The sequence below is a fragment of the Sulfurimonas sp. genome (assembly GCF_029027405.1).
GTDB lineage: Bacteria > Campylobacterota > Campylobacteria > Campylobacterales > Sulfurimonadaceae > Sulfurimonas.
The window spans coordinates 1499106-1614448 of record NZ_CP093396.1; the positions used below are offsets into that span (position 1 = coordinate 1499106).

Consider the following 115343-nt stretch of genomic DNA (forward strand, 5'->3'; position numbering starts at 1 on the left):
ATGAAGGTTGTACTTAGCATACTGTTCTCGCCAAAGTTCCATCCCGCCTCCAAAAGTCATCCAAGAGTTAATTTCTTCTGCTGTAAAACCAAATGGAATCCCGCTATAAAGAGAAAAAGCAGAATTTTTACCTTTCCAATAATATGGACCAGAATGAAAAGCGTCTATCTGTCCACTAGAACAAGCATCAAAAACAGCAAGAGCAGGGATGAGAGTATTTTTTGGATAAAGTTTTACTTCAAGAGAACCAGAGCTAATATCCTTTAGTCTTTTAACAAATTTTTCAACGCCTGTCCCCATTATAGGAAAATTTGCAGGCCAACTAGTAGCAAGTTTTATGATTGTCTTTTTATTCTTATTTATATTAATGCGTTTTTTATTAGGTAAATCTTTTTTTATTTGTTTTGAATAATATATCGCCTGCCTATTGCTTTCATTACACCCTGAGAATGCAAGTGCTACTGATGTTGCTGAGACAGTGCTAAGAAAATTTCTACGATTCATTTTTAGTATTCATCTTCTTCTTCACTATCATATATAGCAAATTTTAAAGCTTCACAAGTTGCTTGAGTTGCTTCAATTTTTAAATCATCAAAACTAACTTTATTTTTTTGTATGTATTCTTCAAGTTCTTTTGTTGTATCAAGGTTATAGCATTTCAAAACTGCACTATCTTTTATATTCATATCTTCATATATTGTTAAAAAATCCTCAACCGTATCTGATTGAAGGAGACTATTCATATTTTCATTAAAGGGAAGCATTTTATCATTTATTTCTTCTAAAACATCTTCATCTTCAACTTCACTAATCAACTCTTGCATCTCTTTATTTATATCATTAATCGTTGTCAATATTTTTCCTTGTTATATTATTATTTGCGGAGTAACTATAACTCCGTCAGTATCAGCATAAAGATAATCTCCATCTTTAAAGCCAACTCCACCAAATGAAAGATGAATATTTCTTTCCCCACTAGTTATAGGAATATACTTTCTAGGACAAGTCCCAAGAGCATAGAGAGCAACAGGAATATCTTTTATTTGAAAAGTATCTCTGATATAACCATTTACAACAATTCCTGCATAGTTGTTTTTATGTGCAAACTTCATCAGATTTTCACCAACTACTGCAAAATAATCTTCTCTCACATCAACAACAACAACTTTTCCCTTTCCATCTTCATCACGAAGTAATTTTATTAAATCTGAATTATTTTTATCTAGTTTTATTGTTACAACTTCGCCTTTACACTTATTTGCTCCACCATAGTTTTTATATTGTGGATCAAGTACAAAAACCTTTTCTATATGCTCATCGCAAATATCTGCTGTAAAAAAGTCCATAAATATATCCTCTTTATTCAATTATGGATGTATTCTAGCACCTTATAACCTAGTTTTTACATAAATTTTGCTATCTTTACATCTATAAAATATGAATAGGTATAAAATATATGAAAGTAGTTACAGGCGTAGTTGGAAATGATATACATGTCGTTGCAAACAGACTTATAGAGCTATCTTTAAACTCAAGAGGTTTTGAAGTATTTAATCTAGGTGTAAACACCTATTTAGAAGAATTTTTTGACGCTGTTGTTGAAACTGGTGCAGATGTACTTCTTATTTCTTCACTTAATGGCGAAGCGGAAGGTTGGGCAAGAGAGGTCAAACTTTTAAAATCAAAATACAAGAGTTTAGATAATCTTGTAATGATGATAGGTGGAAACTTGGTTGTTGGAAGCGCTAGTGCTGATACAATAGTTCCAAAGTACAAAAAATATGGCTTTGATTTAGTTTTTCATCAAGTAGATTTAAACACTGGACTAGACACCTTAGAAGAGTTTTTAAAAGAGAGAAATAAATAATGAGTTTGCTCCAAGAAGAAAGAGAAATAATACTAAACAATGAATTTGTAGATAGTTTTGACTTCGCAGAAGTTGAAGACTTTGTACGAAATGCAAGTAAAGACCTGTTTATTTCACATGCTTTTAAAACACAAAAGAAAATGTTAGTTCAACCTCGTGGTGGTTTCCCAACTTATAAAAAGCAATACGCTTTAAATGAGTTTTTCATCGAAGCAAATGTAGATGTATTACCACTAACTATTGATTCAAATACTAGACTTAATGACTATGCTACTGCTAAAAAGATGCTTCGCCTTAGTGAAGAAAATGAAGTAGACATGCTAAACGGTTATCCTTTGGTAAATCATGGATATAGAACCACAAGAAAGATGATAACACACTTCAACAAGCCTGTAAGCCTAAGACATGGAACTCCAGATGCTAGACTTTTAATAGAAACTGCTATAGCATCTGGTATTTTTGAGATAGAAGGTGGACCGATTACTTATCTTCTTCCTTATTCAAAAAACTTTCCTCTTGATAAAGCATTTTTATATTGGAAATATGTTGAAAGAGTATGTGCAAACTACTCAAAACTAAATGAGCCTATAAATAGAGAATCATTTGGTCCTCTGACAGCTACTTTAGTTCCTCCTGCAATAACTATAGTTATACAAATATTAGAAATGATGCTTTCACTAGAAGAGGGTGTTAAATCTTTTTCTGTTTCTTTTTCTCAAACAGGCTCAATGAATCAAGATATCGTAATGGGAGCAGTAATTAAAAAACTCTCTCGTCATTACGCGAAACAAATAAACTGTGAAGATGCAAATATACATCTAGTTTATCACCAGTGGATGGGAGCATTCCCTACAAACAAAAACTTTGCAGAACAACTAATCAATATGTCAACTATCATAGCATCTATGGTTGGTGCAGATAAAATAATAACAAAAACTAGAGAAGAAGCATCTGGAATTCCAACAAAAGAAGCAAATGCAAAAACTGTTGCAAATACTCAATACACTCTTGGCATACTAAATGGTCTTCCTAATATTGTAGATGCTGAGGAAGAAGAGATACTTACACTTGAGGTTCATGCTATCATGGAAGCCGTTCTTAACGACTCTGCTGATACTCTTTGGAGAAAAGTATTCAACTCTATTAAAAATGGAATCATCGATGTACCATTTTCTCCTCATATTATAAATCATAATGAAATGATTACAATAAGAGATGCCAAGAAAAATATTAGAATTATAAAAAGAGGAAATGTCCCTATACCAGATAGATGTTTTGAATACGAAAAGGCACAATGCGACCTCACAAAAGATACAACAAGTATAGTAAATGACATTATCCACGACATAGGAATCATGCAATGAGTAAACTTTTAATAGACATAGGAAGCACTTACTTTAAAGTATGCACAGAAGAAAGCATAGAGCAACACTTCAGAGATTTTAACAAAGATATACTTGATGATTTAACATATAAATGTGGTGAAACTATTCATAACTTTGAAAAAGATGATGTTTTTATTTGCTCATCTGCGAACGGAGGATTAAGCACCTTAATCATAGGAATAACAAATCTTTTTTCTCTAAAGTATGCTAAAAATATAGCCTTTAATTCTGGTATAAATATTATAGAAACAGTTTTGTATCAAAACATCAAAGAGTACTCTATTCCTAGTGATTTAATTGATGTTGTTATTGTTGCTGGAGGTATTGACTCATCTAGTTCTAAATTTGGTGATGATTTATATGATTATCTTGATAAACTAAACTACTCAAACATCGTATTTGTGGGAAGTGAAGAAGAATCTAACACATTAAATGAAAAAATAAATGACCTTATTATATTACCTAATATCATTGACAATAAACTCCATATTGTTGAGGAAAATCTTAAAGAATATCTAACAAATCTTTACCAAGCTGATATAGTTGGAAAAGAGGAAATAAAACACCTTTATGACATCACTTCAAATCAAATATTTTCTACACCTTATATTGTAAATAAAACACTGCCACTTATAAATACAAAGTTTGCTGTAGTTGACCCTTTTATCCTTATAGATATTGGTGGAGCAACAACAGATATACACTATTCAAAAGATTTAGTTGATGAGAATATAGTTACAAAAAATGAATACGACAGGCTTGTATTTAAAAAACTAGGCGTATATAAATCAAAAGAATCTTTGATTTTTGCAGCACAAAATAATGAGTTTGTATATGAGCTTTTAACATATCTAAAAGTTACAGAAAATATCTTTGAAGAGCAGAGTGAAAAAGCTACAAGAGTTTTAATGCAATTAGCTATATTTTTGGTTTTATGCAAAATGTCGCACTATAAAAAAGCCTACATAAACTTAAAACTACTCTCGATTAACTCTATCATTTTAACAGGCGGAATAACAAAAGTACTCTCTTCTTTAGAGATTGAAGACATCATCACATTTTTTTATAAAAAAATACTAAACTCAGAGCATAATCCAGCTACTATTTTAGATAGTAACTATGATATTTGGACTCTCGGAATAAAAGGAAACTAATATGTCAATAAATTGTATAAGAACATTAATTGAAGATGCACAAGTTACTCATAAAGATAAAATAGCTTTAGTTTTGAATGAAAAAAATATAACTTACGGTGAACTTTACACAAAAGTAAATCAGGTAGCTTACTATCTAAGTGAATTAAACTTACCAAAAGATTCAAGGATTGGCGTTTATTCAAACAAAGGTATAGAGCAAGTTATTGCAATTCTTGCTATTTTATCGACAGATTATATATTAGTTCCTCTTACAAAACTACTAAAACCAGAACAAATCGAGTACATCATTAATGACTGTGATATCAAATGTATAATCACAGATAAACTAAAACTCCAGAGCATTGAAGAGATAGATTTTAGTGGTCATATTATTTCGTATGAAACTACTGACAAGGAAATAGCTTCCTTTGAAGAGATTTTTAAATACTACAATAAACCTTATACTTGTGATATAAATGGGCATAACAACGCACTAATTACTTACTCTTTTGGTGTATCTGGAACTCCAAAAGGTATAGTTATTTCGCATAGAAACCTGATAGATTCTGCACGAGTCGTTTCTGGGTATTTAAACTTAAAAGAAGATGATGTTATTTCTGGTTTACTGATTTTCAACCTTGACTATGGGTTAAATCAAATTTTTTGTACGCTTTATAAAAGGGCAACTTTAGCTTTGCATAGATTTATACTAGCAGGAGATTTTTTTAACCACATCATAGATGACAGCGTAACTATAATTCCTCTAATGCCTATAAACATAACTCAAATGTTTGATGAAGAGATACAAAGACTACCAAGTGCTGAACTTTTTGAAAATGTAAAAACAATAACTTCATCTGGAGGAAATGCCACACACAAAATGATTTCTGAGTGTAAAAAACTTTTTAAAAATGCAGATTTTTATTCAATGCATGGCTTAACTGAAGCTTTTCGTTCAACTTATCTAGATCCTTCTCAAGTTGAAATAAGACCAGACTCCATAGGTAAAGCAATTCCTGATGTTGAACTATATGTTATTGATGAGAATGGAGCTGAGTGTGGAGTTCGAGAAGTAGGGGAGTTGATTCACAGAGGTGGCTACATCTACAAAGGTTTTTGGAATGCACCTGAGCAAAATTCACAGAGATTTAAATCAATTCAAATTTTAAAAGATGTTATAAACCTAGAAGGACAACTCACAGATGAAATAGTTGTTGCAACAGGTGACTATGTATACAAAGATGAGGAAGGCTACTTCTATTTTGTTTCAAGACATGACAATATGATAAAGACTAGAGGATTTAGAGTTTCTCCACTTGAAATTGAATCTGCGGTATCAAAAAATATACCTCAAATAGAACAATGCGCAATTTTTTCAATAAACAATGAACAAATAGAAGAAGAAATAATTATGATTTATTCTTCGCCAAGTGAAATAGCACCGAAAGAGATATTATTTGAGCTTAAAAAGCATCTAGCTTCTTATATGATTCCAAGCAGAGTTATATATAAAAAGTCTCTTCCTCTGATTCAAAGTGATAAAAATAAGATAAATATAGATGAGCTAAAGAGAGAGTTAGAAGTCTAAGGTTAATTGCGTTTGTTTGATTACAGGTTGATTAAGGATTGACTTCTCTACGCCAACAATAAGGGCAAAATGAAAGCTATTTTCTTTTAGTACCGTGAAAATATCTTCTGTATTTTCATAAACAAAGACATTTATATCTTCCATTTGTTTTATATCGGACGGAATTATAAAAATTATATTTGCCCAAGATGCTCTTGTTTGTAAAAAACTTATCTCGCTATCTATAAGACTTGTATTTGGCTCAAAAATAAGAACTTTATCACTAGCTCCAAAGTTTTTAATTTCAAATTTTTTATTTGTAAAAACTGCTTCAAAATGCTCTATAGGTGTAAACTTCCTAAGTCTAAAATTGATTTTTAAATTTTTCAACAAATGTAAAAGTTCTTCAAGGTAAGGTATAAAAAATGGAGAAATCAATTGTCTTTCATAAAAAATATCATCATATATAAATGATGTTTCAAATAGTGTTTGTTCCATGATTTCTATGGGCTGTATTGCCGTTTTTGGTAAGGTTTTAATATTTGCAAACATATCTTCGTCGTTTAGAGTAGGGCAGAATAAAACTGTTGCTCTATCTTCTAGATGCCAAAGAGATTTAAAAATAGTTTTAATATTTCCACTAAGAACTAAAAAATTTGTTTGCGTTATGACTTGAAGAGCAAGCTTTAAAATTATTTCATTACACTCATACGCTACAATCTCTTTTTCTATTAGTTTAAATCGTAAAAGTCTTTTTAAAGCATCATCGAGATTAGTAACCTCTATCCAAGCAATTTCACTATCACTTACTTGCGTTACTTTGTCAAAGACAATACCATAAGCACCATTTTGTACTGCGATATCTACATCTTCAACATCGAAGTTAAAAAAAAGATCACCTCTTTTTACTTTATGTGCTTCAAAAACAATATTTTCAAAATTACTTACACATGGTTCATTAACAAGTTTCGCGCGAGTAAGTGCTAGGAAGTTTTCTAGTCTCATCCAATAGGTGTGCCTGCCTTTTTAGGTTTTTCAGGTCTAACTAAACATAGACCATCTTCATCTTTAGCAGCAAGAAGCATTCCTTCTGACATCATTCCCATTAATTTCGCTGGTTTTAAGTTTGCTACAACACAAACCTGAGTACCAATAAGTGATTCTGCACTATAAAACTCTTTTATTCCAGCAACTACTTGTCTTGGAACATCTTCACCTAAGTCAACTTGTAGTTTTAAAAGTTTTTTACTTTTAGGAACTTCCTCTGCTTCTATGACAATACCAACTTTCAGAGATGTTTCAAAAAATTGACCTATTTCTATAAGGTTATCCAATTCTATCTCTTCTTTCTTTGCCTTCATATCTTCTTTCATTTTATCGTTTGGTTTATCATCTGGCATAGCTTTTGGAGCCTCAGGCATTAAAGGTTCGTCTACTCTAGGAAAAAGAGGAGAAACTTTTTTAATATTAAATAATTTCAATAGTTTTTTACCTAAAACAAGCTCTTTGTATCTTTCATTATTTATCTTAAAACTAAGTGCATCTGCTATTATTGCTGTTGTTTTTGGCATAACTGGACTAAGCATTATAGATGCTTTTGCTAAAATATTTGCAACAAGAGCAACAGTAGCCAAAGCCTCATCCTTTCTATCTTCCTTCATCTTTACCCAAGGAGCATGCTCTTCAATAGCTTTATTCCCAATAGCAAAAAGTTTCCATAACTCTTCTAAATATCTATGAGTTTGCATATTTTGCATAAAAGCATCTAGGTTACCGAGTGCTTCATTCATTGCATCTAGTTCTTTTGCATGATATCTTTCAACATCTACACTATCAATTTTAAAATCAGAATATTTTCCGCTCATGCCTATGATACGATTTAAAAGGTTACCTAAGTCATTGCTAAGTTCTGAGTTTATTCTATCAATAAATGCGCGTTGAGAAAAATCTCCATCTTGGCCAAATGGAACTTCTCTAAGCATGAAATATCTTAAATTTTCAACGCCATAAGCATCTGAAACCTCTTTTGGAGATATAACATTGCCTTTTGATTTACTCATTTTTTCGCCATCTCTAGTCCACCATCCATGAGCACCAATATGCTTAGGAAGAGGTAATCCAAGACTCATCAAAAATGCAGGCCAATAAATAGCATGAAAACGAAGAATATCTTTACCTACAAAATGTGTAGATGCTGGCCAATATTTCATATCTGCTTCATCTTTTCCATATCCTAAAGCTGTTATATAGTTCATCAAAGCATCTAGCCAAACATACATAACATGGTTCTTATCATTCATTGATTTTGGTAGCTCAACACCCCATGTAAAAGAGGTACGAGTAACAGAAAGGTCACGAAGTCCACCTTTTACAAAGTTAATCACTTCATTTGCACGAGAACGAGGAAGAATAAAATCAGGGTTATCTTTGTAATGCTTTAGCAGCGCATCCTCATATTTAGATAATTTAAAAAAATAACTTTCTTCCTTTACGGTACTGGTAGCTCTACCGCAATCAGGACAAAATTCACCATCTATAAGTTGTGTTTCTGGGAAAAAAGTTTCACAACTTACGCAGTAGTGACCTTCATAAAAATCTTTATAAATATCGTCTTTAGCGTGCATTACTTCAAAAGCTTTTTGTACACCTACTTTATGATCTGCATCTGTAGTTCTAATAAATTTATTATAATCTATTTCAAACTCATCCCATAAGTTTTTAAAAGTAGCACTTATCTCATCTGCAAATTCTTGAGTAGGTTTATTGTTTTTTTGTGCAGATTCTTCGATTTTCTGACCATGCTCATCTGTTCCAGTTAAAAAATAAGTGTCATACCCTAGTAGTTTTTCATATCTAGTCATAGTATCAGCAATAAATGTTGTGTAAGCATGCCCAATATGAGCTTCCCCATTAACATAATAAATAGGAGTTGTTATATATTTATTCAAAATTATTTTCCTTAATTTTTTTTATTATTAAAATTCGAATCCGCCTGTTTTGCCTTTAGACATGCTGTTATAAACAGACTTTATATAGTCGTTTCTTAACTTACAAGGCAGATACTCTTCACAAAAACTACAAGTCTTTAAAGCTTTATGCTCTTGACAAGTTTGAATCTCTTTTATCATTTCATCTAGATGAAGTTCAAACTTATCTGCTTCTTGATTATGCGTTTCTTGCATAAACTTCTTTTACTCTAGCTATCTCATACTTTGAACCAAAAAAGCATGGCGAAGTATCATGAATGTGCTTGTATCCAAGCTCCATCAAATCGACTTTACCATCGATTGCCTCTCCACCAGCAGTATTATATATAAAAGCAAAAGGGAATACTTCAAATAATTTACGAAGTTTTCCACTTGGAACATCACTCGTGGCAGGGTAACTAAATAGACCACCACCTTTAAGTAAAATCTGGTGTAAATCTGGAACCATACCCCCTGAATATCTAAGACGATAACCTTCGGCAAACAATCCATCAACCATCTCTTTATGGTAGCTTGGCCAATTTTTCTGAGTGCCACCTGGAGCATTTAATTTGCCTTTTTCATTTAGGCGTATCTCTTTTACAAATTCAAAACTTTCACCTTGAAGTAGATGAAGTTTTGTTTTATTGTGAGCAAAAACCATCTCAACACGAGGTCCAAAAATAACATAGCAAGAGGCAATCATATTTTTTGCCCCAAAAGCATTTTCATAGATGCCAAAGATAGAACCAACGCTAAGATTTACATCTACCAAAGAAGAACCATCTAGTGGGTCGTAGGCTATAAAATACTTACCATCTTTATGAAGTAGCATCTCTTTTTCTTTTTCTTCACTTGCAATAGTATGAATAGATGCTACTTTTGAAAACTCTTCTTCTATAATCATATCGCATTGAATATCAAGCTGAAGTTGAGTTTCTCCAGATGCATTTGCTTGTTGAGAATATCCTATATCCTTTACATCAATAGCTTTTTTAATTCTTTTTGCAGTTTTTTGAATCGCTTCAAATATATCAGTCATTTATACTTCCTTCGCATTTTTTAGTATCCAAGATATAACATCTTCACAATTATTTAAGTCTAATATATCAACATTACTTGGTATGTCATACTCAGCTGTATAAATGCTATCATCAATTGCTAAAGCATTCATATATGGAAAATAATCACTATCTAATCTATCTCTAAATATACTAATTCGTGGTAAAGCTAAAGTTTTCAATCCTTCAACCAACAATATATCAAACTTATCAAATAAACGAATCATTTCATCTAAATCTTTGTTTCTTTTTGAAAAGTAAGTTGTTCTAGCAGGGGAGGTTACAATTACCTCGGCTCCTGTATCAGAAAATTTATAACTATCTTTACCAACCACATCAAAACTTGCCTTATCGCTAGGATCATGCTTTATTATAGCTACTTCTTTTTTATACTCATGGATTAATTTTCTTGCTACTTTTAATATAAGAGTAGTTTTTCCACTATTTGAGGGACCTGTAAATGCTACTGCTAATCTTTTTTTCAATTTTATATCTTTAATATTTATTTATCTAAATTTTTAGTGATTATACAAAATACTCATTAAAAACTTGTTTAATAAGCTATAATTCTTCAATGAAATATATTTTAACATTAACAATCTTTTTTCTACTCTTTACTGGATGCGCAGACAAAAATGCTTTCTCTAAGTTTAATATGCAAAAAGAACAAGAATTAAGTGCATCAAATTCTCAAAGTTCCAAAATAAAGACTGCTCAAAAAATAGATGGAATAGTATCTGCAATATACCTAAACAATGTCTATCCAAACACTTATACTTCAAATGAATATTTTTATATTTATTTATATTTAAAAAATGAAAAAGAGATGTATGACCCAACCAGCGTAGACGATATCAATTTAACCATAAGATTGAATAATAAACTACCAATAAAGGTTGAAAAATTAACCAATAAAAATAAATTTTCTCATCTATCTTCTGTTGAAAATGAGTGGAGAAGGTACTATCTTTTAGCATTTAAAAAAGATAAAAATAATGCACTTAACCTTGTTCTCGAAAGCGGTCAGTCATTTTCGGGTAAGTTAGCATTTCAAAAAGATGAACAATAGAGACTTCTTCTCCTAAAACTTTTTTGTACATCACATAGTTTGCTAAAACTTTTTTACCATATTCTCTACTTTCACTATTAGACATCATTTCCATACTTAAAAAAGGCTCATATGCACCAGTGTTAAAATTGCCTTTCATTAAGTGCCTTCTAAAAAAACCCATTCCTCCATTGTAAGCATATGCCATAAAAAGAGGATGATATAGAGATTTTTGCATCCATTGAAGGTGGTTTAGTGCATAATAAATATTATTTTTTGGAATAAACATTTCATCATAATTTTTTATTGGTTTTTTTATATTTTTACTTATCGCATCTGTAACAAAAGGCATTATTTGCATTAAACCAAGAGCGTAAGAACGAGATAAAGCAGCTGGTATTAGTTGGCTTTCTTGACGCATTATTGCATAAACTAAAGCTTTTTTATCGGTAGTAACTTCTCTTAAGTATCTATCATAAGGCATCACATAACCATGTATATTTAAACCATAAGCTTTTTCTAAAATCAAAGTTTGAACAGGAATCATTTCTTGTTCCATATACTTTCTCGATAATTTATATAGTTCATCTTTTGGTGTTTTATTTATATCTTCTAATATTTTAGACCATTCAAATGGATTTTGTAAGTCTCTTTTATTTTTATTATCATTTATTTCTACTACACTAAAGTAATTTGAAAAACTTTTTTTTGTAATCTCACTTGCATAAAGAGTATATATATTTATATCTCCACTAAGCATTAAGCTATCTAAATATTTTGTATTTTTTGTTACTTTATACATCCAAAAATAATTTTTATCTCTATCTATTTTTCTTTTAGCTTTTAACATTGATATATTAAAGTGATGCATGGCATAACTCTCATTGTTGTGTTTTAGATGATTTAAAGCTAAGTAAAAGTTACTTTTTGAATTAAGATTCTCACCTTCAAGATTCAATAATGATAACTGAAGTCTATTTAAACGATTATCGTGCGTAACAATTTTTATTAATGTTGAAATTTTCCAACAAGAAGAAAGTTTATTTACAAACTCCCCAGTTAAATACAGGTTTAAATGTTTTCTTCTATGTTTTCTAGTTGTGCTTATAAAAAGTGTTAAAATAGCACTACTACTATATTTTTCATATGCTTGTTGAGAGAAGGGCTCATTTTGAATTTTTAATAATTCTTTTCTTGATTTTGATAATTCTTTTCTTGATAATCTATCTCTTTGCGTATTACTTAAATATAAAGTTTTGTATGGAGAAAAAGCCAATGCTAAACATTTTTTATCTTTTATAGACAATAAGTCATTTCTTTTTATACAATAAATTTCTCTCTTAATACTTTTCTTATCTGTTTTTTTTGCATAAAGAAGAAGTAACTTTCTACTTTTTCCTTTAACTTGAGAGTAAGCTTTATCAGCCTGAGAAGGAGTGATGTCTTGCTTTAAATATTGCCATATCATAAAGTTTTTAGCACGGCTTGGTGGTTTAGAGTTGATATTTTGCAGGGTAATACTGGCATCTATAGATGCCAGTATTACACAAAGTAATAATAAAAACTTCATCATTAAATAACAGTTGCTACAAAGAAGAAGCTATTAATGCAAAAATATAGTCCATTAAAATCACTACAACGTTTAAGCCTATAATTATTATTAAAGGTGCTAAATCTATGCCATTCATTATATTAGTATTAACAAATTTACGCACAAAAACATACGCAGGGTTTGTTATTCTATATAAAAATTGAATAACTGGATTGTAAGGGTCTGGATTAACAAAGCTAAGCAATGCCGCTATTATTATCACCCAAATATACATCTCTATTATACCCGTAAACAGACCGCCAAGTTTTAAAATTGTTACGCCTAAAGAACTCATTTTATAATTTCTCCTATATAGTTTTTAATATATTTGTATACATCAGCAATATCTGGACCATCTTCTGTACCCGTAAGCAAATATTTTAATGGTTTAAGTAAAGTTTCATCTCTAAATCTAGAATTTTGTACAATATACTTTTTAAATTCACTATATTCTTCAAAGTACGGAGCATTTTTGATAATTGTAGATAATATTTTTGCAGGCTCAATAAATTCTTCTGGAATATTTTTTGTAGAAAAAATTAGTTCTATTTTAGATTTTAGCTCTTTTGTAGTGCTGGTATCTTCCAAATAGGCTTTAGCAAGCTTACCTATATCAGCATCTGCAAAACCAACATACCTAGAAAGTTCTGTATCGTCTAAATTTTTTAAATGTTCTTTGTTTATATGTTTTAATAAATTTATGCTAAAGCGAGAAGGGGACTTCGATATGTTTTCAAGATTAAACCACTCAACAGCCTCTTTGGTATCAAAAACCTTTTGCGGAGTTTTATTTCCTATTAATATTAAATAATTTGAAATAGCAGATGGTAGGTAGCCTTCTTCAAGCAACCATTTAACGCTAAATTCATCTTCTTTATTACTCATTTTTTCACCACTATCATTTAAAATAATTGGTAAATGAGCGTATTGTATATTTTTTTCATAGCCAAGTAAACTTCTTATATGCTCTTGTTTTGGTGTATTGCTCATGTAATCTTCACTTCTTATAACTATTGAAATATCACTTAACATGTCATCAACAGCACAAGCAAAATCATATGTTGGTACTTTATCTTGGCTCATTATTTTAAAACTATCTACGGCATCTGGATTAAAATTAACATCACTTTTTATGCAATCTTTTACAGTAATTGTTTCATTTGGTCTTTTTATTCTAATTGTAAAAGGGTTAATATTGTCGATTACTAGTTCAGCGGGTAAGTTACGACAAGCATCATCATATCTATATATTTTTTTATTCTTTTTAGCTTCTTCTCGTTTTTTTTCAAGCCATTCTCCTGAACAAAAACAACTAAAGGCTTTTTTCTCATGTATAAGCTGTAGTGCCATTGCTGAGTGAAAACGAACACTTTCTGTCTGGTAGATAACTTGAGAGTACTCTATACCAAAAAGAGAAAGAAGTTCTAATATTTCCTTGTCTTTTCCATCTACGTTTCTTTCTTTATCTATGTCTTCTATACGAATAATAAAGTCTTCATTTTTTTGTTTTGATACTACGTAGTTGAGTAGGGCAACTCGAAGATTGCCTATGTGCATATCACCAACTGGACTAGGTGCAAATCTTAGCATTAAAATTCCTAAATTATTTTTTAAAATTTTAACAAAATTTTACTTAGTTAAGGCATATTAAATAGATTAAAATGCACATTTTTTTTAATTAACTCATCTTTGCACTAATCTGTCTGTTCTCATAATAACACATTATCTTTTTATCTTCAAAAATTATATGATTTATTAACCATATATCGATATAGGTAAGTAGCTCTTTCTCAAATTCAAGAAGAGTCATTGAAGCAATATTAACTATCAATCCATTTATTTGATTTATAATATTTTGATGTAATATTTTGTGCTCTTCAAGTCCAGGATATTCTATAGATTTCATAAAATCTTCTTCATGGTCAAAATGCTTTTTCATATAATTATTTAGATCTATAATAATTTGTCTAATATGAACTTTGAGATCTGAATCATTTTTAAACTTTAAAGCTTTTAGAGCAATTTTAAAAAGTCCTTGATGCTCTTCATCTATCATTTCTATATTCAATTTATAATCATTCTTCCAAGTAAACATAGCCCGAAGACCAAGTTTATTTCGTTTGAAGTGTTGTAATTTTTTATCTTCAATAATAATGTGCTGCACTAGCCCATTCTTAACGAAGTCGCATATTAATTCATAAGTTCTATCCTGAGAATTTTTAGACATATCAAGTACAATCTGATTTAAAGATTCAACTATCTGTTTATGAATACTAATATGCTCTGCAAGCTTCTCGTATTCTAATTCACGCATATAAATCTCTTCACTTCTAAAATGAAACTTAGTATATTTAACCAGTGTTTTTACAGCTAATTCAAGTTGATTTTTATTATCTTTACACTCTTCAATCACTACAGCCAACTCAAACAATTTTTTATGCTCAGAATCAATTTTACTATCACCTAGAGAGTAAACATTCATCCATTCCATAGTATCACAACCATTCATATTAGGCCTCCATATTAAATTACAAAGTATAATATAGTAGTTTTGCTTAAAAAATATGTATGCTGTAGAATAACATTAATTAATAACACCAATTTTAAAAATAGAGGATTAACCGACAATCTATTTCAACGAAGTCGCATTAAATATAACAGTCACCTAGAGATAAAGATACTACACTACAGCTTTAATTAAAGCAGGTTGAATTGGCGTCACAAAACTCCATAGATGTAAAAGTTGCACTTTATTATTAGAATAGGCGTTGTTTGGGAGGTGCATAGAATAGGCGCTTAAGTGTGGTGACCCCGAGGAGAATTGAACTCCTGTAACATGGATGAAAACCATGGATCCTAACCGCTAGACGACGGGGCCACATATGTGTGAGCCGAAATTATATTGATTTATATCTTAATAAATCATAAAATAATAACGACTATGAAAATATTTACTTTATTTATTCGTAAAAACCTCTAAGAGCTCTAATAATAACAGCATTCTTAGAGATACTCTCTGCTTTTGCGTTATCATTTACTAAATCATATAAATCTAAAGGAAGAGAAATAGAGAAAGTTTTTGTTTCAATTTTTCTTTTTTTAGTAATCATTGATATAACGCTTGTTAAAAGTTCAATAATTTTTTTAGTATCAATAGGTTTTTGAACAAAGCTATTAACTCCTATTTCAATTGATTCTGAGATTTTTTCGATGTCATTACTAGCAGAAATAACTATAATAATTTGATTTGGATTAATTTCACGAATCTTACGCGAAAGCTCGATACCATCCATTCCTGACATAATGATGTCTACAAACACAACATCTGGTTTTGCCTTATTATAAGTAGCTAATGCTTCTTCGCCATTAAAACATGAATAAACATCAGAAAAAAAGTTTTTAAATGTAGAACTTAAAAGTTCGTTTGTTACTTTTTCATCTTCTACTATCATTGCTGTTAGTTTTTTAGTATGTTCCGTTAGTTGAACTAAATCTATATTTGCCATTTTGATACCTTTTTTGTAAATTAATACTGACATTATATAGATATTTTGGTAACAAATGAAATGACTATTCTATAAAAAGATACAACGATGTGATACATGTACCTAAAAATAGGCTTTTAGAAGTCGTTAAAGTTACTGTTTAAAATTATTAATTTGAAGCTGTTAAAAATAGAACAAACAACTAAACGCTATATTTCTTGAATTTTTCAAGCCAAATAGTATTAGATTCGATTAAATCTTCTTTTTGTTTTAGTAAAGAATCTATAACATTAATCAATGTACTTTCATCCATAAATTTTAATAATTCTGGATTTATATTAGTTGTATTTTCATCATCATAAGAATTTAGAAGATTTTGTATATCTTCTATTAGTTGTGTTTTTTTCATATTCATCTATTTTTCCAAGCAGTATTAAAATCCATTGATTTAAAATAGATATCACTTGTCAATTCTACCAGTCCTACCTTTTTCATTATTAACTTTACTTTTTTAGGCCAAGTTTTCCTATAGTTAAAAGAGTGAGAATGTCCACCGATTCTTAAGATAAAATCTTGGTTTGTTTTTTTAGAAAATAAGATACTAACTCCTTTCTCTTTTACAAGTTTATCTAACCAAAGTCTAGTTTCTTTAAAAACTTTAATATTAGAATTGTCTGTTATCCATCTTGTCGCGAAATCATTAAGACATGCAATTGTTGCTTTTTTTCTTAAACCTTCATCATAAGTTAGCAATTCTAAATTATTTACTGTTCCTGCATACTTAGAAGGTCTATAATCTCTTTTTAAACTTTTTTCTCGTTGCTTCCATGCTAAATCATCTTTTAAATACTTTTTTATTTCTTTAGAATCAAAAATAACCATTTTTTTAGATTTAGAGTAGGGCAAGTATAAACTTGGTAATTCTTTATCTTTTTTGAACGCGCCTAAGCTTAATATATTTCCTGTTATTTGTGCTACATAACCACTACCATAACCTGATTCTAATCCAGCCATTGCTAAGATTGCAGCTGGAGGTAAGTTGTATTTTATTGATATTTCTATTGCATCATTTGCATTATAAGCATAAAATTGCTCTACATGGCTATATTTTCTAAAACTAAAGTCACTCGCATTTAACATAGTTGTCAATAAGCACACAATAGTAAGTATTTTAAAATTCATATATAATTTCCTTGATTTATGTAGATGGTTAACATAATCTAAATTCTCTTGAAAAATAGTTCTAATGCTCTCGTGAAGAATTTAATTTAATATTAATTAGTATTTTCAGATACGGTTATAAGCCGTACTTGCCTTGCACCATGCCTATGTTGCGGTGTTTACTGTTGCAAAACGGTTACAATTCATCTCTTCTCTTCTTTTTTTTAGAATTTTTATCTTTTTGTTTGCATCTATTAGAACAAAATTTAGATTTACCTGTGCCTGTAAAAGATAATCCACATACAACACAAATTTTATTAAATTGATTTTTAGATGCCATAGGATTGTTGAAAAATTTCTCATTAAACAAATCGTCTAGTTGACTCATATAATTAGGAAGAATATCATTATCTTTTAAATTGTTCTTCCACAGCTCATTACTGATGTAAGTTATTAAGCAAAGGAATTTAGAATTGGTATCTATTTTCTGAAATCCTAAAGAAATATAATCATCCCCTATCTTCTGAGTTATTGGGAGAGTATCATCTTCTTCAATCTTTATGATGCTCACCTTTAAGTTTAGACACTTAGCATTTTTTTTAGTATAGTCTATTTTCCATTCAATTTTCATGATTCCCCTTTATTTTTCTTCAATATGAAGAGTAAAATCTCTTTTTGTAGATTTGCAGTTGTAAATAAAATATTCTTTGTTAGAGCTGATTTTATTAAGTTGTTCTCAATTGCATTAATAGTGTAATTGAGTATAAAAATATTAATTTAGGGACTAAACGGTTACAATTAAAAATAAAAAACCTAAAATAGGCTATTGTAAAAATTGGGTATAGCTTATAAGCCGAGTTTTGTTTTCTAAAGAAACATTTTTGCAAAACAAAAAGCGGTCTCCTTGTTTTGATAGCATTAATCTACAATACTATTTACATAGTATCTCTAGCGAAGCAGTAGCATTTATAAGACGCTGACCATCTACTTCTTGCTGCCATGTTGGGTTTTCAAGCTCTTCATGTTGCCATAGAGACTGGTGGTCTCTTACACCACCTTTTCACCTTTATTATCCAAATAGATAAAAGTATATTTTCTGTTGCACTTTCCCTCGTATTACTACGGCCATTCGTTAAATGGAACACTGTCTTATAGCAGCTCGGACTTTCCTCTTGCCTAAAACAAGTATCTATCCACTATACCTATGAAATACTACTAAAAAGTTCCTTTATATTAGTTTTGACTACATGAACTATTGTTCTTTTTAGAGATACAACAAATGAACAACTGTTCTTTTAGTCATAAGCATATATTAACATCTGTTCATGTATAATATACTTAAAGTTAACACTTGTTCATTTTAAAAATAAGGCTTATTATGACCGAAGACAAAGCGCAAAACAAAAGAAATGGCACAAAACAAAAGATACTTAAAGTATCCACTACCCTATTCTCAGAATTAGGATACAAGGGTACTAGCATTAGGAAAATTGCTAGGAATGTAGGAATAAGAGAGAGTGCTATCTATAATCATTATAGGAGTAAGGAAGATATATTCTTAGATGTTGCAAAAGATATTTTTAGTTCACCCTTCTCTACTCAAAACTCTGATATTAAAGAAGAAGCACTGAAAGGAAAAAGTTTTGTACAAAACTTTACAATGCAGTACAAGCTGCTTTCTTTTGATAAGAGCAGCGAAAAAATGTTTAGGCTACTCATGATAGAGCTTTTTCAAAACAAAGAGCTTAGAGAGCAGTTTATGAGTGAGTTTCATGCAAAGAATATAAAGATGTTATCTGAAGCTTTTTTTATAATGATGCAGAACTCTATTATTAAATCTCAAGACCCAATGATGATTTCTTATGAATTTTTATCAACACTCTTTTACATAAGATTACAAATAACCTTAATGAAATTTGACAATGATTCTACCACTGCCATATCTACTATATTTGAAAAGCATGTTGAGTTTTTCTGGGAAAGTATAAAAATATAATACTAATTAATATTAGCATATCTCATAAAAAAAGGTAATCAAATGAATGATTACCTTAAGAGTTAGTTATTTAAGCCATAGCTTTTTTAGCATAACTTTCGCCAAGTTCATAAGCTTTTTTATTTACTTCATGAACTTTAGCTGGTACTTTAGAAAGCATTGTATCAATTAAAACAGTTTTATCAAGAGCGTTCATCATCGTGTTTGCAATCGCAAGAGCAACTACAGACTGAGTAATTACATTTCCAACCTCTTCTTTTGCAATTGTAATAATAGGAATCTCATGAATATCCCATATTTTTCTATCTTCATCAGTTGGCTTAACAAGGTTAGGGTCAACAACGATTGTTCCACCTGGTTTAACACCATCTTTAAAAGAATCATAACTTACTTGAGCAACTGAAAGCATAAAACCTATTTCACCATCATTTGCATATGGATAATAAATTTCTTCATCATCAAGTTGAATATCAACAACAGTTGGTCCACCGCGAACTTGTGATGTGTATGTAGCAGTTTTCAATCCATTACCACCAGCTTTAATCTTTGCAGCAGCAAAAATTTCTCCAGCAAGAAGAACACCTTGTCCGCCAACACCTGTAAATCTCATTAAAGTTCTAGACATTGTATCTCCTTATATCTTTTTCGCAAAGTCATCTTGAGTGATTTTCTTTCTTTCACCCTGATGTACTTTTTGAATTTCTGCATACATGTCACAATATTCATCAGCATCTTTGTCTTCGTGTAAGATGCCAAGTGGTAATAAGTTAACCTGCTCTTCTGTGCTTAATACATCAAATTTCTTTTTAGCAAGAGAAATACTTTTGATCCAATCAAGATTTTCCATAGCAGAAACCATTTTATTTTTTCTACCTAGGTTGATATGACAGTTTGAAAGTACTTCCGCAACTGAAAAGCCTTTATGCTCCATAGCTTTAATAAACATTTTTTCAAGTTTCTTAGGCTCTATCATAGTTTCTCTAGCAACAAAAGAAGCTCCAGAAGCTATAGCAAGCTTACATGTGTCAAAAGTTGGATCAATATTACCAGCTTTTTGAGTTACAGTCCACATACCCTTAGGTGTGGTAGGGGAAGTTTGTGAGTTTGTTAAACCATAAATAAAGTTATTAATAATGATAAAAGTAATATCTATATTTCTTCTACAACCATGAATTGTATGATTACCACCAATAGCAAGAGCATCTCCATCACCAGCAACACAAATAACTTTTTTAGTTGGGTTAGCTAACTTAACACCTGTTGCATAAGCAACTGTTCTACCGTGAGTTGTATGAACTGTATTGAAATCAACATAAGAAGAAAATCTTCCTGAACATCCAATTCCTGAAACTAGACAAATATCATCTTGCTTCCAACCTAATTTTTCAACAGCTCTTACGAATGACTTTAGAATAACACCATCGCCACAACCCCAACACCATAGTGTTGGCATTTTTTGAAGTCTTAAATATTTTTCATAATTAAATGCCATCTTATAACTCCTTTACTTTATTTACAATCTCATAAGGAGATATTGGTCTACCATTAACTTTAAATAAACCATCTATGTCTAATCTAGATGTAGCACGCTGTACTTCATCTCGATATTGACCAATATTAAGTTCTACAACTAAAACTTTTTTAATTTTATTTGCATACTCTCTCATCTTATTAGCTGGAGAAGGCCATAAAGTAATTGGTCTAAATAAACCTGCTTTTATACCATCTTTTCTTAAGTGGCGAATTGCTTCTTTAGCAGCCAGTGAAACTGAACCATATGCAATAATCATAATTTCAGCATCAGACATTTCAAACTCTTCATAAGACTCAATTTCATCTTTATGAAGCTCTACTTTATCTTCTAATCTTTGAATTAGTTTTCTACAAGTTTCAATTTCTTCTGTTGGAAAACCATTTTTATCATGGTGCAGACCTGTAAAGTGATATCTATAACCTTCAAACATAGGGTTAAGAACAGCAGGCTCATCATGTTCACACTCATATGGAAAGTACTCTTCAGCAGGTCCATCAAATCTTTTTCGTGGAACAATTCCAGCTTCAACCTCTTCTAAAGTAGGGATAACTGCTTTTCCATGCATGTGACCAATAGTTTCATCTAAAAGTACAAATACTGGTTGCATAAATCTGTCTGCAAGATTAAATGCTCTAACAGTTTCTGTGTAACATTCTTCTAAACTACCTGCGCATAAAGTAATTGATTTATAATCACCATGAGATGGGTTCTTTGCTTGAGCTACATCTCCTTGAGAAACACGAGTTGGAAGACCAGTAGATGGACCACCACGCATAACATTAATACAAACTAAAGGCACTTCTGCCATTTGAGCAAGACCTAGGTTTTCAGCTTTAAGTGAGATACCAGGACCAGATGTCGCAGTAAGTGTTCTTACTCCACTCATTCCAGCACCAATAACAGCACAAATTCCAGCTATTTCATCTTCCATTTGGATTGAAACACCACCTTTTTTTGGTAAAAGATCAGAACATACATGCATAATTTCACTTGATGGTGTCAATGGATAACCACCAAAAAACATACAACCAGCGTCAATAGCAGCTTCTGCAGCTAATTCGTTTCCATTTCCTATAACTTCTCTTGACATTATCTTGCCCCCTGCTCTATTGAATAGTAGTTGTTTGCTTTTATAGCTTCTTGACGAGTTTTTGCTTCATCAGTAAGTTTTGCAAAGCTTAAACCAACTTCTTTTAAATCTTTTCTATCTGCTACATATATAGCGAAATCAGGACATGATAATTCACACTCAGAACAGCCAATACAAGCTTCTGGATGCTCAATAGAAATCATTGCTCCTAGTGTTGAAGATATTTCATATCGCATTGCAAGTACGCCAGATGGGCATACAGAAACACAAATATCACACGCTTTACAATTGCTAGTGTTTACCCATACCGGTTGATCACCAGGATTTACAGTCTTAAAAGTTCCCATTTATTCTCCTATAATATTTAATACAAATTATATTTGTACACCACTCTTCGTAATTCAAAGAGTAGCTAAGTTTTAATAAGTTTATCCTAAAACAGACTAGTTATTTATATAAATGTTATTATTCATCATACTAGCTTATTTTAGACATAACCTCTGCTATTGCTTTCCCAATATCAGCAGGAGAAACAACAACTTTAACACCAGCAGCTTCAAGTGCGTCCATCTTTTCTTTTGCAGTACCAGCAGAACCAGAAACGATTGCTCCAGCGTGACCCATAGTTTTACCTTTTGGTGCAGTTTGACCAGCAATAAAAGCAACTACAGGTTTAGTGATTTGTTCTTTGATTAACTTGGCAGCTTGAATCTCAAGATCTCCACCAATCTCACCAATCATAACAATTGCTTTTGTGTCTGGATCTGCTTCAAACATTGGTAAAAGTTGGTTGTATGAAAGACCAATAATTGGATCCCCTCCAATACCAACAGCAGTAGTAATTCCAAAACCTTCATTACAAACTTGATTTGCACCTTCATAAGTTAATGTACCTGATTTAGAAATCAGACCAACACTACCTTTTTTGAAAACCATACCAGGCATAATTCCAATTTTACACTCCTCAGCAGTAATAACACCCGGACAATTTGGTCCAATAGTCATCATGCCATGCTTAGTTGCATGAGCTTTAGCCGCTTGCATATCTTTAACTGGTGCACCTTCAGTAATAATTACCGCAAGTTCAATTCCAGCTTCTGCAGCTTCCATTACAGCGTCACCAACAAATGCAGGTGGAACAAATATCATAGAAACAGTAGCACCAGTTGTAGAAACAGCTTCAGAAACTGTATTAAAAACTGGTTTGTCTAAATGCTCTTGACCACCCTTGTTTGGTGTAACACCACCAACAATTTTAGTACCATAGTCTAAACATTGTTCAGCATGAAAAGTACCCTCTTTACCTGTAAAACCTTGAACGATTACTTTTGTATCTTTATTTACTAAAATTGACATTAGTTTCCTTTTGCAGCTGCAATAGCTTTAGCTGCGCCATCACCTAAATCATTACCAACAATTAAGTTTGCAATGTTAGCATTTTTAAGAATCTCTGCAGCTTCTGGTGCATTTGTTCCATCTAGTCTAACAATAACAGGAACTCTAACATCTGTTATTTTAGTAGCTTCAATAATACCATTTGCAATACGGTCACAACGAACAATACCACCAAAAATATTAACAAAAATAGCTTTTACATTTTGGTTTTTAAGAATTATCTCAAAACCTTTTGCAACTGTTTCAGCATTAGCTTTTCCACCAACATCTAAAAAGTTAGCTGGAGTTCCACCCATATAGTTAATAGTATCCATAGTACCCATCGCAAGACCAGCACCATTTACCATACAACCAATTTCACCATCTAGTGCAACATAAGAAAGACCATATTTAGCAGCTTCTAATTCATCTGCATCTTCTTCAGTTAAATCTCTCATTGCTTCAATTTCTGGTTGACGACCAAGAGCAGAGTTATCAAAGCCCATTTTTCCATCTAGTGCAATAAATTCACCTGTGCCCGTTTTTACAAGAGGATTGATTTCAATCATCTCTGCATCGTTTTCCATATAAAGCTTAAATAATTTTTTTGCAAAAGTAATGATATTTTTTTGTTCACCTTTATCTGTGATACCTAAACCAAAAGCTAGTTCACGACCGTGAAAACCTTGAAAACCTATTGCTGGATCAACAGGTACTGTAATGATTTTTTCAGGAGTGTTTTCAGCAACATCCTCAATATTCATTCCACCTTCAGTAGAAGCCATAATTAAAGGCATTTCTAATTTTCTATCAAGAACAACGGAAAGATATAATTCTTCTTTAATATCTGCGCCATCTTCGATGTAAAGCTTTTGAACAAGTTTACCTTCAGCAGTTGTTTGGTGAGTAACCAAAGTCATACCTAAGATTTCATCAGCAAGTTCTCTTACTTCATCAATAGACTTAGCAAGCTTAACACCACCGCCAAGACCACGACCACCTGCATGAATTTGAGCTTTAACAACCCAAACAGGACCACCTAATTCTTTTGCAGCTTCTACTGCAGCATCAACGCTCTCTACCATTATACCTTTAGGTACAGGTACGCCATACTTAGCAAAAACTTGTTTTGCTTGATATTCATGTATATTCATCTATTCTCCTTGTTTTTAAATGGGTTAAGCACTTGGTGCAATCATATTTTCTGGTATAACATACTTGTCAAATTCTTCAGCAGTTAATAAACCTAGGTCTATTGCTGTTTCTTTTAAAGTAGAGCTATTAGCATGAGCTGTTTTTGCAATTTTTGCCGCATTATCATAACCGATATGAGGATTTAAAGCAGTAACTAGCATTAATGAGTTGTGAAGATAAAAATCAATCTTATCAGCAACAGGCTCTAAACCAACAGCACAATGGTCATTAAAACTAACAATACTGTCAGCTAATAAACGACAACTTTGTAAATAGTTTAATGCGATTACAGGCTTGTAAACATTAAGTTCAAAGTTACCTTGAGAAGCACCCATAGAAATTGCTACATCATTACCAAAAACTTGACATGTAACCATAGTTACAGCTTCAGCTTGAGTTGGATTAACTTTACCTGGCATGATTGAACTTCCTGGCTCATTTGCTGGAATTTCTATTTCGCCAATTCCACAACGAGGACCAGATGCTAACCATCTTACATCATTAGCAATTTTCATCATATCAGCAGCTAAAGCTTTTAGCGCTCCATGAGAATATACTAATGCATCATGAGAAGTTAAAGCATGAAACTTATTTGGAGCAGTGATAAAATCATGTCCTGTAAGTTCAGTTAATTTATCTGCAACTCTTTTTCCAAGTTCTGGGTGTGCATTAAGTCCTGTTCCAACAGCTGTTCCGCCTAAAGCTAGTTCACGAACTGCTTCAAGAGAATCTGTAGCCATTTTTTCACATTTATTTAGCATCTCTACCCAGCCAGATATCTCTTGACCTAGTGTAATTGGAGTAGCATCCTGAAGATGTGTACGACCAATTTTAACAACAGATTCAAATTCAGCTGATTTACTTGCCAAAGTTGCTTTTAACTTAGCGATTGCAGGTAAAACTTGTGTTTCTACTGCGATAATTGCTGCTACATGTAAAGCTGTTGGATAAGTATCATTTGAAGATTGAGATTTATTTACATCATCATTAGGGTGTACAAGTTTTTCTGTTCTAAAATCACCACCCAATATTTCAGTTGCACGATTTGCTAAAACTTCATTATTATTCATGTTTGATTGCGTACCAGAACCTGTCTGCCATACAACTAATGGATAATTTGCATCTAGTTTACCAGCTAACATATCATCTGCCGCAGATGCAATAGCATCAGCTTTTTTAGCATCTAGCTTGCCTAAGTCTTTATTTACTATAGCAACAGCTTTTTTAAGAAATGAAAATGCTCTTGTAATTTCATACGGCATAGTTTCTTCACCGATAGCAAAGTTCTGTATACTTCTTTGAGTTTGTGCTGCCCAATAAGCATCTATTGGAACCTCAATTTCACCCATAGTATCTTTTTCAATACGTGTACTCACAGTTAATCTCCTTTTTGATAAAATTATCATAAAATAAATTCTAAAATTTTACTTCTAAATAGTATTCGAATTATTCTATCACTCTTTTTATAATTCTACTCATTTTTTTTATCTATTTTTAAAGATAAACAAAAATGTGTAGTTTTTACTCAATAAAATTTTATTCTTTTATTTAACTTCAAGGCCGAATGTAAATCCGTCATTTACCTTTGCTATAAGCTCTGGTAAAACATCTTCATAATCGCCTACAATTCCAAAATCTGCATTAGCAAAAATTGTTTCTTTTGAGTTGTGATTGATAGCTATAATTGTTTCTGATTCTTTCATACCTGCGATATGCTGAACAGATCCACTTATACCAACTGCAATATAGATTTTTGGTCTAACAGTTTTACCAGTTTGTCCAATTTGTCTAGCATATTCAGCTAAACCTTCATCAACAACTGGACGACTTACTGCCCATTCTGCATTTACACCTTGCTTATTTAATGCAGCAGCTAAATCTTTAACTAACTGCATCTCATCACCAACAGTACCTCTACCACCAGTAATAATAACATCTGCTTCAAATAAGTTTTGTAAACCACCTTCACCTCTTACTGTTTCAATGATTTCAGTTACAAAATCATCTTCTATAAGTTCTGGAGTGAATGATGTAACTGTACCTTCTCTGCTTTCATCTAATGTTGGTACTTCAAAAGTTCCAGCTCTTGCAGTAGAAATTTGAGGAGTAACAAAACCTAAAATCGTAGCAAGTTTAGACTCACCATAAGTAGGTCTTCTTGATTCTAAGATAGGATAAAATCTTACTTTTTTCTTTCTGTCATAATGTTCACCGATTTCAAGTGCAGTACAGTCGGCTGTAACCCCACCATCAACCTTAACACCAATTCTAGGAGCAAGTTCACGACCTGCCGTTGTTGCTGCAAAAAGTGCAATTTCTGGGTTTATGTTCTTAATAACTTGTGCAAAGATAGATGCAAAAGGTAAAATTCTATACTCTTCTAATCTTTCATCATTTACAACTATTACTTCATCAGAACCAGATGCTATAAGCTCTTTAGCTAAATCATCAGTTCCATTACCAATAATTAAAGTAACAACTTTAGTATCAGCATCCAAATCAGCAGCTAAGTTTCTTGCTGGAGTTAAAAGCTCTAAAGAAGGTCTAGAGATTTTTCCGTTAACTACTTCTGCCCAAGTTAAGATGCCAGAAGCACCATTTCTAAAGTCAACATCTTCAAAACCTTCTGGTTTTTTCTTTGCTTTTTTAGCTTTTTTCTCTTTAACTTCTATTGTATTTTTACCAGATTTAATATTTTCAATCAAACTAGCTACTAATTCAACTTCTCCGTGACCTTCACACATTTTAATCGGTGCACGCTCACTTACTATATTTGCAACTTTTGCAACAATAGTAGGAGAACCACTTAGTCCAATCATCTTGTCACTTAAGTTAATGTCAGTAATACTAAATACTTTTACTTCAGACTTTCTAGCTTTTACTGCACCACTTAAAGATGGGCGTCTAGGGTCAATCCCAGTTGGAGTAAAAGAAAGAGTACATGGAAGAGGTAATTTCATCATCTGATAACCACCCTCAATAATTCTTTTTGCTACGATATGTCCATCTGTTAAAGAAGCAACTTCAATAAATGTAGCTTGAGGAATTCCTAAGTTTTCGGCAACTTGGGATGGTACATGTGCTGTATCTCCATCGCTTGTTTGTCTTCCTGCAACGATAATAAAATCTTCATTTAGACCTTTACCAAAACCTAAATGTTTTAGCATAGTAGCAATTGCTAAACCAGTAGCATAAGTATCCGAGCCTCCAAGTTTTCTATCACTTAAAAGATACGCTTCATCGTATCCCATTGAGATTGCTTTTTTCAAAGAAACCACAAAAGATGGTGGTCCCATTGAACATACAATTAATTTTGCATCTGGGTTATCATTCTTCATTTGGATACCAGCTTCTAGAGCATATCCACAATCTATATTAATAATAGATTTCGCTTTCGTTCTATCCATTAAACCGTCGTCGCCCATTCTCATCTCAGATGGTAATGGAACCTGTTTCATTAAACTGATTATTGTTAAAGCCATATTATATCTTCTCCACTCTACATCATATTATAGTCTGGACCATCGCCACCATAAGGTGTAGTCCAAGTAATTCCACTGTTTGGTGATTTAATATCACACGTTTTACAGTGAACACAGTTTTCAGCATGCAATCTAAGTGATTTATCACCACTTTTTTTATCGATATGAAGTTCATATACTTCAGCGGGACACATTGAAGCACATGGTAAGCCATATTCTTCTATATTAGATGATTTAAACTGCTCAGGATTATTTACTACTAAGTGAGGAACTTGAACTTCATCATGCATAGCTTTTGAATAATAAACAGTTGTAACTTTATCAAAGGTAAGTTTTTTGTCATACTCTAATTTACTACCAAATCTTTCTTTAAATGGTTGTTTTGAGAATTCAGAAAGCTTTTTAGTTGTTTTAAAATCATCTTCTGTTTGCGGTACCATAAGACAAGCTCCACCAGTAACAAGCTGAAGACCAATTTTAAGTCCACCAATAACCATGCCATCTTGCATTACTGCTCTCATATTTCTAGTTGGATATAGCTCCTTATATATAAAACTACTATTTACAAGTTTTTCATACATCGATAAAGAAGCTTCACTTGTATCTTTATTTATTAATGCTTCTATTGCGGTAGTTGCTGCACAGATACCAGATCTTACAGCCAAGTGAATCCCCTTAAGTCTTGCAGTAGATAGGAAGCCTGCACTATCTCCAACAATCATCATATTATCAGCATAATATTTTGGTACCGAGTTCCATCCACCTTCAGGTAATGTTTTGGCACCAGCTTCAACAACTGAACCACCTGCAAGGATTTTAGAAACAGTTGGATGAGTTTTCCATACTTGCATGGCAGAATGAATATCAAAGCTTGGATCTTGATAATCTAATCCAACTACTAATCCAATTGCAACTCTATTTTCACTAAGACCATAAATGAAACCGCCGCCAAACTCTTCTTTATCTCTTAATGGATATCCAAAAGTATGCTTAACTGCACCAGCTTCTATATTTCCCTCAGGAACTTTCCAGATTTCTTTTACACCAAGAGAATATATTTGAGGATTTTTACCAGCATCTAGACTTAATCTTTGGATAACTGTTTTTACTGCAGAACCTCTAGTTCCTTCAGCAAATACTGTTATAGAAGCTTCTATCGTAGTACCCTCTTGAAAGTTCTTTTGTTTAACACCATGATGATCAACACCAGTATCTTTAGTTTTTACACCAATTACTTTATTTTCATCATTAAAAACTACAGAATCTACAGCAAAACCAGTGTAGATTTCTACACCTCTGTCTTCTGCTAGTGTAGCTAAGTATTTACAAACTTTTCCAAGTGAAGCAATATAATTTCCATCATTTGACATATATGGTGGATGAAAAGGTAGCGTCGTATCACTTCCATCTTCATTTATTTTTATCACATTATCAGAACCAACTTTTGAATCAAATGGAATTCCATCAAACTCTCCAGTTGTTAATAAATCTCTAAATACTTGTGGTCTAATGACAGCCCCAGAGAGTATATGAGAACCAATTGAACTTCCCTTTTCAATTAGCATTATTCTTTTGTCTTTACCTCGTTGCTTTAGCTTGTCCGCCAAAGCGATTGCTGTTGCAAGACCAGAGGGTCCTCCACCAACAATAAGCACATCTGTTGAAATATTATCCATTTAGCACTCCATAATTCGCTTAAATTTTAAAAACATGTTAAGATATCAAAATATAAATTAAACTTATATTTAAAAAGGGAAAGTAATAGAAATAGGATTTTTTTGTTACCTATTGAAACGAAAGATATAGATTATTTTATTTTGTTATATTAAGTTGTCATTAATGACAACTTAACTATATTTAGCTGTAAAAACCACTTGAGTATAAAGTGTCAATAAGCTCTTTTACACTTCCAATAGATTTGGCAAATTTTCTGTCCTGATCATCATTTAGGTTCGCCTCAATGACTTTTTCAACGCCACGAGCTCCAATCATAACAGGTACCCCTGTTACAACTTGTTCATATCCATATTCTCCATCAAGCATTACTGCACATGGATATATCTGTTTCATATCAGTAAGAACAGCTTCCACCATAAGAGCTGTTGACTTAGCAGGAGCATAGTAAGCGCTTCCATCTTTAAGTAGTCCAACTATTTCTGCTCCGCCTTTTCTAGTTTTTTCAACAATCTCATTTATCTCATCCCAAGTTAAAAGATCAGTTAGAGGAACACCTGCTACAGTAGAAAATCTAGGAAGAGGAACCATATCATCGCCATGACCACCCATCACAGAACATCTTATTTGCCCTGCTCCATAACCAAGTTTTTCATAAACAAAGTGAGCCATTCTAGCACTATCTAAAATACCTGCCATTCCAAGAACCCTGCTTCTATCCCAACCTGTTTCTTTAAGTGCTACATATACCATTGCATCTAAGGGATTGGTAACTGGGATAATAACTGCATTTGGAGAAGAAACTTTTATAACACTCATTACTTCTCTCATGATAGTAGCATTTTTAATTAATAAATCATCTCTACTCATACCTGGAAGTCTAGGACTTCCAGCTGTAATAACTACTACATCACAATCTTTTACATCTTCTAATGTTTCAGCCACTGTAATAACAGTATGTTTTCTAGCAGCTTGAGCAGCTTGAGATAGGTCCAAAGCCTTACCTCGTGCTTTATCCACTTCAATAGCTCTTATTATTACTTCATGACAAGAACCACTCATAGCTAAAGAATAAGCAACTGATGAACCAACATTACCGACACCGACTATTCCTACTCTTTTTCCTCTCATGGTACCTCCTTTTAATTTTAGTATACCCTTAAAGCTATATTGAATCTATAATAGAATTTAATATAGCTGATGGACGCATTGAAGCTTCAGCTTTGGCGACATCTGGATTAAAATATCCACCAATATCTTGAGCTTTACCTTCAACTGATTGTAATTCAGCAAGAATTTTAGTTTCATTTTCTTTTAGTGCTTTGGCAATAGGAGCAAACTTTGTAGCAAGTGCGGAATCGTCTGTTTGATTTGCTAAAGCATCTGCCCAATATTGAGCAATAAAAAAGTGAGAAGCTTTATTATCATTTTCACCACATTTTCTAGATGGTGCGTTATTATTATCTAAGTAACTATTGTTTGCCTCGTCAAGAGCGGCAGTAACTACACTAAGATCTTTAGAATCATTTTTTTGTGATATAAAGCGTAAAGATTCAGCTAAAGCTAAAAACTCACCTAAAGAATCCCATCTAAGATGTCCTTCTTTTAAAAACTGTTCAACATGTTTAGGTGCTGATCCACCTGCACCCGTTTCAAAAAGCCCACCACCATTGATAAGAGGAACTACAGAAAGCATTTTTGCTGATGTTCCAAGCTCTAAAATTGGGAAAAGGTCAGTTAAATAATCACGAAGTACATTTCCAGAAACAGAAATAGTGTTCTCACTTTTTCTAATTCTAGCTAGTGAGTAAGTCATAGCTTTTGCAGGTGTCATTATTGGAAGATCTAATCCAGAAGTATCATGATCTTTTAAATACTCATTTACTTTTTTAATCATATTAGCATCATGGGCTCTATTTTCATCTAACCAAAATACAGCAGGAACACCTTCAATCCTAGCTCTTTCAACAGCAAGTCTTACCCAATCTCTAATAGGAATATCTTTAGATCTAGACATTCTCCAAATATCACCTTTTTCAACATCAAAACTCATAAGTTCTGAGCCATCTCTATCTAAAACCTTAACAGTTCCAGCTTCTGAGATTTCAAAAGTTGTAGGGTGAGAACCGTACTCTTCAGCTTTTTGTGCCATAAGTCCAACATTTGAAACTGAACCCATTGTTGTAACATCATACTGACCGTTTGCAACACAATCTTCAATACATACTTTGTACATAGTTGCGTAGCATCTATCTGGAACTACTGCAACACACTCAGCAAGCTTATCATCACTATTCCACATTTGACCGCCATCCCTTACAACAACAGGAAGAGAAGCATCTATAATCACATCGTTAGAAGCATGTAAGTTTGTAATACCCTTAGAAGAATCAACCATAGCAATAGATGGTTGAGTAGGATAAACATCCATTATTGCTTGCTCAATTTGAGCTTTTTTATCAGCAGGTAAACTATCTAGTTTTTTATATAAATCACCAAGACCTAGGTTAGAGTTGTATCCAACACTATCTAAATCAGCACCAAATTTAGCAAATACATCTTTGAAGAATACTTCAACTGCATGACCAAACATGATAGGATCAGAAACTTTCATCATTGTAGCTTTTAGGTGTAGTGACCAAAGGACACCTTCCTCTTTTGCTTCGGTAATTGTTTTTTGTAAAAAATCTCTTAAAGCAGAAACGCTCATAAATGTAGCATCTAAGATTTCTTTATCTTGAATATCAGTTAATTCTTTTAATAAGTTACCATTCAATTCGATTCTTACACTTCCAGCACCAGATTTTACAATTGATTGCTCATTACCATAAAAATCTCCACTTTCCATGTGAGCCACAGAAGCTTTAGAGTTTTTTGAAAATGCTTTTAATCTATGAGGATTTTTCTTTGCGAAGTTTTTAACTGCAACAGCAGCTCTTCTATCTGAGTTTCCTTCACGAAGAACTGGGTTTACTGCTGAACCTAAACAAGTAGAGTAAGTAGCTTGAATACTTTTTTCTTCACCTGTTTGAGGAGATTCAGGATAATTTGGAATATCATAACCTTGTCCCTGAAGTTCTGTAATACATGCTATAAGTTGAGGAATAGATGCAGAGATATTTGGAAGCTTGATAATGTTTCCATCAGGTTGAAGTACTATTTCTCCTAACTTAGATAGTTCATCTTCAATTTTTTGAGCATCTGTTAAGTTTTGAGGGAACTTAGATAAAACTCTACCTGCTAATGAAATATTTTTAGTTTCTACTTCAACTCCTGCTGCTTGAGTAAAAGCATTTACAATCGGCAATAATGAATAAGTTGCTAAAGCTGGAGCTTCATCAATTTTCGTCCAAATAATTTTTGACATTTTCTATCCTTAGGTTTAATATTTTTTATAACAGAATAATACCACTAAGATAAATAATATTTGATTAAGGAGATTAAAAAGATTTCATTATTTTTTTATAGTGTTTCGTTTTGTAACATGCTTTATATTGCGTAAATGGGTAGAATAGTTACATGAGAAATCATGTCCTCCACTCTTTGATTTCATAAAATAAAGATAGTTTGTTTTGGCTGGAAATACAGCAGCTCTAATTGCATCGAAGCTAACATTACATACAGGAACCTTTGGAATACCCCTATTTTTGTATGTATTATAAATACTATTGTCTTCTCTAATTCTTTTTGAAGTTATTTTTATATGAGAATATTTACCATAATTTAGAGTTCCATCCATTTGTAATCTCATACCTTTTTTAATTCTGTTATAAATCACAGAACTAACAAGGGGCATCTCTTTTATATTTGCAGATTCTTTTTGTATGATAGATGCTATTGATACAAAATGAAACCATTTTTTTTCATTATATGTACCAAACAATTTTATAGATAGCTCTTTCATCTGCTTATGTGAGTTATATAAAAATATTTTTATTAATTCCTTCTCTGAAATACCTATTGGTAATTTATATGTGTTTGGAACTAAGGCACCCTCTTTTTGTGAACATTGCTTTGAATATTCTTTTTGTAATGTTTGAAAATCTAAATTTAATTTATGTGAGATTTGCTTTAGAAAAATATAAGTTGTTTCTCCGGGGATTAGTGTTATGTTTTGAAGAGCTGCTTTTGCATGAGATATCTTATATAAAAAGTCACCTCTTAAAATTGAATTTTCTCCTATCTCAATCCATCCACTCTGTGGAGAACCAATGATTCTTAAAAGCAAAGAATCTAATTTTGAAACATTGTAATTTCTGCTCTTAAGTTGTGTTATAATCTGATTAATAGACCCTTGAGAAATATAAACAACTTTTTGGGTTTGAACAGGCTGATTTAGGTAGTACATGAACGATAAAGTAATTATTAATACAATTTCAAAAATCCACTTTATTATTGTTAGCGCTTTATTATTCATTTTTCTCACACTTTCTATTTTATTTATACTACTACAAAATGGTCTTTACATTCAAAAAATTTCACTACCAAATATTCATATTAACAAATTATACATAAAATGGAATGAAAAACTAAGTATTAGCATTCAAAATATTAAAATAATTAAAGATTCAAATAAAAATAAAATAGATATTGCTGAAGCAGATAAATTATTTAAGGCGCTTTTTCTTTTTGACAATTGGTTTGAAAAAATAGAGATAAATAAAATACACTTTAACGAAATAGAAGCTTCATTTAAATACCTAGATGGACAAGATGGCTTTTTGTATGCATCATCCAAGTATTTTTCTTTAAAAAGTTCACTTTTTTTTGAATCTGGTTTCTTCAACGCAAAAATAAATGAATTTAAAGACCTTCAAAGAAATATAAATATAAATGGAAATATAATCTTTAAGGGGCATGACAACAGTGAGTTGATTTCATATTTAAATGTAAACATTAATGAAGATATAAAACTTAAAGTCTATGCCTTAGCCAACAAAAAACAACTTTTTTATAAAGTAACTTCCGAAAAAGGTATTAAAAATATCACACATGTAGTAAATATGTTAAGTATTCCAAATGAGGTACAGTACTGGGTGCGCGATGCAATAAAGATGTCAAGAGTAGAAATTCAATATGCCCATGGTTGGATAAACTACAACAATATAGAAGGTGCTCTAAATAACCTACAAGTAAGGGCTGATATTCATGACCTAGAGTATACTTACAACACTTCTCTTGAGCCTGTTTTATCAAAAAAAACAGAATTAGAATTTAAAAACTCTATCCTTTTTATAAGACCAAAAAAGACATATCAATACAACTTTCACCTAAACAAGAGTTGGCTTAAAATAGATTTTTCAAAGAAAGAAGAACTTTTAACTATTCACCTACTTTTTAACGCGAAAGTAAACAAGGACCTCTTGCACCTTTTAAATACTTATAAAATCAACCTGCCCTTTTTACAAAATAAAGGTAGTGTCGATACGGACTTAAAAATTGAAGTAGGATTAAGAAATATTGATGTTACAGCAAAAGGAAGTTTCTATACAAAAAAAGCAAATTTTCATTATTTGGGACTAGACATAGATATATTTAATGCACATATTTTTTTAGATAACTATGATATTAAAATTAGAAAAATGTACTCTAAATACAAAGATATAGCAACAGCAAATGTCGATGTTAATTTTAATGCTAGTAAAAAAGAAGGATATATAGACTTCGATGTTTTAGATGTGAATTTTAAAGATATAGATTTAAAACTGAAAAAAACAAAGACACCGCTAAAGATACTCTATAAAATATCAAAAAAACAAGACACAATAAATGTAAAAAAATCAAAATGGTTGTACAAAGGTAAAACAATAGAGTTAGATAAAACCACTCTTCTTTTTAATATAGATACTCTTGTTGCTCATATACCAACAACATACATAAAGGTGGGAAGTTTAGCAACTGCGTACACTTCTGGTACCTTTTCGCTTAATCCAATTAAAATTAATCTAAATATTGATTTATTAAGTTTTATCCTATCTGATATAAAGATGGATCAATCAAGTGCTTCACTAAAAATACAATATGACAAAAAGGTTAATATTGAAATTAAAGAAACCATTAGGTTCGATGCTAATAGTCTTAACTACCTACTTCGAGATACCAAAATAGAAATAAATGATAAAAAATTTAAAATTATAGATGCTTCATTGCAAATAGATGAATTTGCAAGCACTCGCTTTGATGCTAAGTTTTCTTTTAAAGATGAAAATGGTGTTATTAATTTAAAAAATTTAAAATTTAAAAATAAAGATTTAGGAGAAATTTTTTCTTCTAAAGAGGCTATAAGATTAGATTTTACATCTAATAAAAAGAAAACTAAAATTACTTCAAAAAAACTTGATATGTATTTTATTCTTAAAGAAAATAGATGGAAGTTGAAATTCAATTCTATTGATAATTTTGCAATTAAATCAAAACTTTTAAAGGATTACAATATAAGTAATGGAAACTTTTCTCTTAGTAAAAGAAGCAATCAAAAAAATATACAATTTTCAGCTATAACAAACTATCCCTATAAACTTCTTGTTTTAAATAATAATCCTATACAAAACTATATAATAAAAGGTGAAATTGATGACAAGACAAAAAATATTATTCTTAATATTAATAAAACAATAGATATAGTTGTAAGTAAAGATATTCAAGTCAAAGCTAAGAATATTGGAATTAATATAAATGAAGTTTTAAGATATTTTAATGACAGAGAATCAGGTTCTAAAAAAGGTAAGAATATTATCTTTAATGCGCAAAACTCTTATATTTATATTTCAAAAGATAGGCATGCTATTTCTGATGATATAGAGTTACAATATTTTAATAATGTTGTAAATGCTCAGTTAAAATATAAAGATGCAAATGCCGGCTTTGAACTTAAGAATAAAAAGTTTTATTTTTTTGGAGAAAACTTTAATGATAAATTTATGGAAAACTTGTTTGCTCTGTCAAAATTCAAAGATGGAACACTCTCGTTTTCTATGGCTGGCTCAACACAAGAATACGATGGTCTTCTGCACATAAAAAAAACCACAGTAATTGATTATAAAATTTTAAATAATATACTTGCTTTTATAAATACAATTCCATCTCTTGTGACTTTTTCACTTCCTGGATATAGCAAAAAAGGCTTAGAAGTAAAAAGTGCTTATATGCATTTTTATTCTAAAAACGGTGATATAGATATAAAAAATATTTCTCTTAATTCTAAGGAGATGAATATCGTTGGTAAAGGTAGTGCAAATATTAAAAATGACACCATAGATTTAAATTTAAATTTAAAAACAGACCTAGGTAGTAATCTTGCAAAAATTCCGATTGTTGGTTTTATACTTTTGGATAAAGATACGATATCTACCTCGATGAATATTAGTGGGAAACTAAGTGACCCTGATATAAAAAGTTTAATCGTCCAAGATATTATTATTGCCCCATTTAATATTTTATGGAGAACACTTATGCTTCCATTTCATCTATTTGAGAGCAAAGATGATAATAAAAACAACTAGCTTATTCATTTCTTAATACAGTTAAGATATCGACTTCACTTGCTTTTTTTGCTGGATAAAATGAAGAAGCAATTACAATAACAAATGCACCGCTTACAATAAGGAAAAAATCTTTTATACTTAAGTCTAAAGGTAAGGTAGTTGTTGGATAAACATCTTTTGGTAAAGAAACAATATCAAAATTACTCAAAATCCATAAACCTCCCATACCAAATATTACACCTGAAAATATTCCTGTTATACCTATTGCAATGCCAAGGTATAAAAATACTTTTTTAATCTCTCCTGTCGTTGCACCAAGTGATAAAAGAAGAGCAATTTCACTTCGTCTATTCATAACTGTCATTAGTAATGAAGAAATTATATTTATAGATGCTATAAGGATAATAAGCATTAATACTATAAATAATGAGGCTTTTTCCAACTCTAATGCCGCAAAAAAATTAACATTATCCTCCCACCATCCTTTTACAGTAACATTAATTGGCAATATTTTTTTTATTTTTAAAATATCATCATGAGGATTTTCTGAAAAAATATGAATTCCATCATATTGATTTGATGGAATGTGTAGCATTGTCTGCATAGATGCTAGAGTAGTATAGCTATATGCCTTATCATACGCACTAAGCCCAGAATCAAAAATACCTTTTACTTTGAATCTTTTTATTTTTGGTGTTATAGACAAGCCTCCTGGTTCAACATTTGTAAAGATATACATTAGTCTATCATCTATAAAAACATTAAACTCTTCTTTTAAGCTTTTACCAATCAATACATCAAATTTCGAATATTTACTATTTTTTATAGCTTTTGCTAAGATACTATTTACTTTAATTTCATCTTCAAAATTCACACCGAAGATGTATCCACCTTCTAAATTTCTTCCACTTCTTGCCATTACAGCTGACTGAACATAGGGGCTAAATTTTAAATTTGGAAACTTTGACTCTAAGTCAATTAGGAGATTTTCATTTACTGCGCCATAAAATTTTGGAATAATTGTAAGTGGATAGTTCATAATAGTTAGTTTTTTCTTAAATTCTTTATCAAAACCATTCATCAAAGCCATAGCAATTAAAAGTACCATTACGCCGAGAGTAATACCTAAAAATGCTAGTAAGGCTGATAGAAATATAAAAGGTTGATCCTTGTCAAATCGTAAGAAACGCTTGACAAGATATTGTACTATTGATTTATTCAAGAAGCAAAGGCACCTTTTTTTGGTCCGCTTTTACCGCAACATTGCTTATATTTTTTTCCACTTCCACAAGGACAAGGTTCATTTCTTGATATTTTTTTAACGCTGATTTTTTCATTGTCTTTTGATTTATGGTTAAGTTCTCTTGCGGCTTCATCAAGTTTTCTTTGTAGTTCTAACTGCTGAGCAACCTCGGCTGCTTCATCTTCTGGTGCTTCCATTCTAAACTGAATAATTTGAAGAGTTTTAATAGTGTTGAATTTAATATCTTTTATAAGTTCAGTAAAAAGATTATAACTCTCTTTTTTATACTCAACAAGAGGGTCTTTTTGATTGTATGCACGAAGTCTAATGCCTGTTTTCATAGTATCCATAGAGTATAGATGCTCTCTCCACGCATTATCTAACTCTTTTAAATACAATTCTCTTGCTATTTCATGCTGTATATCTTCTTCTAAAACACTCATTTTATCATTGTATGATTTTTTAATTTCAGTTGTAATTTTTTCTTGAAGTTCTTCAAAATCTAAAGATTCATAATCTTGTAAAATTAGATCAAGATTTATCTCTTCTTTTACAACTTCAAGTAGCTTCTTAAGGTTAAAGTCTTCTCTTGCTCCACCATCAAAAATATCACAGTTATTTAAAATATTGTCAACATACTCAACTCTAACTTCATCAATCTTCTCAATTATATCAAAGTCCGAATCTAAAAGCTGATTTCTAAATTTATATACGATTTTTCTTTGTTCATTTGCAACATCATCGTATTCAACAATCTGCTTTCTACCCTCATAGTGCATATTTTCAACTTTTTTCTGAGCTTTTTCAACCGCACGAGTAACCATTTTAGACTCTATAAACTCTCCATCTTCAACGCCTAATCTTTCCATAATAGATTTTATCTTATCGCTTCCAAAAATACGAAGTAAGTTGTCTTCTAGTGATAGATAAAATTGGGTAGTTCCGGCATCGCCTTGTCTACCACTACGACCACGAAGTTGGTTGTCAATACGGCGATTTTCATGCCGTTCAGTACCTACTATGTATAAACCACCAAGTTCTGTTACTTCAGCATTTACTTTGATATCAACACCACGACCTGCCATATTAGTTGCAATAGTTACAGCACCTTTAACACCAGCATTTTTAATGATTTCACCCTCTTGTTCGTGGTTTTTAGCATTTAAAACAGTATGAGCAATTTTTTCTTTCTTTAATACATCGTGTAAATCTTCAGATTTTTCTATAGATGCAGTACCTATTAATATTGGTTGACCTGTTTTAGATAATTTTTTAATTGTTTCTATAACAGCAGTAAATTTTTCTTCTTCTGTTTTATAAATTAAATCATTTAAATCTGCTCTTGTGATTGGTATATTTGTAGGTATAGAAACAACATCAAGTGAGTATATTTGAGTAAACTCAGTAGCTTCTGTTTCTGCTGTTCCAGTCATACCAGCTAGTTTATCATACATTCTAAAGTAGTTTTGAAATGTAATATCTGCTAGAGTTTGAGTTTCTTCTTTAATCTCAACTTTTTCTTTTGCTTCTAGTGCTTGATGAAGTCCTTCACTAAAACGACGACCTTCACTAAGTCTTCCTGTAAATTCATCAACAATGACAACTTCACCGCTATTAACTACATAATCAACATCTTTTTCAAACAAGTAGTTTGCTTTAAGTGCTTGATCAAGAGCATGGGGCAAAGATGAGTTTTCAACACTATAAAGATTTTCAACCCCAAAAAGTTCTTCTGCTTTAGTAATTCCATCTTCTGTAATAAGAACTACCTTGTCTTTTTCATCAACCGTAAAATGCTCATCTTTTGTTAGCTTTAGAGCTATGCCATTAGCATCTGCATAGTCTTGCATCGTTCTATTTGTTGGTCCAGAAATAATAAGTGGTGTTCTTGCCTCATCAATTAAAATACTATCAACTTCATCAACAATTACAAAATTATGATTTCTTTGAGCCATCTGATCCGCTGAATAGCTCATATTATCTCTCAAATAATCAAATCCAAACTCGTTATTTGTTCCATATGTTATGTCACACTTATATGCTTGTATTTTTTCTTCTGGAGTTGCATTACTTTCAAGAACAGTACCAACAGTAAAACCTAAATAATTATACAAAACACCCATTTCTGTAGCATCTCTAGATGCTAAGTAATCATTTACGGTGACTAGATGAACACCTTTTGAGCTAAGTGCATTTAAAACAATAGCCAATGTCGCAACAAGTGTTTTACCCTCACCTGTTTTCATCTCAGCTATTCTACCTTCATGTAAAACCATGCCACCGATCAACTGAACATCAAAGTGTCTCATCTCTAAAACTCTCTTACTTACTTCTCTAGTAATAGCAAAAGAATCCTCAAGTACATCATTTAAAGTTTTCTCTTTATTTTTAACAGCATCTCTTATCTCATCAAATGCTTTTTTTAATTCATCATCACTTAAAGCCTCATATTGAGCTTCTAGTGCATTTATTTTTTTAACTCTTGTTGAATATTTTTTCAATTCTCGATCATTTGAAGTACCAAAAATCTTACCCATTAATGCTTGTAGCATTCGCTTACCTTAATATAGGCAACTATATAATATACTATATAGTTGCCACTGAAATTGCCCTCATTCTAGCATAGTAATAATTACAGTTTGCATAAATTTGATATAATTTCTAAAACAAGGAATTTTATGAAATATATTTTAACTCTACTTCTATCTTCAACACTAAGTTTTGCCTCTATTGATACACTAAAATCATTCAAGGCAAACTTCACACAAACCATAACAGATGAAAAGAACAAGTCTTTAGTTTATAGAGGACAAATCATAGCTTCAAAGCCACAAAATGCTCTTTGGAACTACAAAAAACCAATAAAAAAAAATGTATATATAAACAGCTTTAGAGTTGTTGTTGTAGAACCAGAGATAGAACAGGTTATTATAAGAAATATAAAATCTGATTTTGATTTTTTTAAAATACTCAAGAGTGCCAAACAAATCAATAAAAATACTTATGAAGCAAAATATAGAGAATCAAAATTTACAATTATTATAGAAAAAGAGATTATTAAATCAATTTCATATATTGATGAGTTTGAAAATAATGTAAAAATAATTTTTAGTAATCAGGAACAAAATAAAAAGATTAATAATGAGATATTTATTCCAAAGTACCCTTTAGAATTTGATGTTATAAGAGATTAAAAAAAAGGGCTTTGCCCTTTTTTTATTTAATCATTGCAGATAGTTCGTCTTTACTAACTTTGTTAAAGTTAAGATATTTATAAATCTCATCAGTCATTTCTGGTTTGATTTTATTTTCAACCATTGAAAGATACTCAGATGCTGAAGGTAATGCACCTTTAAGAGCTACAACAGCTGCAAGTTCAGCAGAACCAAGATAAACTTGAGAACCTTTACCTAATCTGTTATCAAAGTTTCTTGTTGAAGTTGAGAATACATAAGCATTAACAGCAACCGAAGCTTGATTACCCATACATAAAGAACAACCAGGAATCTCAGTTCTAGCTCCAGCCATACCAAATACAGAGTAATAACCCTCTTCTTGAAGAGTTTTCTCATCCATCTTAGTTGGAGGACAAATCCAAAGCTTGTTTGCAACTGCACCCTCACCTTTAAGAATCTCACCAGCAGCTCTAAAAAGACCAATATTTGTCATACATGAACCAACAAATACTTCATCAATTTTTGTGTGCATGCCCTGCGCATGAATTTCACTTAACGACTTAACATCATCTGGATCATTTGGACAAGCTAAAAGAGGCTCAGTGATCTTATCCATATCTATTTCGATTATAGCTGCATACTCTGCATCTTTATCAGCTTTTAAAAGTTCAGGATTAGCAATCCATGCTTTCATTTTATCAGCTCTTCTTTGTAGAGTTGCTGCATCTTGATAACCTTGAGCAATTAACTCTTCAATTAGCACTATGTTTGACTCTAAATACTCAATAATTGGTTCTTTATTAAGACTAACAGCACATGCTGCTGCTGAACGCTCCGCTGAAGCATCTGAAAGCTCAAAAGCTTGTTCAACTTTTAAATCTGGAAGACCTTCAATCTCTAAAACACGACCAGCAAAAATATTTTTCTTACCCGCTTTAGCAACAGTTAATAAACCATCTTTAATAGCTTGGTAAGGAATAGCATTAACCATATCACGAAGAGTGATACCTGGTTGCAAACTACCTTTAAATCTAACAAGTACAGATTCTGGCATAGTAAGAGGCATCATACCTGTAACACCTGCAAATGCGACAAGACCTGAACCAGCTGGAAAAGAGATACCAATTGGGAAACGAGTATGTGAATCTCCACCTGTACCTACAGTATCTGGCATACAAAGTCTATTTAACCAAGAGTGAATTACTCCATCACCTGGACGAAGAATAAAACCTTTTCTTTCAGTCCAAAATTTTGGAAGAGTATGTTGAAGATTGATGTCTGCTGGTTTTGGATAAGCAGCAGTATGACAAAATGACTGCATAACCATATCTGCGCCAAAATTCAGAGCAGCAAGTTCTTTTACTTCATCTCTTGTCATTGGACCTGTTGTATCTTGAGAACCAACAGTTGTCGCAATTGGCTCACAGTAAACATTTGGTTTAATACCTTCAACACCACAAGCACGACCAACCATTTTTTGTGCTAGTGTATAACCTTTACCATTATCTGCAGGTTGTGAAGGAGTCATAAATAAATCTCCTACATCTAAGCCTAATGCTTCTCTAGCTTTTGCGGTTAAACCTTTTCCAATAATAAGCGGAATACGACCACCAGCTCTCATTTCATCTGGAAGAGTATTTGGAGAGATTTCATAAGTAGAAACTACTTTTCCATCTTTTTCAATTGTACCATCAAATGGTTTAACTGTGATAACATCACCCGTATTTAGTTCTGAAGTTGGTGCTTGAATAGGGATACATCCTGAATCTTCTGCTGTATTAAAGAAAATTGGAGCAATAATATCACCAATAACGATACCACCTGTTCTTTTATTTGGAATACCTTTAATATCAACACCCATATGCCATTGAACAGAGTTAATGCCAGATTTGCGAGAAGAACCGGTACCCACAACATCACCAACATATGCTAATGGGTGACCTTTTTCTTTTAGTTTTTCCATAGTTTCTAATGGATTTTCCATTCTGCTTACTAGAAATGCTTTTGCATGAACAGGAATATCTGCCCTCGTAAAAGCTTCAGATGCAGGAGATAAATCATCAGTATTTGTTTCACCTGGAATCTTATATACTGTTACAGTGATTTCTTTAGACATTGCAGGCTTATTAGTAAACCATTCACCGTTTGCCCAAGACTCAATAATTTCTTTAGCTCTAGCGTTACCTGTGTCCATTAATGTTTTCACATCATTAAACACATCATATACTAAGATTGTATTTTTAAGTTGCTCTGCTGCAGCATCTGCAACATCAGAATCAAGCTTAAGTGCTTCAACCAATGGAGTTACATTAAAACCACCAAGCATTAAACCTAAGATTTCACATGCTTTCACAGCATTTATAGCGTCACAAGGAGCTTTTCCTTGGACTACATCATTTAAAAATGCAGCCTTTACATAAGCAGCATCATCAACACCAGCTGGAATTTTATTTTCAAATATATCCATTAAATAATCTTCCTCCACAATTGGTGAAGTTTTCAATAATTCAACAAGTTCTGCTGTCTGCTCAGCAGTTAAAGCTAATGGTGGAACACCCTCTGCCCCTCTCTGTGCTGTATGTGTTTTATAGTCTTCAATAAACGCCATAATAATCCTTATGTTTAAATTTATAGAGGGATTATAGCCAAATTATGAGAGTAGGAATAATTAGTGTTACTTATAGTAGCTTTACTTTTAAATATGTTAAGAATAGTAACATAAAATTAAATTAAATTAAATTAAATATTTTTAAATATTTTTAAATATTTTATAAAATTTCTCGAACACCTTTTGCGTTTGTAGTAGACAAGATACCTTCGCCCTCAAGTTGCTCTATAATTCTTGCTGAACGATTGTAGCCTATTTGTAATTTTCGTTGCAGGTAGGAAATAGATGTTTTTCTATCTGTAAGTATCACATGTTTTGCTTCATTGTATAAGGAATCTAACTCTTCGTATGATTCACTTTTAAATTCACTTGTTTCAAGAGTATCTTCCAACAGAAAGCTTTTATCATAGCTAGGTTCTCTTTGTGACTTAATAAACTCAACTATATCTTCTATCTCTTTTTCTGTACTCCATGGAGCATGAAGACGCACTAAACCAGTTGAGCCAGGTGGAGTAAAAAGCATATCCCCTCGTCCCAATAATGACTCAGCACCCATCTGGTCTAAAATGATTTTAGAATCAACTTTTTGCCCTACTCTATACGATATTCTAGATGGTAAGTTTGCTTTTATAAGTCCAGTTACAACATCAACAGATGGTCTTTGAGTAGCAACTACCAAATGAATTCCAGATGCTCTTGCCATTTGAGCAAGTCTTGCTATTGAATGTTCAACTTCTTTACCGCTTGTCATCATTAAATCTGCTAACTCATCTATTATAACAACAATATATGGAAATGATTCTCCACCTTCCTTTTTTGCTTTTTCGTTGTAGTTTTCTATATTTTTAGTTCTTGTCTCAGCCATCATTTCGTAGCGTCTTTCCATCTCACTAACCATATTATTTAAAGCTACTATTGCTTGTTTTGGTTTTGTTATCACAGGAGTAAGAAGATGTGGAATATCATTATAAATAGAAAACTCAAGCATCTTAGGGTCAATCATTAAAAGTCTAAGTTGATCAGGCGAATTTTTGTATAGAAGTGATAAAATCATTGCATTAATACCAACACTTTTACCACTTCCTGTTGTACCAGCAATTAGAAGATGTGGAAGCTTTTTAAGGTCTGTTACAAAAGGTTTTCCAACAATATCTTTTCCAAGTGCGATTGTAAGTGGTGAAGATGAGTCTTTAAAAAGTTTAGAATCAAGCAAATCTCTCAAATAAATAGTATCTACACTATCATTTGGTATTTCAATACCCACAACATCCTTTCCAGGTATAGGTGCCTGAATACGAATTGTTTCAGCTGATAAAGCCATCGCTAAATCATCTTGCAAATTTAATATTTTACTAACTTTTACATTTGCTGCCGGTTTAAACTCAAAAGTAGATACAACAGGTCCAGCATAAGTTCTAACAACATCTCCATCTATCTTAAAATGAGCTAATTTTTCTATTAAATAGCGTATCTTATCATCTAGCTCACTTTCATCAATATTATGTTTTGTAATATCTGCTTTTTGCAAAAAATCGACAGACGGAAGAGTAAAGTTTTTTGGTTTTTCAACTTTACCTTTTTCAATACTTTCTAATAATTTAGTATTTTCTTCTAGCTCATCTACAATTAAAGCATTTTTTTGCTCTTTTACTTTTAGTGCAATATCTAAAATAGTATTTGTATGTTTTTCTTTAGAAACCTTTTTAACTTCCATCACTTGCTCTTTTTCTTGAGCTTGAATAAGTTTTTTATTCTCATTTTGTCGCAAATAAGCTGGTTCATCATACTCGCTGCTTGTGTTGTTCTCTTCTATAATATTATCAATTGACTTTTCTTTTTTTACTTTTACTTTTAATATTGAAGCGAGTTCTTTCATACTTTTATTTGCAAGTAGAAGCACTGAAACAGATGTAATAATAAACCAAAAAATCCAAAGTCCTAAAAGACCTATATATGGAGATAAAAAGTCGGTAAAATCCGCACCTATTTTTCCTCTAAACTCATTTTGAACAAGCATTGATTGTGCTAAAAGAAAAGAAAATAGTATTAAAAAAGAGGCAATTCCAAGCTCAAATTTACGAATATTAAACGAAGGATTTTTGTATAAAAAATATAACGGTAACAAAAATAAAAGTAAATAGACAAAAGAAACATATCCAAAATACAAATGGTTATATGTTGAAAAAGCAACACCATAACTTCCTATAAGACCACTATGTCCGAATATAGTGGCAAAACTTAAATAGATTATGATTCCAAATGTAGCAATAAATATGGTTTCTTTCAAATTACCTTCGCCTTTAAAATATAGATAGTTGTTTAATAAATTGAAGTATAGCCAAAAATTCTACAAATAATTAACTAAACTAAGTTTTGATACTTTTCCAACTGTTAACAGCATAGCTTCATAATTTATAGTTAGTTTTTTTAATGTAAGCGCGGCTTCTGCCGCATCTGTATCTAAAACTTGCGAACGCAAAGTCTGTGTGCTTATTTTTATAAGTTTTGTTCTTCCAAGAGATGATTTAAGTGCATTCGATTGTGATCCAACCATAGCGTGAGATCTGCTAATATGATTTTGTAAATCATCAATCATAGTAAGTGCATTCTCTATTCCTGCATTCCTTGGACTGCCATCAGAAGCATCTGGATATACTTTATGATCTTCTACAGCTGTAATCATCTTATTTAGTTGCTTGAAAAAATCTGTTTTAGGGTCGCGAATAGTTAAAGCATTGTTTGAGTTAAAAGATCCAACAGATGCTGCACCAGAAAAATCATCACTATTTGAATCATAAAGAGATAATTTTGCTTCTGTACTTGTTGAACCTAACTCTTTAAAATTAATTTTTCCATCACTACTTAAAAATGTACCTCCTTTTGCATTAGCATCTTTAACTGCTGCATCATATTGAGCTGCTGTACCAGCTGGAGAAGCTGTTGGAAGAGTATTTGTAACTACCATATTTACAACATCCATTAATTGTTTATAGGTTAAGTCTCCTGCTGGAGTTCCAGTTCTAACACTTGCCACATTAAATATATCATAAGTATTTCCACCAACACTAAAAGTTGAACCAGCATCTGAAAGGTTGATATCTACATCATAGTTTGAACCATTAATATCAACACCCGTGAGCTTTAAAACTTTTCCATCTAAGCCACTTGCATAAGTTCCATCAGTATTATATGTAATACCAGAAAAAACTTCATGTAATTTTGTTGAATCACTAGCAAAAGCATTTGTATCTTTAAGTATTTGAGATACATTTGAAGATAATCTAGAACCATCTTTACTAAATTGTGTTCTGTCATGAAGCAAACCTTCAATATTTGTTGCCGCTGGGTTCGAGCCAGTGCTAGCAGATGTGAAACCTGACTTAATAAATTCTTTTACATATAAGCCTGGGATACCACCAGTACTCAGAGTATTCATAATATTTTTAAAACTAGCTTCACCAGAATCTAAATCATCTATATCTGTAATATTTGCGGCATCTGCGCCAGTTGTATCAAAGTCAACCGCCCCAACCATATGAAAGTCAAGCTTACTAGAACCTTTAATTTTATCTTCTACAACAATTTGACCAGAAGAATTTAGTGACACATTAACAACCTTTAAATTTGCAGTATTTCCATATGCCTGACCTATTCTGCTTAACAACTCATCAACTGTATCTGTATCTTTCATGGATATTTTGCTTTTAAAAGAAGTGCCGTTACTAGTTGTTCCTCTTAAATAAAAATGATGCTTATTCGTTATAGAGTCTATGTTATCATCTGTATCTCCCATAAAATCACGAATAGTATCCTTGCTAGCCAGTGGCGAAGAAATAGTTTCATTGTCAGTTCCTGTCGCAAAATCATACTTTTTAGATACATTACTTTGCTCTACATTCGTTGTTATCTTTCTTTTGGTTAATACTTCTTCCCCAAAAAACAACTGATCTCCAGATATATTATATTGTTGCTGAGAGCCTGAACCTAAAAATGACTTTAATGAGCCATTATTTCCATGATATTTTCCATCAGACGATATTGGCTTAATGTCAACAGCTGTCCCTGAAAATAAATACTGTCCATTTATTGATGTATTAGATAGATTTTTAAAATGCTCTTCAATTACTCTTAACTCATTAGCAATAGCATCTAACGATGCATCACTATGTGTACCATTGGCTGCATTAACCAAAAGAGTCCTCATTCTAGTCATAGTTTTAGTAAACTCATTTAAAATAACATCTGTTTGATTTGAAATCTTATGTCCACTCTGAGTACTATTTATAATTTGTTCTAAACCAAAGAGCTCATTATCTAGCATCATCGTTTCTGCAAATATTCTTACATCACCTTTTGCATACTGAATTTTGAATCCAGATGCTATCTGCTTGTTTACATCAAAAAGTTTATTACTCAATTTTGAGTTGTTTGTTTCATATATATTTTTGTCATACATACCCGATGTTATTCGCATAATGCACCTCCATTTGTATAAAACCTTAATATTGCTTTATTTAAGCAAAAAAAGTTCCATTACAGTATATCGCCAAAATGTTATTTACTTTTAAGTAAAAAGTCGATTTAAAGTAAAATTTTTTAGGCTGAAAAGTGCTTGAAACTACTGTATAGTAATGGTTAAAAAGGTTTTATTTACAATGAGCTGTAAAAAAATGCAAAAATCTGTCCACACTGTACATCAAAAAAGACTAAAAAAAATGGTGAATTAGGTGGAATTCAGAGATATAAATGCTCAAGTTGTAATAGTTATTTTTCATCAAAAAGACGACCAGATAAATTACAAGAAATTATTTTTAAAAAGTATATTTATAAGAGACAAACACTAAGTGATTTAGCAGAGGAATATAAGAAAAGTTCTCGATGGATTCAGAAGCAAATATTTGAATATGAACCAAATATAAAATATCATAAACCTAGAGCGATAGTTCTTATCTGTGATGCTACTTTTTATGGCAAACGCAAAGATAAACTTGGAACGCTAGTTTTTAAAGATGACATTACCAAAGAGATACTTTTATCCAAACATATTCAAAGTGAACTATCAGCTGACTATAAACTATTACTCAATCAACTTTTAGAGCTTGGCTATACAGTTCTATCAGTCACAATAGATGGCAAAAGAGGCTTACAAAAGGTTTTTAAAGACTTTCCACTACAAATGTGTCACTTCCATCAGGCAAAGACTGTGAGAAGATATATAACTAAAAGACCAAGACTACAAGCTGGAAAAGATTTGAAGAAAATCATGTATCGACTCACTCAAACTAATGAAAAAAAATTTACTAAAAAGCTTGATGAATGGTATGAAACATATAAAAATTTTATAGAAGAAAAAAGTATCAATAATGATACTGGTAAATCATATTACACTCATCAAAAAGTTAGAGCTGCATATAGAAGTTTAAGAGCTAATCTTTCATATCTTTTTACAAGAAATAAATATAAAAATTTCAAGATTCCAAACACAACAAATACTCTCGATGGTGGAACTTTTTCTCCATTGAAAATACTCATTAAAATCCACAGAGGATTAAGCAAAAGCTTGAAGTTAAAAATGGTTGATGATTATTTATTAAACTATAAGAAAAAATAATTATTCAGCCTAAAAAAATTTACTTTAAATCATAATTTTCCATTCTAATTGGATTAAAATATAGAGGTGCAGAGCAAGAAGATAAAACTGCGTCTTGAATTTTTCTATCTTTATCACGTTTAAATTCACTTATGTAATATGATTTTATTACATGAACGTCTCCATTGGATATATCAGTTGTCGGAATTAAGAGCCTTGTTTTAATTGAAGAATCTGACAATGTTTTATTTTGAAATTTTTCTTCTAATAGTTTTTTTAAATGATCACTTCTATAACGACTTTTAAACAATCCCATAAACCCTAGTTTACGAAAGTTAAATATTTGGGAGCCTTCATTTTTATATAAATCTATAGCTTCACTTAATGGAATATCTAGTGCAAGTGCAGACGCAAGTATTGAACCTGTACTTGTACCAGCTATTAAATCAAAATGCTCATGAATTTTGATTTTAAATTTATCTTCTATTTCTTTTAAAATTAAAGCAGAATAGATTCCTCTTATCCCTCCCCCGTCAATAGATAAAATTCAAAAACTAAGACTCAAGATTTTCTCCTTGATCCTCTTGTTGAATTTTTTAGTGCATAAGTCTTATATAAAATGCTTTACTTAAAAAAATCCACTTCTAAATTATTAATACATTATACCTTTAAATTTTCAACACAAGAAAATATATTCATTTATGAATATATTTAGGTATCTTTTGGCATACTTCCATTTCAAGTTTTCAGCATATGCCGCTATGGAGAAATTGGTAAACTCAGCAGATTCAAAATCTGCCGCCTTTACGGGCTTCTCGGTTCAAGTCCGAGTAGCGGTACCACCTTTAAAAAAATCAAAATACAAACTCAAGTAAATAATATTTCATGTATAATTGCACATAATAAATTAACGGTGCTCAATAGCTATTTTTAAGTTTAATTTTAACTACTTACTGCACAGTTATTGCACAGAGACTCTTTAAACCCCTTGTTTTAGGGGTTGAGTTCAGGATTCAAAATCTCCCGCTAGTAATAGTGTGCCGGTTCAAGTCCGGCTACTGGTACCACCTATTTTTAATTTATAAATAAACACTTTTTCTTCGTTATTAAATATAGATGTTTCAATTTTTCAGATATATGCTACATTTACTATAGATTTTATAAAGTAAACTAAAAAATAAAGAGGAATAGCTACTATGACAAAGAAATTTCTTCTATTTGACAATGACGGCGTTTTAGTCGAGACTGAAAACTGGTATTACGAGGCAAATGTAATAGCTTTAGCCGAAATAGACATAGAGCTTACTTTTGATGTATATATGGAGATCATGGCAAGGGGTGGAACTGCTTGGGAAATAGCTAAGGCACAGAATATATCTCAGTCTGTTATAGATGTGCAAAGAACAAGAAGAGATGTCTACTATAGAGAGTTTATAAAAAATGAATACATTGAAATAGATGGTGTTATCGATACCCTCCAAGAGCTAAAAAAAGAGTATAAAATGGGAATTATAACTACATCAAGAAGAGTAGATTTTGACCTTATCCACAACAACAGAGATATCATCAAGTTTATGGACTTCTCTCTTTGTGTAGAAGAGTACCCCCGTGCAAAACCCTACCCTGATCCGTACCTAGCTGGTATGAAAAAGTTTTCTGCCACAAGAAATGAATGTCTAGTCATAGAGGACTCTCAAAGAGGTTTAAACTCTGCTGTAAATGCCAAAATAGAGTGTGCGATAGTTAAAAACAACTTTACTTTAACTCACGATTTCTCAAAAGCAACTTATAAAATAGAGAAGTTTTCTGACTTGATAAGATTACTTAAAAACTAATTAATAGTTTTTTATATATAATCACATTAAAAAGAGGGGAACTTTATATAGATGCTAACTAAGTTTATTCTTTTCATTTTATTAATCTCTCAAGTTTATGCAAATCATATTTTAAAAAACACATACTATGTAAACTCAAACGACATATATATTTCTACTTTAATTGAAAATTATTCAAAAGATGAAGTTCTTTATAAAATACCACCAAGCAGGCACACAAAAAAGGTCACTACAACAGAGTTGCTTAATAGATTAAAAAAACATGGCTACACTGATATAACTACCAAAGGTAAATATATTAAATTCATAATTAAAAGCCCTATTGACACTTCAAAAATTGCTTTATATATAAAAAATTATTATTTAGAAAAATATGACATTATAAACATAACAAAAGTGGAAGTTTTACCTAGAAGTTATATAGCATCTCTACCTAGCCAGTATAGCATCTACATACAAGCAAAGAACTATCTCTCAAGAAGAGATATAGTAAGTATCAAAACACTAAAAAATAAAAAAATATTTTTTAATTACAATATTTATGCAAGGCTTCCAATATATGTATCAAAAGAGAAAATTAAAAAAAACAGTGAGCTATCAAGTGTAAATATCACAAAAAAGAGTATAATATTAGATAAATTTATGACAAAACCTTTACAAAACTTTAAAGCACACGCTTTTGAGAGTAAGTACAATATAAAAAAAGATAAGATAATAACCTTAAAAAATGTTCAAGAACTAAGCTTAGTAAAGAAAAATTCTTATATTACTATTAGTCTAAACAAAAATAATATGTCTATTAGTTTTAACGCATTAGCCTTGGATAACGGTAAGCTAAATAGTATTATTAGAGTTCAAAAGACAAATGGAAAAAGATTAAAAGTTAAGGTTACTGGAAAAAATCAGGCGGAGATTAGATGAAGAAAGTTGTTATTGCCATTAGTGGTGCAAGTGGAGTACACTTAGGCTTAAAAGCTTTAAGATTAATTCCAAAAAATATTAATAAGCACTTCATTATGACAAAAAATTCTAATATTGTTTTAGAAAAAGAAAATAATCTCACACTACATGAAAATGAAGATATTTCAGCAAGTATAGCATCTGGTTCTTTTGGTGTAGATGCCATGCTAATTGCACCTTGCAGTATGAATACACTTGCTAAAATTGCTTGTGGGATTTCTGATAATTTAGTTACTAGATGCGCTAGTGTGATGATAAAAGAGCAAAAGAAACTAATTATAGCTCCAAGAGAGATGCCCTTTTCTGCTATTGCCTTAGAAAACATGCAAAAATTAGCGCAACTAGGAGTTGTAATCGCTCCTCCTGTTATGGCTTACTATTCAGAACAACAAACATTAGATGAAATGGAAAACTTCATCATTGGTAAGTGGTTTGACTTACTTGGCATAGAAAATAATTTATACAAACGATGGGAATAATATGACAACTCGTAAAATAGCCTTATATCCAGGAACTTTTGATCCTATTACAAATGGTCACTTCGACATAATAGAAAGAGCTTTGAAGCTTTTTGATGAAGTGATTATAGCTGTTGCTATATCAGTAGATAAAAAACCTATGTTTACTCTAGATGAACGAATAGAGATGACAAAAAAAGCGATAGAAGAGTTAGAAAATGTTAGCGTAGTTGGTTTTGACAACCTAACAGTTGAGTTAGCGAAAGAGCGTGGAGCAACTATACTTATTCGTGGATTAAGAGCAATAAGTGATTTTGAGTTTGAACTACAACTTGGTTATCTTAACAACTCTTTAGATGATTCTATTGAAACTGTTTATCTTATGCCAAAACTAAAACATGCTTTCATAAGTTCATCAAGTGTACGAAATCTTTTAAAATTTAATGCTAAAACAGAGCATTTGCTTCCAAGCAAAGTTCAAAAAATCATAGGGAGTATGGATTCATGTACATTGCAATAGAAGGAATTGACACATCTGGGAAAAGTACACAAATTCAAATGCTTACAAAACATTTTCCAAATGCCATCATTACCAAAGAACCAGGTGGAACAAAGGTTGGAGAAAAAATAAGAGATATAGTTTTAAGCGCAGAAACAAAAAGTAAAAAAGCAGAATTTCTACTTTTTTTAGCAGATAGAGCAGAACATATAAAGGAAGTAATAGAACCAAATATAAAGAAAACAATCATCTCTGATAGAAGTGTTGTGAGTGGTGTTGCTTATGCTTTGATTCAAGATGAGATAAGTCAAACTGCAATATTGCATCTAAATAGATTTGCAACAAATGGCATCTACCCTCAAAAGGTTTTTCTTTTAAAGCTAACAAAAGAAGAGTTAGAGTTTAGACTTTCACAAAAAGAGTTAGATGGCATAGAACTAAGAGGTTCTGAGTATCTTTTAAAGATTCAAGATTCTATTGTAGAAGCTTCAATCCTCCTAAACTTGGACTTAGTAACAATAGATGCTACAAAAAGTATAGAAGAGATAACAAAAATAATATTAGAAAATATGAAGGACATATGATGATTAAATCATTAAGAGGGATGAATGATATTTTAAGTGAGGACTATCAAAGATTTACTTATTTCATTGACACAGCAACTAAGATAGCTCAGAAATATGGTTATCACTTTATAGAGACTCCTCTGCTAGAAGAAACAGCACTTTTTAAGCGTTCTGTTGGTGAAAGTAGCGATATTGTTGGTAAAGAGATGTATCAGTTTATAGACAAAGGCGAAAATGATGTTTGTCTCCGTCCAGAAGGAACAGCTGGAGTTGTTCGTGCTTTTATACAAAAAAAGCTTGATAAAGCTGGTGGAACTCATAGATTTTTTTATCATGGACCTATGTTTCGTTATGAGCGACCTCAAAAAGGAAGACTAAGAGAGTTTCATCAGTTTGGTGTTGAGAGTTTTGGGGTAGATAGTGTTTATGAAGATGCTACTATGATAATGATGGTTGCCGACATCTTACAAACTCTTGGTATCGGCTATAAGCTTCAACTCAACTCCTTGGGTGATAACAACTGTATGCCTCAATATCGTGATTCTCTTGTTTCATTTCTAGACTCATGTGAAAATAAGATATGTGAAGATTGTAAAAGAAGAAAAAAAACAAATCCTATTAGAGTTTTGGATTGCAAAAATGAAAAATGCCAAGAACTTTATAAAGAAGCTCCAAAACTTTTAAATAACCTTTGTCTAGGTTGTAAAGATGATTTTACTGCTCTAAAAAATATTTTAAAAAATAATAATATTGATTATGAAATAGATACCAACTTAGTTAGAGGACTTGATTATTACTCTAAAACAGCCTTTGAGTTTGTTAGTGATGATATAGGAAGTCAAAGTGCAATTGCCGGCGGGGGACGATACGATAGACTAGTAGAGTATCTTGATGGTCGCCCTACTCCTGCGGTTGGTTTTGCTATGGGAATAGAAAGATTAATGGAACTTATAGTTATGCCAAAAACTAATAGAGAGGGTTATTATATTGGAGCAATGGATACTCAAGCCATTGATTTAGTTGTAAAACTTGCTCAAAGTAAAAGAAAAACAGAAAAAACCACTATTGACTATAAAGCTAAAAACTTACAAAAACATTTAAAAGCAGCAGACAGAACAAATGCAAAATTTTGCTGTATAATAGGTTCAAACGAATTAAAAGACAATACTATTTGGATAAAAAATTTAGAAGATAAAACAGAAAAGACAATTAACATAGGGGATTTAAAATGATAGACACATTACATATTGTATGGTCAATTTTTATTGACTTCATTGAGTTTTTCTTACTGCTTGGCTTTATAGGTTTAATTATGCTTTATGTATATGATAAACATGTTCAAAGAAGACATGCCTTGCTTATTAATTATCCTGTAATTGGACGAATGAGGTACTTTTTTGAAGCATTAAGAGAACCTTTAAGACAATATTTTGCAGAAGAAACTTTTTATGATTCGAAAGATAAAGTTGACTGGGTATATACAGCAGCAAAAGACAAACCAAACTATAAATCATTTTCAGTAAATCAGCCATTTTCTGGCTCAAGGTTTATCATAAAACATGCCACAAATGTCCTAAATGATGGTGAAGTAAGCGATGATACATCAGTTACTTTTGGTGAAAATAGAGAATTTCCTTTTGTTTCTCATACCCCAATTATACGCTCGGCAATGAGCGATGGAGCACTTAGCCCTGAAGCTGTTAGAGCATTTTCAATCGCTGGTGCTAATTCAAACTTAACAATAAATACAGGAGAAGGATCTCTAACTTCAAACCATCTGTTCACTCATCAACCAGATGTAAAAAATGCAAAATATTTAGAAGTTGTAAAAAGCACCCCAAAAGCAGAACTAGTTTTTAAAATCGGAGAATTCTTTTTTAATCGTTCAAGCGCTTTGAAATGGTATAGGACTGCTCTACTAAATAAAAAAACCCAAAACACTTATATTTATGCTCCAAATTCACATGTTTTATTTCGTGTAAACTGGAAAGCTCCTATCGAAGATTTTCCAAAAGAAGTCCCTAACGATATTCCAAATATGATTTTTCAAATGAGTTCAGGACTTTATGGAGTTAGAGATGAAAATGGTAAGTTTGATGATTTAAGATACCAAAAAGTTATGAAATTTTGTCGTATGACAGAGATAAAAATTGCTCAAGGGGCAAAACAGACTGGTGGGAAACTTGCTGCGGCTAAAGTTACTGCTGATGTTGCTTATTATAGAGGTGTTGAAGAAGGTAAAAATATATTTTCACCAAACAGATTTCCTTTTGCTGATACCACTAAGCATCTACTTGATTTTGTCCAAAGATTACAAAAACTATCAGGTAAACCAGTTGGTTTTAAAATCGTTATTTCAGATGCTACTGCAGTTGACGAGTTAGCCCAAGAAATAGCAGCGAGAAAAGCTCAAGGCAAAAATATACCAGACTTTATATCTGTAGATAGTGGAGAAGGTGGAAGTGCAACGGCACCCTTAGAGCTTATGGAGTCAGTAGGATTAACTACAAACAATGCTCTTTATGTACTAGACACTATGCTTAAAAAACATAATATTCGTAGAGATATAAAAATTATTGCAAGTGGAAAAATATTAACTCCAGATGATGCAATTATAACTCTTTCTATGGGTGCAGATGCCATAGGAATTGCTAGAGGTTTCATGATGAGTGGTGGTTGTATTCGAGCACAGATGTGTTCTGGTTTTGGTTCTCATGTTTGTCCTGTTGGAATGGCAACTCAAGATAAGAAAAAAAGAGCTTCTTATTTAGTTGTAAAAGAAGGTAAAGAAATCGGTAATTATCATACTAATCTCATCAAAGGGATGAAAGTAGTATGTGCTGTTATGGGTATTGAAAAAATGAGTAATTTACAAAAGTCAAACCTAACTTTTAAAAATCAAAATGGTGAAATTTATTTTGATATTGATAAATATTTTCACCATAAATTTCATATGTAAGGCTATATTTGGAAAATTTTGGTTTAGATATATGGTCCAATAAAAACTATATTATTGAAAATTCGGAAATAAAACTAAATTATAAGAGTATGCCATCTTTACTAGAAATAGTGGAACAAATCCGTTCAAATGATGTAAGAGGTCCTATTCTATTGAGGTTCCCTCATCTTATAAAAAAACAGATAAAAAATTTATACTCTTATTTTCACAAAGCAATAGATGAAAACAACTATCAAGGTAGTTTTAATGCTGTCTTTCCTCTAAAAGTAAATCAATTCCCTGGTGCAGTAGATGCTATAATAAAACAAGGTGCTGAATTTAACTATGGACTTGAAGCTGGTAGTAAAGCAGAGTTAGTTTTAGCCATGAGTCAATCACAATTAAAGTCAAACATAACAGTAAATGGCTTTAAAGATAAAGAGATGATTACACTTAGTTTTATTGCTGCACAAAGTGGACATAATATAACTATAACTATTGAAGGCTTAGGTGAACTAAAAACAATTTTAGAAGTAGCAAGAGAATCTTCTTTGCGTGTACCAAGTATAGGGATAAGAGTTAAACTTCACTCCAGCGGAAGTGGCATCTGGGCAAAAAGTGGCGGAATGGACTCTAAGTTTGGTTTAACATCAACAGAAATCATAAAAGCTATTTCTTTGCTAAAAGAGTCAAGTTTATTAAACTATTTTACAATGCTTCATTTTCATATTGGCTCACAAATGACAGATATAGCACCACTTAAAAAAGCATTAAGAGAAGCTGGAAATATCTATGCTGAACTTAAAAAAATGGGAGCGTCATCTCTATGTAGTATAAATATTGGTGGTGGATTAGCCGTAGAGTATGACCAACACTCACATACAAAATCTCATAATTACTCCATAGAAGAATTTTCAAGCAGTGTGGTTTTTTTACTAAAAGAAATCATGGATGCTAAGAAGGTAACTCATCCAGATATTTTCACCGAATCTGGTAGATATATAGCTGCATCTCACGGCGTGTTAATAGCTCCTGTTTTAGAACTTTTCACACAAGACTATCAAGAGAATCTATTAAGTTTAAAGGAAAACAACCCTCCTCTCATAGAAGAATTAGTAGATTTGAACAAATCATTAAATAATAAAAATGCGATTGAATATCTTCACGATGCTCTTGATCATATAGAATCGCTCTTTACCCTTTTTGATTTAGGATACATAGACTTGCAAGATCGTTCAAATGCCGAAATACTAGTTCACAATATAATAAAAAAAGCACTTTATTTAACTCACACATATAAAAGTGATGAATTAAAACAATTACAAGTAAAACTACAAGAAAGATACCTTATAAATGCTTCAATATTTCAAAGTTTGCCTGATTATTGGGGATTACAACAACTCTTTCCAATAATGCCTATACATCATTTAAACTCTGCTCCAAGAAGAGCAGCATCTTTATGGGATATAACTTGTGATAGTGATGGAGAAATTTGCTTCAACCCGCAAAAGCCTCTTTATCTTCATGACATTAATCTTGATGAAGAAGATTATTTTTTAGCTTTTTTTAATGTTGGTGCTTATCAAGAGACTTTAGGAATGAATCATAATCTTTTTACACACCCAAGTGAATACACAATAGAAATAGATGATGAATCATACGAAGTTAAAAATAGTTCTGAATCCAAAAATATTTTACAAATATTAAAATCAATTGGTTACAACGAAGATAATATTTTACAGAAACTTAAACAAGACTTATTATCTAGCAATTTTATCACAAAAGAAGAAAAAGATGATACACTTGCAAAACTAGAAATTTTTACAAAACAAAATGGTTACCTACGAACAACAAATTAAAAAGTAATGGAGTATGAAGTTATTTATGCTCCATTACTTGACTTTTAGGACATTCAACTTGGGACTTTACTCTGACATAAAAGAAGACTTTTCAAACGCTTACAAAAATGACCCTGCTTTAAACTCAAAAATAGACTTTCTTTTTAACTACCCTGGTGTTTGGGCTATTGCGTGGTATAGAGTTGCACACAAACTTTATAATTCTGGCTTTACAAAAATCGCAAGAATTCTTATGGGTTTAACTCAAATATTTACACATATTGATATTCATCCTGCAGCACGCATTGGTAAAAGAGTTTTTATTGATCATGGTACAGGTGTTGTAATTGGTGAAACAACTATTATAAAAAATGATGTATTAATATACCAAGGGGTGACACTAGGTGGAGTATCTCTAGACCTAGGGAAAAGACACCCTACTATTAGACAAGGTGCTGTTTTAGGTGCTGGAGCTAAGATTCTTGGTAATATTGTCATAGGAGAGTATGCCAAAATTGGTGCTAACTCTGTTGTAGTAAAAGAAGTACCAGATAATGCTACCGCTATTGGAATACCTGCTCATGTTATTCCTAAAGGTAGATGTAACGATCCATTTATGCACAATAAGCTTCCAGATATAAACAAAGAAATGTTTGAGTACCTTCTTAAAAGAGTTGCAATTCTTGAACATGTTATTGTTAAAGACAATACAGATGTACTAGAACAAGACTTAGAATTAGAATATATCTACGAATCTTTTATAAAAGCTATGAAAAGTTAAACCATTTTTCAGTATAATGTAGACATTAAAATAATGGAGATTTACATGCTAACTCAACGCGTAAACATACTATCTGAATCATCAACAATTGCTATTACAGCACTTTCCCAAGAGTTAAAAGCTCAAGGTAAAGATGTACTTAGTTTTTCTGCTGGTGAACCTGATTTTGGTACACCTCAAATTATAAAAGATGCTGCTATTGCGGCAATTAATGATAACTTTACAAAATATACTGCTGTAGATGGAATCATAGAGCTAAGAGAAGCTATTGCAAATAAACTAAAAAGAGATAATGGCTTAGACTATGCGCCAAATCAAATTATTGTAAATAATGGGGCTAAACACTCATTATTTAATCTTTTTTCTGCAACAATTGAAGATGGTGCGGAAGTTATTATACCTGCACCGTACTGGGTTACATATCCTGAATTAGTGAATTACTGTGGTGGTAAAGTTATTGAAATTCAAACACATGATTATGATTTATTTAAAATAACGCCTGCTCAACTTAGCAGTGCTATTACTCCAAGAACGAAGATGCTTATTCTAACTACTCCATCTAACCCAACTGGTTCTATCTATTCAAAAAAAGAGCTGATTGAACTTGGTAAAGTTTTAGAAGGTACAGATATTATAGTTGTAAGTGATGAGATATATGAAAAACTAACTTACGAAGGTGAATTTACTTCTGTAGCATCTGTAAGTGAAGATATGTTTAAAAGAACTGTAACTATTAATGGTCTAAGTAAATCAGTTGCAATGACTGGATGGAGATTTGGTTATATGGCTGCACATGATACAGCACTTATTAAAGCAACTAAAAAACTACAATCTCAAAGTACATCAAACATCAACTCTATCACTCAAAAAGCAGCTATTGTTGGCTTAAATGGCAGTGCAGATGCTGATATAGAAATGATGAGACAAGCATTTATTTCGAGAAGAGATGAGGCTATGAAGCTTATTAATGAGATTGATGGACTAAGTGTTATAAAACCAAATGGTGCATTTTATCTGTTTGTAAATATAAAAGATGTTTCTTCTGATTCTTTAATCTTTGTAAAAGATTTACTTGATAAAAAATTGGTAGCTGTTGTTCCAGGTGTTGCTTTTGGTAGCGAGGGTTACTTCAGAATGAGTTTCGCGACTGATATAAATACAATTCGTGCAGGTATCGCTAGAATAGCAGAATTTGTACAAGACCTAAAGGCATAAAACTTTAAAGTAGGTAAAAACCTACTTTAAATCTTGTAAAGCTTCGATAACTTCATCTAAGTTATCAAGTGGAATATGAACTTTCCACTCAGGAGCATCCACTTTTCCAGATAAAGAAATACCTACACTAGCAACTGTATGACTATCTTTGCCATATGGTTCTTCTAGTTTAGCAACTGAGATAACACCTTTTTTAGTTCCACTTAATGCAATTATTTTTGACATAATACTTCCTTAATTTTATTTTATAAAATGAAGAGAAACCTTCATATTATTTATTACGATATCGGAAGTATACCCTCAATGGGTACCTCGATTCCGATACCTACGCTAACGCTATGTTTTGTTCAGCACAAGGCTCATTGCACTAGTGCAATTTCTATTTCAATAGTCTAGCAATTTTAACCTGAAGCTTTAGCCATAATTTATGTTCCATCAATGGAAAGCCAGAAAAAGTTAAGCCACTTTTCGTAATATTTTTAGTAATTCCACTTCTTGCCGCAAAGGTAGAAAATGGTGCTATTTCAAGATGTCCAGCAAATGCGGACTGTCCACCAACAACAACATTACGCCCTAGTTTTGTTGAACCTGCACTTCCAGACTGTGCAACAAATACAGAATATTCACCTATTTCACAATTATGACCTATCTGAACAAGGTTATCAATACGAACACCTTTGTTTATACGGGTAGAACCAAAGACAGCTCTATCAACACTTACATTACTACCAATTTCAACATCATCTCCAATAACAACATTTCCATTTTGATATATCTTTTTATGTTCACCTTGAGCAGATGTTGCAAAACCAAAACCATCAGCACCAATAGCAGTGTTTGAATGGATAATACAATCACTCCCAATATGGCAATCTCTATAAACAGTTACATTGGGATAGATGATAGTATTATTCCCAATAACAGCCTCGCAACCAATATAAACATGAGCTAAAATCGTACAATTCTTACCAATCCTAGAACCATTTGCAATTTCGGCTTTAGAAGATATTTTACTACCCTCACCTATTAAAGCACCTGGAAGTTCTTCATTTTCAATAGGAGGTGCAAAGTATTTTGATAAAATTGCCATTGACCAATATGAATCTTCTACTACTAAAGCCACACAATTATTTGGAATATGTTCCACCAAAGAAGCTGGAACTATAACAGCCCCAGCTTTTGTCGTTTGGATATCTTTTATATACTTTGAGTTTGCAACAAAAGAAACTTCATTTACTTCAGCATCTTGAAGAGCATTCATTCCATTTATTTCAATATCTTTAAAATCATATTCACACTCTAATATAGAAGCAATGGCACTTAGTTTCATCTTTATCTCTCTAGTGCAACAGCACCACCAACAACAATCTCTTTAGGATTGTATTTTTTGATGATTTTTAGAAAGTTTTCAATTCTTTTTGGCTCATCTGCAACCATAGCAATAATTACATTATCTCCAACATTAACAATCTTTCCGTTATATGCTTCACATAGAGTATTTATATCTGTAATATTTTCACTTACAGGAAACTTAATTAGAGCCATCTCTTTTTCAACTAAATCAGCATGTTCATAAACTCTCAGAACTGGAACAAGCTTATGTAATTGTTTTGTGATTTGCTCTATCACTCTAACCGATCCAGAAGTAACAATAGTCAACCTTGAATATTTACTCTCAGGAATAGGGGCAACAGTTAAAGATGTTATGTTATACCCACGACCAGAAAAAAGGTCTGTTATACGAGATAAAACACTCGCCTCATTAGCAACAATAACCGATATTACTCTTCTTTCATTATCAGCCATTATTTCTCCTTTTTCTCTAGTAGCATCATATTAAACAAGCTTCCGCCTGATGGTACCATTGGCATGACATTTTCCATTCTGTGAACTATTACTTCTATAAAAGCAACAATGTTTTTATCAATCGCATCTTTAAGTGCTGCATCAAACTCTTCTTTTGTATGAACTCTATAACCAAGTCCGCCAAAAGCTTCTGAAAGCTTTACAAAGTCTGGCTGAACACTTAAATCTGTCTCACTATGTCGTTTGTCATAAAAAAGTGTTTGCCATTGGCGAACCATACCAAGAAAGTTATTATTTAAAATAATATTTATTACTGGTAATTTTTGCTCAACTGCTGTCATTAATTCTTGACAGTTCATAAGAATTGAGCCATCTCCTGTAAAGTTTATACTAACTTTATCTGGAGAAGCTGCTTTAACGCCTATCGCTGCCGGAAAACCAAAGCCCATAGTTCCAAGTCCGCCAGAACTTATAAACTGACGAGGACGAGAAAATGGATAAAATTGACTTGTCCACATCTGATGCTGTCCAACATCTGTTGTAATATTTGCATCACCACCTAAAAGTTCTCCAACACGCTCTATGACCCACTGAGGCTTAATACGCTCACTATCTTCATGATAAGTTAATGGATGCAGTTGTGCAAAATTCTCAACTGTTTCTCTCCAAGGCTCATACTTTTTTGAGTTTATTTTAGAAATTAAAGCTAACATGTCAAGAACAACATTTTTAACATCACCAACTATCGGATAATCTGCATTAATTAACTTGGATATAGATGCTGGGTCTATATCTACATGAATTACCCCAGCATTTTTAGCAAATTCTGATAATTTACCAGTTACACGGTCATCGAACCTTGCACCAAGAGCAATAACTAAATCTGTTTCACTCATCGCCATATTTGAAGCATACGAACCATGCATTCCTAACATTCCAACAAGCAAACTATCATCGTAACTTAAAACACCCCTAGCCATAAATGTTTCAACAGCAGGAATACCAGTTTTATGAACTAAATCTCTAACTTCATAAGCTGCATTTGCATTTATGATACCACCACCAAGATAAAAAAGAGGTCGCTTAGCATTTGCTATAGCATCTATAGCTTTTTTAATCTGACGCGGATTGCCTTTTGTGTGAGGCTTATAAGTTTCAAGATTAATATCAATAGAATAATCAAACTCTGCAATTTGAGCAGTAACATCTTTTGGGATATCAACATGTACAGGACCTGGCCTACCAGTTGCTGCGATGTGAAAAGCCTCTTTTAAAACTCTTGGTAAATCTTTAGCATCTGTCACGAGATAATTATGTTTTGTACATGAACGACTAATTCCAACAGCATCTATCTCTTGAAAAGCATCTGTTCCAATTAAACTCATTGGGACTTGTCCACTTATTACAACTAAAGGAATAGAATCCATATAAGCATCTGCTAAACCCGTAACAGCATTAGTAAAACCTGGTCCACTAGTAATAAGAGCAACACCGACTTTACCACTTGCCTTTGAGTAGCCTTCCGCTGCGTGAACAGCTGCTTGCTCGTGTCTTGTCAAAATATGTTTAAAGTTATCTTGTTTGTAAATCTCATCATAGACATTCATAATAGCTCCACCAGGGTAACCAAAAATGGTATCAACACCCTCTGCAACTAAAGCTTCAATGACCATCTGTGCGCCACTTATTTGCATAAAAGTCTCCTATATTAAAAATTCGTTTATTATATAAAAAAAGAGCTATATTTGAGGTTAAAAGTAGTTGAAAAATTTATGCTTAAAGCTAGTCTAAGATGGACTTAACAATCATAGAGGTTCTCCACATACTGATAGAGCCCTTGGTTTGGAGACTTAAGTTAAGTTTTGAGCTTTTATACTCTCTTTTAAAAATAATAAAAAAGTTTTCAATTTGCTCTTGTAATCCGAAATATAATATATAATTTTTAATGCCATTTTCTATAATTAACTTGTTTTTTCTCTCTTTAACCGCTTTTTCCAATTGTGCCATATAGCACCAACCATAGATATTTGCTAAAGGTATATTTTTAGAACTTATTTTCATATATTTTTTAAAAATCATGTTTATTTCTAAAATATTTCCATCAACAACATATTCATTCGCACAAGCTACATCAACATTCCAATCTTCTTGAAGGCGTAATCCATCTTGGGTTTTTTGAAGTTCCTCATTCTCAGACAGATAATTATATGCAGATGCTATATCTTCCTCTTCTAATGCATTAAAGAATTTTTGTTTTTCTTCAATTTCTTTCATAAGTTGTTTAACTTCAACAGAAAAATCACTGAAATCTAACAATATTCTAAGAATTTTTAAAGCAGCATGAGTTTCACCTTGCTCTAATAATTTATGACTTTTTATATACATAAAGTCTGCAAAATTAATAAGATTATCATACTCAACTAGTTCTTTTAAAAAAGGATGTTGCTTAACAAGCTCAAAAGAAACTTTATAGTCCTTTTGTCCAACAGCAATTCTAAACCTCTTTTGAACTTCACTCTTATTTAAAAGTTCTTGTATCAACTTTGTTTTCTGTGCTGTTCCTCTGTATGGAGCAAGTATTTCTTTGGCAGTGTCAGCACCTTTAGGTTGTATTACACATTTTTGAGCCAAATTAAATGCTTTTTTCCAACCAGCTTCTAAGCCCCTATAAACTTTAGAATCCTTATACATTGGATGTTTTGTAATCATTGAATAAGCAAGAGCTAGTTTACCATTTTCAACTAAATATGCAAACTTGTCAAATTCTTCATATTCAATTATTACTTTTTGCATTATTGCATTTTTTGATGGAATGTTTTTAAATTGTCTAAAAAGGTTCAGTGCTCCTTGCTTATCTCCAGTTTCAAGTGCTTGTTTAGCTTTTTTAAGTGTTGTATCCCATAAGTTCATTACCAAATGATATATCTTTGTATATGCTAAAAGTGGGTTTTGTTCAACATAACGCTGTATTTCTTCATACTTTTTATGTTGAAGTAACTCTCTTATATATATTTCTCCCTCATATATCGAGTAAAATAACAAGTCCCCTTCTTCCGTTCCAACTATCAACTCATCTCTTGTTTTATCAAACTCTAATGCTGTTATAGTTGACTTTAACTTTATATATTTTTTAGCTAATATTTTATAGCTTTCAAGTTCATAAACCAATACATAACCAAGTTGCGTAGCTAAAAATAAAAACTCATCATTTGCACTGCTTGTAATGTGAAGCACATCATCATGAATACCTTTCAGCCTTGTTATCACCTTACCTTTAAGATAATCCCAAATAATCCCATTATTACTATTATCTACACTAAAAAGCCTGTGTTCGCTTAAAAAGTAAACTTTCATAACAGGATTATTATGTCCTTTTAGTCTATGTTTTCTTGACATCATTGTCATGTTAAAAATATGAATTTTTTTATCATAAGAAGCAGTTGCTACCCATTGAGAATTATCACTAAATACAATATCATTTACTGTATCTACATGAATAGGAAGATTAAAAGCAATTTTTTTAGTTTTTAAATCTAATGCATGAGATTTTCCATCATCACCTCCACTAAACATATACTTACCTTTAGGGTCAATAGACACGCATGTAGCTTCACCCTGATGTCTATCAATTTTTGCAATCATTTTTTTTGTTTTAGCATCATAAAGTCTAGCTTCACTACATGTTGCATTTAAAATACCAAATAATGAAGCATCACTGCTAAAGTCTATAACACTATTCTTATATCTAAGATGCGTAATATTTAACTTAAAACCACTTTTAGTTTTTAATGTTTTAATGTCTAAAAATTTTACTACACTTTTTGCATTTACAACCAAAAGAGTTCCATCTGCAAGAATCTTTATCTTTACTAATGCTTCTTCAAATTTTTTTTCTTTTATGGTTTTCATAATTTTTAATCTCTTAGATATCCCTCTTCTTTTAAAATATATCTAATTTTTTCTTGATGTTCTTCGCCTTTAGTTTCCATATGAACAGTAACATTGGCATCTCCATAATCAAGAGAAACTTCTGTTCTATCATAAGCTATATGAACTATATTTGCATTAAGTTCTTCAAGTATCTCGGTAAACCTCATTAAAGAACCAGGTTTATCTATGAGAGTCACAGTTATTTTCATTTTTCTGCCAGACTTTAAAAGACCTTTTTCAATTATGACAGAGAGAAGAGTTACATCCATGTTCCCGCCACTAAGAACGAGAGCTACTTTTTTACCCTTTAAATGTGAAAGTTTATTGTGCAAGATTGTTGCAACTGAAGCTGCCCCTGCTCCTTCAACTACAAGTTTTTGTTTTTCTAGTAAAAAGAGGATTGCACTTGCTATCTCTTCATCATCAACACTAACAAACTTATCTACATTTTTAAGTGCATATTGAAGTGTTATGTTTGAAGTATCACGAACTGCTATACCATCTGCTATTGTTCTTACACTCGTACTATCAATAGGTTCTTTCAGTTCATAAGAATTTTTAAATGCTGGAGCACCTAAAGCACTAACACCTATTACTTCTATATTTGGATTTATACTTTTAAAAACAGTTGCCATTCCGGCTATAAGTCCACCACCACCAACAGGAATAACCACAGCATCTAAAGACTTACAATCATCTAAAATATCTAAAGCTAAAGTACCCTGTCCACTAATCACTTCTTCATCTTCAAATGGATGAACAAATGTAAGAGAATTTTCATCTCCATACTCTAAGGCATAAGCATAAGCTTCATCATAATTTGCGCCAGCTAAAATAACCTCTGCACCATAATGCTTTACGCCATTTACTTTTGTTAATGGTGTTGACTCTGGCATAACTATAACGGCTCTTATATTAAACTTTGAGGCAGAAAGAGCTACTCCTTGAGCATGATTTCCTGCACTAGCCGCCACAACTCCACACGCTCTTTGTTCATCGCTTAAAGATGCTATTTTATTATAAGCACCTCTAATTTTAAAAGCACCAGTCACCTGTAAATTCTCTTGTTTTATAAAAACTTCACAAGAAGAAATTTCACTCAAATGCGTAGCATATGAAAGAGGAGTTTTTACGACAATATTTTTTATACGCTCACGCGCTTCATAAACTTTTTCTATACTTAACAATTTTTTACTAACCTACCATCTCTCTATGTTCTACCATCGTACACATATTTTGCACAACCTTCATTCCAGCTTCTTTTGCTTTTTGAGCAGCCACATTATTTACAATCTCTTTTTGAGCCCAAAACACTTTAATATCACCTCTTTGGATACAAGCATCTGCAACAGCATCTAAGGCATTTGGTTTTCTAAATATATCTACCATATCAACATTAAAAGGTATTTCTTTAAGTGAATGATAAACTTTTTCACCTAAAATAGTTTCACCTTTTGGGTAGATTGGAACTATTTTAAAGCCTTGTTCTTGTAGATACTTAGCAACTTTATGACTTGCCTTTGACTCATCAGGAGAAAGACCTAAAATAGCAATAGTTTTAGTTGTATTAAAAATTTCTTTTATTTCTTGTTTGTTTGAATTTACTGAGGGGAATTCACACTCCATTCTAGTTATCCTTATAAAAATTATTTATTTATTTATTATATCTAATATTTTTTCTTTTCTCTTATCATTTTTGGTAGTTGAGAAATAGACTAATCAACTTTCACTTTACTTAAGGCAACTACTGCTGCTACTACCACATCTGGATGAAACTGTATAGCACTTAGACTTTCAAGTTCTTTTAAAGCAACTTTTATACTCTTTTTCTCTTTATATACTCTATTTGTTGTCATTGCATCAAAGGCATCTGCAACAATCATAATCTGACTTAGAGGTTTAATCTCATTACCTTTTAGACCTCTAGGATAGCCACTTCCATCATATCTTTCATGGTGTTCTCTCATTACATCAGACAATACTTTATATTGATCAATCTGATATAACATTTCATAGCCAGAGTCTAGATGCTTTTTAATTAACTCATATTCAAAATCATCAAATTGAGATTGTTTTAACAAAACGCTATCTGATGTTGATATTTTACCTATATCATGAAGCCATGCTGCATTTTTTATTAACTCTATATCTTTTTTATTATATTTCATTTCTTTAGCAATAAGAACGCAGTATTTTGAAACTCTTTTGCTATGCCCAGCTGCATAAGAGTCTCTTGATTCAATCATATCAATCATTGAGTGAATCATCTGTTCTTGATTTTTAATTTTCTCTTCTTTTAATACATTTATTGTATTTTGATGAGTTTTATCTTTAAAAATAACTACTGAACCAACTATGTTATTATCGGCATATAGTGGTGTCACTAGCATTGAAACATGTAGAAATAAACCATCTTTTTTTACTAAAACTTCATTTTCATTACTGTAAATTTCACCATCATTCATACATTTATAGACACTACAATCATGAAATAACAATGGTTTATTTTCACTGTTTTTATAGTGTATGTAGTCATGAATTTTAACATTTAAAAGTTCTTTAGAGTCAAAACCTAAAAGTTTTAGTGCTTCATTATTTATAAAGCTCGTTTTTCCATCTATTGTTAAAGTATAGATGCCATCGCCTATACTTTGTGCTATATCATAAAAGTTTTTCTCACTTTGTTGTAATTGATTTTTTTGTTCAAATATCTTTAAATAAAGTGTTATTTTATTTAAAAGTTGATTATCATCTATTGGTTTTGTAAGATAGTCTACTGCTCCTAATTCAAAACCTTGAGCTATAAAATCATCACTTTTAAAAACAGCCGTTACAAAGATAATGGGTATATCTTTAGTCTTCTTATTTGACTTAATTAACTTTGCTAATTCAAATCCATTTATATCTGGCATCTGAACATCACATATTATAAGGTCAATATGTTGAGTAAGCAGTATATCAAGTGCTTCCTTCGCACCAACTGCTTCAATTGGAACAATATTTCCAACTGTACTCAAAAGAGCATTAAGAGTAAAAAGGTTATTTTTATTGTCATCTATAGATAAAATTTTATATTTAAATATCTCTACTGTTGGCATACCCTATTTCGTCCTTTTTCTTTTGCTTCGTACAGCGCAGTGTCTGCTCTACCAATCATTTCTTCAAGTGTATCATCTTCTTTATGCTCAGTTATACCAAAACTACAAGTAATGCTCTTAACCTCTTCAAACACCTCTAGTTCAATATGTTTTCTCAAACTATTGGCGATTTCAATACCTTTTTCAAGTCCAACATCTAAAGCTAAAACAAACTCTTCTCCACCCCATCTAGCAAAGATGTCATTTGAGCGAATATGTTTGTGAATAAGTGCAGATAACCGCTGCAAAACTTTATCTCCAACTAAGTGTCCATAGTTATCATTTACATTTTTAAAAAAATCTATATCTAACAAAATAAATATAAATGGTCTTTTATATTTCTTTGAATCTAACATTTTTGCATCAATTAGTTTATGAAACATATTTCTATTATATATTTTAGTTAGTGCATCGTAGTTTGCTTCATGCTTATACTCTAGTGAAATTTTTGTAAGTTGCGTAATATCTGTCAATGTAACTATATATTTATCAGTAAAAACATTTGCTTTTAAATTAAATATATACTCAACTTCATTTTGAAGAATTTTAACCACAACATCTTCGTTCACAGATAGTTTCATAACTTCATATATCCACATAGATGGGATTTTTAAAAGAGCTAAACTAAAGTATCCATTTTCTTCAATAAAGCTAAAGGAAATACATTTGTGGGTATCTATAAAAGATTCTATAGAATCCATATCGTAAAAATCAAGAAGTGCGCTATTTACGCTTGTTGCTTTCTTTCCATCCGTAACCACTATGATATTTTCTTGAAAATCTAAAATTCCCTGAGCATAATTTTTTTCTTTTTTAAGTTCAACTTCTTTATTTTTTAATTCTAAATGAAAAGATATACGCGATAGAAGTTCTATATGATTAAAAGGCTTATTAATATAATCCACACCACCCAATTTATAACATTCTTCTATGGTCTCATCATCTTTTTTAGCTGTTACAAAAATAATAGGTATCTCTTTTGTTCTTTTATTTGACCTTATCATTTTTGCGGCACTAAAACCATCTATTTCTGGCATCATAATATCAAGTAAAATCAAATCAACTCTTTGTCTTAGAAGTATGTCTAACCCTTCATGTGCTGAGTTGCAAAGAATTAATTCATAATTATTACTTGCCACAGTATCTATAACACTTTTTATTGTAAAAAGATTTTCCTCTGTATCATCAATACATAATATAGTTTTTTTCATTACGCCACTTTCCTAAATATTTTGTTATTAACTTCACATACTGCACATACTTCAAATTTATCTGCATATTTTTGTATGATACTCTCACTTTCACCCAAAATCAAATACCCTCCAAACTTTAAAGATTCATAAAACAATGCAAAAACTCTGTTTTGTAATTTCTGCTCAAAGTATATTATGACATTTTTACAAACTATCATATCAAACTCATTAAAAGAACTGTCTTCAACAAGATTATGTTGGAAAAAATGTATTTTTTCTTTAATTTTATTATTTACAGATACAAAGTTATTATTTTGAACTAGATAATTATTTAAAATTATCTCTATGTTAAACTTAGCTAAATTACTTAAAGCCAAGTAGTATGACTCTTTTGAATAAAGAGCATTTTTAGCTTCTTGCAATACAACATCATTAAAATCTGTTGCGTAGATGATTGTTTTATCTAAGAGCTTTAAATAATCAAGCAAAATAGCAACAGAGAAAGCCTCCTCTCCACTACTACACCCTGCACTCCAGACCTTTAAACTATGATGTCCTTTGGCATAAACTTGTAAAATTTCGGCAACCTGTTTAAAAGAATTGGTATTTCTAAAAAATTCTGTAACATTAATAGATATATCTAAAAAAAAAGCTTTAAAAGCACTTTTATTAAATATAATCATACTTATAGCATCTTTAATATTTCTAAGACTATTTTTTGTCATAAATACACTTAATCTACGACTTATCATATCAACATGGTAAAGTTTAAAATTGTAATCATATTTTTTTTCTATCATATCTACAAGATACTCAACCCAGGCTTCTTTTGTCGTAATATTATCTACAATATTTATATAAATTACGATATCTTTAATAGAAAAAACATAATCATGTGCATTTACAGCTAAAGCATTTTTAACCATTGATTTGGCTTTACACTCTTCTACTTTTTGTATTATTAAAACTGAGTTATTACTTTTTAAATATCTAAGTTTATCTACTCCATCACTGGCAAAACCACACTCTTGTATGACAAGCAGTTTATCTTTATAGTATGAAGAAAAGGATTCATAACTAAGAGAAACAGATGGTTTAGCAAAGTTATACTTCTCACTATCACAAAGAGAAAAATGTCCATCTATAACTTTTAAATGCTTATTATTTGGAGCCAAATAGATTGAGGCTTTTTTTATTTTTTCTCCATCTTTGGCATAACTTACTTTGTATTTTGTATGTTTGTTAAGTATTTCATCAAAAAAATCAAGTTTATTTGGCTTTGTATGTTGAACAACTACAAGAGTTGAATTATCAAGTTTTACATTTTTGACTATTTCTAAAATCTTCGAAGAGGAATCAGTACTTCCTCCTATCAAAATAACCTCAATATTTTCAAGGTTTACAACATCTAACTTTATAAGAGACTCAAAAGTAGTTTTAAATCCAAGCTTATAAAAATATTTATTTAGTTTATATTGATGCGTAGTAATTGTAATTTTTTTTAAATTTTCAAATATCTCTCTATATAGTATATTTAGTATTTCTATATCTACTGCATATATATAAGTAAACTCCAAATGCCATGAAAAATAATTTTTAGAGAAAACTAAAGATAATTGCTTTGTATCAGAACTAGTTAATGGAGCTTCTAGTACGACATGACAATTTTCTTTATTGTTAAATAATTTAATCATACTACTTTATCCACGCTCTTATCATAGATACTAAAGCACTATGGTTTAATGGTTTTGCTAAATAGTCATCTGCTCCAGCATCTAAACATTTATTTCTATCTTCAGGCATGGTTTTTGCAGTAATTGCTATGATTGGAATATGCTTAAATTTACCATCAGCTTTTATATTTTTTATAGCTGATAAACCATCCATGATTGGCATCATAATATCCATTAAAATCATGTCTATCTTCTCTTCTTCCACTAATATTTCTATAGCTTCTTTCCCATTAAAAGCACTAAAAACTTCTGCGTTCATACTCTCTAATGTCGATGTAAGAGTAAATATATTTCTGCTATCATCATCCACTATCAGTATATTTTTACCACTAAATTCATTTTCACAGTACTCATCATTATCATTATCTATAATAGATAAACTTTCCACTTCTGCAACTCTAAGAACTTCTTTTTTTTCTGATGTTTTAACTTTGATCTGAGTGTCTTTTTTAATAGGTAAAGAGAGTATAAATGAAGAACCTTCACCAAGTCGGCTAATAACAGAAATATCTCCTTTTAAAATATCCATAATATTTTTACTTATAGAAAGACCAAGTCCTGTTCCACCAAACTCTCTACTTATACTTCCATCAACTTGCTTAAATGCTTCAAATATAGTTTCTAATTTATCTTCTGGTATTCCTATTCCACTATCTTTAACAACTACATTTAAGATATCATCTTTTATATATATATTTATACTTACGATGCCTTTTTTTGTAAACTTAAAAGCATTACTTAACAAGTTTTTCATGACTTGGGAAAGCTTTGTTATGTCAGTTAAAAATGTGGAATTAAAGTTATCATTTATTATAAAATCAAGTTTTTTTTCTTTTGCTAAAGCACCGAAAAGTCCTTGCATATCACTTAATAAATCACTTGTTTGTAGCTTCTCATAAATTAATTCCATCTTCCCTGATTCTATCTTAGTTAAATCTAGTATATCATTTATAAGAAGCAGTAAGTCATTTCCTGCTTTATGAATAACTACTGATTTTTTGATGTCTTTATCATCAAGAGTATCATTCTGATTTTGTGTCAAAAGTTTAGAAAGTAGTATTATAGAGTTTAAAGGTGTCCTTAATTCATGACTCATATTTGCTAAAAATTCACTTTTATATTTTGAAGCTTTTTCTAAATCTTGTGCTCTTTGGTCAATCTCAGCTTTTGCTTCTGCTAAAGTATCGTTTTTAAATTTCAATTCTTTAGACTGAATAGTAAGTTGTTGTTGTTGTTGTTCCATCTGAACATTTGATTCTTGAAGCTCTTCACTTTGAGTTTGTAACTCTTCAAAAGCTTTTTGTGATTTTTCAAAGAGAGATTTTATCTTTTCATTTTGAGCAGCTGAAAATATAGTTGTTGCAAAAATAGAAGCAGCTTTTGAAAGATAGTTTTTATGAATATTATTAAAACCTTCAAAACTCATCATTTGAGCAACACCAAAAAGTTTACCATCACGCAAAAGTGGAAAAGTATAAACTTCTTTTGGTTTTGAAAGAATCAGTCCACTATGTATGTCAAAATCTCCATCTTTAATATTTGTAAGCGAAATAGGCTTTTGTTCTAATCCAACTTGTCCAACTACTCCTTCTCCTAGTTTATACTTTTTTGAAAGAGATTCTGAAGTATGTGCAAAAGAAGCTACAAGGCTCAAAAGCTTTACTTCATTATCAAAAGTATATAAAACACCACTAATAGCTCCAACATATCGACAAGCCATAGTAATAGCCTTTTTTGATAATTCCAAGGTGTCACTTATCCCTGCTAACTTGTCACTAAAATCCCCAATACCTTCACTGAAATAAATTTCATTTTTATTTTTTACACTTGAATTGCTAAGCATATTAGTCATCTTAACAATCGCTGTCCCCAGTTCATCATTTTTTGATTTTATTTCTATTGACGAACTAAAATCTTCAACAGAGATTGCATTTGCCTGTTTTAAAATAGTTTTCAAATACTTAATCATTCTTAAAATTGCACGACCTAACCTATCGTCAGCACTTTTAGCTTTATATTTGACATCTATATTTCCAAGAGCAATAGACTCTGTAAGTTCAGTTATCTTTTTAAGGTACTCAACCATATCAATAAGCGCCAAACCTAGTTTATCTTCTGAATTATTCGCTATTACTTTTACATCGTAATTTCCAAGAGAAAGACTTTGAGAAAGAGAAGTTATCTCTTTTAATCTTAAAGTCATTCTTGAGATAGCAAGACCAAGTTCATCATTTTTACCTAAAAGTTTTATATCTTTCGTAAAGTTTCCATCTGCTACTGCATTTGCCTGTTTTATAGTAGTCTCTATTGCATCTACGAGTTTTGAAGTTGATTTTACTATCTCTCCAATTTCATCATTTGAATCATACTTTATATGCTCTCTTTGTATCTCTCCATCTGATAGTGCTTTTAACTGAGCTGTAACTTTTGTAAGTGGAGTTGTAATTTTTAAAACAAATATGCGAATTATTAGAATACCTACAAAAAGAACAAAAACAAAAAGAAGCATAAATATTAGTTTAAAATCATTAAGTTTTAAAAGTGCAACTGACTCCTCGGTGCTAGAGACTAAATACCAATAATTTTCACTAAATAAATTAAGAGGGTAGATTTTATCAAATGAATATATTTTCCCATTTTTTGTAAAAGAACCATTTTCTGCATTTTTGAAGTTCTTTGCAATATCAAAGTTATCTTTAAAAAAAGTTTCACCATTTTTCAACTGTCTATTCCATCTTTTAGATTTATCTTTATGGTATAAATAGTTAGAATCTTTATCTATTAAGAAATAAGAAATTCCATTTTCAACATCTTTTGTACTTTGTTCCTCTAAGATATCTAAAATATTTTTCGCATAAAAACTAATTATAAAAATAGCAACCATTTTATTATTTTTATTTACAATAGGAGTAGCATACCGAAGAACAGGTGTATATGGTTTTTGTATTACACCATCTTGTATATTCAGATTCATATCTGAAACATAAAACTCACCTTTTTTAAATTTTTTTGTTTTTTCTACATAATCTCTGCTACTTTTATTTTCTAACTTTGCATCTGCAAATAACACTGTACGATTTATTTCTTTATTGTACTCTACCTTTATTATTTCTTGTCCATCTAAAGCTATAACTCTTGCCTTAAAGTATGTTTTTTGCGTTTGCAAAAAATCAACTAAAGCATCTGAAAACACCTGCTTCCATACCTTAGTTTTTTTATCTTCTCCCATAGAATTCCAAATAAGGAATTTCTTTAGCGCATAAAAATTAGCTTTATAAAGTACATCTTTTGGTACGCGTTCTAACTCTTTTTTTATCGCTATATTTAATAGTTTTACACTATGTTGTGAAATCCTATAAGCTGCATCTAGGTAAGCGTCCGAGGTACTCTTCATACCATACCAACCAATTAAACCAATAGAGAGCATGACAGTAGTGACAAATACTAAAAAGATCTTGTTGTAAAGTGAAATATTTTTCATTATTATCTTCTATCCAAAGTTTTTATAAGTAAGAGTTTTCTCAAGTTCCATCCCATCAATTGCTCAATATCAGCTGGAACTTTTTTAGAATACGATAAGGCAGGAGGAGTAACACTTGAGATTAAACCGATATACGCTTTTATAGGCTGAATCTCAGCTATAATCATTCCTGTTATTGTATAAACATCACTTGAACTTGAATCCTTTTTAAAAGCTCTAAAATCAATAATTTTTATACCAACACTTCGTTGAAGTTTTTGAAGTTTTTCTAAAATCTTCATAGATACCACAATAGAATCCGTATGTTTAGTTTTTTCAAGTCTAACTGTTGGAATAGTTTCATCTTTAATATTTAAATGCGCTAAAATAATAGTCAAATCATCATAAATTCTCATAGTTTCAGCAAAAATATAAGATGGAGATAATTCAAAACGATTTAACTCATCAAAAGCCGCACTTATCTGTGAGAAACTATTGTAAACATCAAGCATATTTTTGTGTGTATATGATTTTAACTTGAAATCTGGAACTTCTATAAACATTCTAACTTCAAAAATTTTAATCTCTGTTAATACTCTCTGTGTTTGACCATATACCACATCAGGATTCAACTGCTCAACAGGTTCCATACCAACAGGCTCTATACGAGAAAGATTATTTAAAGTTCTTAGTATATTTATCTTTACAAGTATCTCATAAGATTTTTGCCAGATATTTCTAGGTCTTAGCTTAGTTGAAAATGTATTTTTCTTGAGTATGCCTTTGTGGTCATGTTTCACACCATAATGTTTTAATAAAAAATGCATATGTTCTTGAATTAGCATAGACTGAGCATAAGAATCATTTGGAGTTATTGTTTTAGCAGATAGACCAAGCATAAGAAAAAGTATAAGAACTATATATTTCATAAATATCCTTTAAATATATGGTACAAACATAATAACAAAGAATCGTTTAATTTATACTATTTTCTCTTGTCCTATACGATAAAGTGCAAAATCATACTTTAGAGGGTCTTTTTTATCAAACTTTTTAAGTGTTTTTGTCAACTCAATTGCAGATTGCAAGTCATAAGTTCTTCTCTTTAAAAGTCCTAATTTCAAGGAGACATTAAATGTGTGTGTATCAAGTGGCATTATTAAATCAGCTTTATCTATACCTTTCCATAAACCCATATCTATGTTATCTTTTCTAACCATCCAGCGAAGAAACATCATCCATCGTTTTAACGCACCTGAACCTTTTGTCTTTATACTGATTTTACCTATTAAAAAATTATAGCCTTGGGAAGTGTGCGGATATAATGAGTATATTTTTTGTATTAAAGCGTGAATACCTTCTATGACATTTTTATTTTTATTATAAGCATCTTTAAAAATATCTTCTAAAGTATCTTTCTTCTTTAGTCGTTTTAGAGCGATAAAAAGTGCTATAACATCTTTTGATTTTTGAAATCTATAATAGTGATTTTGCAGTGATTTCTCTATCTCTGCATCACTTTTTTTTAATAAAGCAAAATCAAGAGAATCTAAAAATTTAACTATTTGTTTTACATTTCCATAAGCAAACAATGCACAAACAAGGGAAATTGTAGGGTCTTTATATCTATGTGCAACTAAAATAGGATCCAAGTTACTTTCCGATACTTCATCACTTGTATTTCTTTTTTTAACTTCTAAATCAAGCCTTTGTTTTAGTAAAGATGGTATAGTTTTTTCCTTTCACTAGAACCTGCAATGTTCAGCTGTTTTCTATATTTTGCAATAGTCCTTCGAACCATTTTTACTTTAAATTTATCTTGTATAAGGTCTAAAAGTTTCATATCACTAAGTGGCTTTTCACGATTTTCTTGCTTTACTAAACCTACTAAAAACTCTTTTATTGCTGCGTTGGAGACATCTTCATCTATTGCTGTTGTGAAGAACTCTTTCATGGCGAACACACCTCTATCGCAAGCTATATATTTATTAGCAATTGCTCTTGAAATAGTAGATGGGTTATGTCCAAATTCATCTGCTAAAGTTTTTAAAGTTAATGGCATAATCTGACCACCTGTAAAAAATTCATACTGATATTCAATTATCATAAGTCCAACTTTATAAAGCGTTGCACGTCTCATATCTAGCGCATCTACTAAACTTTTTGCTTCTTTTATTTTTTGAGTTATAAACTCATGTTTTACCGCATAATTTGTATCTATATTTATAATCGGATAGTAAGCATCGTTTAGTTTTATTTCTATTGAATCCTCATCATTAAAGAAAATCATCAGATCAGGTATAACTTGAGCGGATTCTTCTTGGTACTCTATGGAAGGAGGGTTTTTAAATGTTGATAACACCCTCATTACTTCGCCAAAATACTTTTGATTTGAATAACTATGTATAACTTGCATATCTTTTATAACTTCTACGCATAAAGAGTAAGCTTCATCACTAATATCTGAACTATCTAACTGAAACAAAAATGATTCTGATAAATCTTTAGCTCCGATGCCAACTGGCTCAATATGTGCAAATCTTAAGCGTACTTTTTCAAAATCTTCAATATATATATTATTTAAAGAACAAAAATCTTTACTATTACCTTCATAATAACCGTCTTCATCTAGATTTGCGACTACAAAGTAAGCTATGTCTTGTGATAAAGGAGTAGGAAACAGTGGTTTTCCTATCTGTTCATCTAAAACTTCATAGAGTGATTTTTTCTGTATTGTTAAGGCTTCTATTTGTTCTGTTCTTGAGTTACTTATCTGTCCACTAATTACTTTTTTAGGAATTTTTTTCTCGAAATCTTCTTCATAACCAGATTCTACTTCAATAACAGGATTTGACTCAACAAAAGGAGCCATTGCTGCACCTAAATCACCTAAACTAGAGTGTAAGATGGGCAACCAATTTCGTAGAGTATTTGATAGTTTATGTTTTGTTTCTACGCCTTGTGTTTGCCTTAATGCTCCCATGATTAATTAAGCTTTTTACAGCTTAAAGTCCTCCCCTAAATAATACTTTCGAACATCTGGATTTTTTCCTATTTCATCACTTGTTCCACTGGCTAACAACTCACCTGCTTTAATAACATAAGCTCTATCACAAACAGCTAAGGTTTCACGAACATTATGGTCAGTTATTAATACACCGATATCATAAGAAACTAATTGTTTTATAACCTTTTGTATATCCATAACAGCGATTGGATCAACTCCAGCAAAAGGTTCATCTAAAAGTAAAAATTTTGGTTTATTTACTAAAGCTCTTGCTATTTCTACCCTTCTCCTTTCTCCACCACTCAGACTGATGCCTTTACGATAACGAATAGGTTCTATATTAAACATGTCAAGAAGTTCTAAAATTCTCTCTTCTTGTCTTGCTTTATCTTTTATATTTACTTGAGCAGCAACCATTAAGTTATCTTCAACCGACAAGTCTTTAAAAATAGAAGCTTCTTGAGGCAAATAACCTATACCTTTAATAGCTCTTTGATGAAGTGGCATCTTAGATAAATTTTCTCCATCAAAAAAAACTTCACCATCACTAGCCTCTACAAGTCCGCAAATCATATAAAATGTTGTTGTCTTACCAGCTCCATTTGGTCCAAGGAGTCCAACAACTTCACCACTACTTATTTCAAGGCTCATTCCTTTTACTATTTCTAAATCTTTTATTCTTTTTACTAAGTCAACTGCTTTAAGCGTGTGCATAATCTACCTTATAGTTTCTACTATTGTTTTCATTTGCATCTATTATAATTGTTAAGTTGTTTATACTAGCAGAGTTTAATATATCTACTAGTTTTTCATCACCCCACTCCACGAAATGGAGACCATCTCTATCTAATTCTTCAAGCATCCCTAAGGATATAAAATGATCCAACCCATGATTGTAAATATCATAATGAAAAACTCTATCTCCATAACATTGTTGAAGTGAAAAAGTAGGTGAAGTAACATCTTCACTAACACCTAGATGCAAAGCAAAAGCTTTTGTTAATGTTGTCTTACCAGATGCTAAGTCTCCTCGTAAAACAATCACTCCATTTTTAAACTTTTCACTAATTTCTTCCACTATTACATGAAGCTCATCTAATTTAAGTTGATAATTTATCATAATTTATTTGAAATCTCTATGATTTGTTTCAACTTTTCTTTGGCTTTTCCTGTTTTTATCATTTTTTGTGCAATTTCTAGTCCGTCTTGCATATCTCTTGCATATCCATCCACCATAAATGCTGCAGCAGCATTAATACAAACAATATCTCTTTGTGCATCTGTTGCCTGTGAGTTAAAAATATTGTGTAATATACCAGCATTAAAAGATGCATCTCCACCAACTATTGCTTTAAGAGGGACTAGTCTTATTCCGTACTCTTGTGGGTCAATTTCAAATTCGTGAACTTTCCCTTCACAAAGTCTAGACACATAAGTTATGTCACTTATACTTATCTCATCCATGCCTTCTTTTGAACTTACAACCATTGCTGAAGTAGAACCATTAATCTTTAGAGCTTCATTTATTTTTGGTACAAAAGCTTTATCAAAAACTCCCAAAAGTGATTTGTTTACACCAGCAGGATTTGTCAATGGACCAAGAATATTAAATATTGTTTTTTCACTAATAGTTTTTCTAACTGGCATTATAAATCTCATAGCAGGATGATGATTTTGTGCAAACATAAAAGTAAAACCTGACTCTTCTAATAGTTTAGCACTATTGTTTAAACACAAGTCAAGTCTAACCCCTAATTTTTCAAACATATCAGCACTTCCTGATTTTGAAGTAACAGAACGACTTCCATGTTTCGCAACACTAACTCCTGCAGATGCTACCAATACAGAGACTGTTGAAGATATATTGAAAGAACCTATTTTATCTCCACCAGTTCCAACTATATCCATTGATTTAAGACAAAGTTCTTCACTTATTGGCAAAGGAATTGAAAATTCTCTCATAACTTCAGCAGCAGCAGCAATTTCTTCAACGCATGTGTTTTTATCTAATGTTATTCCAACTAAAAAATTTCTCATTTGTACTTCTGACATCTCTTGTTTAAAAAGAGAGTTAAATTGTTTTTTTGCTTCATCATAAATCATAACAGTTCCTTTATATATTCACTTTGAAGTGATTTTGGAGTTGATTTTGTTGATGGAATCTTTAAAACTAAATATTTTTTTATTTCATTTAAATAGTTTATATTTATAATATCTCCAACTTCAATATTTTTACTTGCTTTAACTACTTTTTCATTTATAAAAACAACCTTATTAGCAATCATATCCTGTGATATAGAGCGTCTTTTTGTTATGTTTACTGAATTTAAAAATTTATCTATTCTCATTATCTTATTCTTTTTTATTGTATTGTAGAGTAATAAAACTAAAAAGAATCTAATAGTTGGAACAATTTTTGCATTAGTTAGTGGCAATTTTATTTTTTAGTAAATATTAATTTTTATGCTATACAAGAATACAACTAGTTATAAGAAGGTGTTTTATATGATATTTAGCTCAGATTTAAAAGGTATTATCAGATATTCAAACTGTAATATCTAGAATTAAAAAATTTTAACCTTACGAAGCAAATCCACTAGAAAAGCTGTCTTTTTTAACAACAATCTGTTTTTGTTTTTCTTTTCTTTTTGTGTCTTTTTCTACAAATATCTTTTTACGAGTTTTGGGATCTAACTCTGTGTAGTACATAACTGCCGAGTATGTACCAGGAGTTGGTGTAAAAACCTGAGCTTGTTCAGGATTCATCTTTAACTCATCAGTTGTAAAACGCTTTAACTCATGCATATCTTTTTCTTCACAGCCCGGATGAGCGGCAATAAGGTAGTAAGTTAAAAATTGATTTTTACCCTCTTCTTTGTTTAGTTTGTCATACATCTTTTTAAAATCAACCAGCGTTTCTTTACCAGGTTTTCCCATTAGTTCTAAAACATGTTGTTGAGTGTGTTCGGGTGCGACTTTCATCTGTCCAGATATATGATGCTGAACCATCTCTTTTAAATACGAGTAACCATGTTTTTTATCTGCCGTAATCAAGTCATAACGGACTCCAGATGCTACAAAAGCTTTTCTCACACCTTCTACTTCTCGAACCTTTCTTAAAAGGTTTATATTTCTTCCATGGTCAACATGCATAACTTTACAAAGTCTATCAGCATCTACACATCGTATATCATCACATGTACCTTTTTTAAGCTTTTTACCACACTCATAGCCATACATATTTGCAGTAGGACCACCAACATCACTTATGATGCCTTTGTAATCTTTGTATTTGTTAAAGTCTTTAGCTTCTTGGAGTATATTTCCCTCTGTACGAGTACGAATAGTTCTTCCTTGATGAACACCAATAGCACAAAAATTACACTCTCCCCAGCATCCATGATGTGTCATGATAGAAAATTTTATTGTTTCTAAACATTTTACTTTTCCCATTTTTGCGTAGTATGGGTGGAGTTCTCTAGTAAAAGGCAAGTTAGAATTTGCATCCATTTCCTGCTCATCTAAGTAATCACAAGGAGGGTTTTGAATAAGAAAACGACTATCAACACTCTGACAAAGTCCTGTTGCACTAATAGGGTCATTGTTATCATAAAAATAATCAAATAAGTCTATATACTTCTCTTTATCATCTAAACATTCTTGATGCGATGGAAGTTGTATATATTCATGTTTAGGCTCTTTTGAAATATAACTAACACCCCTTATATCTCTATAATCTTCCCCTAAGGAAATTGCACGAGTTAGTTCTTCTAGAGCTATTTCACCCATCCCATAAATCAAAATATCAGCTTTTGAATCAAATAAAATAGGTTTTTTTAGTTTATTGACCCAATAGTCATAGTGAGTTACTCTTCTTAGAGATGCTTCTATCCCTCCAAGGACTATAGGAACAGAACCTTTAAAATATCTTCTAATTAAGTTACAGTAAACACTTAAGGCTCTATCTGGACGCTTATCATTTTTTCCACCAGGCGTATAATCATCTGAATTTCTAAACTTTCTTGTTGCAGTATAGTTAGACACCATACTATCAACACTTCCACCACTAACACCCCAGTATAGTTTAGGCTCACCTAGTCTCATAATATCATCAGGACTTTTTATATCAGGCTGACCTATCATTCCAACTTTATAGCCTAATTTCTCAAGCATCCGTCCAACCATAGCAACACCTATAAATGGGCTGTCTATATATGCATCTCCACTAACAAGAATTACATCACAATAATCCCAACCTCTAGCATCCATTTCAACTCTAGTTGTTGGTAAAAAATCTTTTTCTTTAAAAACAATAGTATCTCGCTTTAATTGTTTAGTTTTACTTCTTCTGCTCAATATTAAACCTTTATGTGTATAATATTACTAAATACTTCCAAAATAAGAGATTATATATGAATTACCCCTATAAAAATTTAGATAACTTAACCCTAAGAGCAATGCTTGATAGAACGATAGAACTATACTCTGACTCAGATGCATTTGGTAATGTTGGAGAAGACGCTTTTAAATATTCAGAATTTGATAAAAGAGTAAAAGAAACCATAAATTTACTTCGTGAAAATGGTATATCAAAAGGTGATAAAGTAGTTTTGCTTAGTGAAAACATGCCAAACTGGTCAGTTGCTTACTTTGCAGTTACATATTTTGGGGGAGTTATTGTCCCAATTTTACCAGACTTTCATCCTTCTGATATACATCATATTATTAAACACTCAGAATCAAAAGCGATTTTTGTATCAGATAAGTTTTTAGCAACAATAGAAGAAGCAAATGAGGATAGTTTAAAACTTGTCATCAGCCTAGAAAATTTAACTATTATTGATGAGTTAAGTAGTCATAGTTACCTCTCTCAAATTAAACAAAAAATGTCATCTAGCAAACTTATGAAACCTCTTGAAGATGATATGGCAGCACTTATATATACATCGGGAACAACAGGACACTCAAAAGGTGTAATGCTCTCACATAAAAATCTCGTAACAAATGCCTTATCTTCTTTTTGCAAAGTTACTATTACAAAAGATGATGTATTTCTATCCATCTTACCATTGGCACATACTTTAGAGTGTACAGTTGGTCTTATAGTACCTTTACTTCATGGAGCTAGTATTTTTTATATAGATAAAGCACCTACACCCAGTGTGTTGCTAAAGGCTTTTAGTGTTATAAAACCTACAATGATGGTAAGTGTACCTCTCATTATGGAAAAAATTTATAAGAATAAAATTTTAGCAAAATTTAATGGCTCATTTATTTTAAAAAATTTATACAAAATTGGATTCTTTAGAAAAAAATTAAATAAAGTTGCTGGACAAAAACTCATAAAAACTTTTGGTGGACGAATTAGATTTTTTGGTATAGGAGGGGCTTCTCTTTCCCCTTTTGTTGAACAATTTTTAATCGAAGCAGAATTTCCATATATAATAGGTTATGGGCTAACAGAGACATCCCCCTTAATTGCAGGTGGCTCAGTTTTAGATGGAAAAATAAAAGTAAAATCAACAGGAACAGCTTTTTATGGTGTTGATATTAAAATTAAAGATAAAAATCCACAAACAGGTACTGGAGAGATAATTGTTAAATCACCTAGTATTATGCTAGGTTACTATAAAGATGAAGAACAAACGAAAGAAGTTATGGATGGAGAATGGTTTTTAACAGGTGATTTAGGATACATAGACAGTGAAGGTTTTTTATTTATTAGTGGACGAAGTAAAAATGTTATTATCGGTTCTGGTGGAGAAAATATATATCCAGAACAAATAGAAGCTAATATTAATCAAAATGAAGCTGTATTAGACTCACTAGTTATGGAACAGGACTCAAAAATTATAGCTAGAATTCATCTAGATTATGAATTCATAGATACTATGTTTAAAGCGGACAAAGTAACAGATGCTAAAGTCAGGAAAGATATAGAAAACTTCTTAGAAGAGATGCGAATTGATGTAAATTCAAGAATCTCATCATTTTCAAGAATGACTAAATTTGTTGAACAAATCGAACCATTCGTTAAAACACCGACTAAAAAAATAAAAAGATACTTATATACACAATAGGAACAATTATGTTAAAGAAATCAATTAAAATACTTATCTATTTAGTTTCTGGAGCAATAACATTACTTTTACTTGCCTACGGAGTATCACAATCAGATTTTTCTAAAATTAGAAAATATGATGAAATAGATAGTAGTACTCCAAGAGCAAGAATCAATACACATTCTGATTTAAAAGATAAAATTGCAAAAGAAAGGCGTTATTCAACAAGGGTTAAAATTAAAAATGGGAGTATGGTCACTCTAGGAGATTTTAGTATTAATATATCTAGAGGTAAAATACTTACAACAAACATATCGTTAAAATATAAAAATAACAAATCAAATAATTTTTTAAATACAAACAATGTTGAAAATGAGATAATAGAAAAAGGTGCTATTTTAAGAAGTAGCGTAATTAATATTATTTCTCATAATAAAAATGCTACCGTATCTAATAACAAAATGAAGAATAAAATAGTAGAAGATATAAACAACTACCTCTCAGATGGAGAGGTAGAAGATATTTATTTTAATAAGTTTATCATAAACTAAAATAGAGGTTGCAAAAATGGTATAACTTGTTTTTTACGACTAAGTACTCCATCTAACCAAACTTGGGAGTATTCTAGTTTTGTATTAAATGCTGACTCAATTTTACTCTCATCATCACTAACAACTAAAAGCTGAGAACCTTCTTTAATGATATCTGTTAAAAGAAGTATTACACTATGAAGTTTACCTTCATTTTTTAACTTTTTCATATCATCAAAAAGATCATCTTTTATTTTATCAAAAACGCTTAAATCTACTACTTCAAGTTGTCCTACCCCTAGTTTTGAGCTTCCCATATTAAACTCTTTATAATCACGAGTTATTAGTTCTCTTGGGCTTGTACCGCCTACTGCAGATTTTACTATAAACATCTCCATTCCAAGTGCTTTATAGTCTTTTATTTCAGCAATCTCAGCCAATTCTTTAACAATTTTTGTATCAATCTTTGTACAAGTTGGTGATTTGAAAATTACAGTATCACTTAAAATAGCACACATCATCATACCTGCAATATTTTTTGGAATTTTAACTCCATGATAATCATATGCTTCTTTTATAACTGTATTTGAACAGCCGATAGGTCTTATCCAACACTCTAATGGAGCTGAAGTTGTTAAATCACCTAGTTTATGATGATCATAGATACCAAGAATTGTAGCGTCTTGTATATCTTTTGGAGCTTGTGCTAAATCTGAAAAATCTACTATATAAACTTCTTCACCAGCATACGATGTTTTTAACTCTGGAACATCTGCCCCAAACTTATTTAATATAAATTCAGTTTCAGGAGAGATTTCACCTTGACGAGTTGCAACACAATCTTCACCTAGTTTATTTTTAAGATAAGCTAATGATATAGCTCCTACAATAGAGTCTGAATCTGGATTTGTATGACCGAAAACATATGTTGACATATTTGTTACCTTATAATTTTTTTGCTATTATACTTTATTTTTCTATCATTAACTCATATTCTTTTATTTTTTCTTCATAATTAGGTAACATCTTATTTATTGTATCTATCTCAAACAAATCAACCTTATTTAACAATAACTCACTATAAATTATCAAATCTTTTAATTTATGTTTAATAGAAAGCTCTAAAAGCTCTGTTGCAAAACTATTAATAGTATTTAAATCATTTGTACTAATCGCTTCTTCATATATCTCTTGTAAGGCTATTTTTTGTACATGTAAAAATATCTTTAATTGTATTAAATTTATATTATCAGGATGTTCATGCACATTTTTTATAGATAAACTTCCATTTTCCTCTAGTACTGAAGCATGTGAGTTTAATACTTTTAAAGTAACTTTAAATAATTCTATTTTTGTAAGTGGCTTTTTTAAATGTCCTATTGGACGGATTCCCCCAACTTGAAATACTATATCTTTAAGTCTTGTATTTGTCAAAGTAATTACAGGGGCAGTCGTTACTTTTTTCATCACTTTTGACACAGCACCTTCATCATTACTAAGCATGTCTACATCTATTAAAATTAAATCTACCTCTTGTCTCTTTAGAGACTCTATAGCACTCCTTGCATTATTAAAAGTTAAAACCTTACTATTTGTATCAACAAAACTCTCTTTTGCTAAATCCAAATCTAACTCAGAATTACAAACTACAAGAATTTTTGCCCCTTCTGGTTTTATAAGAGAAAAATCAATTTTTGATTCATCGACCCCCTTTTTTGAGTTAAAAAGAACAATTTCAATATTTCTAAGACTTAAAATAAAAGTTGAACCAACCGACAACTCACTTTTTACGCTTAAGTCACCACCCATTATTTTAGATAATTTTCTATTTATTGAAAGTCCTAGACCTGTTCCTTGGTACTCAATATCATCACAATTACTTTTCGTTTCAAATATCTCAAAAATTTTGTTTTGATTTTTAGATGCTATCCCTATTCCACTATCTTTAATAGATATAAATAAATCTACAACATTGTTTACTTCATCTACATTATCAATACTCACTAAAACTTTTACAAAGCCTTTGTGCGTAAACTTAATAGCATTTGATAGTAAATTGTTTAAAATATCCTCTACTCTTAATGAGTCTATCATTAAAGAAATTGGTACATTTTCATCTATTTCTATACTTAACTTCAAATCTTTTTTATCTGCTTGATTTCTAAATTCTTCTACACTATTTAAAAAAAGACTTCTTATATCAACTGCACTTTCAATAATTTCAAAAGTACCAGATTCAATTTTTGAAAGTTCTATAATATCTGTTAAAAGGGTTAACAGCTTATTGCCAGAATAAAAAATATTTTTTGCAAAGCCATTAAGTCTTTTATCTTGAGTCTCCTTTTCAATAAGTTCGGCAAAAACCAAAATGGAATTCATAGGTGTTCTTACTTCATGCCTAACATTTGCCAAAAAATCAGATTTTATCATACTGGCATTTTGTGCTATATTTTTTGTATCTTCTATAATCTGATATAATCTTTGAATCTTTTTTTCTAAATATTCTATTTTACTTGTTCCAGAACTCGTATCTTGTTGACCAACAAGTCCTTCAACTCCTAATTGCTTATCTATTAAAAGTTTTATATCTGCTTGTAATTTTTCTACTATTTTAGTATTTTTTTTTTGCTTATATCTATAAAAAAACAAAAATATGACAGGTATTAAAATTACTTCCATTATGTATATATATAAATTATTATCTAAGTTCATTAATTTTCTTTAAAATGCTCAATAATTTTCTTAAAATCTGCTAAATTGTCCCTAAAACAGACTATAAGTTTAGGATCAAACTTTGTACCACTTAACTCTATAATATGGCTTGCTGCTTTATCAAAACTCCAAGCCTTTTTATAAACTCTTTCATGTGTTAAAGCGTCTAAGACATCTGCAATAGCTACTATTCTTCCATAAAGATGAATATTGTCTCCAAACAAGCCATTTGGATAACCACTTCCATCATAATTTTCATGATGTTCATGCGCAATAATACTTCCAGCTTTTATAAGTTTTGTTTTTGATTTAGCAAGTATTTTATATCCATGTGCGGAATGCTCTTTCATTATGTTAAATTCGTTTTCATCAAGTTTACCTGCTTTATGAAGTATCTTTGAATCTATAATAATCTTGCCTATATCATGCAGTGGAGTTGCTAAAAAAACAATATTTATTTCATCTTTGCTAAGACTTCCATCTAACTGGGCAAGTCGTTTTGCAATATGAGCCACACGCTTCACATGGCTAGCAGTTTCTGAACTACCTGTTTCCATAATATCTGAGAGTATATATACAATCTCTTTTTGAGCAAGTTCTACCTCTGTAAAATGCTTTTCTTTGTTGTCTTGCATCTTATTAAAAAGAGTGATATTATTAGCTTTTAATTGCTGTTTAGCTCTGTAAAGTTCTAAATGATTTTTAACTCTTGATTTTAGCTCAATAGAATGAAATGGTTTTGTTACATAATCTACCGCTCCAAGAGTGAAACCTTTTTCAATAGATTCTATATCAACTTTTGCAGTTAAAAAAATAATAGGTACATCTCTCAAATTACGTGTTTTTTTTAGAATTTTACATACTTCAAATCCATCAATTCCAGGCATCATAATATCTAAAAGTATCAAGTCAAATTTTTTAGTTTTTAGCACTTCTAAAGCCTGCTCTCCAGTTAAAGCAAAAGAAAACCTATACTCTTTAGATTGAAGAATATTAATAGCAACTTTTATATTTTCACTTACATCATCTACAATTAAAATATTATACTCTGCGTCCATCATTGTAATCCATTTAATGAGTTTAATTATTTATGATTATAACTAAAAGAAACACAAATTGTATACCTTATTAGCTGATAAATTCTATTACCTCTGCAAATGGAAGTCTAAGTTGTGCAGATTGTTCATTAAGTCTATATCCTACAGGTAGAATTATGGATAGTCCATATTTGCTTTTATCAATGTTTAAAATATCTTCAACCTGATTTTTATTGAAACCTTCTATAGGACAAGAGTCTATACCTCTAACTGCTGCAGCACTCATCATATTTGAAGTGGCAAAGGCAGTTTGTTTAGATGTCCAAGCATATATATTAGCATCGCTACTCAAAGTTTCTGATAGATGATCTGCATATAGTTTTAGATAAAAGTCTAATCTCTCTTGTGGCATATCTCGTCTCGCAAATCGTTTTTCAGGAATGCCTGATTCTGGTTTTACAGACTCTATTCCCGCCAATATAATGATTAAATAAGAGCATGAAGTAATCTGAACTTGATCCCAACAAGCAGGTCTAAGTTTAGCTTTTAGTTCTTCATTGGATATTACTAAAAACTTCCAAGCTTCCATACCAAATGATGATGGAGACCTTCTTCCTGCTTCCATAATATACTTTATATTCTCATCAGATATTTTTTTATTATCATCAAATACTTTACACGCATGTCTAAATCCTAATGATTCTTCAAATGTTTTTTCTATAATATTTTCCTTTGAATTTATATTCTATATCTTTTAGTCCTTGTGTAAAGCTAGCTCTTTTTCCAAATATGCTCCTGTATAGCTTCCATTTTTTTTATAAGAGTTTGCTAAGTCTTCAGGTGAACCCTCAGCGATAATAAGACCACCACCAGAGCCACCTTCTGGACCCATATCTATTACCCAGTCAGCATTTTTAATCATATCTAAGTTATGCTCGATTATTAGCACAGAATTTCCAAGTTCCACAAAATGGTGAAGAACTTTTGTAAGTCTATCAACATCTGCAAAATGAAGTCCTGTAGTTGGTTCATCTAAAATATACAGTGTTTTACCTGTATCCTTTCGACTCAACTCTTTACCTAATTTAATTCTCTGAGCCTCTCCACCAGAAAGAGTAACGGCATTTTGACCAAGAGTTATGTAACCTAAACCAACATCAACAAGTGTTTTCATTTTAAGATTTATTTTTGGTATTGGTCCAAAAAATTCGTAAGCTTCATCTACACTCATAGCTAAAACATCAGCTATTGTTTTACCTTTATAGTTTACTTCTAAAGTCTGCTGATTGTACCTTTTTCCATGACAAGTATCACACTTAACCATTATATCTGGTAAAAAGTGCATCTCTATTTTTATCTCACCTTCTCCTTGGCATTTCTCACAGCGTCCACCTTTTACATTAAAACTAAACCTTGAAGTTGTATAGCCTCTTATTTGTGACTCTTTTGTTTGAGAAAAAAGATTCCTTATCTCATCCATTACACCAGTATAAGTTGCTGGATTACTCCTTGGCGTTCTTCCAATCGGGCTTTGATCAAGATAAATCACCTTGTCAACATGCTCTAAACCTGTAATCTCTACTCCTGCAACCTTATTTACTTTTCTTGCATGATTTAGTAACTCTCTTGCAGTTGGTAAAAGAGTTTGAAGCATAAGAGAACTTTTCCCACTTCCGCTAACTCCAGTTATACAAACAAAATTGTTTAATGGTATTTTAACACTTAGATTTTCAATATTATTCAATGTTACATTTTTGATTTCTATATATTTTTCTTGTTCTCTTCTATAGAAATATTCTATTTGTTTTCTTCCATAAAGATAATCAGCCGTCAAAGTTTTAGCTTTTTTAAGCTTATCAAGAGTTCCAGCAAAAACAACCTCACCACCAAATCTACCAGCACCTGGACCAATATCTACAATAAAATCTGCATTTTCTATTGTTTCTTTATCATGCTCGACAACTATAACACTATTACCTTTTTCTTGAAGACTTCTAAGAGTGCGAATAAGCTTTTTTGTATCTCTTTCATGAAGCCCAATACTAGGTTCATCTAAGACATATAATACACCTGTTAAACCACTACCAATCTGAGATGCTATACGAATTCTTTGAGCCTCGCCACCACTTATTGTTCTAGCATCTCGACCTAAAGTTATATAACCAAGACCAACATCAAATAAGAAGTAAAGTCTTTCTCTAATCTCATTTAATATAGGTTGTGCTACTTGAGTGTTTTGCGAATCTAGGTATTTAAAATTATCTTCATTTGCAAACCATTCATAAGTTTTTTCTATTGGCATTTCTAAAAGTTCTGATATACCTTTTTGCCCTACTCTAACAGCTAATGATTCAAGTTTTAATCTATTTGAGTTACAGATGCTACAAATTTTTTCACTCATATAATCTGCTAACTCTTTTTCGTCTTTAAACATGTCGTAAGCTATACGAATAATCCCAGGGAAAATTCTTTTTACTTCATGCTTTTTCCAAAGAAATTTTATTTCTTCTGGATTACCATGTAAGATAGCCTTTTTTTGATGCTCCTCAAGCTCTGAATATGGGATAGTTATATCTATATCGTTATGAGCACAAAAACCTTTTAAAAATGTAAAATAATAACCTTTATTAAATCCATATACTATTTTAACTCCACCTTTTTCTATCGGCAAGTCAATATCTATAATTTTTTCATGGTCAAGTGCATAACGAAGGCCAAGTCCATCACACTCACTACAAGCACCTTTAGGAGAGTTAAAAGAAAAAGAAAGAGGTTCTAGCGGGTCAAAGCTTATTTTACAGTCAAAACAAGCATTATGTTCACTATAATGAATACTAGACACTTTTATATCCATCTCTTTATGATTTAATATATCTATCTCAAGTTCACCATAACTCTCTTTTAGAGCCTTTTCAACATCAGATGCTATGCGTTCTTTATTTTCTTCTTTTACAACAACTCTATCTACAACAACTTTAATGGTATGCTTTTTAGTTTTACTTAACTCTATTTCTTCATCAAGTCTAACCATTACTCCATCTATCATAGCCCTTACATAACCCTTGTGAACAAGAGATTCTAACAAGTCCGCATAAGAACCTTTTTTCTCCCTTACAAGTGGAGCTAAAAGAACAAGCTTTGAACCCTCAGGTAGTTTAGCAACCTCACCTATAATATCAGATGCAGACATTTGAGAAATAACTTTTTTACACCTATGACAATGCTGAACACCTACACGAGCATATAGAAGTCTAAAGTAATCATATATTTCTGTAATAGTCCCAACTGTTGAGCGAGGATTTTTAGAAGTTGTTTTTTGATCTATAGCGATAGCAGGAGTCAATCCTTCTATTTTATCTACATCAGGTTTTCCAACTCTATCTAAAAATTGACGAGCATATGATGACAAAGATTCCATATATCGTCTCTGCCCTTCAGCATAAAGCGTATCAAAAGCTAAAGTAGATTTACCACTTCCACTAATTCCTGTCATTACAACTAACTCATTTTTAGGAATAGATAAATTTATATTTTTTAAATTATTTTCTCTAGCACCTGTAATTTTTATAACATCTTTTTTCACTTATAACCTTTTAAAAAAATATTCTTACTATTAAATATAAAACAACTAACATATAAAAAACTACTAAAAGCTTTTTTTGTAAAATGGCATCTACTCTATCTTTAAAATATACACCTACATAAACACCAAACATAGATGCTAAACCGATTATAATACCACTGTGAAAATCTACATGCCCACTTAATGAATGAGAAATCAGTCCTGAAACAGATGAAAAAACCACAAAAAACAGACCAGCAGAAATAGCTTTTTTGAGTGGTACATGTAAAAAGCCAACCAAAATAGGCACTAAAATTATACTTCCACCAACTCCAATACTCATACTCATGGCACCCAAAAGAATACCAACAACAAATAGAACTACTTTACTACCTTCTCTTTGTTTCAAAGCTTCTTTTGGAGTGAAAAAAAGTCTTACAAGTGCAAAAGTAGAAAAAAGTAAAAAAACTATTTCTAAAGTACTTGATGAAAATATCAAAACAATAAACCCGCTAAAAAGAGCACCAATAAAACCACCAATACCAACAGTAGTTATCATAGCAACATCAAGTGTTCCTTTTTTATAGTTTAAATAACTCCCATAAACCGAACTAAATACCATTTGAACAACTGTTATACCAATGGCTACTTTTGTTTCATATCCAAGTATTAAGAGAAGAGGTACAAGTATTGTCCCTCCTCCAATTCCAAAAAAACCAGAAATTACTCCAACAATAGCACCAAGAAATATCAATTCTATCATCTAAAATTCTCTTAAATTTTTCCGAATTATACCCGCATAAGGCTTTAAGATAGTTTTACAAACTTTGATTTAATTTTAATTTGAGATTCAATAAAGTATAATGAAACTATGAAACTATAAAAGGATGAAAATGATAAATACTATAATTAAAGCTTCTCAAAACTTCTGTATTCATCAGATTCGTATGCCATATACTGTAAGTAATGGCATAAGTGAAAAGAGAACGCTTATTGCTTATATTGACATAGAAGAACAAAGTGGTAAAAAGCATAGAGTATATGTAGCATCTGACATAAATTTTATGCAACGGATATCTACACTATTTTTAGATGAAGTTGATAGCGATGAGGAAACATTAATAGATATGGCATTGGAAACTGTGAATCTAATTGTTGGAAGTGCTAAAGTTATCGCTGAAGAAACACAAGACAATCCTTATACAATCCAAACACCACATTTTTTAAAAATTGATAATTTTGATTTTATATATGATGAGTCAAGAGTTATAAAAATTGAAAATGATGAAATGATTATTGCGATAAAGGAATTATAATGGCAAAAGTAAGAAGATATAAACCTCAAAGAGTCCCTTATGATGAAGAAAAAGAGTTGGCTTGGATGAATTATTCTGGTCTTTTAGACATGGAGGTAGAATTTGTTTCTGATTTAGGTGAAACAGAGGCAACAATTGCTGAAATTTTAAAATATGAAAAAGGTTCTATTATTGATTTAAAAAAACCAGCAGGAGAAAGTGTAGAGTCTTATGTAAATGGACGGATATTAGGTAAAGGCGAAGTTATGGTTTATGAAAAAAATCTTGCAATTCGTATTAATGAAATTTTAGACTCTAGTGCCGTTTTATATCATCTGGCAAAAGAGCGTTTATGATTAGAATCTTACTAATATTTTTTCTTCCTCTTCTTCTTAATGCCTCAAAAATTTTAAGTTACAACATTTACGACAGAACAGATAGAGCAGATGTAATGATAACTTTTGATACTCCTTATGAAGGCGTAATTAAGCAAAGCATTACTAAATCAAAAATTATTATTAAACTTCAAGATGCGAAAATAGAGTCTTCAAAATTAAAAAAATTATCATCACAATATTTATACTCAATTAGCATTACTCCTATGTCTGGATATACTCAAATAATCGCTTCTGTACCTAGTACCGTAAAATTAATAGCTTCTAAAACATCAGATGCTTATGGATTAAGACTTAGATTTGCTTCTAAAGCTTCCTCTAAAATAACAACTCAAGAGCAAATCAGAACAAGTAAAAATTTCATATCAACACTACCAACAAAAAAGAGCATAGAAATTAGTAATGCCTACTACGGTGTGATTGCTCTTCTTGTACTAGGTATTATTGTTCTACTTTTTATAAAAAAGAAAGCAACTGTCAAAAAAGTTAATCCTAGTTCCAACAAATGGCTATTTAAAGAGAACGAACAAAATCAAGAAGCAACAGCGCAGTCAGATAATGTTTCAATTAGATTTCAAAAAAACTTAGATAATACCAATAATGTTGTTATGCTTGATTTTGCAGATCAAAGCTATCTACTTTTAATGGGGAATAGTAATATACTGCTAGATAAATTTTCAGATAATAAACCAGTAACACAAGAAGATTTTGAATCTATTTTACAAAATAGGCATAAAGAACTAGATAATTTTTTATCCCTTAATGAAGAGGTAAAAGAGCCACTCCAAGCATACAAAGAAAAAGCAGCTTCTATCTCTTACGAGGGTTAAGAAGCTTTGCTCTTCTCTCTTAAGTGACGCTCTTTTAAAAGCTTTTTTATAATCTTAATATTTTGCATACTCAACTCATAACTATCATCCATCATTTTAGAGCTATGAAAAACTTCAGTTACTGTAATGCCGTACGGGTCTTTTTTTTCTTTAGATAATTTTTCATTATCAAAAGAGTATAAATATAAGTTTTTGCGTGCTCTTTGTATATAGTAAGTTAAAACTATTTCATCACTATATTTTTTCTCGATAGCAATAACAACTCTTTGATTTTTATCATACTCTTCATCCAATTTCAAAAAGTCTCTAGCATTTTCTATACTTAAGTACCCTATATAAAATTTATTATATAAGTCATGATATCTTTGAATCGAATCCTTCATTAAAAAATTAATATCTAATATATGTTTTTTATGCGCCCTTATTGTTCTAGTTATCCAACTCATAGTATTGTAATATCTAAACTGATATATTTTTAGATTGTGTGCTTCTATCATTTTTGGAGATTTTACTTTTTCGATAGGTAGTAATTTTTTAGAATTTTTATCTTTTATATATTTTAGTACATTTTTTGCAGAAAACTCTTGTGTAAACCATACTTTACAAAATGATGGAAACTGTCTTGTTCCCGTTGCACCTTCATTTAAAATTATAAGAGCCTTTATCTCATAATCTGGAAATATTATTTCTAATAGAGCCCTTTTCTTTCTTAATCGTTTTCTTAATTTCAATACTGACTTAACTAAAGTCATTTCTACAAAATACAACTCTTTATCTTTGGTTACAAACATCGCGTCAAATTCACTAATCTCTCTACTCTTGGTTCTATAAACTATTTGCTGTTTTTCACTGATAGAAAGAGTATTTGCATATGCTTTTTGCTTGTTTTGATGAAAACCTTTCAAGATAAACTTATCTATACTTTCATTATCTCTAGCATATCTTAAAAGTTTTTCATATATAAAGTTTTCGTAAACTTCACCCTCGAAAGAGCGGTATGAACTTAAAAATAGTGTATCTTCTTCATCTATACCTTTTTTTATTAAAGAGAGTAGATGCTTAGTATTGTAATCATAGTGAAAAATATTATCTACGATGTCACTATCATTTAAAGTTTTGATTGATTTTGAAATTTCTAGCATTTTTTATCCATTATGACACCAACTCATTGTTTTGAAAAAAATCGTCTATTACACCTCGATATTCTGCTATATCTGAGATAGTATTGACACTATTTCTAAGAACAGAAGCACCATGATAACCTTTTGAATAAGTGTGAGTATGTTTTCTAAACATTGCTACACCATGAGAGCCATAAAACTCTATCATCTTATCAAAATGTTCCATAATTATTTCATGCTTTAAAGCATTGTCAATATTCGTAATTCCTTCTCTTAGTTGATGGAAAATCCAAGGAGCACCAACTGCTCCTCTTCCTATCATAACTCCATCACTACCTGTATGTTCTAGTACCCATTTAGCTTTTTCGTATGAGTCTATGTCACCATTTGCAATAACAGGTATAGATATAGCTTCTTTTATCTCTTTTATAGCGTCATAATCAACAGCTGCTTTAAATTTACCAGCACGAGTTCTACCATGAACTGCTAAAAAATCAGCTCCACTATCTTCTACCATCTTTGCTATATCTATATGATTTTTTTTCTCAAATCCAAGTCTTATTTTAACACTTGTTAAAGATTTATTAGAGGTATCTTTAATTGTTTTAATAATATTACCCATGAGAGGTAAGTTTAGTAAAAGTGAACTACCACTGCCATGCCCAACAACTTTTGGAACAGGACAACCACAGTTCAAATCGATTATATCTATGCCATCTTGTTCATTTAAAATTTCTACTGCACTTTTAATTATTCCAGTATCTGCGCCAGCTATCTGAACAGAATAAGGGTCTTCTAATGGAGATTTTTGCAACATGTGAAAAGTTTTTTTTGAACCGTGAACAAGAGCATTGGAACTGAGCATTTCGCTAACAGTCAAATCTGCTCCAAATTTTTTCACAACACTTCTAAAAGGCAAATCTGTGAACCCAGCAAGAGGTGCTAGGACATAGATTGGTTTATCAAAAGAGAGGTTTTTAATCATTAAATAAATAGATTAATACTAAAGTTTTTACCAGACTCTTTTAACTCGCTATAAGCTTTAAATCTTAAGTATTCATCATTTTGTGAATTTCTCAATATTTCATTTCCAAGAGAATTCATCTCTAAATCAAATAGCGTATATAGTCTGGCTTCTAGGGCTAATTCATTATCTTCACTTAAAGATTCAAAAAGTTTCATTCTATTTTCAGGAAGCATTCCAGCTGATAAAACTGAAGAAACTTTTATAAAGTCTTTAGCATCTAGATCTAATGTACTCAAAAGTGAGATTAAAGATTCATTTGAAATACTTAAAGAATGTTCACCAACATTCACTCTATCAAGTACAGTATATATAGTTTCTTTATCTAATAGATTTTTATGATTTTCTATAGTACTTAATGCACAACCTTTAATGTATTCACTATAAACTTCTTTAACTAACACTGAAGAATAATTTTCTTCATTTTTTAAGATGTTCCCAGCAGTTATATCGCCTTTAGCATATCTATTTCTTTCATTTTTGATAACTATAGGATTGTCAATTTTAAGTGCATACTTTTTTAAATCAACAACTTCACCATCATTTATTTTTTCTATTAAAGTTATTACAGCATCTAACTTTTTATTATCAGTAGTTGCTTTCAATTCTTGTGTTGGAGAGAGAGTTGTATGGTCTATTATAGTTCCAAGAAGATTATATCTTGGTGTTTTATACACATGTCTTCTATCATCTTTTGATAAATAAGAATCAGCAATGGCATCTATAATATTTTCAAAATCTTTATCATATTTTCTAAGTCTAATATTTTCAAGCATTGCATAAAACAACATATGAAGAACACTAGCAACATAAAGAAGTAAAAGTGCGGTTGCTACCCAAAATGCTATTGGCATTGTTGGCAAAACTATACCAAAGAACTCTAGCCCTATAGTTTCTTGTGTTACATATGTGAAAATATAAGCCACAATTAGCCCAATTAATAATAATGACGCTAATGTATATCTTTTAATTTGCATATCTATTCCTTAATTAATTTGATTTTTCTACAATCTCTCTACAATCAATACAATATATTGCATGAGGTTTTACTTTTAAACGCTGAAAACCAATAGGGTCTTCACACATTTCACAAATTCCATATTCGCCAGAAGAAATTTTTCCTAATGTAACTTTAATCTCTGCTAATTCTTTTGTTTGCTGAAAAACAATCGCACTCTCAACCATAGAATTATTATTTACAGCTGCATGGTCACCTTCATCATTTAACTCTAATGCATTAAGTTGACTTAACTCATCATTAACACCTGAAATATTCTTTTGTATCTGTACTTCTCTACTTTCTAAAATCTCTTTAAAGTAACTTAATTCACTTGCTTGCACTAACAATCCTTATTTATGATATGGGTGATTATTCAATATAGAAAAACCTCTATAAATTTGTTCTAGCAAAACTGCTTTTGCTATTTTATGACTCATTGTAATATTTCCTAAACTTATAACAGCATCACTGCTTTTTAAAAAATCTTCTTCAAGTCCATAAGCTCCACCTATGAAAAATTTAATGGTTATTTTATCATTTAATAGCTTACTAAATTCAAAACTATCAATTAATTTTCCTTTTGGGTGCAAACTTATAGAAAAACCCTTATTTTTATGTCCATTAAAAGCTCTACTATAAGCCTGTTTTGAGGCATTTGATGAAATAGTGTGTGATTTTGCTACATCTTTTGGAAAAAGTTCAATATCTTGCACTTTTGCGAAGCGACTTATCATTTTTGTGAGTTCTTTGTACAAAGGGTCATAAATAGAATGATCTTTTTTTGCAATACTTACTATGTCAATATTCATTTTATTAGTCCACTACCAATAACATTATAAGTAATATTATCAAATTTATCATCTAATTTAACACCACCAATAGCAGCTACTAAATGCTTTGACTTTGTTGCAATAGCGTCTATACTATTACCAAGTATATTACTTATATCTTTTTTTGTTGTTGTATCTCTATATGCACCTAAACCTATATAGTTTAAGTCCATTTTATTTGCTTCAAGAATTTCTTTTTCATTATGAGTTGATATGCCAAGAAGTTTTTCACTTCCTATAACTTTTCTAACAATTTTTACTGCTTTAAAAATATCGGCATCTATACTTTTTAAATCTTCTTGTCCAAGATGAACTCCATCGCAATACTCGATAAGTTCATAGGCATCATTAACAATCAAAAAACCATCATATTTTTTTCGCAATTGAATAAGTTGTTGTTTTATAAAAGTGACATCAGCATTTTTATTTCTATATTGGATTATTACAGCATTGTGTCTCTTAGCAAAGTCTACAAACTTTTCTAAAGATAGTTTGTGTCTATCTAATAAATCTTGATCACAAAGTGCATAAAGCTGCATTAAGCAGCTTTAAAAAGGGTCAGAAGGTCTGAAAGGGTCTTTTTAAGTTCATTTCTATTTACAATCATATCAATTGCACCTTTTTCAAGTAAAAACTCTGCTCTTTGAAACCCATCTGGAAGGGCTTCCCCAATAGTTTGCTCTATAACTCTTTGTCCAGCAAAGCCAACAAGTGCACCTGGTTCAGCAATAATAATATCTCCAAGAGTTGCAAAAGAAGCACTTACTCCACCCATAGTTGGATCAGTTAAAACTGAAATATAGGGAAGGTTACTCTTGGCCAATTTAGCAAGTGCTGCAGAAGTTTTACTCATTTGTAGGAGAGAGAATGTACTCTCTTGCATTCTAGCTCCACCGCTTGCACTAAAGATTATTAAACCTTGTTTTTTTTCTATTGCTCTATGAACCGCTCTTACAATTTTCTCACCCTCAACAGAACCAAGAGAACCGCCCATAAAAGAAAAGTCAAAAATAACTATTTGTGTATCAACACCATTTATTTTTACTTCTCCACTAACAACTGATGATTTTCTACCAGTTTTAGCTTCACCTTCTTCTATACGCTTTTTATAAGATTTTTTATCAGTAAATTTAAGTGGGTCAACAGGTGCAAGAGTTGAATCATATTCTACAAAACTATCTTCATCGGCTAAAAGTTCTAGACGCTCCTTAACACCAATACGAAGATGATAGTCACATTTAGGACAAACATAGTTTTGGTTTTCTACTTCTTTATAATACATTAATGATTGGCAAGATTTACATTTTACCCAGTGAGTAGATGAATCAGTATTTGTTATTTGTTTTTTATCAGAGTTAAAAGAAAAAATGCTAAGTAGGTTCAAAAAATATCCTTAAATATAAAAAATTATCGCGATTATATCAAATTTATACTTTTTCATTGCTTTAAAACTAGATTATTTTCTAAATTTTCATTAACATTTAAGCGTCTAAACTACTTCTGTATTTTTTTTATAAAATAAAGATAAATATATGCCAAAAGCAATCAAAATAGCACCTATAAAATAATAGATTTTTAAAGTTTCACTTAAAATTATTGTAGCTAAAACAATACTGAATATTTAACTTTTTATGGTATTACATTTTTAATTGACTCCTTTTTTCCAATCGAAGAATAATTAATTTTTTCAATATATTCTATGTTAAATGGAATTGATAAAATACCAAAACTCTGATTAATAAGATCTCTAATTTCTTTTTTTGAAATACTTCTTGTAGCTTCCAAACTAATAGTAATTTGTTCGTTTTTAAGTGTATTTTCTTTATAAATAGGAGTAATTATTACTCCTTTTATACCATCAATAGTTTCAATAATTGATTCAATTTGAGCCGTTGCAATTCTTTTTCCAGCAATTTTAATAATTCTACCACTTCTTCCAAGTAATTTAAACTTATTACCTTTAAATGAGACAATGTCTTCAGTGTTAAATGTTTTTGGAAGTTTTTTGATTTTATCTTGAATTATATAGTTTGATATGTATGGTGATGAAATACTTAATTGATTATTTAATTCACTAAGAATAACAGAGTCTAATGCTGACCATAACTCAGTTGAACTTTTTTTATATGCTATGCCACCAGTTTCAGTTGATCCAAAAAGTTGAAATATTTGTGTATTAAACTTATTTTCAAATTCATATACTTCTGCTATTGATAGCGGAGCCGTAGATGAGACAAAAGTACAATTATTAAGATTATTAGTGTCTTGTACTTTACTCAATGCTTTTATAAATACGGGAGTAGTAATAAAAAGAGTTTTATCTATACTGTTAGCCTCTTTAATCAAATCATAAGGTAAGAAATCATCTTTTATAATTGAACCCTCTGAACAATCAAGCAATTTAACTTAACCTCCCTCAAACCAAGAATTAGCTAAAATAAATATACTAAGAAGCCAAGTTTGAGGGATAAATATGCAACTAAGTTTTTTTGACCATGCCATGAAATACCAAGGTGGTAAGAAGAGTATGAAGTTTTTAAATGAGATGAAAGAGATTATTCCATTTGAAGCTATTGAGAAGATACTTATAGAGAAAAATGTATACAAACCCAACAAAGGTAAGACAGGAAGACCATCTATTCCATCAAAGATATTAGTAGGCTCACTTTTTTTACAAAACTGGTATGGATTATACTACCCCAATATGTCAAGACAACTTTTTCAAAAATCTAATTCCCTAAATACCTGTTACCCTATGCTACATTTTCACTAGATTTAGTGTAATTCTCATCATTGATTTTTAAACTATCATAATAAACATTCATAGGTTTTTTATATTTCAATGTCTCATGAAATCTTCTATGATTATAAAATTCTATATAATCCTTAACATCACTTTTGAGAATTGATACTCTCTCATATTCATTGAGGTATATTTTTTCAACTTTAGCACTTCTCCAGAACCTCTCAATACAAATATTATCTGTTGCTCTACCTTTACCATCCATAGAGATAATTATGTCATTATCTTTTAATGTTTGAGTGTGGATACAGCTTGTATATTGTGACCCTTGATCAGTATTAAATATCTCAGGCTTACCATAGAGTGCGAGTGCTTCATCTAGTACACCCATGACTAAATCTGTATCCATTGTGTTGGATATTCGCCAAGATAATATTGCTTTAGAATACCAATCAATTATGGCAGCCATATAGACCATACCACCTTTAATTTTAATATAGGTTATATCTGTTGACCATACTTGGTTTGCTCTTACGATATCTAATCCTCTTATTTTGTAAGAGTATTTATGATGTTGCTTGTCCGCCCATGTATTTAGTGGTCTTACAGCTAAAACAGCCTGTAATCCTAACTCTCTACGGTATGCCAGCACTGTGTTGGGACTGACACGAAAACCATCCTCTAGTAGTTGATAATACACTTTCATATAGCCATAGCTTGGTATCTCTTCAAATACTTTTTCTATATGTTTTTTAATTACATTTTTAGCAAGATTTACCATTGGTGCATAGAACAAATTACTTCTGTTATAGTTAATAAGATTACATTGTTTTACAACTGATAATGCCTTATTTTCATCTCTATCAATCAACTCCTTTTTATAGCTAGAGTCCAAGCTGCTTAACTTTCCCACCGCCCAGTCCTTCTCTACTGTTAGTTGACCTACAACCTTTGCATATTCATCAAGTTTAGCTTGTAATCTTACATTCTCTTCTTTGTACTCTTTAATTACTTTTGCAGGTTCCATCGCAACTTCTGCATTTTCCAAAAATATCTTCTTCCAATTTTGTAAGTTTTTTGGTGTGATATTATTTACACTTGCTATTTCATTTAGTGTCTTATCTTCTTTTAAAACTTCTAAAACTAACTTTGTCTTGAATTCTGCTGTATATGTTGTTCTTTTTCGACTCATAAGATTACCTTCTATTTTTATTGTTTAATTTTACTCTTTTAAGAATTAAACTTTAGAAATAGTTGTTTGATTTTCTTGGGGTAGTATATAGTCTCATTTGATAAGTTATAGTCTCTTATACTTGTTGTAGTTGCACCGTTAGTCTCAATTGTATTTTTTTGTTTCATTAGTATATCTGTATCAAATGTATATGTTTGAGAGTAGTTTGTAGTTTTACTTAGTCCACTTGGCATCTGAGTTGTTATACTACTTGGAACTCTTTTCTTAGTTACTTGGTCTTTTTGGGTTTGGTAGTTTATAGTTTTTACTACTTCACACTTATTTAAAGTAGTGCTTAAGCCATCTATACTTGAAGAGCTATTAAATATATCTCCGCTTGCTATGATTGTTTTACTAACTAGAGAACCATCAGCTAAGAAGTAGTCTCTGTAAGTTACAACATCTCCGCTAGCTTTATTTACTATAGTTTCATTATAGGTATCATTTGCACTGTTTGAAAAGCTCCAGATTCCTTGCTGGGCATCTGTAACTTTTATGACCTTACCATTTGCATCAAACTCATGTATAAACTCATTACCGTTTGGTTCTGTCTCACTTATCATAAGATGTTCTTCATAAGTGAACTTGTAGTCTGAGTTATCTTCATAGCTTACATTTATGAGGTCTTTGTTTGCATCTATAGATATACTATTTATTTGTCCATGAGGTGTTGTAATAGAAGTAACTATATTATTAGCATCTCTGTTTATGGTAGTTGTATTTGAAAAGGCATCTGAGATGGAGGTAAGAGAGTTATTTGAGTTGTAAGCAAATGAATAGAGAGTTTTATCTGTATAGTTATCTTTAGTAAGTGTATGATTATTATTTGAGTCAAAGATATAGCTTTTATCTCCTAAGGTAACTATAGTACTATTGTTCTTTTGTGATTTATAATCTTTGATGTTTAGAGAAGTTCCACTTCCTAGATAAATATAGTCTGCATCTAGAGTATGATGTAGGTTTAGGCTCCATCCATGGGCTATTGTCTTGTTGTTTAGATATTCACTTTGGTAATGGAGGTTTATCTCACTTCCTATTAGTTCTATATCTTCATGGAATATTCCTGAGGTTGGAGAAACGAAGGAGCCTACTGGTATATTTCTACATCTCTTTGTATCTTCATCTTCTACTTTTATGCATCTGTACTCTTTTTTACAATCTTGGGTTCTTTCTTGTATAGATGCTGATAGATTTGTACATTCATCTGCACGATTATTGTCTTCTTGATAGTTGAAGAGGACTTGTTCGTTATTTGCTAATGGTTGGAAAGTTGTGTTTGGGAGTTTGCAGGTTGGGGTTGGAACTCTACAAGAAATTGTACCTGAATCCCATACCTCTGGACTTACACATGCTGGATTGATTCCATAAATATCAGGAAATCTACAACCTACTGGTGATGTATTTAAATAAGCTGTATCTTGAACCCATCCTGCTGTACAAGTAAAATCACCGTAAATAATATATCTTGAAGTCCAACCATAATTAAAAGTTACAGTTGCTCCTCTACAGGTAAGATTAGAAAGATTTACATTAGTAGGTGGAGTAAAACTTTGTATTCCATTTAAGCAACCTTCATGGTCACCAAAACTATAGCTCCCTATATATGTTTTTCCAGTTATAAAAGCCGTTCCAGATTTTACTTTTACAGCAAAAATAGGACTTGTAAATAACAAACCAGCTAATATAAAAAACATCTTAAATAACTTCATAACAAAACCTTTTGTGAAAAATTATTTATTAATGTATCTTAAAAACTCTTATACTATTCTTTTTAGTTTAAAATATTAACCTTTAATAAAATATCCTTATCTTCTTTAAAATCAATATGCACAAGATAGGATTCTTTTTCTTTATTATCTGATTTATAAACTCTAAAGCTTTTAGCTTCTCCAAAATACTCCACACTAAACTCAGCATCAGCATTTAATGGGTACTCTTTAAACGGTTTTAGTGATTCTAGTCTATATAGCTTCTGTTCTTTAAATATATATGCAATATACGGATTGTATCTGTTATGCATAGAGTTTGAGCTTTGCAAAAAGACTATATCTTCTTTTATATCCTGATTTATAATTTTTATACTTTTATTTTTAGCTAAAGAAAAGTCTAAAAAGAGCACCCTCTTCTTTAATTGTTCACTCTTTATTTTAAATAGTTCTTTTTTGTAAAAATGGTTAGATTTATTTAAAGAGGCGTAACTTTTGTATAAAAAAATCATAATAATAGATAATATAGTAATAGAGACCATCAGTTCTATGAGAGTAAACGCCTTTCTCATGGGACTCTAAACCTTATAAACGATGCGGAGGAATCATTGGCTTTTAAAATTGTCTTTCCTATTTCAAAAATCATTTCTGAACTGACATCTTCATCATCATTTTCACTCATATCAAGTTGTCTAAGTTTTTTGTATTGCACTTCAACTTTTATTTTTTTTAACTCTCGTCTTAAATCGTCTTCAACTATAAAATCACTTAACACATCATCTAAATCAACACTATTTTTCTCAAATCCATAATCTGCGTTTGAAATAAAGAAAGATGTGTACTGATTTACTTTTAATTTATCTTTTAATCTTGAAAACATATGATTACTGTTTCCTTGCATCTGTAAAAGAGCCATAATAACTACTGATATAATCATTACAGCAACCATCACTTCTACAAGAGTAAAAGCATTCTTAGATTTAGACATGTTCCAAACCTACACGAATCGCTTCATCTAAAGATGTCTCACCTTTTAAAAGCATAAGTGTTAGTTGTGAAGATATAGTTTTAAGACCTTTACTCTCTAGCTCAACTTTGATAGTATGCTCATCTGTTGTACTTTTTAGCAAATCTTTGATACTATCACTCATAACTAAAAGCTCGCCTATAGAGCGACGACCGATATACCCACTATAGTTGCATTTTTTACATCCTAATGCTTTATATATCTTAGCACTTTTTGCTAGATTATAGTCTTGAGCAAAGTCTTCAGCTATAGAGTCTTCTTCTTTACATTCATCACATAAAACACGGGTAAGCCTTTGAGCCAAGATGCCAAGAAGTGAAGATGAGATAAGAAACGGTTCTATCCCCATATCTGCAAGTCTAGATATCGTAGCAGCTGCTGAGTTTGTATGAAGAGTTGAGAAGACCAAGTGACCAGTAAGTGCTGCACGAACGGCTATAGATGCTGTTTCTTCATCACGAATTTCTCCTATCATTATAACATCAGGATCTTGTCTTAAAATAGAGCGAAGAGCAGATGCAAAAGTTAGCCCTACCTTTTCATTAACTTGTATCTGAGCTATATTATCAGACTTATACTCAACTGGGTCTTCAACCGTTATAAGATTTTTTTCAGGCTCCTCAACCTCTCTTAAAAATGAGTGAAGGGATGTTGTCTTACCACTTCCTGTCGGTCCTGTGACTAAGATGATACCATGGGAGCTGCGAAGAAGTTTTCTCATTTCATCTATAAGCTCGTCATCAAATCCTAGCTCATTTATTTGCGGTATCTGAGAGCTTTGCATCAAAAGTCTCATAACAACCCTCTCCCCATAAAATGTAGGTAAGATAGATACACGAACATCAAGTGTTTCTCCAGATATTTTTATTTGTGTTCGTCCATCTTGCGGGATTCTTTTTTCTGAAATATCAAGGTTTGAGATTACTTTTATACGGCTGATAATAAGATTTACTACCTTCTTATCCAAGTCTGCATTTTTACTCAGCATCCCATCTACACGAAAGCGTACTTCACCTCGTTTTTCTTGCACTTCTATATGAATATCTGAAGCTCTTTTTTTGATAGCCTGATAAAACAGAGCATTTACAAACTTGATAATAGGAGCGGACTCTTCACTTGATAAGATATCAGAAGAAGTTCTGAGAAAATCTGTTAAAGATAAATCTTGTTCATCACTTTCATTTTCTGTATCTTCTTGCATCGTCTCCATAGCTCTGTCTGTACGAAGTTCTAAAAAACGATTGTAGAGTCTGTCATAAGAGTCTTCATCTAACATATGAAGTGGATATTTTTGCTCTATCTTAGTGTAAAAGTTACTAGATTCAACTAAGTACCTTTCACACATAAATGCACAAATCTCTTCATCTAAAATACTAAAAAGAAGATAGTTTTTTAGACTAAGATCAGTAAAAATATCAGATGGCTCATAAGCTTCAAGTTTTAAATTATGAATAGGTTCTAGCTTAAGCATTTTAAAAGTCCTCTATTTCATCAACTTTTAAATCATCCAAATAGTTTACCTCTTGCACTCCATTTATTTTACTTTTTTCTTCAATTTTTTTAAAAACCTTGATATTATACTCTCTTTGAATTTCCGCAAGCATTCCCAAATCTCTCTGCAATTGTGATAATTTTTCACTCTTATCAATTATGTATGGAGTTAAAATCACAACTAAGTTATCTTGTTCAGAGTTAACAGATGTAGATGAAAATAGATAATCACCAATAAAAGGAATATCACCTAAAAGAGGTACTTTAGTCTTAGATTCACTATCATAACTTTTTACAAGTCCACCAATAATTATACTCTCTCCATGACGGAGAATAGCTTGAGTTTTCACCTCTTGTTTTGAGGTTACAGGTTGACCTGATGTAGTGTTTTTCCCATCATCTAAAATATTTTCTAAGATTGCCTCAATATCTAGCGTTACTTTGTCACTAGATGAGACTCTAGGCTTAATTTTAAGAGTTAAACCAACATCTTCTCTTTTGTAAGAACTTGTCAATCCTGCTCCTAGATTAACACTTGAGATAGTTCCAGTTGAGACAGATATAGTTTTACCTACATAAATAGATGATTCTTTGTTGTTAACACAGAGAATAGATGGATTTGAAATAGATTTTGAAGCACCATTTGTTTGTAAAAAATCTATAGTAGCGCCTAAAGCAAATGCTGTTTTAGCCCCAGAACCAATAGAACCTAAAAAACCTATAACACTTTTTGATGCTGCCTCTGTTAATTTTGAATCACCAAAATTTGTACTCATCGCATATAATCCAGAAGAAGAGACATCTCCACCGGCAAAGCCATATTTTATACCTAAAGATTCAGAGTTCTTTTTATTTATTTCTATGATTCTTGCTTGAATATAAACCTGATACTTTTCTTTATCCAATTCATCAATAATAAGTTTAATACCTTTAATAATAACAGGAACACCTATCACAATAATTGCATTTATTTCTTCACTTGCAGAGATATTTGGCTTCATGTTAGGATCTGAGAATTTTTGTTTTGACACTATGTTATTTAATGAAGTTAGTACAGATTTTGCATCAGAATTTTTAAGATTAAAAATCTTAATAGTATTTCTTACATTTGATTCTACATCTAGTTGTTTTACTAGAACTTGCATTTTTTTAACATTTGCTTTATTTCCTATAAGGATAACTCCATTTGTATTTTCATCTAAAATAATTTTTACTTTTTGAGAAACCACTTTTTCATTAAAAAGTGATTTAGATATGTTTACCAAACGCATTTGTAATTTTTTTAATTCCGCATGTTCTATAGGAACTAATTTAACTATATTTTCATTGTTTGTATCTATATCTCTTATGACTTGTTTTATAGTCTCAATATTTTTTGGATAATCTGTAATCAAAAGAATATTGCTCTCCTTCATAGTCATAAGCTTTGCTGTTTTAGAGATAAGATAACGAATTTTTGCAGCTATAACATCAACATTTTCGCCTTTGATTTTTATGGACTGTGTAACCATAAAAGAACCATGAAGCCTTTTACCCTGTTTTATAACTCTTGCATTATGTTTTGAAGCTTCAGTTGAGCGAACAACCTCATAAATTGAACCATTTTGTATAATAGTAAAACCTTTTGATTCCAATACCGAAACCAAGATACCCATTAATTCATCATCGTAAATAGGTGTAGAACTGATAAAATTTACACTGCCTTTTACCTTATGATTTATTAAAATATTTTTATTGGTAATTTTTGATATTAATGTTATAAAATCTTTTATCTCTAAATTTGAAAAGTTTACATTAATTCTCTCTCTTGCCGATAAAACCAATACTAAACTAAGTATTAAAAAAACTGTTCTAATTAATCTCATATACTAACTCCACTTCATGATTATCTCTTATGACTACGATTTGAACCGCATCTAAGTTATCAATATTTTTATAAATTTGTATTGCATCTCTGTATGACTTAAGTCTTATATTGTTTACTTTTATGATGATATCACCACGCTTTAGACCCAAACTCGCAAACTTTGAGTTAGAGTCTATTTTAGTGACTTTAAAACCATTTAGTTCTTCCCCTCTCTTAACTTCTTGTAGAGATATATCTTTCCAGATGCGGTCAGGATTTTTAGCATAGTAAGATATATCTTTACGAGATACTTCTAAAGAATTTTTCTGTGATTTAGCTACTTTTGTAATAGCAGAAGAGTTTTTTATCTTCTCCAGACTCAGTATAAAATCTGAACCATTTTTATTAAAAATAGCACTTCTAAGAGATATGGACTTAAGCTCATAACCCTGATAGCTTTCACCTATACCAACTATAGAAGTCTTTTTAGGTGATGATTTCATCGTAACTATTACAAAGCCTTTATGCTTCGTACCATAGAGTCCTTTTAAAATCATATTTGTGATGCTTATACCGCTATTTGACTGTTTAACACTGCTTACTTTTTTGCTTACATTCTTCGCTATCATATTTTTAAAATCAACTCTTTGATACCGAGGCTGATAATTCTCTTTAACCATAAGCTCAATGCCTTCACTTGGTAAATACCACAGAACAAAAAGAGAAATAGTCTTAGCAATAACCAAAAGTATAAGAAGTTTTGTAAGAACTAAAATAAATTTTGAGTTAGAAAGTTTTATCATAAACAAACTCCCCGTTCTCAGTTTTATTTAGCTTTCTCAAACTGCTTTGATAATTTTTAAGCATCTCTTGTGATGGTTTTAGTTCCAGATGCAAAGTGCTGTTTACTATGTTAAACTCACCCTCTAGTTCACCAAACTCACCTACTGCCTCTATGCTTACATTTAATGGGTTAAAGATTGAGTAGATTACTTTAGCCTTGTGTATATTTAAGGGAGCAAAGGATTTTGCCGTAGTTGAAAGAGTGATGCCTTTTAAACTCACAGAGTTATAAATAGCAAAAACAATTATAGATGCTTCATTAATTTTTGCACTTGAAATAGATTTAAAAGAAATATCTGCATCTACTATATTTAGAAAAAAACCTTTATCCTCTACTTGCTCAAAGCTAATAACAATATCTGATTGCTTTAGCTTCTCTTCTAAAAGAAAATAAATACTGTCTTTTGGAGTGAAGTACATAAGTGCTAACATAAAAAAGATAGTGTATGCAAAAAAGATAGATATTTTTTTTACCATTTTATCTCCAGATACAAGCTGACTTTTGTAGCACTAAGTTTTTTAATCTTTAGTCCTGTTATGTTGTATGCACCATTCAAAATTCTTGACATAAGTGAATTTAACTCTTTGAAACTCATACTTACAGAGCTTAATGTTGCTCCTGTTTCAGTTCTCTTTTGTACAACAGATACAGACCTTAAAGATGCCAAGTTGACTTTTTTAGTATAGACTTTTTTAAGAGAGCTTAGCTCAGTTGAGAGCTTTAAACTCTCTTTATAAGCCTCTTTAAGTTCGGTAAGTTCACTCTTAGAACTGCTTAGTTTAAATGAGATAAATATAATCAGTACTATGAAAAAAAGTCCTAAATAAAGTGGATTTATACGATTCATAGTAGCATCTCCAGATGCAGAGTATTATTTTTTATCTCAGTTGTAAATTTAACTTTTTTAGACTTTAGAGTGTTTTGAATACGAGAGAGAGTCACTTCAGATGCACCGCTGAACTCAGCATCTAGAGTTTTATCTTTTAAAGTAAGTTTTGATAACTTTTCACTACCTTGAAGTCTAAGTGACAAAAGATAAGATGTATATTCTCTCAGTTTTGTCTGCTTCTCATGGATAGTTTTATACTTTTTTAACATCGACTTGTTTTGAAGCATCGTTGGTTTCAACTTATTCTTCGTAAAAAGCTCATCTTTAAGCTCCCTAACTTCTGATGTCTTTTGCAGAGTTATCAGATACTCTCCAAAAACAAGCAATAACAAAACCACTAAAACTGCACCTATTTTATAAAGGCTCGAATTCTCTACAATATGTGCATATTGCTGTAAAACAACCTTGTGTTTAGATAAAGTCAACTCAGACATATCCAAGTTTCCACTCTCCTCTATCCAACAGCATGGTACTAAGATAAGCATATCATCTTTTACATAGATGCTTTGAGATTCGTTTATCTTTACAGCACCTTCAATACCCTGCATCTCACTTTGAGCGAAGTGAACACTAGATACATTTGAAAGTGAGATACCAACTTTACTCATAGCATCTAGTATTATCTTGTCTTCATAGGCAAATATGAAAAACTCATCTTCTTTTTTATAAACACTATAACTGTAATTTCCCTCTGGTAGAGTGTCTTCAAAGAGAGATGGAAGAAGTTTTTTAGCATCTCTTGCATACTTTACAGGCAGTGATATTTTTTTAACCCAGTAAAGAGATGGAGAAAGTACTATATTTACTCGCTCACCATCAGAGATGCTGTAATACTGCGTAGAAATTGGATCTAAAAACAGTGTTAGCAATTTAGTATTAAATCTCATAAACAAAGTTAGACCCCTTCTTATTTTCTATATCATACTCAAACCTTATATTTGCACTTTGATTGTCTTGTATGATTCTCAACTGAACATATATATAGGCTTCAAATATACTTGTATTAAACTTTGTTAGTATTTCTGTTTCTTTTTCACTCAAATCTATATCAGCTTCACTTTCGTAAATATCAGAACTAAGGTCTATCGCTCTTTGCTTATCGCATCCAAGCATCATCTCCCATACTTCCACTGTTGCATAACTCAAATCAACTCTATATGAGTCATTATTACTGTAGTAAAAAAGCTTCTCAAAGTCTATATTTTTTAGACTATCTTCATGGTAATAGTTAGTGTAATATTCATTTAACTCACGAAGATGTTTATATGAAGTTATATAGTCCCTAAAAAGATATGGTTTTTTATTAAAAATATCACTATTATAAGACATGTCTTCTTTAATACCGCTCATAGAGTCTAGTAAAACATCTACATATGTAGTGATAACCATATTATTACTCACATACTGTTTAAGAGATTCTACTCTTTTCTCATTTTGCTTATTGCCTGTTACTAAATTATTGACATTAAACCTTGATCTTGCACTCGACATCTCTATAACAACATTAATTCCCTGCGCTTCAAAAGGGATAATAGAACTCTCAGATAAGAAGACACTTAACTCTGAACTGGAATTAATATCTTGTAATTCTTGCGAATTTTTTAAAATATTTAAGACATCATCTAAAATCACACTACTTTGATACAAAAACTTCTCACCGTTAACATAAGCAGATGCTTGATTTACTTGTTTTAATCCAATGCCAATGCTAATAGTTATAAGCATTACAAACATCAAGGTAATTAATAGTGCAATACCTTTTCTCATGATTATCCTATACTCATAGAGAATATTGGTAGTAGCATCGCAGCAACTATAAAGCCTATACTTCCACCTACAAATAGCATCAAAGAAGGTTCTAAAAGAGTCAGTAGCATACTTATCTTGTCTCTGTTTTCTTCAAAGTAAAGCTCTGAAATATTTGTAAGTACATTTTGTACTTGGGAAGTTTCTTCACCCAAAGCTATTGACTGTATGAAAGCGTAGTCAATCTTTGTTTTTGAATCGTTTAAAGCATTTGAGAGTAGTTTTCCCTCAACCACTTTTTTTGCAGATGCAGTAAAAAGCTCTTTTAAAACAAGATTATTTAATATATTTGCACTTAGGTTTATAGTCTCAACAAAAGGTACTCCTGAGCGAGTAAGCAAAGATGCAATATATGAGAACCTAGCAAGTTCACTCTTTTGTGCGATTTTACCAAAAAGAGGAAGTTTCAAAATAAACTTATGAACTCCATATGCAAACATATAACTCTTTTTCATCAAAAATAAGAACAGTGATATAATAGAAAAAATAACTATAAGTATAGTTGTAAAATTATTATTAAAAAAGTCACCCATTGCTATAACAACCTTTGTAGAGGTTGGAAGTTCTTGATCCATACTCTCGAAAATACCTGTGATTTGAGGAACAACAAAGGCTAACATAAAGGAAATCATAAGAAGTGATATAACTATCATAAATGTTGGATAAGCAAAGGCACTTTTTATCTCTTTATTTATGGCATCTTGTTCTTTTAAAAACCTTGATAACTCCATCAACACTTCATCAAGAATACCGCCATTTTCGCTAACTTTAATGGATTGTTTAAAAAATTCTGGTAAAACAATCACTTGCTGAGATTCTAAGGCACTGTAGAAATTATTTCCCTCATCAAGATGTGTACTAACTGTACTTAAAAATAGTTTCATCTTCTTATTTTTCTCATAATGAGTTTGGATTATTTTAAGAGCAGAGACTATAGTAATGCCAGAGCGAATATACATAGAAAGTTCTCTTGAGAGTCCTGCTAACTCTTTTGGAGAAATTTTATACTTCCTTGAGAAGTTGATATTTTCATAAAAAGCAGGTTTGTCTTCATTTATAGTTTGATAGATAATTTTTTTAACTCGTAGTTTGGTTTTTGCTTCATTTAAAGAGACGGCTTCTATCTTCTCACTGACTCTTTTTCCATCTGAGTTGATGCCTTTGTACTTAAAAATCATCTAATTACTTCTTGTATCAAATTTTCTTTAACCTCAGTTGCTTCGTGAAGTGAGTCATAAATATATATCTGGCTAAGGTATGAAGAAAAGTCATACACTTTTGTCTTAAACTCAACAAACACTTGTTCTCCCACCCCTTGTTTATTTATGATATATGAAAAACAAATATCATCTTTTTTTTCTAACTGGGTCATTCCATAAGAAAAATCATATCTATAAACTATCACACTTTTATCTAAAAAGCTCTCTACCTCTCTAAACTTTTTGCCATCTACAAAAACCTCACACTCAGAGCATTCATCCAAACATAAAAACTCTATATTTTTTTCATGCGGAATCTTTTGTAAATACTCCTTTAAGTTTTGTAAAGAAAGCTTTTGACTTTCATCTTTCATCTTCTTAAAATTACCCACAGAAATAGTATAAACCACTCCGATAATTACAATAACTATAAGTAACTCTATGAGTGAAAAAGCTTTTTTCAAATTTAGTTACATTCACTCATTTTAATGTCACTTGCAGAATCTTCCCCACCCTCTTTTTTATCAGCACCAAGAGAGACAAGTTCAACAGAACCACTATTGTTTAAATATATAAAAGGATTTCCCCAAGAGTCTTTTGGAAGTTTTTTGTCTTTAAAATAATCTTTTTCAGCTAAAAGTTCCAATCCTTCTTCAGTAGATGGATAAAGACTGTTATCTACCTTATACATATCTAAGGCATTATTATAAATCCTCTGCATCTGAATACAAACCAAATTCTTTTTAGCCTTTTCGCCTTTACTTGTAAGACTTGGCATAACCATAGCTGCTAATAGCCCCAAGATGACTATCACTATCATTAACTCAATTAGAGAGAATGCTTTTCTTTGCATAAAATTACCTTTGATTGTTTTTAAACCTAATTATAGTGAAAATTTCTAAAGAAATATAAATTTTTTCTTATTTTGAATTATTAATTAATATTTTTATAGAATCACATACTTAATAGACTCTCTCGCAATTGTTCTACTGGAGTAGATGGTAGCCTTATCTACACAACTGGTGAATCATACGATACTTTTTATGGCATTGAAAATTGATAGTTTGGGTCAAGCATATTTTTATTGAAATAAGT

106 protein-coding genes, 2 tRNA genes and 1 other RNA gene (1 of these 109 only partly in view) are annotated in these 115343 nt (G+C 31.1%); 26 read left to right on the forward strand and 83 right to left on the reverse strand.

Annotated features, from left to right (window positions below; all coding sequences use genetic code 11):
* The 3 genes in view from MOV42_RS07095 to rraA are tightly spaced (at most 12 nt apart) and all read right to left on the reverse strand, a layout consistent with a single transcriptional unit that may run on beyond the window.
* Nucleotides 1–504, reverse strand: partial view of a TRAP transporter substrate-binding protein DctP gene (locus MOV42_RS07095; RefSeq protein WP_324170499.1) — the 5' end (the start) only. 630 nt of this gene lie to the left of the window's left edge; the window shows 504 of its 1134 coding nt (coding positions 1–504); its start codon is at nucleotides 502–504; its stop codon lies beyond the left edge, outside the window.
* A 2-nt stretch (nucleotides 505–506) separates the two neighbouring features.
* Nucleotides 507–854 carry a hypothetical protein gene (locus tag MOV42_RS07100; RefSeq protein WP_324170500.1) on the reverse strand — a complete coding sequence of 116 codons (348 nt, stop codon included), beginning with the start codon at nucleotides 852–854 and terminating at the stop codon, nucleotides 507–509.
* Nucleotides 855–866: 12 nt separating this feature from the next.
* Nucleotides 867–1346, reverse strand: coding sequence for a ribonuclease E activity regulator RraA (gene rraA / locus MOV42_RS07105; protein WP_324170501.1), 480 nt, complete (start codon nucleotides 1344–1346; stop codon nucleotides 867–869).
* 110 nt (nucleotides 1347–1456) lie between these two features.
* On the opposite strand from rraA, the gene glmS reads away from it, so the two are divergent.
* From glmS to MOV42_RS07125, 4 genes are read left to right on the forward strand one after another with little or no spacing between them, the layout of a single operon-like run.
* On the forward strand, nucleotides 1457–1867 hold the full coding sequence (glmS, locus tag MOV42_RS07110; RefSeq protein WP_324170502.1) for a methylaspartate mutase subunit S: 411 nt from the start codon (nucleotides 1457–1459) through the stop codon (nucleotides 1865–1867).
* Nucleotides 1867–3231: a methylaspartate mutase gene (locus MOV42_RS07115; RefSeq protein ID WP_324170503.1), complete on the forward strand. Its 1365-nt coding sequence runs from the start codon at nucleotides 1867–1869 to the stop codon at nucleotides 3229–3231. The genes glmS and MOV42_RS07115 overlap by 1 nt, the downstream gene beginning before the upstream one ends.
* On the forward strand, nucleotides 3228–4406 hold the full coding sequence (locus MOV42_RS07120; protein WP_324170504.1) for a glutamate mutase L: 1179 nt from the start codon (nucleotides 3228–3230) through the stop codon (nucleotides 4404–4406). Before MOV42_RS07115 ends, MOV42_RS07120 begins: the two co-directional genes overlap by 4 nt.
* Nucleotide 4407: 1 nt before the next feature.
* Nucleotides 4408–5976, forward strand: coding sequence for an AMP-binding protein (locus MOV42_RS07125; RefSeq protein WP_324170505.1), 1569 nt, complete (start codon nucleotides 4408–4410; stop codon nucleotides 5974–5976).
* Here MOV42_RS07125 and MOV42_RS07130 read toward each other — a convergent pair.
* Genes MOV42_RS07130 through mobB form a run of 5 tightly spaced genes read right to left on the reverse strand, consistent with a single transcriptional unit; the run spans nucleotide 5965 to nucleotide 10467 of the window.
* Entirely contained in the window at nucleotides 5965–6960 is a 996-nt protein-coding gene (locus MOV42_RS07130; protein WP_324170506.1) for a hypothetical protein, read from the reverse strand. The two genes, MOV42_RS07125 and MOV42_RS07130, sit on opposite strands and share 12 nt — an antisense overlap.
* Nucleotides 6957–8903: a methionine--tRNA ligase gene (metG, locus tag MOV42_RS07135; RefSeq protein ID WP_324170507.1), complete on the reverse strand. Its 1947-nt coding sequence runs from the start codon at nucleotides 8901–8903 to the stop codon at nucleotides 6957–6959. Before metG ends, MOV42_RS07130 begins: the two co-directional genes overlap by 4 nt.
* 27 nt (nucleotides 8904–8930) lie before the next feature.
* Nucleotides 8931–9137: a hypothetical protein gene (locus MOV42_RS07140; RefSeq protein WP_324170508.1), complete on the reverse strand. Its 207-nt coding sequence runs from the start codon at nucleotides 9135–9137 to the stop codon at nucleotides 8931–8933.
* Nucleotides 9121–9963, reverse strand: a complete 843-nt coding sequence (locus tag MOV42_RS07145; protein WP_324170509.1) for a class 1 fructose-bisphosphatase — start codon at nucleotides 9961–9963, stop codon at nucleotides 9121–9123. The genes MOV42_RS07140 and MOV42_RS07145 overlap by 17 nt, the downstream gene beginning before the upstream one ends.
* On the reverse strand, nucleotides 9964–10467 hold the full coding sequence (gene mobB, locus MOV42_RS07150) for a molybdopterin-guanine dinucleotide biosynthesis protein B (RefSeq protein WP_324170510.1): 504 nt from the start codon (nucleotides 10465–10467) through the stop codon (nucleotides 9964–9966).
* An 89-nt stretch (nucleotides 10468–10556) separates the two neighbouring features.
* On the opposite strand from mobB, the gene MOV42_RS07155 reads away from it, so the two are divergent.
* Nucleotides 10557–11051, forward strand: a complete 495-nt coding sequence (locus tag MOV42_RS07155) for a hypothetical protein (protein ID WP_324170511.1) — start codon at nucleotides 10557–10559, stop codon at nucleotides 11049–11051.
* Here MOV42_RS07155 and MOV42_RS07160 read toward each other — a convergent pair.
* The 10 genes from MOV42_RS07160 to rnpB form a co-directional block, all read right to left on the reverse strand.
* Nucleotides 10984–12603, reverse strand: a complete 1620-nt coding sequence (locus MOV42_RS07160; protein ID WP_324170512.1) for a lytic transglycosylase domain-containing protein — start codon at nucleotides 12601–12603, stop codon at nucleotides 10984–10986. The genes MOV42_RS07155 and MOV42_RS07160 overlap by 68 nt on opposite strands.
* 13 nt (nucleotides 12604–12616) lie before the next feature.
* Nucleotides 12617–12916: a YggT family protein gene (locus MOV42_RS07165; RefSeq protein WP_324170513.1), complete on the reverse strand. Its 300-nt coding sequence runs from the start codon at nucleotides 12914–12916 to the stop codon at nucleotides 12617–12619.
* Nucleotides 12913–14211, reverse strand: a complete 1299-nt coding sequence (gene gltX / locus MOV42_RS07170) for a glutamate--tRNA ligase (protein ID WP_324170514.1) — start codon at nucleotides 14209–14211, stop codon at nucleotides 12913–12915. The genes MOV42_RS07165 and gltX overlap by 4 nt, the downstream gene beginning before the upstream one ends.
* 88 nt (nucleotides 14212–14299) lie before the next feature.
* Nucleotides 14300–15130, reverse strand: coding sequence for a hemerythrin domain-containing protein (locus MOV42_RS07175; protein ID WP_324170515.1), 831 nt, complete (start codon nucleotides 15128–15130; stop codon nucleotides 14300–14302).
* Between the two features lie 294 nt (nucleotides 15131–15424).
* Nucleotides 15425–15499 (reverse strand) — tRNA-Glu (locus MOV42_RS07180).
* A gap of 82 nt (nucleotides 15500–15581) precedes the next feature.
* On the reverse strand, nucleotides 15582–16127 hold the full coding sequence (locus MOV42_RS07185) for a response regulator (protein WP_324170516.1): 546 nt from the start codon (nucleotides 16125–16127) through the stop codon (nucleotides 15582–15584).
* A gap of 181 nt (nucleotides 16128–16308) precedes the next feature.
* Entirely contained in the window at nucleotides 16309–16515 is a 207-nt protein-coding gene (locus MOV42_RS07190; RefSeq protein WP_324170517.1) for a hypothetical protein, read from the reverse strand.
* A gap of 2 nt (nucleotides 16516–16517) precedes the next feature.
* Nucleotides 16518–17288 carry a glucosaminidase domain-containing protein gene (locus MOV42_RS07195; protein WP_324170518.1) on the reverse strand — a complete coding sequence of 257 codons (771 nt, stop codon included), beginning with the start codon at nucleotides 17286–17288 and terminating at the stop codon, nucleotides 16518–16520.
* A gap of 175 nt (nucleotides 17289–17463) precedes the next feature.
* Complete coding sequence (locus tag MOV42_RS07200) at nucleotides 17464–17898, reverse strand: hypothetical protein (protein WP_324170519.1); 435 nt, start codon at nucleotides 17896–17898, stop codon at nucleotides 17464–17466.
* A gap of 201 nt (nucleotides 17899–18099) precedes the next feature.
* An RNA gene (rnpB, locus tag MOV42_RS07205) (RNase P RNA component class A) lies at nucleotides 18100–18472 on the reverse strand.
* A gap of 173 nt (nucleotides 18473–18645) precedes the next feature.
* Here rnpB and MOV42_RS07210 point away from each other — a divergent pair.
* Nucleotides 18646–19263, forward strand: coding sequence for a TetR/AcrR family transcriptional regulator (locus tag MOV42_RS07210; RefSeq protein ID WP_324170520.1), 618 nt, complete (start codon nucleotides 18646–18648; stop codon nucleotides 19261–19263).
* Between the two features lie 70 nt (nucleotides 19264–19333).
* Here MOV42_RS07210 and MOV42_RS07215 read toward each other — a convergent pair whose 3' ends face one another.
* From MOV42_RS07215 to mltG, 12 genes are all read right to left on the reverse strand, one after another.
* Complete coding sequence (locus MOV42_RS07215; protein ID WP_324170521.1) at nucleotides 19334–19888, reverse strand: 2-oxoacid:acceptor oxidoreductase family protein; 555 nt, start codon at nucleotides 19886–19888, stop codon at nucleotides 19334–19336.
* 9 nt (nucleotides 19889–19897) lie between these two features.
* A complete protein-coding gene (locus tag MOV42_RS07220) occupies nucleotides 19898–20755 on the reverse strand; it encodes a 2-oxoglutarate ferredoxin oxidoreductase subunit beta (RefSeq protein ID WP_324170522.1) in 858 nt (285 codons plus the stop codon).
* 1 nt (nucleotide 20756) lies between these two features.
* Nucleotides 20757–21887, reverse strand: a complete 1131-nt coding sequence (locus MOV42_RS07225; protein WP_324170523.1) for a 2-oxoglutarate synthase subunit alpha — start codon at nucleotides 21885–21887, stop codon at nucleotides 20757–20759.
* Nucleotides 21887–22234, reverse strand: a complete 348-nt coding sequence (locus MOV42_RS07230) for a 4Fe-4S dicluster domain-containing protein (RefSeq protein ID WP_324170524.1) — start codon at nucleotides 22232–22234, stop codon at nucleotides 21887–21889. Before MOV42_RS07230 ends, MOV42_RS07225 begins: the two co-directional genes overlap by 1 nt.
* Nucleotides 22235–22364: 130 nt before the next feature.
* Nucleotides 22365–23243 carry a succinate--CoA ligase subunit alpha gene (sucD, locus tag MOV42_RS07235; protein WP_324170525.1) on the reverse strand — a complete coding sequence of 293 codons (879 nt, stop codon included), beginning with the start codon at nucleotides 23241–23243 and terminating at the stop codon, nucleotides 22365–22367.
* Nucleotides 23243–24415: an ADP-forming succinate--CoA ligase subunit beta gene (gene sucC / locus MOV42_RS07240; protein ID WP_324170526.1), complete on the reverse strand. Its 1173-nt coding sequence runs from the start codon at nucleotides 24413–24415 to the stop codon at nucleotides 23243–23245. The genes sucD and sucC overlap by 1 nt, the downstream gene beginning before the upstream one ends.
* A gap of 24 nt (nucleotides 24416–24439) precedes the next feature.
* Nucleotides 24440–25831, reverse strand: a complete 1392-nt coding sequence (gene fumC / locus MOV42_RS07245; RefSeq protein WP_324170527.1) for a class II fumarate hydratase — start codon at nucleotides 25829–25831, stop codon at nucleotides 24440–24442.
* A gap of 168 nt (nucleotides 25832–25999) precedes the next feature.
* On the reverse strand, nucleotides 26000–27937 hold the full coding sequence (locus MOV42_RS07250; protein ID WP_324170528.1) for an FAD-binding protein: 1938 nt from the start codon (nucleotides 27935–27937) through the stop codon (nucleotides 26000–26002).
* A 17-nt stretch (nucleotides 27938–27954) separates the two neighbouring features.
* A complete protein-coding gene (locus tag MOV42_RS07255; RefSeq protein WP_324170529.1) occupies nucleotides 27955–29613 on the reverse strand; it encodes an electron-transfer flavoprotein:ubiquinone oxidoreductase in 1659 nt (552 codons plus the stop codon).
* Nucleotides 29614–29794: 181 nt separating this feature from the next.
* A complete protein-coding gene (locus MOV42_RS07260; RefSeq protein ID WP_324170530.1) occupies nucleotides 29795–30742 on the reverse strand; it encodes a malate dehydrogenase in 948 nt (315 codons plus the stop codon).
* A gap of 34 nt (nucleotides 30743–30776) precedes the next feature.
* Nucleotides 30777–32978: an NADP-dependent isocitrate dehydrogenase gene (locus MOV42_RS07265; protein WP_324170531.1), complete on the reverse strand. Its 2202-nt coding sequence runs from the start codon at nucleotides 32976–32978 to the stop codon at nucleotides 30777–30779.
* Nucleotides 32979–33065: 87 nt separating this feature from the next.
* Nucleotides 33066–34028 carry an endolytic transglycosylase MltG gene (mltG, locus tag MOV42_RS07270; RefSeq protein WP_324170532.1) on the reverse strand — a complete coding sequence of 321 codons (963 nt, stop codon included), beginning with the start codon at nucleotides 34026–34028 and terminating at the stop codon, nucleotides 33066–33068.
* On the opposite strand from mltG, the gene MOV42_RS07275 reads away from it, so the two are divergent.
* Nucleotides 33958–37113 (forward strand): AsmA-like C-terminal domain-containing protein, encoded by a 3156-nt coding sequence (locus MOV42_RS07275; RefSeq protein WP_324170533.1) that lies wholly within the window; start codon nucleotides 33958–33960, stop codon nucleotides 37111–37113. The two genes, mltG and MOV42_RS07275, sit on opposite strands and share 71 nt — an antisense overlap.
* A 1-nt stretch (nucleotide 37114) precedes the next feature.
* Here MOV42_RS07275 and MOV42_RS07280 read toward each other — a convergent pair whose 3' ends face one another.
* The gene (locus tag MOV42_RS07280; protein ID WP_324170534.1) at nucleotides 37115–38317 is read right to left on the reverse strand and encodes an ABC transporter permease; all 1203 of its coding nucleotides are present in this window, start codon (nucleotides 38315–38317) and stop codon (nucleotides 37115–37117) included.
* Nucleotides 38314–40890 (reverse strand): preprotein translocase subunit SecA, encoded by a 2577-nt coding sequence (secA, locus tag MOV42_RS07285; protein WP_324170535.1) that lies wholly within the window; start codon nucleotides 40888–40890, stop codon nucleotides 38314–38316. Before secA ends, MOV42_RS07280 begins: the two co-directional genes overlap by 4 nt.
* A gap of 126 nt (nucleotides 40891–41016) precedes the next feature.
* On the opposite strand from secA, the gene lolA reads away from it, so the two are divergent.
* Entirely contained in the window at nucleotides 41017–41532 is a 516-nt protein-coding gene (gene lolA / locus MOV42_RS07290; RefSeq protein WP_324170536.1) for a LolA-like outer membrane lipoprotein chaperone, read from the forward strand.
* Nucleotides 41533–41554: 22 nt separating this feature from the next.
* On the opposite strand, the gene acnB is transcribed toward lolA, so the two are convergent.
* The 3 genes from acnB to MOV42_RS07305 form a co-directional block, all read right to left on the reverse strand.
* On the reverse strand, nucleotides 41555–44122 hold the full coding sequence (acnB, locus tag MOV42_RS07295) for a bifunctional aconitate hydratase 2/2-methylisocitrate dehydratase (protein WP_324170537.1): 2568 nt from the start codon (nucleotides 44120–44122) through the stop codon (nucleotides 41555–41557).
* Nucleotides 44123–44282: 160 nt separating this feature from the next.
* Nucleotides 44283–46409 carry a DNA translocase FtsK gene (locus tag MOV42_RS07300; RefSeq protein ID WP_324170538.1) on the reverse strand — a complete coding sequence of 709 codons (2127 nt, stop codon included), beginning with the start codon at nucleotides 46407–46409 and terminating at the stop codon, nucleotides 44283–44285.
* A gap of 60 nt (nucleotides 46410–46469) precedes the next feature.
* A complete protein-coding gene (locus MOV42_RS07305) occupies nucleotides 46470–48596 on the reverse strand; it encodes a flagellar biosynthesis protein FlgL (protein ID WP_324170539.1) in 2127 nt (708 codons plus the stop codon).
* Between the two features lie 204 nt (nucleotides 48597–48800).
* Between MOV42_RS07305 and MOV42_RS14005 the strand changes: the two genes are divergently transcribed.
* Nucleotides 48801–49733 carry an IS256 family transposase, variant Zn-binding type gene (locus MOV42_RS14005; RefSeq protein WP_416385452.1) on the forward strand — a complete coding sequence of 311 codons (933 nt, stop codon included), beginning with the start codon at nucleotides 48801–48803 and terminating at the stop codon, nucleotides 49731–49733.
* 19 nt (nucleotides 49734–49752) lie between these two features.
* On the opposite strand, the gene MOV42_RS07315 is transcribed toward MOV42_RS14005, so the two are convergent.
* Nucleotides 49753–50259 carry a patatin-like phospholipase family protein gene (locus MOV42_RS07315; protein ID WP_324173007.1) on the reverse strand — a complete coding sequence of 169 codons (507 nt, stop codon included), beginning with the start codon at nucleotides 50257–50259 and terminating at the stop codon, nucleotides 49753–49755.
* 208 nt (nucleotides 50260–50467) lie between these two features.
* Here MOV42_RS07315 and MOV42_RS07320 point away from each other — a divergent pair.
* The 11 genes from MOV42_RS07320 to MOV42_RS07370 all read left to right on the forward strand — a co-directional run bounded on the left by MOV42_RS07320 (nucleotide 50468) and on the right by MOV42_RS07370 (nucleotide 60802).
* Nucleotides 50468–50554: transfer RNA gene (locus MOV42_RS07320), tRNA-Leu, on the forward strand.
* A gap of 354 nt (nucleotides 50555–50908) precedes the next feature.
* A complete protein-coding gene (locus MOV42_RS07325; RefSeq protein WP_324170541.1) occupies nucleotides 50909–51547 on the forward strand; it encodes an HAD family phosphatase in 639 nt (212 codons plus the stop codon).
* A 51-nt stretch (nucleotides 51548–51598) separates the two neighbouring features.
* Nucleotides 51599–52468 carry a flagellar basal body P-ring formation chaperone FlgA gene (gene flgA / locus MOV42_RS07330; RefSeq protein WP_324170542.1) on the forward strand — a complete coding sequence of 290 codons (870 nt, stop codon included), beginning with the start codon at nucleotides 51599–51601 and terminating at the stop codon, nucleotides 52466–52468.
* On the forward strand, nucleotides 52465–52986 hold the full coding sequence (locus tag MOV42_RS07335) for a UbiX family flavin prenyltransferase (protein WP_324170543.1): 522 nt from the start codon (nucleotides 52465–52467) through the stop codon (nucleotides 52984–52986). The genes flgA and MOV42_RS07335 overlap by 4 nt, the downstream gene beginning before the upstream one ends.
* A gap of 1 nt (nucleotide 52987) precedes the next feature.
* The gene (coaD, locus tag MOV42_RS07340; RefSeq protein WP_324170544.1) at nucleotides 52988–53485 is read left to right on the forward strand and encodes a pantetheine-phosphate adenylyltransferase; all 498 of its coding nucleotides are present in this window, start codon (nucleotides 52988–52990) and stop codon (nucleotides 53483–53485) included.
* A complete protein-coding gene (tmk, locus tag MOV42_RS07345; protein WP_324170545.1) occupies nucleotides 53470–54048 on the forward strand; it encodes a dTMP kinase in 579 nt (192 codons plus the stop codon). Before coaD ends, tmk begins: the two co-directional genes overlap by 16 nt.
* The gene (hisS, locus tag MOV42_RS07350) at nucleotides 54048–55262 is read left to right on the forward strand and encodes a histidine--tRNA ligase (protein WP_324170546.1); all 1215 of its coding nucleotides are present in this window, start codon (nucleotides 54048–54050) and stop codon (nucleotides 55260–55262) included. The genes tmk and hisS overlap by 1 nt, the downstream gene beginning before the upstream one ends.
* On the forward strand, nucleotides 55259–56989 hold the full coding sequence (locus MOV42_RS07355; RefSeq protein WP_324170547.1) for an FMN-binding glutamate synthase family protein: 1731 nt from the start codon (nucleotides 55259–55261) through the stop codon (nucleotides 56987–56989). Before hisS ends, MOV42_RS07355 begins: the two co-directional genes overlap by 4 nt.
* An 8-nt stretch (nucleotides 56990–56997) precedes the next feature.
* Nucleotides 56998–58827 (forward strand): biosynthetic arginine decarboxylase, encoded by a 1830-nt coding sequence (gene speA, locus MOV42_RS07360; protein ID WP_324170548.1) that lies wholly within the window; start codon nucleotides 56998–57000, stop codon nucleotides 58825–58827.
* A 58-nt stretch (nucleotides 58828–58885) separates the two neighbouring features.
* Nucleotides 58886–59587 carry a serine O-acetyltransferase gene (cysE, locus tag MOV42_RS07365; RefSeq protein ID WP_324170549.1) on the forward strand — a complete coding sequence of 234 codons (702 nt, stop codon included), beginning with the start codon at nucleotides 58886–58888 and terminating at the stop codon, nucleotides 59585–59587.
* A 45-nt stretch (nucleotides 59588–59632) separates the two neighbouring features.
* Nucleotides 59633–60802, forward strand: coding sequence for a pyridoxal phosphate-dependent aminotransferase (locus MOV42_RS07370; protein WP_324170550.1), 1170 nt, complete (start codon nucleotides 59633–59635; stop codon nucleotides 60800–60802).
* Nucleotides 60803–60823: 21 nt separating this feature from the next.
* On the opposite strand, the gene MOV42_RS07375 is transcribed toward MOV42_RS07370, so the two are convergent.
* The 19 genes from MOV42_RS07375 to MOV42_RS07465 all read right to left on the reverse strand — a co-directional run bounded on the left by MOV42_RS07375 (nucleotide 60824) and on the right by MOV42_RS07465 (nucleotide 83382).
* Complete coding sequence (locus tag MOV42_RS07375) at nucleotides 60824–61027, reverse strand: hypothetical protein (protein ID WP_324170551.1); 204 nt, start codon at nucleotides 61025–61027, stop codon at nucleotides 60824–60826.
* A 154-nt stretch (nucleotides 61028–61181) separates the two neighbouring features.
* Entirely contained in the window at nucleotides 61182–62132 is a 951-nt protein-coding gene (gene lpxD / locus MOV42_RS07380; protein WP_324170552.1) for a UDP-3-O-(3-hydroxymyristoyl)glucosamine N-acyltransferase, read from the reverse strand.
* Nucleotides 62133–62134: 2 nt separating this feature from the next.
* Nucleotides 62135–62608, reverse strand: a complete 474-nt coding sequence (gene ilvN, locus MOV42_RS07385) for an acetolactate synthase small subunit (protein ID WP_416385434.1) — start codon at nucleotides 62606–62608, stop codon at nucleotides 62135–62137.
* A complete protein-coding gene (locus MOV42_RS07390) occupies nucleotides 62608–64302 on the reverse strand; it encodes an acetolactate synthase large subunit (protein ID WP_324170553.1) in 1695 nt (564 codons plus the stop codon). The genes ilvN and MOV42_RS07390 overlap by 1 nt, the downstream gene beginning before the upstream one ends.
* A gap of 88 nt (nucleotides 64303–64390) precedes the next feature.
* Complete coding sequence (locus MOV42_RS07395) at nucleotides 64391–66517, reverse strand: hypothetical protein (RefSeq protein ID WP_324170554.1); 2127 nt, start codon at nucleotides 66515–66517, stop codon at nucleotides 64391–64393.
* Nucleotides 66518–66522: 5 nt separating this feature from the next.
* Complete coding sequence (gene ilvA, locus MOV42_RS07400; protein ID WP_324170555.1) at nucleotides 66523–67725, reverse strand: threonine ammonia-lyase; 1203 nt, start codon at nucleotides 67723–67725, stop codon at nucleotides 66523–66525.
* 7 nt (nucleotides 67726–67732) lie between these two features.
* Entirely contained in the window at nucleotides 67733–68164 is a 432-nt protein-coding gene (locus MOV42_RS07405; protein WP_324170556.1) for a CoA-binding protein, read from the reverse strand.
* Nucleotides 68165–68253: 89 nt separating this feature from the next.
* A complete protein-coding gene (locus tag MOV42_RS07410; protein ID WP_324170557.1) occupies nucleotides 68254–69636 on the reverse strand; it encodes an HD domain-containing phosphohydrolase in 1383 nt (460 codons plus the stop codon).
* A complete protein-coding gene (locus tag MOV42_RS07415) occupies nucleotides 69624–70886 on the reverse strand; it encodes a diguanylate cyclase (protein ID WP_324170558.1) in 1263 nt (420 codons plus the stop codon). Before MOV42_RS07415 ends, MOV42_RS07410 begins: the two co-directional genes overlap by 13 nt.
* A complete protein-coding gene (locus MOV42_RS07420) occupies nucleotides 70886–72562 on the reverse strand; it encodes a CheR family methyltransferase (protein ID WP_324170559.1) in 1677 nt (558 codons plus the stop codon). Before MOV42_RS07420 ends, MOV42_RS07415 begins: the two co-directional genes overlap by 1 nt.
* Before the next feature lies 1 nt (nucleotide 72563).
* Nucleotides 72564–76082, reverse strand: a complete 3519-nt coding sequence (locus MOV42_RS07425; RefSeq protein ID WP_324170560.1) for a response regulator — start codon at nucleotides 76080–76082, stop codon at nucleotides 72564–72566.
* A gap of 2 nt (nucleotides 76083–76084) precedes the next feature.
* Nucleotides 76085–76990, reverse strand: coding sequence for a hypothetical protein (locus tag MOV42_RS07430; protein WP_324170561.1), 906 nt, complete (start codon nucleotides 76988–76990; stop codon nucleotides 76085–76087).
* Nucleotides 76991–77041: 51 nt separating this feature from the next.
* Nucleotides 77042–77791 carry a TIGR02757 family protein gene (locus MOV42_RS07435; protein WP_324173009.1) on the reverse strand — a complete coding sequence of 250 codons (750 nt, stop codon included), beginning with the start codon at nucleotides 77789–77791 and terminating at the stop codon, nucleotides 77042–77044.
* Nucleotides 77776–79044, reverse strand: coding sequence for an RNA polymerase factor sigma-54 (locus MOV42_RS07440; protein WP_324170562.1), 1269 nt, complete (start codon nucleotides 79042–79044; stop codon nucleotides 77776–77778). The genes MOV42_RS07435 and MOV42_RS07440 overlap by 16 nt, the downstream gene beginning before the upstream one ends.
* Before the next feature lie 15 nt (nucleotides 79045–79059).
* Complete coding sequence (gene lptB, locus MOV42_RS07445; protein WP_324170563.1) at nucleotides 79060–79782, reverse strand: LPS export ABC transporter ATP-binding protein; 723 nt, start codon at nucleotides 79780–79782, stop codon at nucleotides 79060–79062.
* The gene (gene tsaE / locus MOV42_RS07450) at nucleotides 79769–80188 is read right to left on the reverse strand and encodes a tRNA (adenosine(37)-N6)-threonylcarbamoyltransferase complex ATPase subunit type 1 TsaE (RefSeq protein WP_324170564.1); all 420 of its coding nucleotides are present in this window, start codon (nucleotides 80186–80188) and stop codon (nucleotides 79769–79771) included. Before tsaE ends, lptB begins: the two co-directional genes overlap by 14 nt.
* Entirely contained in the window at nucleotides 80185–81171 is a 987-nt protein-coding gene (gene trpD / locus MOV42_RS07455) for an anthranilate phosphoribosyltransferase (protein ID WP_324170565.1), read from the reverse strand. The genes tsaE and trpD overlap by 4 nt, the downstream gene beginning before the upstream one ends.
* Complete coding sequence (locus MOV42_RS07460; RefSeq protein ID WP_324173010.1) at nucleotides 81168–81416, reverse strand: S4 domain-containing protein; 249 nt, start codon at nucleotides 81414–81416, stop codon at nucleotides 81168–81170. The genes trpD and MOV42_RS07460 overlap by 4 nt, the downstream gene beginning before the upstream one ends.
* Before the next feature lie 232 nt (nucleotides 81417–81648).
* Nucleotides 81649–83382: a YgiQ family radical SAM protein gene (locus MOV42_RS07465; protein WP_324173011.1), complete on the reverse strand. Its 1734-nt coding sequence runs from the start codon at nucleotides 83380–83382 to the stop codon at nucleotides 81649–81651.
* A 98-nt stretch (nucleotides 83383–83480) separates the two neighbouring features.
* Here MOV42_RS07465 and MOV42_RS07470 point away from each other — a divergent pair, with 98 nt between their 5' ends.
* Nucleotides 83481–85148 (forward strand): AMP-binding protein, encoded by a 1668-nt coding sequence (locus MOV42_RS07470; RefSeq protein WP_324170566.1) that lies wholly within the window; start codon nucleotides 83481–83483, stop codon nucleotides 85146–85148.
* A gap of 8 nt (nucleotides 85149–85156) precedes the next feature.
* A complete protein-coding gene (locus tag MOV42_RS07475) occupies nucleotides 85157–85681 on the forward strand; it encodes a flagellar basal body-associated FliL family protein (protein ID WP_324170567.1) in 525 nt (174 codons plus the stop codon).
* Here MOV42_RS07475 and MOV42_RS07480 read toward each other — a convergent pair.
* From MOV42_RS07480 to MOV42_RS07505, 6 genes are all read right to left on the reverse strand, one after another.
* A complete protein-coding gene (locus MOV42_RS07480; protein WP_324170568.1) occupies nucleotides 85678–86595 on the reverse strand; it encodes a manganese-dependent inorganic pyrophosphatase in 918 nt (305 codons plus the stop codon). The genes MOV42_RS07475 and MOV42_RS07480 overlap by 4 nt on opposite strands.
* Before the next feature lie 34 nt (nucleotides 86596–86629).
* Nucleotides 86630–88372 carry an ATP-binding protein gene (locus MOV42_RS07485; protein ID WP_324170569.1) on the reverse strand — a complete coding sequence of 581 codons (1743 nt, stop codon included), beginning with the start codon at nucleotides 88370–88372 and terminating at the stop codon, nucleotides 86630–86632.
* Nucleotides 88372–89430, reverse strand: coding sequence for an HD-GYP domain-containing protein (locus tag MOV42_RS07490; protein WP_324170570.1), 1059 nt, complete (start codon nucleotides 89428–89430; stop codon nucleotides 88372–88374). Before MOV42_RS07490 ends, MOV42_RS07485 begins: the two co-directional genes overlap by 1 nt.
* A gap of 70 nt (nucleotides 89431–89500) precedes the next feature.
* On the reverse strand, nucleotides 89501–90130 hold the full coding sequence (locus MOV42_RS07495) for an NAD(P)H-dependent oxidoreductase (RefSeq protein WP_324173012.1): 630 nt from the start codon (nucleotides 90128–90130) through the stop codon (nucleotides 89501–89503).
* 33 nt (nucleotides 90131–90163) lie between these two features.
* On the reverse strand, nucleotides 90164–92992 hold the full coding sequence (gene uvrA / locus MOV42_RS07500; protein WP_324170571.1) for an excinuclease ABC subunit UvrA: 2829 nt from the start codon (nucleotides 92990–92992) through the stop codon (nucleotides 90164–90166).
* Between the two features lie 10 nt (nucleotides 92993–93002).
* Nucleotides 93003–93734 (reverse strand): sulfite exporter TauE/SafE family protein, encoded by a 732-nt coding sequence (locus MOV42_RS07505; protein WP_324170572.1) that lies wholly within the window; start codon nucleotides 93732–93734, stop codon nucleotides 93003–93005.
* Between the two features lie 130 nt (nucleotides 93735–93864).
* On the opposite strand from MOV42_RS07505, the gene MOV42_RS07510 reads away from it, so the two are divergent.
* The 3 genes from MOV42_RS07510 to MOV42_RS07520 are packed head-to-tail and all read left to right on the forward strand — an operon-like array spanning nucleotide 93865 to nucleotide 95491.
* The gene (locus MOV42_RS07510) at nucleotides 93865–94287 is read left to right on the forward strand and encodes a chemotaxis protein CheX (RefSeq protein WP_324170573.1); all 423 of its coding nucleotides are present in this window, start codon (nucleotides 93865–93867) and stop codon (nucleotides 94285–94287) included.
* Nucleotides 94287–94622: a flagellar motor switch protein FliN gene (gene fliN, locus MOV42_RS07515; protein ID WP_324170574.1), complete on the forward strand. Its 336-nt coding sequence runs from the start codon at nucleotides 94287–94289 to the stop codon at nucleotides 94620–94622. The genes MOV42_RS07510 and fliN overlap by 1 nt, the downstream gene beginning before the upstream one ends.
* Nucleotides 94619–95491 carry a hypothetical protein gene (locus MOV42_RS07520; protein WP_324170575.1) on the forward strand — a complete coding sequence of 291 codons (873 nt, stop codon included), beginning with the start codon at nucleotides 94619–94621 and terminating at the stop codon, nucleotides 95489–95491. The genes fliN and MOV42_RS07520 overlap by 4 nt, the downstream gene beginning before the upstream one ends.
* Here the strand turns inward: MOV42_RS07520 and MOV42_RS07525 are convergent.
* The 8 genes from MOV42_RS07525 to MOV42_RS07560 form a co-directional block, all read right to left on the reverse strand.
* Entirely contained in the window at nucleotides 95488–96633 is a 1146-nt protein-coding gene (locus tag MOV42_RS07525) for a hypothetical protein (RefSeq protein WP_324170576.1), read from the reverse strand. The genes MOV42_RS07520 and MOV42_RS07525 overlap by 4 nt on opposite strands.
* 10 nt (nucleotides 96634–96643) lie before the next feature.
* Entirely contained in the window at nucleotides 96644–97597 is a 954-nt protein-coding gene (dusB, locus tag MOV42_RS07530; protein WP_324170577.1) for a tRNA dihydrouridine synthase DusB, read from the reverse strand.
* Nucleotides 97597–98613 (reverse strand): hypothetical protein, encoded by a 1017-nt coding sequence (locus MOV42_RS07535; protein ID WP_324170578.1) that lies wholly within the window; start codon nucleotides 98611–98613, stop codon nucleotides 97597–97599. The genes dusB and MOV42_RS07535 overlap by 1 nt, the downstream gene beginning before the upstream one ends.
* Nucleotides 98614–98626: 13 nt before the next feature.
* The gene (dksA, locus tag MOV42_RS07540) at nucleotides 98627–98977 is read right to left on the reverse strand and encodes an RNA polymerase-binding protein DksA (protein ID WP_324170579.1); all 351 of its coding nucleotides are present in this window, start codon (nucleotides 98975–98977) and stop codon (nucleotides 98627–98629) included.
* Between the two features lie 9 nt (nucleotides 98978–98986).
* Nucleotides 98987–99445, reverse strand: coding sequence for a 23S rRNA (pseudouridine(1915)-N(3))-methyltransferase RlmH (locus MOV42_RS07545; RefSeq protein ID WP_324170580.1), 459 nt, complete (start codon nucleotides 99443–99445; stop codon nucleotides 98987–98989).
* On the reverse strand, nucleotides 99442–100005 hold the full coding sequence (locus tag MOV42_RS07550; RefSeq protein ID WP_324170581.1) for a thiamine phosphate synthase: 564 nt from the start codon (nucleotides 100003–100005) through the stop codon (nucleotides 99442–99444). Before MOV42_RS07550 ends, MOV42_RS07545 begins: the two co-directional genes overlap by 4 nt.
* Nucleotides 100005–100850 carry an acetyl-CoA carboxylase, carboxyltransferase subunit beta gene (gene accD / locus MOV42_RS07555; RefSeq protein ID WP_324170582.1) on the reverse strand — a complete coding sequence of 282 codons (846 nt, stop codon included), beginning with the start codon at nucleotides 100848–100850 and terminating at the stop codon, nucleotides 100005–100007. The genes MOV42_RS07550 and accD overlap by 1 nt, the downstream gene beginning before the upstream one ends.
* Nucleotides 100851–101095: 245 nt before the next feature.
* Nucleotides 101096–101866, reverse strand: a complete 771-nt coding sequence (locus tag MOV42_RS07560) for a hypothetical protein (RefSeq protein WP_324170583.1) — start codon at nucleotides 101864–101866, stop codon at nucleotides 101096–101098.
* Nucleotides 101867–101939: 73 nt separating this feature from the next.
* Here MOV42_RS07560 and MOV42_RS07565 point away from each other — a divergent pair, with 73 nt between their 5' ends.
* Entirely contained in the window at nucleotides 101940–102239 is a 300-nt protein-coding gene (locus MOV42_RS07565; RefSeq protein WP_324170584.1) for a hypothetical protein, read from the forward strand.
* Here MOV42_RS07565 and MOV42_RS07570 read toward each other — a convergent pair.
* From MOV42_RS07570 to gspG, 14 genes are all read right to left on the reverse strand, one after another.
* On the reverse strand, nucleotides 102220–103401 hold the full coding sequence (locus MOV42_RS07570; protein ID WP_324170585.1) for an IS3 family transposase: 1182 nt from the start codon (nucleotides 103399–103401) through the stop codon (nucleotides 102220–102222). The genes MOV42_RS07565 and MOV42_RS07570 overlap by 20 nt on opposite strands.
* A gap of 38 nt (nucleotides 103402–103439) precedes the next feature.
* Entirely contained in the window at nucleotides 103440–105149 is a 1710-nt protein-coding gene (locus MOV42_RS07575; RefSeq protein ID WP_324170586.1) for a hypothetical protein, read from the reverse strand.
* A 62-nt stretch (nucleotides 105150–105211) separates the two neighbouring features.
* Nucleotides 105212–105718: a prepilin-type N-terminal cleavage/methylation domain-containing protein gene (locus tag MOV42_RS07580; protein ID WP_324170587.1), complete on the reverse strand. Its 507-nt coding sequence runs from the start codon at nucleotides 105716–105718 to the stop codon at nucleotides 105212–105214.
* Nucleotides 105715–106134 (reverse strand): prepilin-type N-terminal cleavage/methylation domain-containing protein, encoded by a 420-nt coding sequence (locus MOV42_RS07585; RefSeq protein ID WP_324170588.1) that lies wholly within the window; start codon nucleotides 106132–106134, stop codon nucleotides 105715–105717. Before MOV42_RS07585 ends, MOV42_RS07580 begins: the two co-directional genes overlap by 4 nt.
* On the reverse strand, nucleotides 106127–107644 hold the full coding sequence (locus MOV42_RS07590; RefSeq protein ID WP_324170589.1) for a GspE/PulE family protein: 1518 nt from the start codon (nucleotides 107642–107644) through the stop codon (nucleotides 106127–106129). The genes MOV42_RS07585 and MOV42_RS07590 overlap by 8 nt, the downstream gene beginning before the upstream one ends.
* A gap of 1 nt (nucleotide 107645) precedes the next feature.
* Complete coding sequence (gspD, locus tag MOV42_RS07595; protein WP_324170590.1) at nucleotides 107646–109529, reverse strand: type II secretion system secretin GspD; 1884 nt, start codon at nucleotides 109527–109529, stop codon at nucleotides 107646–107648.
* Nucleotides 109516–110313: a PDZ domain-containing protein gene (locus tag MOV42_RS07600; protein WP_324170591.1), complete on the reverse strand. Its 798-nt coding sequence runs from the start codon at nucleotides 110311–110313 to the stop codon at nucleotides 109516–109518. The genes gspD and MOV42_RS07600 overlap by 14 nt, the downstream gene beginning before the upstream one ends.
* Nucleotides 110297–110830, reverse strand: coding sequence for a hypothetical protein (locus MOV42_RS07605; RefSeq protein ID WP_324170592.1), 534 nt, complete (start codon nucleotides 110828–110830; stop codon nucleotides 110297–110299). The genes MOV42_RS07600 and MOV42_RS07605 overlap by 17 nt, the downstream gene beginning before the upstream one ends.
* Entirely contained in the window at nucleotides 110824–111201 is a 378-nt protein-coding gene (locus MOV42_RS07610; protein WP_324170593.1) for a hypothetical protein, read from the reverse strand. The genes MOV42_RS07605 and MOV42_RS07610 overlap by 7 nt, the downstream gene beginning before the upstream one ends.
* Complete coding sequence (locus MOV42_RS07615; protein ID WP_324170594.1) at nucleotides 111198–112130, reverse strand: hypothetical protein; 933 nt, start codon at nucleotides 112128–112130, stop codon at nucleotides 111198–111200. The genes MOV42_RS07610 and MOV42_RS07615 overlap by 4 nt, the downstream gene beginning before the upstream one ends.
* Complete coding sequence (locus MOV42_RS07620; protein WP_324170595.1) at nucleotides 112120–113010, reverse strand: hypothetical protein; 891 nt, start codon at nucleotides 113008–113010, stop codon at nucleotides 112120–112122. Before MOV42_RS07620 ends, MOV42_RS07615 begins: the two co-directional genes overlap by 11 nt.
* A gap of 2 nt (nucleotides 113011–113012) precedes the next feature.
* Nucleotides 113013–114227 (reverse strand): type II secretion system F family protein, encoded by a 1215-nt coding sequence (locus MOV42_RS07625; protein ID WP_324170596.1) that lies wholly within the window; start codon nucleotides 114225–114227, stop codon nucleotides 113013–113015.
* Nucleotides 114224–114712, reverse strand: coding sequence for a prepilin-type N-terminal cleavage/methylation domain-containing protein (locus MOV42_RS07630; RefSeq protein ID WP_324170597.1), 489 nt, complete (start codon nucleotides 114710–114712; stop codon nucleotides 114224–114226). The genes MOV42_RS07625 and MOV42_RS07630 overlap by 4 nt, the downstream gene beginning before the upstream one ends.
* Nucleotides 114713–114714: 2 nt before the next feature.
* Nucleotides 114715–115101 carry a type II secretion system major pseudopilin GspG gene (gene gspG / locus MOV42_RS07635; RefSeq protein ID WP_324170598.1) on the reverse strand — a complete coding sequence of 129 codons (387 nt, stop codon included), beginning with the start codon at nucleotides 115099–115101 and terminating at the stop codon, nucleotides 114715–114717.
* Between the last annotated feature and the right edge of the window lie 242 nt (nucleotides 115102–115343).

Bases quoted from the DNA above. Each gene is read 5' to 3' on its own strand.
- rraA (WP_324170501.1), bottom strand. From the start codon at position 1,346: ATGGACTTTTTTACAGCAGATATTTGCGATGAGCATATAGAAAAGGTT.
- glmS (WP_324170502.1), top strand. From the start codon at position 1,457: ATGAAAGTAGTTACAGGCGTAGTTGGAAATGATATACATGTCGTTGCA.
- MOV42_RS07115 (WP_324170503.1), top strand. From the start codon at position 1,867: ATGAGTTTGCTCCAAGAAGAAAGAGAAATAATACTAAACAATGAATTT.
- MOV42_RS07120 (WP_324170504.1), top strand. From the start codon at position 3,228: ATGAGTAAACTTTTAATAGACATAGGAAGCACTTACTTTAAAGTATGC.
- MOV42_RS07125 (WP_324170505.1), top strand. From the start codon at position 4,408: ATGTCAATAAATTGTATAAGAACATTAATTGAAGATGCACAAGTTACT.
- MOV42_RS07130 (WP_324170506.1), bottom strand. From the start codon at position 6,960: ATGAGACTAGAAAACTTCCTAGCACTTACTCGCGCGAAACTTGTTAAT.
- MOV42_RS07140 (WP_324170508.1), bottom strand. From the start codon at position 9,137: ATGCAAGAAACGCATAATCAAGAAGCAGATAAGTTTGAACTTCATCTA.
- MOV42_RS07145 (WP_324170509.1), bottom strand. From the start codon at position 9,963: ATGACTGATATATTTGAAGCGATTCAAAAAACTGCAAAAAGAATTAAA.
- MOV42_RS07155 (WP_324170511.1), top strand. From the start codon at position 10,557: ATGAAATATATTTTAACATTAACAATCTTTTTTCTACTCTTTACTGGA.
- MOV42_RS07160 (WP_324170512.1), bottom strand. From the start codon at position 12,603: ATGATGAAGTTTTTATTATTACTTTGTGTAATACTGGCATCTATAGAT.
- MOV42_RS07165 (WP_324170513.1), bottom strand. From the start codon at position 12,916: ATGAGTTCTTTAGGCGTAACAATTTTAAAACTTGGCGGTCTGTTTACG.
- gltX (WP_324170514.1), bottom strand. From the start codon at position 14,211: ATGCTAAGATTTGCACCTAGTCCAGTTGGTGATATGCACATAGGCAAT.
- MOV42_RS07175 (WP_324170515.1), bottom strand. From the start codon at position 15,130: ATGAATGGTTGTGATACTATGGAATGGATGAATGTTTACTCTCTAGGT.
- MOV42_RS07185 (WP_324170516.1), bottom strand. From the start codon at position 16,127: ATGGCAAATATAGATTTAGTTCAACTAACGGAACATACTAAAAAACTA.
- MOV42_RS07190 (WP_324170517.1), bottom strand. From the start codon at position 16,515: ATGAAAAAAACACAACTAATAGAAGATATACAAAATCTTCTAAATTCT.
- MOV42_RS07195 (WP_324170518.1), bottom strand. From the start codon at position 17,288: ATGAATTTTAAAATACTTACTATTGTGTGCTTATTGACAACTATGTTA.
- MOV42_RS07200 (WP_324170519.1), bottom strand. From the start codon at position 17,898: ATGAAAATTGAATGGAAAATAGACTATACTAAAAAAAATGCTAAGTGT.
- MOV42_RS07210 (WP_324170520.1), top strand. From the start codon at position 18,646: ATGACCGAAGACAAAGCGCAAAACAAAAGAAATGGCACAAAACAAAAG.
- MOV42_RS07215 (WP_324170521.1), bottom strand. From the start codon at position 19,888: ATGTCTAGAACTTTAATGAGATTTACAGGTGTTGGCGGACAAGGTGTT.
- MOV42_RS07220 (WP_324170522.1), bottom strand. From the start codon at position 20,755: ATGGCATTTAATTATGAAAAATATTTAAGACTTCAAAAAATGCCAACA.
- MOV42_RS07225 (WP_324170523.1), bottom strand. From the start codon at position 21,887: ATGTCAAGAGAAGTTATAGGAAATGGAAACGAATTAGCTGCAGAAGCT.
- MOV42_RS07230 (WP_324170524.1), bottom strand. From the start codon at position 22,234: ATGGGAACTTTTAAGACTGTAAATCCTGGTGATCAACCGGTATGGGTA.
- sucD (WP_324170525.1), bottom strand. From the start codon at position 23,243: ATGTCAATTTTAGTAAATAAAGATACAAAAGTAATCGTTCAAGGTTTT.
- sucC (WP_324170526.1), bottom strand. From the start codon at position 24,415: ATGAATATACATGAATATCAAGCAAAACAAGTTTTTGCTAAGTATGGC.
- MOV42_RS07250 (WP_324170528.1), bottom strand. From the start codon at position 27,937: ATGGCTTTAACAATAATCAGTTTAATGAAACAGGTTCCATTACCATCT.
- MOV42_RS07255 (WP_324170529.1), bottom strand. From the start codon at position 29,613: ATGGATAATATTTCAACAGATGTGCTTATTGTTGGTGGAGGACCCTCT.
- MOV42_RS07260 (WP_324170530.1), bottom strand. From the start codon at position 30,742: ATGAGAGGAAAAAGAGTAGGAATAGTCGGTGTCGGTAATGTTGGTTCA.
- MOV42_RS07265 (WP_324170531.1), bottom strand. From the start codon at position 32,978: ATGTCAAAAATTATTTGGACGAAAATTGATGAAGCTCCAGCTTTAGCA.
- MOV42_RS07275 (WP_324170533.1), top strand. From the start codon at position 33,958: ATGAACGATAAAGTAATTATTAATACAATTTCAAAAATCCACTTTATT.
- mltG (WP_324170532.1), bottom strand. From the start codon at position 34,028: ATGAATAATAAAGCGCTAACAATAATAAAGTGGATTTTTGAAATTGTA.
- secA (WP_324170535.1), bottom strand. From the start codon at position 40,890: ATGCTACAAGCATTAATGGGTAAGATTTTTGGTACTTCAAATGATCGA.
- lolA (WP_324170536.1), top strand. From the start codon at position 41,017: ATGAAATATATTTTAACTCTACTTCTATCTTCAACACTAAGTTTTGCC.
- acnB (WP_324170537.1), bottom strand. From the start codon at position 44,122: ATGGCGTTTATTGAAGACTATAAAACACATACAGCACAGAGAGGGGCA.
- MOV42_RS07305 (WP_324170539.1), bottom strand. From the start codon at position 48,596: ATGCGAATAACATCGGGTATGTATGACAAAAATATATATGAAACAAAC.
- MOV42_RS07325 (WP_324170541.1), top strand. From the start codon at position 50,909: ATGACAAAGAAATTTCTTCTATTTGACAATGACGGCGTTTTAGTCGAG.
- flgA (WP_324170542.1), top strand. From the start codon at position 51,599: ATGCTAACTAAGTTTATTCTTTTCATTTTATTAATCTCTCAAGTTTAT.
- MOV42_RS07335 (WP_324170543.1), top strand. From the start codon at position 52,465: ATGAAGAAAGTTGTTATTGCCATTAGTGGTGCAAGTGGAGTACACTTA.
- coaD (WP_324170544.1), top strand. From the start codon at position 52,988: ATGACAACTCGTAAAATAGCCTTATATCCAGGAACTTTTGATCCTATT.
- tmk (WP_324170545.1), top strand. From the start codon at position 53,470: ATGTACATTGCAATAGAAGGAATTGACACATCTGGGAAAAGTACACAA.
- hisS (WP_324170546.1), top strand. From the start codon at position 54,048: ATGATTAAATCATTAAGAGGGATGAATGATATTTTAAGTGAGGACTAT.
- MOV42_RS07355 (WP_324170547.1), top strand. From the start codon at position 55,259: ATGATAGACACATTACATATTGTATGGTCAATTTTTATTGACTTCATT.
- MOV42_RS07370 (WP_324170550.1), top strand. From the start codon at position 59,633: ATGCTAACTCAACGCGTAAACATACTATCTGAATCATCAACAATTGCT.
- MOV42_RS07375 (WP_324170551.1), bottom strand. From the start codon at position 61,027: ATGTCAAAAATAATTGCATTAAGTGGAACTAAAAAAGGTGTTATCTCA.
- lpxD (WP_324170552.1), bottom strand. From the start codon at position 62,132: ATGAAACTAAGTGCCATTGCTTCTATATTAGAGTGTGAATATGATTTT.
- ilvN (WP_416385434.1), bottom strand. From the start codon at position 62,608: ATGGCTGATAATGAAAGAAGAGTAATATCGGTTATTGTTGCTAATGAG.
- MOV42_RS07390 (WP_324170553.1), bottom strand. From the start codon at position 64,302: ATGCAAATAAGTGGCGCACAGATGGTCATTGAAGCTTTAGTTGCAGAG.
- MOV42_RS07395 (WP_324170554.1), bottom strand. From the start codon at position 66,517: ATGAAAACCATAAAAGAAAAAAAATTTGAAGAAGCATTAGTAAAGATA.
- MOV42_RS07405 (WP_324170556.1), bottom strand. From the start codon at position 68,164: ATGGAGTGTGAATTCCCCTCAGTAAATTCAAACAAACAAGAAATAAAA.
- MOV42_RS07410 (WP_324170557.1), bottom strand. From the start codon at position 69,636: ATGCCAACAGTAGAGATATTTAAATATAAAATTTTATCTATAGATGAC.
- MOV42_RS07415 (WP_324170558.1), bottom strand. From the start codon at position 70,886: ATGAAAAAAACTATATTATGTATTGATGATACAGAGGAAAATCTTTTT.
- MOV42_RS07420 (WP_324170559.1), bottom strand. From the start codon at position 72,562: ATGATTAAATTATTTAACAATAAAGAAAATTGTCATGTCGTACTAGAA.
- MOV42_RS07425 (WP_324170560.1), bottom strand. From the start codon at position 76,082: ATGAAAAATATTTCACTTTACAACAAGATCTTTTTAGTATTTGTCACT.
- MOV42_RS07430 (WP_324170561.1), bottom strand. From the start codon at position 76,990: ATGAAATATATAGTTCTTATACTTTTTCTTATGCTTGGTCTATCTGCT.
- MOV42_RS07440 (WP_324170562.1), bottom strand. From the start codon at position 79,044: ATGGGAGCATTAAGGCAAACACAAGGCGTAGAAACAAAACATAAACTA.
- lptB (WP_324170563.1), bottom strand. From the start codon at position 79,782: ATGCACACGCTTAAAGCAGTTGACTTAGTAAAAAGAATAAAAGATTTA.
- tsaE (WP_324170564.1), bottom strand. From the start codon at position 80,188: ATGATAAATTATCAACTTAAATTAGATGAGCTTCATGTAATAGTGGAA.
- trpD (WP_324170565.1), bottom strand. From the start codon at position 81,171: ATGATTTATGATGAAGCAAAAAAACAATTTAACTCTCTTTTTAAACAA.
- MOV42_RS07460 (WP_324173010.1), bottom strand. From the start codon at position 81,416: ATGAGAATAGATAAATTTTTAAATTCAGTAAACATAACAAAAAGACGC.
- MOV42_RS07470 (WP_324170566.1), top strand. From the start codon at position 83,481: ATGAATTACCCCTATAAAAATTTAGATAACTTAACCCTAAGAGCAATG.
- MOV42_RS07475 (WP_324170567.1), top strand. From the start codon at position 85,157: ATGTTAAAGAAATCAATTAAAATACTTATCTATTTAGTTTCTGGAGCA.
- MOV42_RS07480 (WP_324170568.1), bottom strand. From the start codon at position 86,595: ATGTCAACATATGTTTTCGGTCATACAAATCCAGATTCAGACTCTATT.
- MOV42_RS07485 (WP_324170569.1), bottom strand. From the start codon at position 88,372: ATGAACTTAGATAATAATTTATATATATACATAATGGAAGTAATTTTA.
- MOV42_RS07490 (WP_324170570.1), bottom strand. From the start codon at position 89,430: ATGGACGCAGAGTATAATATTTTAATTGTAGATGATGTAAGTGAAAAT.
- MOV42_RS07505 (WP_324170572.1), bottom strand. From the start codon at position 93,734: ATGATAGAATTGATATTTCTTGGTGCTATTGTTGGAGTAATTTCTGGT.
- MOV42_RS07510 (WP_324170573.1), top strand. From the start codon at position 93,865: ATGATAAATACTATAATTAAAGCTTCTCAAAACTTCTGTATTCATCAG.
- fliN (WP_324170574.1), top strand. From the start codon at position 94,287: ATGGCAAAAGTAAGAAGATATAAACCTCAAAGAGTCCCTTATGATGAA.
- MOV42_RS07520 (WP_324170575.1), top strand. From the start codon at position 94,619: ATGATTAGAATCTTACTAATATTTTTTCTTCCTCTTCTTCTTAATGCC.
- MOV42_RS07525 (WP_324170576.1), bottom strand. From the start codon at position 96,633: ATGCTAGAAATTTCAAAATCAATCAAAACTTTAAATGATAGTGACATC.
- dusB (WP_324170577.1), bottom strand. From the start codon at position 97,597: ATGATTAAAAACCTCTCTTTTGATAAACCAATCTATGTCCTAGCACCT.
- MOV42_RS07535 (WP_324170578.1), bottom strand. From the start codon at position 98,613: ATGCAAATTAAAAGATATACATTAGCGTCATTATTATTAATTGGGCTA.
- MOV42_RS07545 (WP_324170580.1), bottom strand. From the start codon at position 99,445: ATGAATATTGACATAGTAAGTATTGCAAAAAAAGATCATTCTATTTAT.
- MOV42_RS07550 (WP_324170581.1), bottom strand. From the start codon at position 100,005: ATGCAGCTTTATGCACTTTGTGATCAAGATTTATTAGATAGACACAAA.
- MOV42_RS07565 (WP_324170584.1), top strand. From the start codon at position 101,940: ATGCAACTAAGTTTTTTTGACCATGCCATGAAATACCAAGGTGGTAAG.
- MOV42_RS07570 (WP_324170585.1), bottom strand. From the start codon at position 103,401: ATGAGTCGAAAAAGAACAACATATACAGCAGAATTCAAGACAAAGTTA.
- MOV42_RS07575 (WP_324170586.1), bottom strand. From the start codon at position 105,149: ATGAAGTTATTTAAGATGTTTTTTATATTAGCTGGTTTGTTATTTACA.
- MOV42_RS07580 (WP_324170587.1), bottom strand. From the start codon at position 105,718: ATGAGAAAGGCGTTTACTCTCATAGAACTGATGGTCTCTATTACTATA.
- MOV42_RS07585 (WP_324170588.1), bottom strand. From the start codon at position 106,134: ATGTCTAAATCTAAGAATGCTTTTACTCTTGTAGAAGTGATGGTTGCT.
- MOV42_RS07590 (WP_324170589.1), bottom strand. From the start codon at position 107,644: ATGCTTAAGCTAGAACCTATTCATAATTTAAAACTTGAAGCTTATGAG.
- gspD (WP_324170590.1), bottom strand. From the start codon at position 109,529: ATGAGATTAATTAGAACAGTTTTTTTAATACTTAGTTTAGTATTGGTT.
- MOV42_RS07600 (WP_324170591.1), bottom strand. From the start codon at position 110,313: ATGATAAAACTTTCTAACTCAAAATTTATTTTAGTTCTTACAAAACTT.
- MOV42_RS07605 (WP_324170592.1), bottom strand. From the start codon at position 110,830: ATGGTAAAAAAAATATCTATCTTTTTTGCATACACTATCTTTTTTATG.
- MOV42_RS07610 (WP_324170593.1), bottom strand. From the start codon at position 111,201: ATGAATCGTATAAATCCACTTTATTTAGGACTTTTTTTCATAGTACTG.
- MOV42_RS07615 (WP_324170594.1), bottom strand. From the start codon at position 112,130: ATGAGATTTAATACTAAATTGCTAACACTGTTTTTAGATCCAATTTCT.
- MOV42_RS07620 (WP_324170595.1), bottom strand. From the start codon at position 113,010: ATGAGAAAAGGTATTGCACTATTAATTACCTTGATGTTTGTAATGCTT.
- MOV42_RS07625 (WP_324170596.1), bottom strand. From the start codon at position 114,227: ATGATTTTTAAGTACAAAGGCATCAACTCAGATGGAAAAAGAGTCAGT.
- gspG (WP_324170598.1), bottom strand. From the start codon at position 115,101: ATGCAAAGAAAAGCATTCTCTCTAATTGAGTTAATGATAGTGATAGTC.